The sequence below is a fragment of the Pseudomonas canadensis genome (genome assembly GCF_000503215.1).
Lineage (GTDB): Bacteria > Pseudomonadota > Gammaproteobacteria > Pseudomonadales > Pseudomonadaceae > Aquipseudomonas > Aquipseudomonas canadensis.
Map to the genome: position 1 here is coordinate 286,467 of NZ_AYTD01000001.1, position 115,343 is coordinate 401,809.

95 protein-coding genes and 3 pseudogenes (2 of these 98 cut by a window edge) are annotated in these 115,343 nt (G+C 61.3%); 42 read left to right on the forward strand and 56 right to left on the reverse strand.

The features are described from left to right. From U367_RS1000000132625 to ubiE, 10 genes and pseudogenes are all read right to left on the reverse strand, one after another. Window positions 1-401: pseudogene (locus tag U367_RS1000000132625) on the reverse strand (methyl-accepting chemotaxis protein); its annotated part reaches 658 nt to the left of the window's first position; the annotation flags it as partial. Between the two features lie 262 nt (window positions 402-663). Beyond that, entirely contained in the window at window positions 664-1,371 is a 708-nt protein-coding gene (locus U367_RS0101255) for a 16S rRNA (uracil(1498)-N(3))-methyltransferase (protein ID WP_028615401.1), read from the reverse strand. Further along, complete coding sequence (gene tatC, locus U367_RS0101260) at window positions 1,368-2,156, reverse strand: twin-arginine translocase subunit TatC (RefSeq protein ID WP_010213805.1); 789 nt, start codon at window positions 2,154-2,156, stop codon at window positions 1,368-1,370. The genes U367_RS0101255 and tatC overlap by 4 nt, the downstream gene beginning before the upstream one ends. Next, window positions 2,153-2,557, reverse strand: a complete 405-nt coding sequence (gene tatB / locus U367_RS0101265) for a Sec-independent protein translocase protein TatB (RefSeq protein WP_028615402.1) — start codon at window positions 2,555-2,557, stop codon at window positions 2,153-2,155. The genes tatC and tatB overlap by 4 nt, the downstream gene beginning before the upstream one ends. A 10-nt stretch (window positions 2,558-2,567) precedes the next feature. Then, window positions 2,568-2,846 (reverse strand): twin-arginine translocase TatA/TatE family subunit, encoded by a 279-nt coding sequence (locus U367_RS0101270; protein ID WP_016979166.1) that lies wholly within the window; start codon window positions 2,844-2,846, stop codon window positions 2,568-2,570. Between the two features lie 26 nt (window positions 2,847-2,872). Next, window positions 2,873-3,205: a phosphoribosyl-ATP diphosphatase gene (locus tag U367_RS0101275; protein WP_003187881.1), complete on the reverse strand. Its 333-nt coding sequence runs from the start codon at window positions 3,203-3,205 to the stop codon at window positions 2,873-2,875. A gap of 2 nt (window positions 3,206-3,207) precedes the next feature. Continuing rightward, the gene (gene hisI / locus U367_RS0101280) at window positions 3,208-3,600 is read right to left on the reverse strand and encodes a phosphoribosyl-AMP cyclohydrolase (protein ID WP_012721796.1); all 393 of its coding nucleotides are present in this window, start codon (window positions 3,598-3,600) and stop codon (window positions 3,208-3,210) included. Between the two features lie 41 nt (window positions 3,601-3,641). Then, complete coding sequence (gene ubiB / locus U367_RS0101285) at window positions 3,642-5,246, reverse strand: ubiquinone biosynthesis regulatory protein kinase UbiB (protein ID WP_028615403.1); 1,605 nt, start codon at window positions 5,244-5,246, stop codon at window positions 3,642-3,644. Beyond that, window positions 5,243-5,866 (reverse strand): ubiquinone biosynthesis accessory factor UbiJ, encoded by a 624-nt coding sequence (locus tag U367_RS0101290; RefSeq protein WP_028615404.1) that lies wholly within the window; start codon window positions 5,864-5,866, stop codon window positions 5,243-5,245. Before U367_RS0101290 ends, ubiB begins: the two co-directional genes overlap by 4 nt. Then, on the reverse strand, window positions 5,866-6,636 hold the full coding sequence (gene ubiE / locus U367_RS0101295; protein ID WP_016972732.1) for a bifunctional demethylmenaquinone methyltransferase/2-methoxy-6-polyprenyl-1,4-benzoquinol methylase UbiE: 771 nt from the start codon (window positions 6,634-6,636) through the stop codon (window positions 5,866-5,868). The genes U367_RS0101290 and ubiE overlap by 1 nt, the downstream gene beginning before the upstream one ends. A 144-nt stretch (window positions 6,637-6,780) precedes the next feature. On the opposite strand from ubiE, the gene U367_RS0101300 reads away from it, so the two are divergent. The 3 genes from U367_RS0101300 (at window position 6,781) to U367_RS0101310 (ending at window position 8,562) form a co-directional block, all read left to right on the forward strand. Further along, complete coding sequence (locus tag U367_RS0101300; protein WP_028615405.1) at window positions 6,781-7,056, forward strand: polyhydroxyalkanoic acid system family protein; 276 nt, start codon at window positions 6,781-6,783, stop codon at window positions 7,054-7,056. A 105-nt stretch (window positions 7,057-7,161) separates the two neighbouring features. Continuing rightward, complete coding sequence (locus tag U367_RS0101305; RefSeq protein WP_028615406.1) at window positions 7,162-7,584, forward strand: phasin family protein; 423 nt, start codon at window positions 7,162-7,164, stop codon at window positions 7,582-7,584. Window positions 7,585-7,596: 12 nt separating this feature from the next. Then, entirely contained in the window at window positions 7,597-8,562 is a 966-nt protein-coding gene (locus U367_RS0101310; RefSeq protein WP_028615407.1) for a phasin family protein, read from the forward strand. A gap of 116 nt (window positions 8,563-8,678) precedes the next feature. Here U367_RS0101310 and U367_RS0101315 read toward each other — a convergent pair whose 3' ends face one another. The 10 genes from U367_RS0101315 to U367_RS0101360 form a co-directional block, all read right to left on the reverse strand. Further along, window positions 8,679-9,299: a TetR/AcrR family transcriptional regulator gene (locus tag U367_RS0101315; protein WP_028615408.1), complete on the reverse strand. Its 621-nt coding sequence runs from the start codon at window positions 9,297-9,299 to the stop codon at window positions 8,679-8,681. A 27-nt stretch (window positions 9,300-9,326) separates the two neighbouring features. Further along, window positions 9,327-11,009, reverse strand: coding sequence for a class II poly(R)-hydroxyalkanoic acid synthase (gene phaC, locus U367_RS0101320; protein WP_028615409.1), 1,683 nt, complete (start codon window positions 11,007-11,009; stop codon window positions 9,327-9,329). 89 nt (window positions 11,010-11,098) lie between these two features. Then, on the reverse strand, window positions 11,099-11,944 hold the full coding sequence (gene phaZ / locus U367_RS0101325) for a poly(3-hydroxyalkanoate) depolymerase (protein ID WP_028615410.1): 846 nt from the start codon (window positions 11,942-11,944) through the stop codon (window positions 11,099-11,101). 66 nt (window positions 11,945-12,010) lie between these two features. Then, entirely contained in the window at window positions 12,011-13,690 is a 1,680-nt protein-coding gene (gene phaC / locus U367_RS0101330) for a class II poly(R)-hydroxyalkanoic acid synthase (RefSeq protein WP_028615411.1), read from the reverse strand. 249 nt (window positions 13,691-13,939) lie between these two features. Then, window positions 13,940-14,317, reverse strand: coding sequence for a gamma-butyrobetaine hydroxylase-like domain-containing protein (locus U367_RS0101335; RefSeq protein ID WP_028615412.1), 378 nt, complete (start codon window positions 14,315-14,317; stop codon window positions 13,940-13,942). 103 nt (window positions 14,318-14,420) lie between these two features. Next, complete coding sequence (gene hslU, locus U367_RS0101340; protein WP_028615413.1) at window positions 14,421-15,758, reverse strand: ATP-dependent protease ATPase subunit HslU; 1,338 nt, start codon at window positions 15,756-15,758, stop codon at window positions 14,421-14,423. Window positions 15,759-15,794: 36 nt separating this feature from the next. Continuing rightward, complete coding sequence (gene hslV / locus U367_RS0101345; protein WP_003171209.1) at window positions 15,795-16,325, reverse strand: ATP-dependent protease subunit HslV; 531 nt, start codon at window positions 16,323-16,325, stop codon at window positions 15,795-15,797. Between the two features lie 246 nt (window positions 16,326-16,571). Beyond that, window positions 16,572-17,273, reverse strand: coding sequence for an SPOR domain-containing protein (locus U367_RS0101350; RefSeq protein ID WP_025858692.1), 702 nt, complete (start codon window positions 17,271-17,273; stop codon window positions 16,572-16,574). Between the two features lies 1 nt (window position 17,274). After that, window positions 17,275-19,011, reverse strand: a complete 1,737-nt coding sequence (gene argS, locus U367_RS0101355; RefSeq protein ID WP_028615414.1) for an arginine--tRNA ligase — start codon at window positions 19,009-19,011, stop codon at window positions 17,275-17,277. A gap of 110 nt (window positions 19,012-19,121) precedes the next feature. Next, entirely contained in the window at window positions 19,122-21,341 is a 2,220-nt protein-coding gene (locus tag U367_RS0101360; protein ID WP_028615415.1) for a primosomal protein N', read from the reverse strand. 215 nt (window positions 21,342-21,556) lie between these two features. Between U367_RS0101360 and rpmE the strand changes: the two genes are divergently transcribed. The 3 genes from rpmE to U367_RS0101375 all read left to right on the forward strand — a co-directional run bounded on the left by rpmE (window position 21,557) and on the right by U367_RS0101375 (window position 24,055). Continuing rightward, on the forward strand, window positions 21,557-21,775 hold the full coding sequence (gene rpmE, locus U367_RS0101365) for a 50S ribosomal protein L31 (RefSeq protein ID WP_010213765.1): 219 nt from the start codon (window positions 21,557-21,559) through the stop codon (window positions 21,773-21,775). 35 nt (window positions 21,776-21,810) lie between these two features. Continuing rightward, complete coding sequence (locus U367_RS0101370) at window positions 21,811-22,605, forward strand: thermonuclease family protein (protein ID WP_028615416.1); 795 nt, start codon at window positions 21,811-21,813, stop codon at window positions 22,603-22,605. Between the two features lie 181 nt (window positions 22,606-22,786). Next, window positions 22,787-24,055: a malic enzyme-like NAD(P)-binding protein gene (locus U367_RS0101375; RefSeq protein ID WP_016979185.1), complete on the forward strand. Its 1,269-nt coding sequence runs from the start codon at window positions 22,787-22,789 to the stop codon at window positions 24,053-24,055. A gap of 328 nt (window positions 24,056-24,383) precedes the next feature. On the opposite strand, the gene U367_RS0101380 is transcribed toward U367_RS0101375, so the two are convergent. Beyond that, window positions 24,384-26,843, reverse strand: coding sequence for a penicillin-binding protein 1A (locus tag U367_RS0101380; RefSeq protein WP_372514792.1), 2,460 nt, complete (start codon window positions 26,841-26,843; stop codon window positions 24,384-24,386). 220 nt (window positions 26,844-27,063) lie between these two features. Between U367_RS0101380 and pilM the strand changes: the two genes are divergently transcribed. From pilM to hemE, 10 genes and pseudogenes are all read left to right on the forward strand, one after another. Continuing rightward, window positions 27,064-27,717: a type IV pilus assembly protein PilM gene (gene pilM / locus U367_RS0101385; protein ID WP_028615418.1), complete on the forward strand. Its 654-nt coding sequence runs from the start codon at window positions 27,064-27,066 to the stop codon at window positions 27,715-27,717. Further along, window positions 27,714-28,268: a PilN domain-containing protein gene (locus U367_RS0101390; protein ID WP_028615419.1), complete on the forward strand. Its 555-nt coding sequence runs from the start codon at window positions 27,714-27,716 to the stop codon at window positions 28,266-28,268. The genes pilM and U367_RS0101390 overlap by 4 nt, the downstream gene beginning before the upstream one ends. Next, complete coding sequence (locus U367_RS0101395; protein ID WP_028615420.1) at window positions 28,265-29,224, forward strand: pilus assembly protein PilP; 960 nt, start codon at window positions 28,265-28,267, stop codon at window positions 29,222-29,224. Before U367_RS0101390 ends, U367_RS0101395 begins: the two co-directional genes overlap by 4 nt. A 138-nt stretch (window positions 29,225-29,362) precedes the next feature. Further along, window positions 29,363-30,619, forward strand: a pseudogene (locus U367_RS0101400) (type IV pilus secretin PilQ); the annotation flags it as partial. A 4-nt stretch (window positions 30,620-30,623) separates the two neighbouring features. After that, a complete protein-coding gene (gene aroK, locus U367_RS0101405) occupies window positions 30,624-31,142 on the forward strand; it encodes a shikimate kinase AroK (protein ID WP_028615422.1) in 519 nt (172 codons plus the stop codon). Between the two features lie 125 nt (window positions 31,143-31,267). Continuing rightward, the gene (gene aroB / locus U367_RS0101410; protein WP_028615423.1) at window positions 31,268-32,368 is read left to right on the forward strand and encodes a 3-dehydroquinate synthase; all 1,101 of its coding nucleotides are present in this window, start codon (window positions 31,268-31,270) and stop codon (window positions 32,366-32,368) included. Between the two features lie 10 nt (window positions 32,369-32,378). Further along, complete coding sequence (locus U367_RS0101415) at window positions 32,379-33,956, forward strand: SPOR domain-containing protein (RefSeq protein WP_028615424.1); 1,578 nt, start codon at window positions 32,379-32,381, stop codon at window positions 33,954-33,956. Between the two features lie 352 nt (window positions 33,957-34,308). Beyond that, entirely contained in the window at window positions 34,309-38,754 is a 4,446-nt protein-coding gene (gene gltB / locus U367_RS0101425) for a glutamate synthase large subunit (RefSeq protein ID WP_028615425.1), read from the forward strand. 32 nt (window positions 38,755-38,786) lie between these two features. After that, window positions 38,787-40,205, forward strand: a complete 1,419-nt coding sequence (locus U367_RS0101430; protein WP_010213750.1) for an FAD-dependent oxidoreductase — start codon at window positions 38,787-38,789, stop codon at window positions 40,203-40,205. Window positions 40,206-40,402: 197 nt separating this feature from the next. Next, entirely contained in the window at window positions 40,403-41,470 is a 1,068-nt protein-coding gene (hemE, locus tag U367_RS0101435; protein WP_028615426.1) for a uroporphyrinogen decarboxylase, read from the forward strand. 119 nt (window positions 41,471-41,589) lie between these two features. Here the strand turns inward: hemE and U367_RS0101440 are convergent, their stop codons facing one another. Beyond that, window positions 41,590-42,816: an MFS transporter gene (locus U367_RS0101440; protein ID WP_268964151.1), complete on the reverse strand. Its 1,227-nt coding sequence runs from the start codon at window positions 42,814-42,816 to the stop codon at window positions 41,590-41,592. 172 nt (window positions 42,817-42,988) lie between these two features. Here U367_RS0101440 and U367_RS0101445 point away from each other — a divergent pair, with 172 nt between their 5' ends. Beyond that, entirely contained in the window at window positions 42,989-43,882 is an 894-nt protein-coding gene (locus U367_RS0101445) for a LysR family transcriptional regulator (RefSeq protein WP_028615428.1), read from the forward strand. An 87-nt stretch (window positions 43,883-43,969) separates the two neighbouring features. Next, the gene (locus tag U367_RS0101450) at window positions 43,970-44,356 is read left to right on the forward strand and encodes a type II toxin-antitoxin system PemK/MazF family toxin (RefSeq protein WP_028615429.1); all 387 of its coding nucleotides are present in this window, start codon (window positions 43,970-43,972) and stop codon (window positions 44,354-44,356) included. A 207-nt stretch (window positions 44,357-44,563) separates the two neighbouring features. Here U367_RS0101450 and U367_RS0101455 read toward each other — a convergent pair whose 3' ends face one another. From U367_RS0101455 to U367_RS0101550, 20 genes are read right to left on the reverse strand one after another with little or no spacing between them, the layout of a single operon-like run. After that, on the reverse strand, window positions 44,564-45,007 hold the full coding sequence (locus tag U367_RS0101455) for a hypothetical protein (protein ID WP_028615430.1): 444 nt from the start codon (window positions 45,005-45,007) through the stop codon (window positions 44,564-44,566). Window positions 45,008-45,033: 26 nt separating this feature from the next. Further along, window positions 45,034-46,260 carry a beta-ketoacyl-ACP synthase gene (locus U367_RS0101460; protein WP_028615431.1) on the reverse strand — a complete coding sequence of 409 codons (1,227 nt, stop codon included), beginning with the start codon at window positions 46,258-46,260 and terminating at the stop codon, window positions 45,034-45,036. Further along, the gene (locus U367_RS0101465) at window positions 46,260-46,988 is read right to left on the reverse strand and encodes a 3-ketoacyl-ACP reductase FabG2 (RefSeq protein WP_028615432.1); all 729 of its coding nucleotides are present in this window, start codon (window positions 46,986-46,988) and stop codon (window positions 46,260-46,262) included. Before U367_RS0101465 ends, U367_RS0101460 begins: the two co-directional genes overlap by 1 nt. Then, window positions 46,985-47,446, reverse strand: a complete 462-nt coding sequence (locus tag U367_RS0101470; RefSeq protein WP_028615433.1) for an ApeP family dehydratase — start codon at window positions 47,444-47,446, stop codon at window positions 46,985-46,987. Before U367_RS0101470 ends, U367_RS0101465 begins: the two co-directional genes overlap by 4 nt. Continuing rightward, window positions 47,443-48,609, reverse strand: a complete 1,167-nt coding sequence (locus U367_RS0101475; protein ID WP_028615434.1) for a beta-ketoacyl-[acyl-carrier-protein] synthase family protein — start codon at window positions 48,607-48,609, stop codon at window positions 47,443-47,445. Before U367_RS0101475 ends, U367_RS0101470 begins: the two co-directional genes overlap by 4 nt. Further along, window positions 48,606-49,088 (reverse strand): hypothetical protein, encoded by a 483-nt coding sequence (locus U367_RS0101480; protein WP_028615435.1) that lies wholly within the window; start codon window positions 49,086-49,088, stop codon window positions 48,606-48,608. The genes U367_RS0101475 and U367_RS0101480 overlap by 4 nt, the downstream gene beginning before the upstream one ends. Next, entirely contained in the window at window positions 49,085-49,819 is a 735-nt protein-coding gene (locus U367_RS0101485; RefSeq protein ID WP_028615436.1) for a class I SAM-dependent methyltransferase, read from the reverse strand. Before U367_RS0101485 ends, U367_RS0101480 begins: the two co-directional genes overlap by 4 nt. After that, on the reverse strand, window positions 49,816-51,063 hold the full coding sequence (locus U367_RS0101490; protein ID WP_028615437.1) for an NAD(P)/FAD-dependent oxidoreductase: 1,248 nt from the start codon (window positions 51,061-51,063) through the stop codon (window positions 49,816-49,818). Before U367_RS0101490 ends, U367_RS0101485 begins: the two co-directional genes overlap by 4 nt. 33 nt (window positions 51,064-51,096) lie before the next feature. Further along, window positions 51,097-53,409, reverse strand: coding sequence for an MMPL family transporter (locus U367_RS0101495; RefSeq protein ID WP_028615438.1), 2,313 nt, complete (start codon window positions 53,407-53,409; stop codon window positions 51,097-51,099). Further along, complete coding sequence (locus tag U367_RS0101500; RefSeq protein WP_050587822.1) at window positions 53,399-54,082, reverse strand: outer membrane lipoprotein carrier protein LolA; 684 nt, start codon at window positions 54,080-54,082, stop codon at window positions 53,399-53,401. The genes U367_RS0101495 and U367_RS0101500 overlap by 11 nt, the downstream gene beginning before the upstream one ends. Next, window positions 54,079-54,504 carry an acyl-CoA thioesterase gene (locus U367_RS0101505; protein WP_028615440.1) on the reverse strand — a complete coding sequence of 142 codons (426 nt, stop codon included), beginning with the start codon at window positions 54,502-54,504 and terminating at the stop codon, window positions 54,079-54,081. The genes U367_RS0101500 and U367_RS0101505 overlap by 4 nt, the downstream gene beginning before the upstream one ends. Next, window positions 54,497-56,038 (reverse strand): HAL/PAL/TAL family ammonia-lyase, encoded by a 1,542-nt coding sequence (locus tag U367_RS0101510; protein WP_028615441.1) that lies wholly within the window; start codon window positions 56,036-56,038, stop codon window positions 54,497-54,499. The genes U367_RS0101505 and U367_RS0101510 overlap by 8 nt, the downstream gene beginning before the upstream one ends. Further along, window positions 56,022-56,957 (reverse strand): LpxL/LpxP family acyltransferase, encoded by a 936-nt coding sequence (locus U367_RS0101515; protein ID WP_028615442.1) that lies wholly within the window; start codon window positions 56,955-56,957, stop codon window positions 56,022-56,024. The genes U367_RS0101510 and U367_RS0101515 overlap by 17 nt, the downstream gene beginning before the upstream one ends. Further along, a complete protein-coding gene (locus U367_RS0101520) occupies window positions 56,954-57,688 on the reverse strand; it encodes a glycosyltransferase family 2 protein (protein WP_028615443.1) in 735 nt (244 codons plus the stop codon). The genes U367_RS0101515 and U367_RS0101520 overlap by 4 nt, the downstream gene beginning before the upstream one ends. Continuing rightward, window positions 57,681-59,351 (reverse strand): acyl-CoA synthetase family protein, encoded by a 1,671-nt coding sequence (locus U367_RS0101525; protein WP_028615444.1) that lies wholly within the window; start codon window positions 59,349-59,351, stop codon window positions 57,681-57,683. Before U367_RS0101525 ends, U367_RS0101520 begins: the two co-directional genes overlap by 8 nt. Beyond that, on the reverse strand, window positions 59,348-59,893 hold the full coding sequence (locus U367_RS0101530) for a COG4648 family protein (protein WP_028615445.1): 546 nt from the start codon (window positions 59,891-59,893) through the stop codon (window positions 59,348-59,350). The genes U367_RS0101525 and U367_RS0101530 overlap by 4 nt, the downstream gene beginning before the upstream one ends. After that, window positions 59,890-60,144: an acyl carrier protein gene (locus tag U367_RS0101535; protein WP_016979215.1), complete on the reverse strand. Its 255-nt coding sequence runs from the start codon at window positions 60,142-60,144 to the stop codon at window positions 59,890-59,892. The genes U367_RS0101530 and U367_RS0101535 overlap by 4 nt, the downstream gene beginning before the upstream one ends. Before the next feature lie 9 nt (window positions 60,145-60,153). Beyond that, window positions 60,154-60,423, reverse strand: a complete 270-nt coding sequence (locus tag U367_RS0101540) for a phosphopantetheine-binding protein (protein WP_014716603.1) — start codon at window positions 60,421-60,423, stop codon at window positions 60,154-60,156. Next, window positions 60,401-61,213, reverse strand: coding sequence for a lysophospholipid acyltransferase family protein (locus tag U367_RS0101545; RefSeq protein WP_028615446.1), 813 nt, complete (start codon window positions 61,211-61,213; stop codon window positions 60,401-60,403). Before U367_RS0101545 ends, U367_RS0101540 begins: the two co-directional genes overlap by 23 nt. Next, window positions 61,189-61,908, reverse strand: coding sequence for a beta-ketoacyl synthase chain length factor (locus tag U367_RS0101550; RefSeq protein ID WP_028615447.1), 720 nt, complete (start codon window positions 61,906-61,908; stop codon window positions 61,189-61,191). The genes U367_RS0101545 and U367_RS0101550 overlap by 25 nt, the downstream gene beginning before the upstream one ends. A 348-nt stretch (window positions 61,909-62,256) precedes the next feature. Between U367_RS0101550 and U367_RS0101555 the strand changes: the two genes are divergently transcribed. Both U367_RS0101555 and U367_RS0101560 read left to right on the forward strand, forming a co-directional pair. Continuing rightward, window positions 62,257-63,027, forward strand: a complete 771-nt coding sequence (locus U367_RS0101555) for a ParA family protein (RefSeq protein ID WP_028615448.1) — start codon at window positions 62,257-62,259, stop codon at window positions 63,025-63,027. Window positions 63,028-63,506: 479 nt separating this feature from the next. Continuing rightward, on the forward strand, window positions 63,507-63,722 hold the full coding sequence (locus U367_RS0101560; protein WP_028615449.1) for a DUF6124 family protein: 216 nt from the start codon (window positions 63,507-63,509) through the stop codon (window positions 63,720-63,722). A gap of 91 nt (window positions 63,723-63,813) precedes the next feature. Here U367_RS0101560 and trxC read toward each other — a convergent pair whose 3' ends face one another. After that, on the reverse strand, window positions 63,814-64,248 hold the full coding sequence (gene trxC / locus U367_RS0101565) for a thioredoxin TrxC (protein WP_028615450.1): 435 nt from the start codon (window positions 64,246-64,248) through the stop codon (window positions 63,814-63,816). A 236-nt stretch (window positions 64,249-64,484) separates the two neighbouring features. Here trxC and U367_RS0101570 point away from each other — a divergent pair, with 236 nt between their 5' ends. Together U367_RS0101570 and U367_RS0101575 are read left to right on the forward strand one after the other, a co-directional pair. Next, window positions 64,485-64,772 carry a type II toxin-antitoxin system HigB family toxin gene (locus U367_RS0101570; RefSeq protein ID WP_028615451.1) on the forward strand — a complete coding sequence of 96 codons (288 nt, stop codon included), beginning with the start codon at window positions 64,485-64,487 and terminating at the stop codon, window positions 64,770-64,772. An 8-nt stretch (window positions 64,773-64,780) separates the two neighbouring features. After that, window positions 64,781-65,182 (forward strand): helix-turn-helix domain-containing protein, encoded by a 402-nt coding sequence (locus U367_RS0101575; protein ID WP_028615452.1) that lies wholly within the window; start codon window positions 64,781-64,783, stop codon window positions 65,180-65,182. A gap of 40 nt (window positions 65,183-65,222) precedes the next feature. Here U367_RS0101575 and selO read toward each other — a convergent pair whose 3' ends face one another. The 5 genes and pseudogenes from selO to U367_RS1000000132635 all read right to left on the reverse strand — a co-directional run. Beyond that, window positions 65,223-66,686, reverse strand: a complete 1,464-nt coding sequence (gene selO, locus U367_RS0101580; RefSeq protein WP_028615453.1) for a protein adenylyltransferase SelO — start codon at window positions 66,684-66,686, stop codon at window positions 65,223-65,225. 48 nt (window positions 66,687-66,734) lie between these two features. Continuing rightward, window positions 66,735-70,118 (reverse strand): mechanosensitive channel MscK, encoded by a 3,384-nt coding sequence (gene mscK, locus U367_RS0101585; RefSeq protein ID WP_028615454.1) that lies wholly within the window; start codon window positions 70,116-70,118, stop codon window positions 66,735-66,737. A gap of 50 nt (window positions 70,119-70,168) precedes the next feature. Next, window positions 70,169-71,911 (reverse strand): potassium/proton antiporter, encoded by a 1,743-nt coding sequence (locus tag U367_RS0101590; RefSeq protein WP_016977199.1) that lies wholly within the window; start codon window positions 71,909-71,911, stop codon window positions 70,169-70,171. Window positions 71,912-72,254: 343 nt separating this feature from the next. Then, window positions 72,255-73,127 carry a methyl-accepting chemotaxis protein gene (locus tag U367_RS1000000132630; protein WP_370694346.1) on the reverse strand — a complete coding sequence of 291 codons (873 nt, stop codon included), beginning with the start codon at window positions 73,125-73,127 and terminating at the stop codon, window positions 72,255-72,257. A 30-nt stretch (window positions 73,128-73,157) separates the two neighbouring features. Next, window positions 73,158-73,919, reverse strand: a pseudogene (locus U367_RS1000000132635) (MCP four helix bundle domain-containing protein); the annotation flags it as partial. 239 nt (window positions 73,920-74,158) lie between these two features. On the opposite strand from U367_RS1000000132635, the gene U367_RS0101600 reads away from it, so the two are divergent. After that, window positions 74,159-74,389, forward strand: a complete 231-nt coding sequence (locus U367_RS0101600) for a hypothetical protein (RefSeq protein ID WP_016977201.1) — start codon at window positions 74,159-74,161, stop codon at window positions 74,387-74,389. After that, a complete protein-coding gene (locus U367_RS0101605; protein ID WP_016977202.1) occupies window positions 74,386-74,679 on the forward strand; it encodes a cell division protein ZapA in 294 nt (97 codons plus the stop codon). Before U367_RS0101600 ends, U367_RS0101605 begins: the two co-directional genes overlap by 4 nt. Here U367_RS0101605 and U367_RS0101610 read toward each other — a convergent pair. Together U367_RS0101610 and putA are read right to left on the reverse strand one after the other, a co-directional pair. Then, entirely contained in the window at window positions 74,676-76,478 is a 1,803-nt protein-coding gene (locus U367_RS0101610; protein ID WP_028615456.1) for an acyl-CoA dehydrogenase, read from the reverse strand. The two genes, U367_RS0101605 and U367_RS0101610, sit on opposite strands and share 4 nt — an antisense overlap. 200 nt (window positions 76,479-76,678) lie before the next feature. Continuing rightward, complete coding sequence (gene putA / locus U367_RS0101615; protein ID WP_028615457.1) at window positions 76,679-80,632, reverse strand: trifunctional transcriptional regulator/proline dehydrogenase/L-glutamate gamma-semialdehyde dehydrogenase; 3,954 nt, start codon at window positions 80,630-80,632, stop codon at window positions 76,679-76,681. 460 nt (window positions 80,633-81,092) lie between these two features. Here putA and putP point away from each other — a divergent pair, with 460 nt between their 5' ends. The 3 genes from putP to U367_RS0101630 all read left to right on the forward strand — a co-directional run bounded on the left by putP (window position 81,093) and on the right by U367_RS0101630 (window position 85,448). Continuing rightward, entirely contained in the window at window positions 81,093-82,577 is a 1,485-nt protein-coding gene (putP, locus tag U367_RS0101620) for a sodium/proline symporter PutP (RefSeq protein ID WP_028615458.1), read from the forward strand. 204 nt (window positions 82,578-82,781) lie between these two features. Then, on the forward strand, window positions 82,782-84,743 hold the full coding sequence (locus tag U367_RS0101625; RefSeq protein ID WP_028615459.1) for a type VI secretion system Vgr family protein: 1,962 nt from the start codon (window positions 82,782-82,784) through the stop codon (window positions 84,741-84,743). Between the two features lie 21 nt (window positions 84,744-84,764). Beyond that, window positions 84,765-85,448, forward strand: a complete 684-nt coding sequence (locus U367_RS0101630; RefSeq protein ID WP_028615460.1) for a DUF4123 domain-containing protein — start codon at window positions 84,765-84,767, stop codon at window positions 85,446-85,448. Here U367_RS0101630 and U367_RS0101635 read toward each other — a convergent pair. Further along, the gene (locus U367_RS0101635; RefSeq protein ID WP_028615461.1) at window positions 85,434-86,711 is read right to left on the reverse strand and encodes an O-acetylhomoserine aminocarboxypropyltransferase/cysteine synthase family protein; all 1,278 of its coding nucleotides are present in this window, start codon (window positions 86,709-86,711) and stop codon (window positions 85,434-85,436) included. The genes U367_RS0101630 and U367_RS0101635 overlap by 15 nt on opposite strands. 174 nt (window positions 86,712-86,885) lie before the next feature. Here U367_RS0101635 and U367_RS0101640 point away from each other — a divergent pair, with 174 nt between their 5' ends. Beyond that, the gene (locus tag U367_RS0101640) at window positions 86,886-87,722 is read left to right on the forward strand and encodes a 23S rRNA (adenine(2030)-N(6))-methyltransferase RlmJ (RefSeq protein WP_028615462.1); all 837 of its coding nucleotides are present in this window, start codon (window positions 86,886-86,888) and stop codon (window positions 87,720-87,722) included. A 196-nt stretch (window positions 87,723-87,918) separates the two neighbouring features. Here U367_RS0101640 and msrA read toward each other — a convergent pair whose 3' ends face one another. The 4 genes from msrA to aceE all read right to left on the reverse strand — a co-directional run bounded on the left by msrA (window position 87,919) and on the right by aceE (window position 95,954). After that, on the reverse strand, window positions 87,919-88,566 hold the full coding sequence (msrA, locus tag U367_RS0101645) for a peptide-methionine (S)-S-oxide reductase MsrA (RefSeq protein ID WP_028615463.1): 648 nt from the start codon (window positions 88,564-88,566) through the stop codon (window positions 87,919-87,921). 73 nt (window positions 88,567-88,639) lie between these two features. Then, entirely contained in the window at window positions 88,640-91,333 is a 2,694-nt protein-coding gene (locus U367_RS0101650) for a putative bifunctional diguanylate cyclase/phosphodiesterase (protein WP_028615464.1), read from the reverse strand. A 305-nt stretch (window positions 91,334-91,638) separates the two neighbouring features. Next, window positions 91,639-93,297, reverse strand: coding sequence for a dihydrolipoyllysine-residue acetyltransferase (gene aceF / locus U367_RS0101655; RefSeq protein WP_028615465.1), 1,659 nt, complete (start codon window positions 93,295-93,297; stop codon window positions 91,639-91,641). Between the two features lie 11 nt (window positions 93,298-93,308). After that, window positions 93,309-95,954 (reverse strand): pyruvate dehydrogenase (acetyl-transferring), homodimeric type, encoded by a 2,646-nt coding sequence (gene aceE, locus U367_RS0101660; RefSeq protein WP_028615466.1) that lies wholly within the window; start codon window positions 95,952-95,954, stop codon window positions 93,309-93,311. Between the two features lie 383 nt (window positions 95,955-96,337). Here aceE and glnE point away from each other — a divergent pair, with 383 nt between their 5' ends. The 8 genes from glnE (at window position 96,338) to U367_RS0101700 (ending at window position 106,385) form a co-directional block, all read left to right on the forward strand. Then, window positions 96,338-99,277, forward strand: a complete 2,940-nt coding sequence (gene glnE, locus U367_RS0101665; protein ID WP_028615467.1) for a bifunctional [glutamate--ammonia ligase]-adenylyl-L-tyrosine phosphorylase/[glutamate--ammonia-ligase] adenylyltransferase — start codon at window positions 96,338-96,340, stop codon at window positions 99,275-99,277. A 161-nt stretch (window positions 99,278-99,438) separates the two neighbouring features. Further along, on the forward strand, window positions 99,439-100,473 hold the full coding sequence (waaF, locus tag U367_RS0101670; protein WP_028615468.1) for a lipopolysaccharide heptosyltransferase II: 1,035 nt from the start codon (window positions 99,439-99,441) through the stop codon (window positions 100,471-100,473). A gap of 1 nt (window position 100,474) precedes the next feature. After that, window positions 100,475-101,536 (forward strand): lipopolysaccharide heptosyltransferase I, encoded by a 1,062-nt coding sequence (waaC, locus tag U367_RS0101675; protein ID WP_028615469.1) that lies wholly within the window; start codon window positions 100,475-100,477, stop codon window positions 101,534-101,536. Further along, a complete protein-coding gene (locus U367_RS0101680; RefSeq protein ID WP_028615470.1) occupies window positions 101,536-102,660 on the forward strand; it encodes a glycosyltransferase family 4 protein in 1,125 nt (374 codons plus the stop codon). Before waaC ends, U367_RS0101680 begins: the two co-directional genes overlap by 1 nt. Beyond that, window positions 102,657-103,463 (forward strand): lipopolysaccharide core heptose(I) kinase RfaP, encoded by an 807-nt coding sequence (rfaP, locus tag U367_RS0101685; protein ID WP_028615471.1) that lies wholly within the window; start codon window positions 102,657-102,659, stop codon window positions 103,461-103,463. Before U367_RS0101680 ends, rfaP begins: the two co-directional genes overlap by 4 nt. Continuing rightward, entirely contained in the window at window positions 103,463-104,197 is a 735-nt protein-coding gene (locus U367_RS0101690; RefSeq protein WP_028615472.1) for a lipopolysaccharide kinase InaA family protein, read from the forward strand. Before rfaP ends, U367_RS0101690 begins: the two co-directional genes overlap by 1 nt. Continuing rightward, window positions 104,194-104,946: a lipopolysaccharide kinase InaA family protein gene (locus U367_RS0101695; RefSeq protein WP_028615473.1), complete on the forward strand. Its 753-nt coding sequence runs from the start codon at window positions 104,194-104,196 to the stop codon at window positions 104,944-104,946. Before U367_RS0101690 ends, U367_RS0101695 begins: the two co-directional genes overlap by 4 nt. Beyond that, window positions 104,946-106,385, forward strand: a complete 1,440-nt coding sequence (locus U367_RS0101700; RefSeq protein ID WP_028615474.1) for a lipopolysaccharide kinase InaA family protein — start codon at window positions 104,946-104,948, stop codon at window positions 106,383-106,385. The genes U367_RS0101695 and U367_RS0101700 overlap by 1 nt, the downstream gene beginning before the upstream one ends. A 118-nt stretch (window positions 106,386-106,503) precedes the next feature. Here U367_RS0101700 and U367_RS0101705 read toward each other — a convergent pair whose 3' ends face one another. Beyond that, window positions 106,504-108,588 carry a TonB-dependent receptor family protein gene (locus U367_RS0101705; protein WP_028615475.1) on the reverse strand — a complete coding sequence of 695 codons (2,085 nt, stop codon included), beginning with the start codon at window positions 108,586-108,588 and terminating at the stop codon, window positions 106,504-106,506. A gap of 205 nt (window positions 108,589-108,793) precedes the next feature. Here U367_RS0101705 and U367_RS0101710 point away from each other — a divergent pair, with 205 nt between their 5' ends. The 6 genes from U367_RS0101710 to U367_RS0101735 form a co-directional block, all read left to right on the forward strand. Then, entirely contained in the window at window positions 108,794-109,132 is a 339-nt protein-coding gene (locus tag U367_RS0101710) for a YceK/YidQ family lipoprotein (RefSeq protein WP_028615476.1), read from the forward strand. A gap of 142 nt (window positions 109,133-109,274) precedes the next feature. After that, on the forward strand, window positions 109,275-111,032 hold the full coding sequence (locus U367_RS0101715) for a carbamoyltransferase family protein (protein WP_028615477.1): 1,758 nt from the start codon (window positions 109,275-109,277) through the stop codon (window positions 111,030-111,032). Continuing rightward, window positions 111,033-111,929 carry an antimicrobial resistance protein Mig-14 gene (locus tag U367_RS0101720; protein ID WP_028615478.1) on the forward strand — a complete coding sequence of 299 codons (897 nt, stop codon included), beginning with the start codon at window positions 111,033-111,035 and terminating at the stop codon, window positions 111,927-111,929. It abuts the gene before it with no gap. Beyond that, a complete protein-coding gene (locus tag U367_RS0101725) occupies window positions 111,926-113,326 on the forward strand; it encodes a PIG-L deacetylase family protein (protein WP_028615479.1) in 1,401 nt (466 codons plus the stop codon). The genes U367_RS0101720 and U367_RS0101725 overlap by 4 nt, the downstream gene beginning before the upstream one ends. Window positions 113,327-113,385: 59 nt before the next feature. After that, on the forward strand, window positions 113,386-114,534 hold the full coding sequence (locus tag U367_RS0101730) for a glycosyltransferase family 4 protein (RefSeq protein ID WP_028615480.1): 1,149 nt from the start codon (window positions 113,386-113,388) through the stop codon (window positions 114,532-114,534). Continuing rightward, window positions 114,531-115,343, forward strand: the 5' portion of a protein-coding gene (locus tag U367_RS0101735) for a glycosyltransferase (protein ID WP_028615481.1). The gene runs 69 nt beyond the window's last position; 813 of the gene's 882 nt are visible here — the first part of the coding sequence; its start codon is at window positions 114,531-114,533; its stop codon lies off the right edge, out of view. The genes U367_RS0101730 and U367_RS0101735 overlap by 4 nt, the downstream gene beginning before the upstream one ends.

The window sequence follows — 115,343 nt, forward strand, 5'->3', positions numbered from 1 at the left end:
TCGCGTTTGAGCCCGGCCTGGACCATGGCGGCAAAGGCCTTTTTGTATTGGTTCAAGGCGTCTTGTTGCTGTTCCACAAGGGCCTTGTCGCCGGGTTGCTCGATCAGGTCGGCGGCGGTTTTGAGGCCACTGTCCAGCTTGGCGATCAGGCTATTGACCGCGTCGGTGCCTTGTTCGCCGCGCCGCATTTCGAAGTCCAGGCGCGCCAGGCGCAAGTCCTTGGTCAGGCCGTTGAGGCTGGAGATATAGCCCAGTTTGTCACCGCGACTGATCACGTCGCCTAGGCCGGTCCAGCCGGTGAAGGTGATCATCAACGTGAGCAGCAACACCAGGCCGAAGCCCACGCCGAGTTTGGTTTTGACGCTGACATTCCCCAGCTTTTCGGCTAACCAACGATACATGCTGCGAACTCCCCTGGAACAAGGCTTGGACTTATTAAGAGCTTATCGGCAGCGTAGGTGAGTTCTGTAGCAACAAGGTCGAATGTCGGAGAGGGTTTGTGTGGTGAGCGGGCTTGACCCGCGCTGGGTGGCGGAGCCGCCCTAAACCCAGGCATCGCTCTCTTGCTGATACACTGCGGCGTCCTTGTTGGGGCCGCTGCGCAGCCCAGCGCGGGGCAAGCCCGCTCACCACAAAAAGCCCATCCATCTGGAGTAAGCGGGGTTAGAACAAGCGGGCGAGCAGGGCGGTGACGGCGGTTTCGACGCGCAGGATGCGGGCGCCGAGTTGTACCGGCTGCAACCCGGCCTTGGCCAGCAGGTCCACTTCGTAGGGAATCCAGCCGCCCTCGGGACCAATCGCCAGGGTCACTGGCTCGTCGAGGCCGCGGGGGCAGTCTGGATAGTCGCCAGGATGACCGACCAGGCCCAGGGTGCCTTCAACCAGTGCCGGCAGGCGGTCTTCGACGAACGGCTTGAAGCGTTTTTCGATGATGATCTCGGGCAGCACCGTGTCCCGCGCCTGTTCCAGGCCGAGGATCAATTGCTCGCGAATCGCTTCGGGTTCCAGGAACGGGGTTTGCCAGAAGCTCTTTTCGACGCGGTAGCTGTTGAGCAGCACCACCTTGGGCACGCCCATGGCGGCGACGGTCTGCAACACTCGACGCAGCATCTTCGGGCGTGGCAGGGCCAGCAGCAGGGTCAGTGGCAGCTTGGCCGGTGGCGGCTGGTCGAAGCTGACTTGCAGCTCGGCTTCGGTGGCTTCCAGGCGCAGCAGTTGCGCATTGCCCATCAATCCACCGATGCGGCCAACACGCAGGCTGTCGCCGACGGCGGCGCGGTGGACTTCCTGCATGTGCACCAGGCGTCGATCACGCAGCACCACACGGTCGGCCGCGATGAAGTCGGCCTCTTCAAGGAGCAGCAGGTTCACGGCTGGGTCGCTGGCGGCTGGTCGTCGTCGGGCTGGTCATCCGGGTGTTCGCCGCGCTTGCTGATCAAACCGCTGAATAGGATGCCGATTTCGAACAGCATCCACATGGGCACGGCCAGCAGGGTCTGGGAGAAGATGTCCGGTGGCGTAAGGATCATGCCGACCACGAAGCAGCCGATGATCACGTACGGGCGGATCTTCTTCAGGTACGCCACGTTGACCACGCCGATCCATACCAGCAGCACCACGGCCACCGGGATTTCGAAGGCCACGCCGAAGGCGAAGAACAGCGTCATCACAAAGTCGAGGTAGCTGGTGATGTCGGTCATCATTTCCACGCCGGCCGGGGTGGCGGCGGCGAAGAATTTGAAGATCAGCGGGAACACCAGGAAGTAAGCGAATGCCATGCCGGTGTAGAACAGCAGGATGCTCGACACCAGCAGCGGCACGGCGATGCGCTTCTCATGCTTGTACAGGCCCGGCGCGATAAAGCCCCAGATCTGGTGCAGGATCACCGGGATCGCCAGGAACAGCGAGACCATCATGGTCAGCTTCAACGGCGTGAGGAACGGCGACGACACGTCGGTGGCGATCATCGTCGCACCGGCCGGCAGGTACTGGCGCAGCGGCGTGGAGACGAAGGTGTAGATCTGCTGGGTAAAGGCGAACAACCCGGCAAAGATGATGAAGATGGCCGCTACGCAACGCAGCAGGCGGGTACGCAGCTCGGTGAGGTGCGAGACCAGCGGCATATGCTGGTCGTTTTCCGGTTTATCAGCGCTCATGGGGCTCGCGGCGGCAATGTAGGGTCATGGGGCGCGGGCGACGCGGTGGGCGTCGGCGCAGGCTCGGTGGGCGCGATCGGTGCCACGGGGGCGGCTTCGGCAACAGGCGCGATGCTGTTTTGGGCCACAGGCTCCGCCGGTTTGGCGGGCTCCTGCACCGGTGACAGAATCTTGCGGGCTTCCTGTTCCAACGAAAGAATGTGCTCGTTGTGCAGTTGCCGACGGATCTCGTCGGCGCCGATTTCCCGTTCAACTTCCTGTTTGATGGCGTTGAAACTGCGTTTCAGGCGCCCGATCCACAGGCCGGCTGTGCGTGCTGCACCGGGCAGGCGTTCCGGCCCTAGTACCAGCAAGGCTACGAGGCCGACGAGCAGCAGTTCAGAGAAGCTGATACCAAACATTAGTCAGTGCTCACGAGTCTTTGCGGGTCGGCTCTTCGACTTTCTCAGCCTGAACGTCGAACGTACGGCGCTCGGTGATCGGCTGGGTGGCCTGCGGGTGCACAGGCTGCGCCGGAGGCACCGGATTTACAGCCGGGTCGGCCGGTTTCTCGTCGTCGTTCATGGCTTTACGGAAGCCCTTGATCGATTCGCCCACGTCGGTGCCCAAATTCTTGAGTTTCTTGGTGCCGAACACCAGTACCACCACCACCAGAATGACGATCCAGTGTTTCCAGTCAAAAATGCCCATGCTGCAAATCCTCTAGTCTTGGTTATTCAGGCCGACGGGCGCGAGGCTTTCTCGGCATGCCCGGACAAGCCGAAGCGTCGGTCCAGTTCATCCAGCACAGCCTGCGGATGCTGCCCCAGTTGGGCGAGCATGACCAGGCTATGGAACCACAAGTCAGCGGTCTCGTAGATTACATCGCTGTAATCACCGCTGATTTGCGCGTCCTTGGCCGCAATGATGGTCTCGACGGATTCTTCGCCGAGTTTCTCCAGGATCTTGTTCAAACCCTTGTGGTACAGACTGGCGACGTAGGAACTGTCGGCATCCGCGCCTTTGCGGTCTTCCAGCACCTGGGCCACGCGGTTCAGGGTATCGCTCATGTCTAGTGTCCTGCCGAGTAGATGGCGTGCGGGTCTTTGAGCACCGGCTCGACAACTTTCCATTCGCCGTTCTCGAACACGCGATAGAAGCAGCTGTGACGGCCGGTGTGGCAGGCGATGTCGCCGATCTGCTCGACCTTGAGGATCACCACGTCGGCGTCGCAGTCGATGCGCATCTCGTGCAGGGTCTGCACGTGCCCGGACTCTTCGCCCTTGCGCCACAGTTTGCCACGCGAGCGTGACCAATAGATGGCGCGCTGCTCAGTGGCGGTGAGGCTCAGGGCCTCGCGGTTCATCCAGGCCATCATCAGCACGCGCCCGGTCTTGTAGTCCTGGGCAATGGCCGGCACCAGGCCGTCACTGTCCCATTTGATCTCGTCCAGCCAGTCTTTCATGTTCGGCTCCGGCAATTTGCGACAGTGTATAACCGGATTGGCTATCGACGCACGATCAGATAAACACCCACCGCGACCATGATGCCAGCCGGCCAGTGGCCCAGTTGGTTCAGCGGGCCACCGATGGCCAGCATCACCCCGCCGACCAGGTGCGCAGCACCCAGCAGGCGCAGGAACCAGTCGTCCTTGCGCTGCTTCCAGGGCGGCGCCGGGTCCTTGGCGTGGGGCTGGGACATGCGCTCCAGCAGGTCGCGGGTCATGTTGGCCAGGTGCGGCAGTTGTTCCATCTGGCTATGCAGGTTGCCCAGCACGGTTTTCGGGCTCATGCGTTCGCGCATCCAGCGTTCGAGGAACGGCTGGGCGGTGTTCCACAGGTCCAGGTCCGGGTACAGCTGGCGGCCCAGTCCTTCGATGTTCAACAGGGTTTTTTGCAGCAATACCAGCTGTGGCTGCACTTCCATGTTGAAGCGTCGCGCGGTCTGGAACAGGCGCATCAGCACCTGGCCGAAGGAAATATCTTTTAACGGTTTTTCAAAGATCGGCTCGCACACGGTACGGATCGCCGCTTCGAATTCGTTGAGCTTGGTTTCCGCCGGCACCCAGCCTGAATCAATGTGCAACTGCGCCACACGGCGATAGTCGCGCTTGAAGAAGGCGAACAAGTTGCGGGCCAGGTAGTCCTGGTCTTCGGGGGTCAGGCTGCCGACGATGCCGCAGTCGATCGCAATGTACTGCGGGCTCCACGGGTTCACGGTGCTGACAAAGATGTTGCCGGGGTGCATGTCGGCGTGGAAGAAACTGTCGCGGAACACCTGGGTGAAGAAGATCTCCACGCCTCGCTCGGCGAGCATCTTCATGTCGGTGCGCTGGTCGGCCAGGGTCGCGAGGTCGGTGACCTGCACGCCGTAGATACGCTCCATCACCAGCACTTTGGGGCGGCACCAGTCCCAGTAAACTTGGGGTACGTACAGCAGCGGCGAGCCTTCAAAGTTGCGCTTGAGCTGGCTGGCGTTGGCGGCTTCGCGCAGCAGGTCGAGTTCGTCGTAGATGGTCTTTTCGTAGTCGGCGACCACGTCTACCGGGTGCAGCAGCCGCGCATCGGCCGAGAAACGCTCGGCGGCGCGGGCGAGGATGAACAGCCACGCCAGGTCCTGGCCGATGATCGGCTTGAGACCCGGGCGAATCACCTTCACCACCACTTCTTCGCCGGTCTTGAGTTGCGCCGCGTGGACCTGGGCCACAGAGGCCGACGCGAGAGGCGCGACGTCGAAGCGGCTGAAGACTTCGCTGATTTTCTTGCCCAGTTGCTCTTCGATCAACGCCATTGACTGCTGCGAATCGAACGGCGGCACGCGGTCCTGCAGCAGCATCAGCTCGTCGGCGATGTCTTCAGGCAGCAAGTCGCGGCGGGTCGAGAGGATCTGCCCGAACTTGATGAAAATTGGCCCCAGATCCTGCAACGCCAGGCGCAGGCGCGCGCCACGGCTCAGCTCCAGCTTCTTGCGCGGCAACCAGCGCCACGGCAGCACATAGCGCACTGCCAGCAGGAACCACGGCAGGGGCAGGGCGAACAGCAGGTCATCGAGTTGGTAGCGGATTACGACGCGCTGGATACGAAACAAACGGCGGACGGCGAGCAGCTTCATGCGTTATCGCTTGGATCAAGGGAACGGCTTAGGCGCTCGAAGCGGGCCTCTAGGCGTTCCAGGTCGATTTTGGCCTTGTCGAGTTCACGAAAGCGCGCTTGCGCCTCACGTTCTCCGACCAGGGTGCGCGATTCTTCGCTCAGGTATTCGGCGAGGTTCTGGTTGAGGCTGGCAAACCCCTGCTGGTACCAGCGCGAACGGCTGCGCAGGTGCCCGCTGATCAACTGGGTGGCGACGGGGCCGATCCAGCGTGACAGCTCGTATTCCCAGTCCAGTTCCAGGTCCTGCAGCACGGCAGCCAGGTCCATCAGCACCGAGCTGTCGCCTTCCAGCTCCACTTCGGCGCTGTGCAGGATGGCGGTCTTGTTGCGGCTCAAGGCCAGGTGCAACAGGCTCGACGCCGGCGCACGCAGGGTGCAATCGGCGTCGGCGGCCCATTGGGCCGCGAGCATCAGGCCTTCATCGCTGGGCAGGATAAACAGCTGCAAGGCTGGGCTGCGGCAGTCGACGGCAATCACCTTGCCGTTGAGGTGCGCAAGCCGCGCCAGGGCGGTGCTGTCCAGGCGCAGCACACGGTTGAGGCCGTGTTCAACGCTGGCGAGAAGGCTGGCGAGCAGCATCAGGGCTTGATGCCGCGGTGCAGGGCGACGATACCCGAGGTCATGTTGTGGTAGGTCACGCGGTCGAAACCGGCTTCTACCATCATCGACTTCAGCGTTTCCTGGTCGGGGTGCATGCGAATCGATTCGGCCAGGTAGCGATAGCTGTCCGGGTCGTTGAGCACCAGTTTCCCTACCAGTGGCATAAAGGCAAACGAGTACGTGTCGTAGACCTTGGACATCACCGCGTTGGTCGGCTTGGAGAACTCCAGCACCAACAGGCGACCACCCGGCTTGAGCACGCGCAGCATCGAGCGGATCGCGTCTTCCTTGTGGGTGACGTTGCGCAAGCCGAAGGCGATGGTCACGCAGTCGAAATGGTTGTCCGGGAACGGCAGCTTTTCGGCGTCGGCCTGGACGAACTCGATATTGCCGGCCACGCCTTTATCCAGCAGGCGATCGCGACCGACCTTGAGCATCGAACTGTTGATGTCGGCCAATACGACTTGGCCAGTCGGGCCAACCAGCTTGGAAAACTTGGCCGCCAGGTCACCTGTGCCGCCGGCGATGTCCAGCACACGGTTGCCAGGGCGAACACCCGACAACTCGATGGTGAAGCGCTTCCACAGGCGGTGCATACCGCCCGACAGCACATCGTTCATCAGGTCGTACTTGGCCGCCACGGAGTGGAACACCTCAGCGACTTTTTCCGCTTTCTGGCTTTCCGGGACGTTCTTGAAGCCGAAGTGAGTGGTGGGTTCGGCATCGCTGCCTTTGCGCTGATCAGTCATATCGCTGTCACCAAAAGAGAATGCGGGACATGATAATCCCCAAGGCCTGCTTTGTCTTGGCAAGGCTGCAGGTAAGATGGGTGGTCACCGAGACCTTTTGCCGCATCGAAGGTATTCACGTCCCTATAAAGAGGAGTCATTGCAATGGCCCGTATAACCGTTGAGCGCGCACATTCCCTGGGTAAAGAAGGCGCGCGGGCAAAGGCCGACAAGTTGGCGCTCAAACTCAAAGAGCAATATGGCCTGGAGCCGTCATGGTCCGGCGATACCTTGAACCTCAAGCGTTCGGGGGTTAAGGGCGCGGTATTAGTCACTGAAGATTCGTTGCGCATCGATGTGGAACTGGGCCTGTTGATGTCGGCCATGAGTGGCACCATCAAGTCCGAAATCGAAAAAGCCCTGGATAAAGCCTTGGTGTGATCCGTCTGTTCTTAGGGTGCCGATTCTAATTTTACAGCCTACTTTGTGCCCAAGCCCTCAACTCCTGTGGGCCGTTCCTCCACCCTATTCTGCGTGAGGTGCACCATGGCCAAAGTTATCCTGAAGAAAAAAATCGACGCCCAGACCACTACCCTGAGCGAGGTTAAATCCTACGCCCGCAAGATCTGGCTGGCAGGACTTGGTGCTTATGCCAAGGTCGGAAGCGAGGGCGGCGAGTACTTCAAAGAGCTGGTTAAGACCGGTCAACATGTTGAAAGTAAAGGTAAAAAAGTTGCAGTTGAACAACTTGAAGCCGCCAACAGTCAGATTGACCAAGTAAAGAGTAATGTCTCCGCCGTCAAAGGTCTGGTAGAAGTTCAGCTTGATAAAGTTGAAAAAGCTTTTGACACTCGTGTTGCCAGTGCCTTGAATCGAATCGGCATTGCGTCTAAACATGACGTTGAGACACTCTCTGCTAAGCTCGAAGAGCTGACGACATTGCTAGAACGTGTCGCGCGTAAACACTAAGGAGACATCGGGATGGCTGTTAAAAAGACTACTCAGAAAGAAGGCAGCTCGTGGGTCGGGGAAGTTGAAAAATATTCCCGTAAGATCTGGCTTGCTGGTTTAGGCGTGTACTCGAAGGTTAGCAGTGACGGCGGCAAATACTTCGAGACTTTGGTCAAGGACGGCGAGAAAGCCGAGAAGTTGACCAAAACCACGGTTGGTAAAAAAGTTGAAGCCGCCAAGGCAACTGCCGGCTCCGCCAAGTCGAGCATTTCTGACACGTGGGGCAAGTTGGAAGAAACTTTCGACAAACGCCTCAACAGTGCCATTTCGCGACTGGGCGTGCCGAGTAAGGCAGAGTTGAAGACGCTGCACAGCAAGGTCGATACCTTGACCAAGCAAATCGAAAAACTCACCGGCGCTAAAGTGGCACCCGCGAAAACGGCTGCTGCAAAACCGGCGGCCAAGCCAGCGGCTAAAACCGCAGCGGCCAAACCGGCTGCGAAACCTGCGGCCAAGCCTCTAGTAAAAGCTGCCGCCAAGCCGGCTGCAAAACCCGCTGCCAAGGCTGCTGCTAAACCAGCCGCCAAGCCAGCTGCCAAAACCGCAGCAGCTAAACCGGCCGCCAAACCGGCTGCCAAACCAGTGGCTGCTAAAGCTGCTGCCAAGCCTGCCGCTAAGCCAGCCGCAAAACCTGCAGCCAAGGCCGCTGCCAAACCAGCCGCCAAGCCTGCCGCCAAAACCGCTGCAGCAAAACCCGCTGCCAAACCTGCCGCCGCGAAACCAGCCGCCAAACCTGCTGCAGCCAAGCCAGCGGCAAAACCCGCTGCCGCGAAAAAGCCTGCTGTAGCGAAAAAACCAGCAGCACCCAAGCCTGCTGCTGCCGCCAAGCCTGCTACTGCGCCAACCGCTTCCACAGCCAATTCGGTTTCCGCACCGACCCCTACTGTGACCCCGACTGCAACGCCGGCAACCCCGACGCCATCCAGTCAGTCCTGATTTTTCTCAGGATACAAAAAATGCCCGGCCTGCAAAGGTCGGGCATTTTTTATGGGGCTACTTTCAACGGCACACCACATCCAAATGTGGGAGCGAGCAAGCCCGCTCCCACAATTTCAGACGGTGTCATCCAGATATTTCAGCGCGAACTTCTCGGTTGCCAGTCGTGCCGGCGCCAGCAAATGCGGCGCCACCAGCATCATGATCTGGTAGACCACCACCTGCACCTCGCCTTCACGATCAAGAATCCGCTGGTAATCCAACGAAAACAGCAGCGTCATGGTGATCTGCTCCACCAGTTGCCCCAGGGCCTGGGTGCTGCTGGCCAACTGACCCGCCGCCTTCAGTCGCGCCAGCAAAGACGCCAGTGTCCGCTTGAGCGCCGTCAGCAAGTTGCGAATGCCCTTGGCCAGCTTCGGCAAACGTCCCGCCAGGTTCGATAAGTCCTGGAACAAGAACCGGTAATGCGCCATGCGCTCGACGATCAGGTGCAGGAACAGCCAGTAATCCTCGGCTTCCAGTTGCGCGTCCGCTGGTGGGTCGAGCAGGGGCGCCAGCTCATTCTGGAAACGCTCGAACAACCCGAGCACCAGCGGCTCCTTGCCATGAAAGTGGTAGTAGAGGTTGCCGGGGCTGATCCCCATTTCATTGGCCACCTCCATGGTCGACACGTTCGGCTCGCCCTTCTGGTTGAACAACTGCAGGGCACATTCAAGGATACGGTCGCGGGTCTTCATCCAGTCTTCTTAATGTGATCGTTGAGCTCAGCGCACGCGCACGTAGGTGCCGGGTGCCGCTTCCATCGGTGGGTAGTTCTGGTTGCCCAGGGCAGTAAGGGTTTCCCGTTGCACGCCCGAGCGCTGCTGGATCCACGCCAGCCACAGCGGCCACCAACTGCCGTCGACGTGATTGGCGTCGTAGTACCAGGCGCGCGGGTCGCTGCTCAGCTTGGGGTTTTCGACGTAGTTAGCCTTGGGGTTGCCCGGCGGGTTGAGGATGCTCTGGATATGCCCGCTGTTGGACAGCACGAAGCGCCGTTCGCCGCCCAGCAATTGGGTGGAGCGATACACCGCATCCCACGGCGTGATGTGGTCGTTGATGCCCGCCACGCTGAAGCTGTCTACCGTGACCTTCTGCAAATCGATCGGTGTGCCGCACACTTCCAGGCCACCGGGATGGCTCAGCGGGTTGTGCTTGAAGAAGTCCAGCAGGTCGCCATGCAGCGCTGCCGGCAGTCGCGTGTTGTCGTTGTTCCAGTACAGGATGTCGAAGGCCGGCGGTTCCTTGCCCAGCAGGTAGTTGTTGATCCAGTAGTTCCAGATCAGGTCATTGGGCCGCATCCACGCGAACACCTTGGCCATGTCGCGACCGTCCAGCACGCCTTGTTGATAGGACCGGCGCTTGGCGGCTTCCAGGGTCTGCTCGTCGGCGAACAGGGTGGCGGGGCTGTCGATCTGGCTGTCCAGCAGGCTCACCAGGTAACTGGCGCTGGAGATGCGGCGCAGCTGGCGCTTGGCTTGCAGGTGGCCTTGCAGCGCGGCGATGGTCAGGCCGCCGGCGCAAGCGCCCATCAGGTTGACCTCACGAGCACCGGTGATCGCGCGGCACACGTTGAGTGCTTCCTCCAACGCAGCGACGTAGGTGGACAAGCCCCATTCGCGATGCCGCACATCCGGGTTGCGCCAACTGACCATGAAGGTCTGCAGGCCGTTTTTCAGGGCGTACTGCACGAAGCTATTAGCGGGGCTCAAGTCGAAAATGTAGTACTTGTTGATTTGCGGCGGCACGATCAGCAGCGGCTTGGCGTATTGCTTTTCGCTCATGGGCTTGTACTGGATCAGCTCCAGCAGCTCATTGCGAAACACCACGGAGCCGGGGGTGGTGGCGACCGTCTTGCCGACTTCGAAGGCGTGCTTGCTCACCTGGCGCGGCAGGCCATTGTTGTGCAGCAGGTCTTCGAACAGGTTGGTCACACCGCGCACCACGCTGTTGCCGCCGGAGTTGAGCAGCTCCTTGATCGCCAGCGGGTTGAGCAGGGTGTTGGAAGGGGAGACCGCATCGTTGATCAACGAGAAAGCAAAATGCGCACGGGCGCGGTCATCGGCGCTCAGGTTGCTGTCATCGATCCAGTGACGGGTCTGCTTCTGCCAGCTCAGATAGGCTTGCAGGCTGCGCCGGTACAGTGGGTTGAGCTTCCAGGTGGGGTCGGTGAAGCGGCCGTCGTTGGGGTTGGGTTCGTGCACGGTTTCACCGAGCAGCACGCGACCCAGTTGACCGCTCAACGCCCAGGCATGCCGAACGGTATGCACCGGGTTGCGCAAGCCATGGGCGGCCACGCTGCGCAGGGTCGACAGCAGGTCTCGACCGCGCAGGCCGGTGATCGCATTTTGCGCATTGATGAACGCGGCAGGGGTTGGCGCCGGGTTCGTCACGGGTCTTTCTCGCATGAGCCAACACTCCTTCGTCAAGCCATCAAACAGGCACGCCAATTCAGAACCATAGCCGGTTCTTGGCAAGTTGCGCGGCGGTGTGGTCCTTACACGGCCGGTCGCGGATGGATCACCGCGCGCATGCGCTCCTCTTCTAGAAACTTCATGATGATCGGCGCCACGGCCTCCGCCCGGGTGATCAGGAACAGGTGGCCGTCATCGATGATGTGCAACTGTGCGTTGGGAATGCGCCAGGCCAGCATGCGCATGTTGATCAGCGGGATCAGCGGGTCGTCGTCCCCCGCCAGCACCAGGGTGGGTTGGCGGATCTTGTGCAGCCAGTGGATGCTGGTCCAGCCCAGCCCGGCGAATAGCTGCCAGTAATAACCGAGCTTGCCAGCCGAACGCACTTTGCTCGCGTGTTCGGCGGCCAGTTGTGAGTCGCGGCGGAACGACCCCCCGTAGATCATCGGTGCAATGCGCACCACATGGGACGGTTGAATGTAACGGCGCGGACTTGCCATCAGCCACAACACTTTCGGTTTGCCCGGCACCATCACCGCACCTGCCGCCGTGGCCGCCAGGATCAGCTTCTTGCAGCGTTCCGGGTAGTCGTAGGCAAACTGCTGCGCCAACGCGCCGCCCCAGGACACGCCCACCGCGTTCACTTGGCCATAGTCCAGGTAATCGAGCATGCGTGCAGTGAGCTTGGCCAGACCGGGAAAGCGGTATGGCCGATTGGGCGTGGATGAACCGCCCACTCCGGGCACATCGAACGCGATCACTTCCAGGTCCGGGTCCAGCGCCTGGACGAACGGAAACACCAATTCAAGGTTGGCGCCGATGCCATTGAAGATCAGCAACGGCGTCAAGTGAGGCTTGCCCGGGCGCACCGCCGTGCGGATGGCCTGGCCATCCAGGTCGATGGTGCGGAAGATGAACGGTTGCGGCATGGGAAAGCCCTGTAGGTAATATCGATACCCTTTGTAGGAGCCGGCTTGCCGGCCTCCTACAGTGGGTTAGCGTTCATGCACATAAGTCCCTGGCGCCGCTTCGGCCGCGCCATAGGTTTTGTTACCCAGGCTCGTCGGCGCCTTCTTCAACTTGCCCGCCCGCTCCGCCTGCCACGCCTGCCAATGCAGCCACCACGAATCGGTGTGCTTGGTGGCATTCTCCTGCCAGTCCAGCGGTTTCGCCGTCAGGCTGTCGCTGGTCTGGTAACGCGCCTTGGGGTTGCCCGGCGGGTTGAGGATGCTTTGGATATGTCCGCTGCTGGACAACACGAACTCGACCTTGCCACCAAACAACTGCGCCGACTTGTAGCACGACTGCCACGGTGTGATGTGGTCATTGGTGCCGGCCAGTGAGTAGATATCGGCGGTGACCTGCTTGAGGTCGATGGGCGTGCCGCACACTTCCAGTGCGTTGGCTCGCACCAACGGGTTGTTCTTGAACAGCTCGATCAGGTCGCCGTGGAAGGCCGCCGGCAAACGTGTGGTGTCGTTGTTCCAGAACAGGATGTCGAACACCGGCGGTTCGTTACCCAGCAGGTAGTTATTGACCCAGTAGTTCCAGATCAGGTCGTTGGGGCGCATCCAGGCGAACACCTTGGCCATGTCGCGGCCTTCCAGCACGCCGGCCTGGTAGGAATGGCGCTTGGCCGCTTCCAGGGTCTGTTCGTCGACGAACAGCGCTACTTGGGTGTCCAGCGTCGTGTCGAGCACGCTTACCAGCAGGGTCAAGGCGTTGACCTTCTTCTCCCCAAGCGCCGCGTAGTGGCCGAGCAGTGCCGTGCAGGTGATGCCGCCGGAACAGGCGCCGAGCATATTCACATCTTTGCTGCCGGTAATCGCCGTGACCACATCCACCGCTTCCTTGAGCGCCTCGATATAGGTCGACAGGCCCCACTCGCGCTGAGCCTTGGTCGGGTTGCGCCAACTGACGATAAAAGTTTGCTGGTTATTGCGCAGGCAGAAGCGCGCCAGGCTCTTCTCCGGGCTCAGGTCGAATACATAGAATTTGTTGATCTGCGGCGGCACCACCAGCAGCGGGCGTTCGTGCACCTGTTCGGTGATCGGCTTGTACTGGATCAGCTCCAGCACATCGTTGCGAAACACCACCGCGCCTTCGGTCGTGCCCAGGGTCTTGCCCACTTCAAAGGCGCCCATGTTGACCTGGCTCGGCATGCCGCCGTTATGCACCATGTCCTTGGCCAGGTGGGACAAGCCATCGAGCAGGCTCTTGCCGCCGGTCTCGAAGAAGCGTTTGACCGCCGCCGGGTTGGCCGCGCTGTTGGTGGGGGCCATGGCTTCGGTCATCAGGTTGATCACGAAGTGGCCGCGGCTGATGTCCTGTTCCGACAGGTTGCTGTCGCCGATCCAGTCGTGCAGTTCCTTGCGCCACGCCAGGTAGGTTTGCAGATAGCGTTTGTAGAGCGGGTTCTGGCTCCAGGCCGGGTCCTGGAAACGACGGTCGTCGCTTTCGGGCGCCAGCGCTGATTTGCCGAACATCACGTTCTTCAACTCGACGCCAAAATGCGCGACGTGCTTGACGCTGTGCAGCGGTTGTTTGATGGCTTGGGTCAGCACCATCTTCGCCGAGGCGAGTAAATCCTTTTTACGTAACGCGATGATCGGGTTGAGCCCCAGGGTGTTTTCCGAGGCCTGGCGTTTCAAGTCATCGTTGTTCTTGTTACTCATCTACGACGCTCCATTGTCCGAAAGACGAGTACCGGGGACCGCTGCGCACCCAGTTTCGATACACAACACAAGCCTGGTACTGCGACTCGGGTGACCGTTGATACCGCATCGTCAAATGCAGGGAACTTGCCAATTCCATTGGTTACCCGAGTTTAATTTTTTTCGCAAGCGGACCAGTCGTTGGTCACGCGACAGGGCATTCAAGCAGATGAAATTAGAAAATGCCCTCTAAAGAGCAAGAGGCCTGGTCTAGAGCATCAGCCGTACGACCGACTGATCCGGATCGCGGGTTTTGCCGGCTGCTTTGAGTTCAGCCAGATAATCGGCCCACAACGCGTCCTGACGCACGGCCAGTTGGTAGAGGTAGTCCCAGGTGAACAGTCCGCTGTCATGGCCGTCGTCGAAGGTCAATTTCAGTGCGTACTGGCCGGCGGCTTCTACCTTGATCAACTTCACGTTGAGCTTGCCGAATTGCAGGATGGGTTTGCCATGCCCCTGGACCTCGGCGGAAGGCGAGTGGGTGCGCAGCAGTTCGGCGGGGAGTTGGTACACCTCGTCGGGCCCGTAGGTGAGGCCGAGGGTGTTGGAGGTTTTGTGCAGGTTTACAGCGGTGGGAAATTTAGTCATGGCGGGGATCCGTGCAGATCATGTAGGAGCCCGGCTTGCCGGCGATGGCGTTCTCAAGAACGCATCGCCGGCAAGCCGGGCTCCTACAAGGGGTTCACATGACTTACAGGATATAACGAGACAAGTCTTCGTTCTGTGCCAATTCGCCCAAGTGGCTGTTGACGTATTCAGCGTCGATCTTGATCTCTTCGCCATTCTGCGCGCCAGCCAAATCGCCAGCACTGAAGGACACCTCCTCCAGCAGACGCTCCAGCAAGGTGTGCAAACGACGGGCTCCGATGTTCTCGGTCTTCTCGTTGACCTGCCAGGCGATCTCCGCCAAGCGCTTGATGCCGTCCGGCTGGAACTCGATGCCCAGGCCTTCGGTTTTCAGCAGCTCACGGTATTGTTCGGTGAGCGACGCGTGTGGCTCGCTGAGGATGCGTTCGAAGTCGCCTGGGGTCAGCGCCTTGAGTTCCACGCGGATCGGCAGGCGGCCTTGCAGCTCCGGCACCAGGTCGCTTGGCTTGCTCAGGTGGAACGCACCGGAGGCGATAAACAGGATGTGGTCAGTCTTGACCATGCCCAATTTGGTGTTCACGGTGCAGCCTTCGATCAGCGGTAGCAGGTCGCGCTGTACGCCTTCGCGGGATACATCGACGCCGCCGGAGTTGCCGCGCTTGGCCACCTTGTCGATTTCGTCGATAAACACGATGCCGTGCTGCTCGACCGCTTCCAGGGCCTTGGCCTTGAGTTCTTCCTCATTCACCAGGCGCCCGGCTTCTTCGTCGCGCACCAGTTTCAAGGCTTCCTTCACCTTGAGCTTGCGGCTTTTCTTCTTGCCCTTGCCCATGTTGGCGAACAGGTTCTGCAACTGGCTGGTCATTTCCTCCATGCCAGGCGGGGCGGAGATATCGACGCCGGAGACTTCGGCGACTTCGATCTCGATTTCCTTGTCGTCCAACTGGCCTTCACGCAGGCGCTTGCGGAACAGCTGGCGGGTGTTGGAATCCGAGGCCGGCGCGGCGTCTTCGTTGAAACCCATGCGTGCCGGTGGCAGCAGGGCGTCGAGGATGCGTTCTTCGGCGGCGTCTTCGGCGCGGTGGCTGACCTTGGTCACTTCCTGTTCGCGCAGCATCTTCAGAGCGGCATCGGCCAGGTCGCGGATGATCGACTCGACGTCGCGGCCCACGTAGCCCACTTCGGTGAACTTAGTGGCTTCGACCTTGATGAACGGTGCATTGGCCAGCTTGGCCAGGCGACGGGCGATTTCGGTTTTACCGACGCCGGTAGGACCGATCATCAGGATGTTCTTAGGCGTCACTTCAACGCGCAGTTCTTCGGGCAGTTGCATCCGGCGCCAGCGGTTACGCAGCGCAATGGCTACGGCGCGCTTGGCATCGTCCTGGCCGATGATATGGCGGTTGAGTTCATGGACGATTTCGCGGGGAGTCATGGACATAGTGTTTGGCGGCCTCAAGCGGAATAAGCCTACGGCTTACTCGGCGAGGTCCTGCTCCTCAATGGTCTGGTTGTGATTGGTGAACACGCAGATATCACCGGCGATACCCAGGGCGGTCTCGACGATTTCGCGAGCCGACAGGTCGGTTTTCTTCAACAGTGCGCTGGCGGCCGCTTGGGCGTAGCCACCGCCGGAACCCATGGCGATCAGGCCATGCTCAGGCTCAACCACATCGCCGTTGCCGGTGATGATCAGGGAAGCGTCTTTGTTGGCGACGGCCAGCATGGCTTCCAGGCGGCTGAGGGAGCGGTCGGTGCGCCATTCTTTGGCGAGTTCAACCGCAGCGCGCACCAGGTGGCCCTGATGTTTCTCAAGTTGGCCTTCGAAGCGCTCGAAAAGGGTGAAGGCGTCGGCGGTAGCGCCGGCAAAGCCCGCGAGAACCTGGCCGTGGTACAGGCGACGCACTTTCTTGGCGTTGCCTTTCATCACGGTATTACCCAGGGAAACCTGGCCGTCGCCGCCCATGACGACTTTGCCGTGGCGACGTACTGAAACGATGGTGGTCAAGGGGAGAGTCTCCACGCAGCGGGGCGAAAATGCCCTGATGAAAACTCATATGGGGGTGGCGGGGGGGATTTCAACCGCGAGGGCAGTGTGCGGACGAGTGGTGTTTATCTTTCTGACACGCCGCAAAACAAAATGTGGGAGCGGGCTTGCTCGCGAATGCGGTGGGTCAGTCGCCGAAAATACTGACTGAAATACCGCTTTCGCGAGCAAGCCCGCTCCCACATGGTGCCTGCTGTGCTCTTAGAGTCAGCGACTCTGGCGTTGTTGTAACAACAGGTTGCTAAAGCCCGCGCCAGCCAGTTGTTTCTGCGCCACAGTCAGCTGTTCTCGGTTGCTGAACGGCCCCACCAGCACGCGATACCAGGTCGCATCCTTCACCGTGCCGGACTCCACCGTCACCGACTGGCCCAGCAGAATAATCTGCGCCCGCACGCGATCCGCATCCGCCTGTTTCGGGAACGAACCCGCTTGCAGGAAGAACTTGGTCACCGGCGCGGCCTTGGTTTCGGCAACCGGCGGCGCTGGCGGCGGCGTAATGCCGGCCAGCGCGGCCTGGGCACGTGCCGTGTCGATTTTCGCCGCTTCGGCAGGGGTGACTGGCGTGGTCGGCACTTGTGGCGTCGGCAGGGTTTTCTCCGGCACGGCGTCAGGCGGCACGATCACTTCCGATTCCGGCAGCAGCGTGTAGAAGTCGTACTTCGGCTTCACGGGCGCGGTCGGGCTCGGCGCCGTCTTGTTGGCTTCGGCCATTTTCGTGGCCTTCTGCTGTTCCTGCTTGACCCGTTTGACGTCATCGCCCTTGCCGGGATCCAGCTTCATCAGGAACACGATAAACGCGCCGACGGTGAGGCCGATCGCCATCCACAACCAGCCCGGGATTGGTTTCTTCGCCGGGGCCTGGTAGCGGCTGGCGCCGCGCTTGGGTGCAGGTTTTTTCTTGGCGGCCAACTTACATACGCTCCAGAGTTTCCAGGCCCAACAGCTCGAGGCCTTGCTTGAGGGTCCGTCCAGCCAGTGCAGCCAAGCGCAGGCGGCTTTGCTTCTGGGCTTCGTCGTCGGCGGTCAGGATCGGGCAGTTCTCGTAGAAGCTGGAGAACAGGCCGGCGACTTCGTACAGGTAGGTGCACAGGATGTGCGGCGTGCCTTTCTCACCGACGCTGTTCAGTACTTCGCCGAACTGCGCCAGTTTGGCGGCCAGTTCCTGTTCGTGCGGGGCGTCCAGCACGATCTGGCCTTCAACTTCGCTGAAGTCCTTGCCCAGCTTGCGGAACACGCCAGCCACACGGGTGTAGGCGTACAGCAGGTACGGCGCGGTGTTGCCTTCGAAGTTGAGCATCAGGTCGAAGTTGAAGCTGTAGTCGCTGGTGCGGTGCTTGGACAGGTCGGCGTATTTGACCGCACCAATGCCCACCACGCGAGCGATATTGCGCAGGTCGGCCTCGGCCAGCTCCGGATTCTTTTCCTTCACCAGGGTGTAGGCACGTTCCTGCGCTTCGGTGAGCAGGTCGATCAGCTTCACGGTGCCGCCGTCACGGGTCTTGAACGGGCGGCCATCGGCGCCGTTCATGGTGCCGAAGCCCATGTGCTCCATGTGCATCGGGTGGGTGACGAAACCCGCGCGACGCGCCACTTCGAACACCTGCTGGAAGTGCAGCGCCTGGCGTTGGTCGACAAAATACAAGGCGCGATCGGCCTTGAGCACGCCGCTGCGGTAGCGCACGGCGGCCAGGTCGGTGGTGGCGTAGAGGTAGCCGCCATCGGCCTTGACGATGATCACCGGCAGCGGCTCGCCGTCGGCGGTCTTGAATTCTTCGAGGAACACGCACTGCGCGCCGTTGCTCTCCACCAGCAGGCCCTTGGCCTTGAGGTCGTTGACCACATTCATCAGGTCGTCGTTGTAAGCGCTTTCGCCCATCACGTCGGCCATGGTCAATTTGACGTTGAGCAGCTCGTAGATTTCCTGGCAGTGAGACAGGGAAATGTCACGGAAACGGTTCCACAGTGCCAGGCACTCGGCGTCACCGGCTTGTAGCTTGACCACCAGGCCACGGGCGCGGTCGGCGAATTCTTCGGATTCGTCGAAGCGCTTCTTGGCGGCGCGGTAGAAGTTTTCCAGGTCCGACAGCTCGTTGCTGGTGATCGGGTTTTCTTGCAGGTAAGCCATCAGCATGCCGAACTGAGTGCCCCAGTCGCCGACGTGGTTCTGACGGATCACGTCGTCGCCGAGGAACTCCAGGACCCGCGCCGCGCCGTCGCCAATGATGGTTGAGCGCAGGTGGCCGACGTGCATCTCTTTGGCCAGGTTCGGCGCCGATAGGTCGACGACCACGCGCTGCAGCGGGCCGGCCTTGCGCACGCCGATCTTGGCGTCGGCCAGCGCCGCATCCAGGCGCGAAGCCAGGGCCTGGGTGTTCTGGAAGAAGTTGATGAAGCCAGGGCCGGCGATTTCAGCCTTGGTGACACTCTCGTCGGCAGGCAGCGCGGCGATGATTTTCTCTGCCAGGTCGCGTGGCTTCATGCCCGCGGGTTTGGACAGCATCATCGCGATGTTGCTGGCGAAGTCACCGTGGGTTTTGTCGCGGGTGTTTTCCACCTGGATCGCCGGCGTCAGGCCTTCAGGCAACACACCTTCGTTGACGAGTTGGGTGAGGGCTTGTTGGATCAGCTGGCGAATGGTGTCTTTCATGGTGTTCTCTTTCGACCGCAAGCGGTGGCGCGCGATGCGCAGGTGGAAAAACTGGGCATTATCCGTGGCGAGGGCGGGCTTGCCAACCTTCGCGGGACCTATGGCCAGGCTTAATACAAATCTACCGGGTCTACATCCAGCGACCATCGCACTTGGCGACCGCTGGGCATTTGCTCTAGGGCAAGCAACCAGCTACTTAAGAGCCGATGCAGCGGTGCGCGCGAGGTTGCCTGCAAGAGTAGCTGAGCACGATAACGCCCGGCGCGGCGCTCCATGGGGGCGGGCACCGGGCCGAGCAATTCGATGCCGCTCAGACCCAGTTCGCCGAGTAAACGTTCGGCGGCGCTGCATGCCTCATCCAGGAAACCTTCGGCCTGCCCCGGTTTATGGGCTTCGGCGCGCAACAGGGCCAAATGGGAAAAAGGCGGCAGGCCCGCGGCGCGACGTTCGCTCAGCGCCTGCTCGGCGAAGGCGAAGTAGCCTTGTTCGGTCAGCTGGATCAGCAGCGGATGGTCGGCCAAGTGGGTCTGGATGATCACCCGGCCCGGCTCTTCGGCGCGACCCGCACGGCCGGCGACCTGCACGATCAACTGCGCCATGCGCTCGCTGGCGCGAAAGTCCCCGGAAAACAGCCCGCCGTCGGCATCCAGGATCGACACCAGGGTCACCCGTGGGAAATGGTGCCCTTTGGCAAGCATCTGCGTGCCGATCAGGATGCACGGGTGGCCTTTCTGGATGGTGGCGAACAGCTGGTTCATCGCGTCTTTGCGCGAGGTGCTGTCGCGGTCGACCCGCAGCACCGGGTAATCCGGGAACAGAATGCCCAAGCGCTCTTCGGCCCGTTCGGTGCCGGCGCCCACCGGCCGCAGGTCGACTTTGCCGCACTGCGGGCAGTGGCGCGGTACACGTTCTACATGCCCACAGTGATGGCAGCGCAGCTCGCCGTAGCGCTGGTGCACGGTCATGCGCGCATCGCAGCGCTCGCACTCGGACATCCAGCCGCAGTCATGGCACAGCAGTGTCGGTGCAAAGCCGCGGCGGTTGAGAAACACCAAGACCTGTTGGCCAGCGGCGAGGGTCTGGCCGATGGCTTGTTGCATCGGCCCGGAAATACCGCTGTCCAGTGGACGGCTTTTGACGTCCAGGCGCAGGAATTTTGGCTGCTTGGCGCCGCCTGCACGCTCATTGAGGCGTAGGAGGCCGTAACGCCCCGTGTAGGCATTGTGCAAGCTCTCGAGTGATGGTGTGGCCGAGCCCAGCACAATCGGGATGTCTTCCTGGCGCGCACGCACCAGTGCCAGGTCGCGGGCGTGGTAACGCAAGCCTTCCTGCTGTTTATAGGAGCCGTCGTGCTCCTCGTCGATGATGATCAGCCCGGGATTCTTCATCGGGGTGAACAGCGCCGAGCGGGTGCCGATAATAATGTCGGCCTCGCCATCCCGTGCGGCCAGCCAGGATTCCAGGCGCTCACGGTCGTTGACGGCGGAGTGCACCAGGGCGATGCGCGCATTGAAGCGCTGTTCGAAGCGCGCCAGGGTCTGCGGGCCCAGGTTGATCTCGGGGATCAGTACCAGCGCCTGTTTGCCGGCCTGCAGAGTCTCGCGGATCAACTGCAGGTAGACTTCGGTCTTGCCGCTGCCGGTGACGCCGGCCAGGAGGAAGGCATGAAAACTGTCGAAACCTGCGCGAATGGCTTCATAGGCAGCGCGTTGCTCGGGGTTCAGCGGCAATTCCGGTTGGGCCAGCCAGTGTTCGTGGCGGGCATCGGGAGCGTGCTTGCGGATTTCCACCTGCACCAGGCCCTTGGCGAGCAACAGGTCGAGGCTGTCTTTGCTCAGCATCAGCTTGCTTAATAGCTGATGCGCCACGCCATGGGGATGCTGGGCCAGTGTCGCCAGGGCTTCACGCTGGCGCGGGGCGCGGGCGATACGCGGGTCGTCGAGACGCGCGCCGGGTGTCATCGACCAGAAACGTTCCTGACGCGCTTCGGCCAGTTCGCCCTGGCGCAACAGCACCGGCAGCGCCCAGCTCAACGTATCGCCAAGGCTGTGCTGGTAGTACTGGGCGGTCCACAGGCACAGTTTGAACAACGCCGGCGGCAGTGGCGGGGTGGCGTCGAGCATGGCCAGCGCGGGCTTGAGTTTTTCCGCAGGGACTTCGCTGTGATCCGCGACCTCTACCAATATGCCGATCATTTCCCGCCGACCAAACGGCACGCGCACGCGCATACCCGGCTGCAACTGTGCCCGCAGCACACCGGCCGGGGCCCGGTAATCGAACAGGCGGCGCAGGGGCGAGGGCAGGGCTAGGCGCAAAATGGCGTCGGGCACGCGGGGGGTCTCATATAAAGGCAGGCGGTGGCGCAGGGGCGGGAGCCTAGCAGACAGGGGAGGGCTTGGGTATGCCACGGTTTTCTGATGAAAGGCGGTTTTCAGCCGGATACGCGGCTTGCGCGATTAAAAAGGTCTGGTAGAATCCGCGGCCTAATTACGTGCGGTATTCGACAATAGTGTCGAGTGGCGGCACGCTAGCCCGAGGAAGTGCCATGAAAGCCGATATCCATCCAGCGTACGAAACCATCGAAGTCACCTGCAGCTGCGGCAACAAGTTCGAAACCCGTTCGAACCTGTGCAAGCCACTGGGTACTGACGTATGCAACGAGTGCCACCCGTTCTACACCGGTAAGCAGAAAACTCTGGACACCGGCGGCCGTGTACAGCGCTTCGCAGATCGCTTTGGTGCTTTCGGTGCCAAAAAGGCCTAAGGCCGATCAACTTGGGAGGCCGTTACGGTTTTTCCATGCTGATGAAAAAGGCGTCCCTTGTGGGCGCCTTTTTTGTGCCTGGAATTTGGCTCTCGGTTGCCCAGGCTCAGGGGGGCTGCCCTGCGCCGACCACGTTGGCCCGCGTGGAGGTGCAGCGCGTGGTGGATGGCGACACGGTGCGCCTCAAGGACGGCCGCAGTGTGCGGATGATCGGCCTCAATGCCCCCGAAACCGGCAAGAAGGGCCGTCCCGACGAGCCTTACGCGGTTGCGGCCCGCCAGCGTTTACAGGCATTGGTCGACGCGAGCGACGGCCGTGTCGGCTTGGTGCCTGGGCGCGAGAGCAAGGACCGCTACGGCCGCACGTTGGCCCACCTCTACGGCGCGGACGGCGAGAACCTTGAGGCGCAATTGCTGGCTGAAGGCCTGGGATTTCAGGTTGGAGTTGCGCCCAATACCGATCTTGTCGCCTGTCAGCAGGCCGCTGAAAACAGCGCACGTGATGCGCGGTTGGGCCTTTGGCGGCAATCGCCGGTACAAAACGTGGCGCAGCTCAAGCAGTCTGGCTTTGCTTTGGTCAGTGGCCAGGTGAGCAAGATCGAACGCAATCGCGGCGGAATCTGGATCGAAGTTCAGGGGGCAGTGGTATTACGCATTGCGCCCGACCTCGCCAAAAAATTCGACACCGCAGTGCTCAGTGGTCTGCAAGGCAAGACAATCGAAGCCCGTGGCTGGGTGCAGGATCGCGCCAACCGCGGCGGCCTGAAAAACGGGCAGGCACGCTGGATGCTGCCAGTGACCGACCCCGGCATGCTCAAATCGACGGATTAGGAAAAAATTGTAGACATTTTTTTAGTCGATTGTGAACAGTTGAGCCCTTGTATCCCGTGGCTCTTGGCCGAAAGTCGTAGCGCAGGGCCCTTGACACCTGTGACTGCCCAGTCTTGTAGGGACTTTGCGACACGCGTATCCTCGGCGGTCCGTCGACCAACAGTAAAAGCGGAATGCCGATATGTCTGATTTGAAAACTGCCGCTCTCGAATATCATGCCCATCCTCGTCCAGGAAAGCTGAGTGTAGAGCTCACCAAAGCCACTGCCACCGCTCGCGACCTGTCGCTGGCCTACAGCCCTGGTGTTGCCGAGCCCGTACGTGAAATCGCCCGCGACCCTGAACTGGCGTACAAGTACACCGGCAAAGGCAACCTGGTTGCAGTGATTTCCGATGGCACCGCGATTCTGGGCCTGGGCAACCTCGGCCCATTGGCTTCCAAGCCAGTCATGGAAGGTAAAGGCGTTCTGTTCAAGCGCTTTGCCGGCATCGACGTTTTCGACATCGAAGTCGATTCCGAAAGCCCGCAGGCTTTCATCGACACGGTCAAGCGCATTTCCATCACCTTCGGTGGCATCAACTTGGAAGACATCAAGGCGCCTGAGTGCTTCGAGATCGAAAAGGCCCTGATCGAACAGTGCGACATTCCGGTATTCCACGATGACCAGCACGGCACCGCGATCGTTACTGCGGCCGGCATGATCAACGCTCTGGAAATCGCTGGCAAAACTCTCGCCGACGCACAGATCGTCTGCCTGGGCGCCGGCGCTGCGGCCATCTCCTGCATGAAGTTGCTGGTGAGCATGGGCGCCAAGCTGGAAAACATCTTCATGGTCGACAGCAAAGGCGTGGTCCAGTCCGAGCGTACCGACCTGAACCAGTACAAGGCGATGTTTGCCCACGCGACCGACAAGCGCACCCTGGCTGACGCCCTCGACGGTGCAGACGTGTTCGTCGGCCTGTCCGGCCCGAACCTGCTGAGCGCTGAAGGCCTCAAATCCATGGCGGCCAACCCGATCGTGTTCGCCTGCTCCAACCCTGATCCAGAAATCTCTCCGGAACTGGCTCACGCCACCCGTAGCGACGTGATTATGGCGACCGGCCGTTCGGACTACCCGAACCAGGTCAACAACGTACTGGGTTTCCCGTTCATCTTCCGTGGTGCCCTGGACGTTCGCGCCAAGCGCATCAACGAAGAGATGAAAGTGGCTGCCGCCAACGCCCTGCGTGAACTGGCCAAGCTGCCGGTCCCTCAGGAAGTGTGCGACGCCTACGGCGGTATCAAGCTGGAATTCGGTCGTGAGTACATCATTCCGAAACCAATGGACAAGCGCCTGATCACCCTAATCTCCGATGCCGTGGCTAAAGCCGCTATCGAGACCGGCGTTGCTACCCTGCCGTATCCGAAGCACTACCCGCTGCAAAGCGTGGATGATGTGTTCAACGGCTAAGCCGTTGTAGCGCACCCACAAAAAAGCCCCGGCTCTCGCGAGTCGGGGCTTTTTTGTGGCGGATCTCTTTGTGCAGGGCAGGCTTGCTGTGCTGTTCAGGCTTGCTGTGGTGAGCAGGCCTTTGTGGTGAGTGGGCTTGTTGTGGTGAGTGGGCTTGTTGTGGTGAGCGGACTTGCCCCGCGCTGGGCTGCGAAGCAGCCCTAAAACCTGCCAACGCGTTTTAACTGGATGAATGCGATACTTGCATTAGGGCCGCTTCGCGCCCCAGCGCGGGGCAAGCCCGCTCACCACAAAAGCCCGTTCACCACGATAAGCCCTGGTTCCAACCTCAGAACAGGTCGATCGGCGCCGCCTCATCCGCTGGCAGCGGGCTGCCCGGCGCAACACCATTGCCCAGCTCGTTGACCGAAGGCGGCGTGTCTTCGCTCTTGAACAGTTCGAAGTACGCATTCGGCGTGCTTGGCGAGGCCGCGCGGCCACTCACCGGGTCGATACGCAAGCTAAGGATGCCTTCAGGCTCCGGCTGGGTGTGCGGCGGCTTGTCCTTCAGTGCCGCGCCCATGTAGCTCATCCAGATCGGCAGCGCGACAGTGCCACCAAACTCGCGGCGACCCAGGCTTTCCGGCTGGTCATAGCCGGTCCACACGGTGGTCACGTAATCGGCGTTGTAGCCGGAGAACCAGGCATCCTTGGATTCGTTGGTGGTACCGGTCTTGCCCGCAATATCCGGACGGCCCAGGGCCAGGGCGCGGCGGCCGGTACCCTTCTTGATCACGTCTTCCAGGATGCTGTTGAGGATGTAGGTGGTACGGCCATCCACGATGCGCTCGGCCACGGCGGGCGCCTGCGGTTCGGTTGCGGCAGCGTTGCCGGCAGGTGCGGTGCCTGGAGTCGGCTCAATGGTGATGCCGCCATTGCTCGGAGCCGCCAGTCCATCCGTCGCCGCCACGCCGTTGACCACATCACCCGGCACTCGCGGCGGGTTGGCGGTGAACAGGGTGTCGCCGTTACGGCTTTCAATCTTGTCGATCAGGTACGGCGCGATCTTGTAGCCGCCGTTGGCAAAGGTGCTCCAGCCGGTGGCGATTTCCATCGGCGTGAGGGTCGCGGTGCCCAGGGCCAGGGACAGGTTTGGCGGCAGGTCCGACTTGTTGAAGCCAAAGCGCGTCATGTAGTCGATGGTCTTGCCGACGCCCATGGCCTGCAGCAAGCGGATCGATACCAGGTTACGCGACTTGTACAGCGCCTCGCGGATACGGATCGGGCCGAGGAAGGTGTTGGTGTCGTTCTTCGGGCGCCACACCTTGTCCAGGTACTCATCGACAAACACGATCGGCGCATCGTTGACCAGGCTGGCGGCGGTGTAGCCGTTATCCAAGGCAGCGCTGTAGATGAACGGCTTGAAGCTCGAACCCGGCTGGCGCTTGGCCTGGGTGGCGCGGTTGTAATTGCTCTGCTCAAAGGCGAAGCCGCCGACCAGCGCGCGGATCGCACCGTTCTGCGGGTCCAGGGACACCAGGGCGCCTTGGGCCAGCGGCACTTGGCTGAACTTGAGGCTGTCGTCCTTCTGGCGTTGCACGCGGATCAAATCACCCACCTGGGCCACGTCAGACGGCTGCTTGGGCAGCGCACCCATACTGTTGGTGTTCAGGAACGGACGTGCCCATTTCATGCTGTCCCATGCCACGTGGGCTTCGCCGGTGCGGGTCAGCACCTGCACGCCATCTTTCTTCACCTGGGTGACGATGGCCGGCTCAAGGCCACTTATTGCGCGTTGCTTGCCCAGCTCGGTGGTCCACGCGCTCAGGGTCTTGCCCGGCAGGCGCGACTCAGGGCCGCGGTAGCCGTGGCGCTGGTCGTAGGTGATCAGGCCGGAGTGCACCGAGTCATTGGCGATTTCCTGCAGGTTGCTCGGCACCGTGGTTGTCACCCGGAAACCTTCGGTATAGGCCTCGCTGCCATAGCGGCCGACCATTTCGGCGCGCGCCATTTCGGCGATATAAGGCGCGTTCACCTCCGGCGTCGGAACGTGGTAGCTGGCGTTCAGCGGTTCGGCGATGGCGCTTTCGTAAGCGGCCTGGTCGATCTTGCCCAGCTTGTACATGCGACCCAGGATCCAGTCGCGACGTTCTTTGCTGCGCGCCGGGTTGGCCAGTGGGTTGAAGCGTGAAGGGGCTTTGGGCAGGCCGGCAATCATGGCCATCTGCGCCAGGCTGGCGTCACGGATGGACTTGCCGTAGTAGACCTGGGACGCCGCCTCGATCCCGTAGGCACGGTTGCCCAGGTAGATCTTGTTGACGTACAGCTCAAGGATCTCGTCCTTGGTCAGCTGGCGTTCGATCTGCAGCGCCAGGAGGATCTCGGTGGCTTTACGCGAGAAGCTGCGCTCGCTGGTGAGGAAGAAGTTCTTCGCCACCTGCATGGTGATGGTGCTGCCGCCGGACTGAATGTGTCCGCTTTTTACCAGTTGTGTCGCCGCACGCACCAGGCTGCTGGGGTCGACGCCATAGTGGTTGGCAAAATTATCGTCTTCGGCCGACAGCAGGGCGCTGATGAAATTGGGCGGAATATCGGCAAAACGGATCGGTGTGCGGCGCATTTCGCCGAACTCCGCGATCAGTTTTTCATCGCTGCTGTAGACCCGCAAAGGAATCTGCAACTGGATACTTCTGAGGGCCTCTACGGAGGGCAAACCCGGACTAAGGTAGAGGTAGGCCCCGCTGAGCACGAGCAGCAGCCCGCAAACGATGGCGACAATGGAGTACCCGAAAAACTTCAGCAGACGAATCAAGGCTTTTGGATTTCCAGAGAAAAGAATGAGTTAGGCGTCGGGGCATGCATGGCAAACGATGGATCGACCCGAGCGGCAGATAAAAAGCGGAAAAAAACGCTGGGCATTAAAGCATTTTTCGACTTGGGACGTCATTCGCACCTGTTCGACAGTCGACCGAATGCATGGCGCCCAGCGGCAATCAGGCGGTATGACAGGCAAAGCTTTAGGGAGTTTTATGGGAAAGGGATTTTTCACGGGAAAAGCCGGCACCTTGCTGGGTGTCGACATCAATGACACGGCCATCCGCTTGATCGAGCTGGGCCGTTCACCTTCAGGCTACAACGTTCGAGGCTACGTCACGCAGGCACTGCCGACGCAGGCGGTAGTCGACGGCACACTTTTTGATCTCGATGGCGTAGGGCGCTCCCTGCGCAGCGCGTGGTCGCGGTTGTCGACATCGGTTCGTGGTGCTGTCGCTGCTGTGTCCGGGCCCTCGGTGATCACGCGGATGATCGAGATGGACGCTGGGCTCTCAGATGATGAGATGACCTGGATGATCCAGATGGAGGCAGACCAGTACATTCCCTATCCGCTGGATGACGTCGCTATCGACTTTCAAGTGCGCGGGCCAACGGCCCTGGATCCGAATCGGGTCGAGGTATTGCTGGCCGCATGCTTGAAGGAGCACGTAGAAGCCCGCGAGGCAGTTTTGGCCCTGGCGGGGCTGGTGCCGAAGGTGATCGATATCGAAGCGTTTGCATTGGCGCGCGCTTGCCGTCAGGATTTCGCCAGCTTCACGCCGAGCCATCGCGTCGATGGTGCACAATGGGCCGTGGATGCCCAGGGGATGGGAATTGCTTGCGGGTTGGCCCTGAGGAGTTTCGCTTGAAGACACGAATCAACCTACTGCCTTGGCGTCAGGCGCTGGCAGAGCGGCGACGCAAGTATCTACTGGCGGGCTTGCTGGTGTTCGCCTGTGCCGCGCTCGCGGCCGTGTGGCTGGCGGACCAGGTGATCGACCAGGCCATCGATCGCCAAGTAACCCGCAATGACCATCTGGGTAAGGAGGTCGTCGGCCTGGATTCACGTATCAAGACCATTGATGACCTGCAGGAGCAAAGCCAGCAATTGGCGCAACGCATGAAGGTCGTGCAGGACCTGCATGATGCCCGCTCGCCAGGTGCGCAGCTATTGGACCAACTGGCGCGCGCGGTCCCCGACGGCGTGCACCTGCATGAAGTGGTGGCCAAGGGCGATACGGTGAGTATCAGCGGCAGCGCTGAGTCCAGCCAGGACATCGCCCAATTGATGCGCCGCCTGGAAGCGGCGGAAGGTGCCCATTCCACGCGGTTGCAACATGTGCGAACGGATGGCGCGCGCGGCAACAATGAATTCCAACTGATGGTGCGTCAGGGAGAGTCCTCCGAGGCTCAACCTTGAGCCTGCCAAGGCTCAATCTTTCCGCACTCACTCACAACACCGCAAAATGGCCCCTACCTGGCAAGGCCCTGTTGGGCTGTGCGCTGGCGGGCGTGGTGTTTGTGGTGGGCGACCTTGTGTACCTGAGCCCCTCGCGGGAACGGTTGCTCCAGGTCGAGGCGCGGGAAGTGGCCCTGAAACAGCAAATCGCACAAAAGACTGGCCTGGCCGCCAGCCTTGAAGCGCGTACACAGCAGCTCCAACGGATGCAAGCGAAGGTCGATGAGCTTTTGCAGGCGTTGCCTGGCGAGTCCGAAATGCCTGGTTTATTGGAAGATATCGCGCGTCTGGCACTGGCCAACGGGTTGCTGGTCGAGAGCGTCACGCCGTTGGATGAGCAGTCTCAGCCGTTCTTTCACGAACAGCCTGTGCAAATCGGCGTCGCGGGGGCTTATCACGACCTGGCAATGTTCCTGACGGGCTTGGGTGGCTTGTCGCGAATCGCTACGGTGCACGATGTGGCCCTGCGACGTGATGGCAGGCTGTTGCGCCTTGACCTGCTGGCCAAGACTTACTGGCATGCGCAGGGTAGTGGGGCGCTTGTACGGCGACAGCTCTTTGTCTATGACTCGTCCGGGTTGCGTGATCCATTTCAACGGCTCGCGGTGCAGGTCGACCCTCTGAAAGGGCGACCGGTCCGGACGCCGGACCTTGCCCGGCCACGTGGCGTGCTGGAAAGCCTTGCGGTGGACCAGTTTGAAATGGTCGGCACGCTGTCCCGTGGGGTGCAGGTTTTTGCCTTGCTACGTGCGGCCTCCAAGGTGCACCGCCTGGCGGTCGGGGACTACCTGGGGCCGAACCATGGGCGGGTCACGGCCATTCATGAGCGCGCTATAGAACTGGTCGAACTGTTTCCCGATGGTCAGGGGGCATGGCTGGAGCGCCCGCGAACCCTGTTGTTAAACATCAACTCATAACGGAATCAAACAATGAAAAGGACTTTCTCGTCCTTCGGTGTGGCGCTATGGATAGCGTTCACGGCACCGATGGCTGCTGCTGTGCCCAATCGTGTGGATCTGATCCACTTGCCGCCTCCCGGCGTCGCCACACTGAGCGCCTACACAGGCGACAAGCTGACCCTCAACTTCCAGAGCATCGAGTTGCGCACGGCGTTGCAACAAATTGCTGATGTGGCGGGCCTCAATCTGGTTGCCAGTGACGATGTGCAAGGCTCGATCACCCTGCGCCTCAAGGAGGTGCCCTGGGACCAGGCGCTGGACCTGGTGCTGCAAGCCAAGGGCCTGGACAAGCGGGTGAAGGCCGGTGTGTTGCTGGTGGCGCCGGCTGAGGAGCTGGCTGCGCGTGAACTGCTCACGCTGGAATCGCGCAAGCAGATGGCCGAATTGGCACCGTTGCGCCGGGAACTGCTGCAAGTCAATTACGCCAAGGCGGCGGACCTGGCCAAGTTGTTCCAGTCGGTCACCGGCCTTGAGGGTGTGACCGAAGAGCGGGGTTCGGTGGCGGTGGATGATCGCACCAACAACATCATTGCCTACCAGACCGTTGAGCGGCTGGAGGAGCTGCGCCGGATCGTGGCGCAGCTGGATATTCCGGTACGCCAGGTGATGATCGAGGCGCGAATTGTCGAGGCCAATGTCGATTACGACAAAAGCCTGGGCGCGCGTTGGGGTGGGCGGCTCAATCGGGGCAACTGGGGCGCGGGGGGCATTCCGAAACCTCGGCCTGAAGGCGCGGAACCGCAGGAAAACCCACCCAGTTCACCCTTTGTGGACCTTGGATCACTCACCGGCACCTCGGGCCTGGGCATCGCCTTTATCACCGACAACCTGCTGCTGGACCTGGAGCTCACTGCCATGGAGAAAACCGGCAACGGCGAAATCGTCTCGCAACCCAAGGTGGTCACGTCCGACAAGGAAACCGCGCGTATCCTCAAAGGCACCGAGATTCCCTATCAGGAATCCAGCTCCAGTGGCGCCACGTCGGTTTCATTCAAGGAGGCCTCGCTGTCGCTGGAAGTCACCCCGCAAATCACCCCGGATGACCGCGTGATCATGGAGGTCAAGGTCACCAAGGATGAGCCCGACTACCTGAACAAACTCAACGACGTGCCGCCGATCAAGAAGAACGAGGTCAACGCCAAGGTGTTGGTCAAGGATGGTGAGACCATCGTCATCGGCGGGGTTTTCTCCAATACCCAAAGCAAAGTGGTAGATAAAGTGCCATTTTTAGGCGATGTGCCGTATCTTGGCCGCCTTTTCCGGCGCGATGTGCTGGCGGAGAAAAAATCCGAGCTGCTGGTATTCCTGACTCCGCGTATTATGAATAACCAGGCGATTGCTGTGAGTCGTTGATTCTGTGCGAAATTTGATTCTTGTAGGACCGATGGGGGCTGGAAAAAGCACCATCGGCCGTTTGCTGGCCAAAGAGCTGCGCCTGCCGTTCAAAGATTCCGACAAGGAAATTGAATTGCGCACGGGTGCCAATATCCCATGGATCTTCGATAAGGAAGGCGAACTGGGCTTTCGTGACCGCGAGCAGGCGATGATCGCCGAGCTGTGCGGCTGCGATGGCGTGGTATTGGCGACCGGCGGCGGCGCAGTGATGCGTGATGAAAACCGCCGCGCGTTGCATGCCGGTGGTCGGGTGGTCTATCTGCATGCCTCGGTCGAGCAGCAGGTGGGCCGCACCGCCCGCGATCGCAATCGCCCGTTGTTACGCACAGCCAACCCGGAGAAAACCCTGCGGGACCTGCTCACGCTGCGCGATCCGCTGTATCGGGAAATCGCCGATCTGGTGGTAGAAACCGATGAGCGGCCACCGCGGATGGTGGTTCTCGACATTCTTGAGCGCCTGCATCGGCTGCCACCCCGTTAAAGCCAGGCTCGAAATGCGCTATTCTCGGCGGCGCGCTATCACCCTGTGGGGTGTGGCGTAGAGCCATCAGGTGACGTCAGAACGTGATGTCATCGGTCGTCACTCCATCTCTAACGCGGGGACACATGCAGACACTTAAGGTCGATCTAGGCGAGCGCAGCTACCCGATCCATATTGGCGAAGGTCTGTTGGACCAGCCCGAGTTGCTCGCACCGCATATTGCCGGGCGGCAAGTGGCGATCATCTCCAACGAAACGGTCGCGCCGCTGTATCTTGAGCGTCTGAGCCGCAGCCTGTCGGCTTATTCGGTGATCTCCGTGATCCTGCCCGACGGCGAAGCCCACAAAAACTGGGAAACCCTGCAACTGATCTTTGATGGCCTGCTGACCGCACGTCATGACCGCCGCACCACCGTGATCGCCTTGGGCGGCGGTGTGATCGGCGACATGGCCGGCTTTGCAGCGGCCTGCTACCAGCGTGGCGTGGACTTTATCCAAGTGCCGACCACCTTGCTGTCCCAGGTCGATTCGTCGGTGGGCGGCAAGACCGGCATCAACCACCCGCTGGGCAAGAACATGGTGGGCGCGTTCTACCAGCCTCAAGCCGTGCTGATCGACACTGCGACCCTCAACACCTTGCCGCCGCGCGAGCTGTCGGCGGGCCTGGCGGAAGTCATCAAGTACGGGTTGATCTGCGACGAGCCGTTCCTGACCTGGCTGGAAGAACACGTGGATGCCCTGCGCAACCTCGACCAGGCGGCACTCACCGAAGCGATTTCGCGCTCCTGCGCCGCCAAGGCGCTGGTGGTGAATGCCGACGAACGGGAGTCTGGTGTACGCGCTACCCTGAACCTGGGCCACACCTTCGGCCATGCGATCGAAACTCACATGGGCTATGGTGTGTGGTTGCATGGGGAGGCCGTAGCTGCTGGCACTGTGATGGCACTGGAGATGTCGCAGCGCCTGGGCTGGATCAGCGCCCAGGAGCGTGATCGTGGCATCCGCTTGTTCCAGCGCGCCGGTTTGCCGGTCATTCCGCCGGAGGAGATGACTGAGGCGGATTTCCTCGAACATATGGCAATAGACAAGAAAGTGATCGACGGTCGACTGCGACTGGTGCTGCTGCGTCATATGGGCGAAGCGGTGGTGACCGACGATTATCCGAAAGAGATTTTACAGGCCACGCTGGGAGCGGATTACCGCGCCCTGGCCCAGCTTAAAGGTTAATAAGATCCCGATGACTAGTTTGCATGCCGACGAGGCGTTCCTCGGCCATTACCAGTTAAGCCACGACCCTTTTGCTCCACGGGTGCCTGGCTTCAAATTTTTCCCGGCCCAGCGCAAGCCTGTGCTTGGCCAACTGCACCACCTCGCGCGCTACAGCCAACTGCTGCTGGTCGTGACCGGCCCGCTGGGCAGCGGCAAGACCTTGCTGCGCCAGGCCCTGGTGGCCAGCACCAACAAACAGTCGGTACAGAGTGTAGTGGTATCGGCCCGTGGTGCCGGTGATGCCGCAGGCGTGCTGCGCCAGGTTGCCCAGGCGCTGGACGTGGCCACTGCCGAGCCGAATGCGATCCTCAAGCAAGTGGTGCAACTGGGCCTGACCGGCCAGGAAGTCTACCTGCTGGTGGATGACGCCGAGCAGCTCGACGAATCCGCCCTGGAAGCGCTGCTGGCGCTGGCAGCCGGCACGCCGGAAGGTCGCCCGCACGTGTTCCTGTTTGGTGAGTCGTCGCTGATCGCCGAGCTCGAGCAGATCAGCGGTGACCAGGAGCTGTTCCACGTCATCGAGCTGCAGCCGTACGAAGAGGAAGAAACCCGCGAATACCTGGCTCAACGCCTTGAGGGCGCAGGGGCCGGTATCGAACTTTTCTCCGCTCAGCAGATCTCTGATATTCACGAAAGCTCCGACGGCTGGCCTGGCACCATCAACCAGGTTGCCCGCGATGCGATGATCGAAGCCATGATTGCCAGCCGCACTGCGGTCAAGCGTCCAAAGATGGGGTTCACTATGCCTAAGAAACACGTATTGGCTATTTCCGCCGTTGTCGTGGTCGCTGTCGCCGCCGCCTGGTTGATCCCAGGCCGCAGCAAGGCACCGACGACTGCCGGCGCGCCAACCGAACAGGCGCAGTTGCCACTGGGCAAACCCACGCCAAACGTCGAATTCGCCAACTCCGGCCAACCGACCAATCTGCCGATGGTCGGCCAACCGGTGATGCGTGGTCCGCTTGCCGAAGAAGCCGGTGGCATCTCCGAAGGCGACGACGGCGTGCCGGTGGAAGGCTCCAGCGCCACTCCACCAACCGTGACCACCACTGCGCCGCCTGCGGGCGTGCCAGCCGGTCAGCCGGCTGCGGTTGCCAAGCCGACCCCGACCCCGGCGCCGACCGTTGCCACCGCCAAACCTGCGCCTGCGCCTGTGACCAAGCCGGTCGCGCCTGCGCCAGTCGCCAAGCCAGCCCCGGCTCCGGCTGCCAAGCCTGCTGAAAAGCCGGCCGCCACCGTTGCCAAAGCCGGCGCCGCTGGCAGCAGCTGGTACGCCAGCCAGCCAACCGGCAACTTCGTGGTGCAGATTCTCGGCACCAGCTCCGAAGCCAACGCCCAGGCGTTCGTGAAAGAGCAGGGCGGCGAGTACCGTTATTTCAAGAAAGTGCTCAACGGCAAGCCTCTCTACGTGATCACCTACGGCAACTTCTCCAGCCGTGCAGCCGCCGATTCTGCGATCAAAACCTTGCCAGCGAAGGTCCAGGCTGGTAAACCTTGGCCTCGCACTGTTGCCAGCGTTCAACAAGAACTCGCAACAACTCGCTGAAGATTCGGCGGCCTTACCCAGGCCGCCCTCCCGGCACCTCAAAAAAATCCGCAAGTGCGTGCTGCCCTTACAGGCCGCGCGCTTTGTGGTGTCTGCGTCACAGTAGCTTTTGAGTCGTAGCGGTCAGAATTAAAAAAGTTTTGACTAGCACAGCATATCGCTTTAAACCTTTCATAAATGCGACATAGATTTGCGACATTTCGTCGCTAAATTTGTGAGCGTCTGTGTCGGTGTGTACAATGACCTCCCTTTTGCCCCCGCTAAGCCGGCGTACGTTCGGCGTGGAAGGTAACCGGTTGAATTGAAAAGAAATTTGCCTCGATATAAGAGGCAGCCTGGTGAGAAAGTGTCTATGAAAGCAGGTCTGTACCAACCCGATGAATTCAAGGATAACTGCGGTTTCGGCCTGATAGCCCATATGCAGGGCGAACCCAGTCATACCCTTTTGCAAACGGCCATCGAGGCCCTGACCTGCATGACCCACCGCGGTGGGATCAACGCCGACGGCAAGACCGGTGACGGTTGCGGCTTGCTGATTCAAAAGCCCGACCAGTTCCTGCGCGCTGTCGCAAAAGAGCAATTTGCGGTCGATCTGCCCAAGCAGTACGCCGTGGGCATGGTGTTTTTCAACCAGGATCCGGTCAAAGCCGAAGCCGCTCGCGAGAACATGAACCGCGAGATCCTGGCCGCCGGCCTGCAACTTGTCGGCTGGCGCAAAGTGCCGATCGACACCAGCGTACTTGGCCGCCTGGCCAACGAGCGCCTGCCGCAGATCGAGCAAGTGTTCATCGCAGGCGAGGGCCTTAGCGACCAGGACATGGCCATCAAGCTGTTCACCTCGCGTCGTCGTTCGTCGGTTTCCAATGCCGCCGACACCGACCACTACATCTGCAGCTTTTCCCACAAGACCATCATTTATAAAGGCCTGATGATGCCGGCGGACCTCACCGCCTTCTATCCAGACCTGAGCGATGAGCGCCTGCAAACCGCAATCTGCGTGTTCCACCAGCGCTTCTCCACCAACACCCTGCCGAAATGGCCGCTGGCCCAGCCATTCCGCTTCCTCGCCCACAACGGCGAGATCAACACCATCACTGGCAACCGCAACTGGGCCGTGGCCCGTCGCACCAAGTTCGCCAACGACTTGATGGACCTGGAAGAGCTCGGCCCGCTGGTCAACCGTGTGGGTTCCGACTCTTCCAGCATGGACAACATGCTCGAACTGATGGTCACCGGCGGCATCGACCTGTTCCGTGGCGTGCGTATGATCATTCCGCCAGCGTGGCAGAACGTCGAAACCATGGACCCGGATCTGCGTGCGTTCTACGAGTACAACTCGATGCACATGGAACCGTGGGACGGCCCGGCCGGCGTGGTCATGACTGACGGTCGCTACGCGGTGTGCCTGCTCGACCGTAACGGTCTGCGCCCGGCGCGTTGGGTCACCACCACCAATGGCTTCATCACCCTCGCGTCGGAAATCGGCGTGTGGAACTACAAGCCCGAAGACGTGATTGCCAAAGGCCGCGTTGGCCCTGGCCAGATCCTCGCCGTCGACACCGAAACCGGTCAGATCCTCGACACCGACGCCATCGACAACCGCTTGAAGTCGCGTCACCCGTACAAGCAATGGCTGCGCAAGAACGCCCTGCGCATCCAGGCGACCATGGAAGACAACGACCACGGTTCGGCGTTCTACGACGTCGACCAGCTCAAGCAATACATGAAGATGTATCAGGTCACGTTCGAAGAGCGCGACCAAGTGCTGCGTCCGCTCGGCGAGCAAGGCTACGAGGCGGTCGGTTCCATGGGCGATGACACGCCGATGGCCGTACTGTCCCAGCGCGTGCGCACGCCGTACGACTACTTCCGCCAGCAGTTCGCCCAGGTGACCAACCCACCGATCGACCCGCTGCGCGAAGCCATCGTGATGTCCCTGGAAGTGTGCCTCGGGGCCGAGCGCAACATCTTCCAGGAATCGCCTGAGCACGCCTCCCGCGTGATCCTCAGCTCGCCGGTTATTTCCCCGGCCAAGTGGCGTTCGTTGATGACCCTGGACCGCCCAGGCTTCGACCGCCAGATCATCGACCTGAACTACGACGAGAGCCTCGGCCTTGAAGCTGCTGTGCGCAACGTCGCGGACCAGGCCGAAGAGGCCGTGCGCGCCGGTCGTACCCAGATCGTATTGACCGACCGTCACATCGCGCCTGGCAAGCTGCCGATCCACGCTTCGCTGGCCACCGGCGCGGTGCATCACCGCCTGACCGAGAAAGGCCTGCGCTGCGATTCCAACATCCTCGTGGAAACCGCCACCGCCCGCGACCCGCATCACTTTGCGGTGCTGATCGGTTTCGGCGCCTCGGCGGTGTACCCGTTCCTCGCGTACGAAGTGCTGGGCGACCTGATCCGCACCGGTGAAGTGCTGGGCGACCTCTACGAGGTGTTCAAGAACTACCGTAAAGGCATCACCAAGGGGCTGTTGAAGATCCTGTCGAAGATGGGTATTTCCACCGTCACCTCGTACCGTGGTGCACAGTTGTTCGAAGCCATCGGCCTGTCCGAAGAGGTGTGCGACCTGAGCTTCCGTGGCGTGCCAAGCCGTATCAAGGGCGCGCGTTTCGTCGACATCGAAGCCGAGCAGAAAGCGCTGGCAGCCGAAGCCTGGAGTGCGCGCAAGCCAATCCAGCAAGGCGGCCTGCTCAAGTTCGTGCACGGTGGCGAATACCACGCGTACAACCCGGACGTAGTCAACACCCTGCAAGCCGCCGTGCAGCAGGGCGACTACGCCAAGTTCAAGGAATACACCTCGCTGGTGGACAACCGCCCGGTGTCGATGATCCGCGACCTGTTCAAGGTGAAGACCCTTGACACGCCGATGGACATCAGCGAAGTCGAGCCGCTGGAGTCGATCCTCAAGCGCTTCGACTCCGCCGGTATCTCCCTGGGCGCCTTGTCGCCCGAGGCTCACGAAGCCCTGGCCGAAGCCATGAACCGCCTGGGTGCGCGTTCCAACTCCGGCGAAGGCGGTGAAGACCCGGCGCGCTACGGCACCATCAAGAGCTCGAAAATCAAGCAGGTCGCGACGGGGCGTTTCGGTGTGACGCCGGAATACCTGGTCAACGCCGAAGTGCTGCAGATCAAGGTGGCCCAGGGCGCCAAGCCCGGAGAGGGCGGCCAACTGCCAGGCGGTAAGGTCAATGGTTTGATCGCCAAGCTGCGTTACGCAGTGCCGGGCGTGACGCTTATTTCGCCACCGCCGCACCACGACATTTATTCGATTGAAGATTTGTCGCAGCTGATTTTCGACCTGAAACAAGTCAACCCGCAGGCGCTGGTCTCGGTGAAACTGGTAGCAGAAGCCGGCGTGGGCACCATCGCCGCCGGTGTGGCCAAGGCCTATGCCGACCTGATCACCATCTCCGGCTACGACGGTGGCACCGGCGCTTCGCCGCTGACCTCCATCAAGTACGCGGGCGCACCGTGGGAGCTCGGCCTGGCCGAGACCCACCAGACCCTGCGTGGCAACGACCTGCGCGGCAAAGTACGGGTGCAGACCGACGGCGGCCTGAAAACCGGCCTCGATGTGATCAAGGCCGCGATCCTCGGCGCCGAAAGTTTCGGCTTCGGCACCGCGCCAATGATCGCCCTGGGCTGCAAATACCTGCGCATCTGCCACCTGAACAACTGCGCCACCGGCGTCGCCACTCAGAACGAGAAGCTGCGCAAAGATCACTACATCGGCACCGTCGACATGGTGGTGAACTTTTTCACCTATGTCGCCGAAGAAACCCGTGAATGGCTGGCCAAGCTGGGCGTGCGTTCTCTTGAAGAGCTGATCGGTCGCACCGACCTGTTGGAAATCCTTGAAGGCCAGACCGCCAAGCAACATCACCTGGACCTGACGCCGCTGTTGGGCAGCGATCACATTCCGGCCGACAAACCGCAGTTCTGCGGCGTCGAGCGCAACCCGCCCTTCGACAAAGGCCTGCTGGCCGAGAAGATGGTGGAAATCGCCGGTTCGTCGATCAACGATGCCAGCGGTGGCGAGTTCGCCCTGGATATCTGCAACTGCGACCGCTCCATCGGCGCCCGCATCTCCGGCGAAATCGCGCGCAAGCACGGCAACCAGGGCATGGCGAAAGCGCCGATCACTTTCCGCTTCAAAGGCACTGCGGGCCAGAGCTTTGGCGTGTGGAACGCCGGTGGCCTGCACATGTACCTGGAAGGCGACGCCAACGACTACGTGGGCAAGGGCATGACCGGCGGCAAGCTGGTGATCGTTCCGCCTAAAGGTAGCGTCTACAAGACCCAGGACAGTGCCATCATCGGCAACACCTGCTTGTACGGCGCCACCGGTGGCAAGCTGTTCGCCGCCGGTACTGCCGGTGAGCGTTTCGCCGTGCGCAACTCCGGTGCCCACACCGTGGTGGAAGGCACTGGCGATCACTGCTGTGAGTACATGACCGGGGGCTTTGTCGCGGTACTGGGCAAGACCGGTTACAACTTCGGTTCGGGCATGACCGGCGGTTTCGCCTACGTGCTCGACCAGGACAACACCTTCGTCGACAAGGTCAACCACGAGTTGGTCGAGATCCAGCGGATCAGCGGCGAAGCCATGGAGTCCTACCGGAACCACTTGCAGCACGTGCTGGACGAGTACGTCGAGGAGACCGGCAGCGAATGGGGTCGTAACCTCGCCGAAAACCTCGATGATTACCTGCGTCGTTTCTGGCTGGTCAAGCCCAAGGCTGCCAACCTGAAATCGTTGCTTTCCAGCATCCGTGCCAACCCGCAGTGATATGCGCCTGAAGAGTTTGATGAGGTTTTAACATGGCTGAACGTCTGAATAACGACTTCCAGTTCATCGATGTCGGGCGCAAAGATCCGAAGAAGAAACTGTTGCGTCAACGCAAGAAAGAGTTCGTGGAAATCTACGAACCCTTCAAACCCCAGCACTCGGCCGACCAGGCCCACCGTTGCCTGGGGTGCGGTAACCCGTATTGCGAATGGAAGTGCCCGGTGCACAACTTCATTCCCAACTGGCTGAAGCTGGTGGCCGAGGGCAACATCCTCGCCGCTGCCGAACTGTCGCACCAGACCAACACCCTGCCGGAAGTGTGCGGCCGGGTGTGCCCGCAAGACCGTCTGTGCGAGGGTGCCTGCACCCTTAACGACGGCTTTGGCGCGGTGACCATCGGTTCGGTGGAGAAGTACATCACTGACACCGCGTTCGCCATGGGCTGGCGTCCCGACATGTCCAAGGTCAAGCCGACTGGCAAGCGCGTCGCCATCATCGGCGCCGGCCCTGCCGGCCTGGGCTGCGCCGACGTATTGGTGCGCGGCGGCGTGACCCCGGTGGTGTTCGACAAGAACCCGGAAATCGGCGGCCTGCTGACTTTCGGTATCCCCGAGTTCAAGCTGGAAAAAACCGTCCTGAGCAACCGTCGTGAAGTGTTCACCGGCATGGGCATCGAGTTCCGCCTGAACACCGAGATCGGCAAAGACGTGACCATGGAGCAACTGCTCGAAGAATACGATGCGGTGTTCATGGGCATGGGCACCTACACCTACATGAAGGGCGGCTTTGCCGGTGAGGATCTGCCGGGCGTTTACGACGCGTTGGATTTCCTGATCGCCAACGTGAATCGCAACCTGGGCTTTGAAAAGTCGCCGGAAGATTTCGTCGACATGAAAGGCAAGAAGGTCGTGGTGCTGGGCGGTGGTGATACCGCGATGGACTGCAACCGCACCTCGATCCGCCAGGGCGCCAAATCGGTGACTTGTGCCTATCGTCGTGACGAAGCCAACATGCCCGGCTCGCGCAAAGAGGTGAAGAACGCCAAGGAAGAAGGTGTGAAATTCCTCTACAACCGCCAGCCGATCGCGATTGTCGGTGAAGACCGCGTCGAAGGCGTGAAGGTGGTCGAGACCCGTCTCGGCGAACCGGACGCCCGTGGTCGTCGCAGCCCCGAGCCGATCCCGGGTTCCGAAGAGATCATTCCGGCTGACGCCGTGGTCATCGCCTTCGGTTTCCGTCCAAGCCCGGCGCCGTGGTTCGAACAGTTCCAGATCCAGACCGACAGCCAGGGCCGCGTCGTGGCCCCGGAACAAGGCCAGTACAAGCATCAGACCAGCAACCCGAAAATCTTCGCCGGTGGCGACATGGTGCGCGGTTCCGACCTGGTGGTAACCGCGATCTTCGAAGGCCGCAATGCCGCCGAAGGCATCCTGGATTACCTGCAAGTCTGATCACCGCAGCCCTGTAGGAGCCGGTTTGCCGGCGATGGCGATCTTGAGGACGCCATCGCCGGCAAGCCGGCTCCTACAGGTCGGGGTTACTCCGTTCTCCGCGACAAATTGACCCGATAGACAAAAGGCACGGCGCATTCCGTGCCTTTTGCGTCTGGCTCTGAGAAAATGCCCGCACTTTTTTTGCGGATGCCGACATGACTGCCCTCAAGAACGACCGTTTCCTTCGTGCCCTGCTCAAGCAACCCGTGGACGTCACCCCTGTGTGGATGATGCGCCAAGCCGGTCGCTACCTGCCGGAATACCGCGCCAGTCGCGCCAACGCCGGTGACTTCATGAGCCTGTGCATGAACCCGGAGTTCGCCTGCGAAGTCACGATGCAGCCGCTGGACCGCTACCCACAACTGGACGCGGCCATCCTCTTCTCCGACATCCTCACCATCCCTGACGCCATGGGCCAAGGCCTGTACTTCGAAACCGGCGAAGGCCCACGTTTCAAGAAAGTCGTCAGCACCCTGGCCGATATCGAAGCCTTGCCGATCCCCGATCCGCACAAAGACCTCGGTTACGTGATGGACGCCGTCAGCACCATCCGCCGCGAGCTTAACGGCCGCGTGCCGCTGATCGGCTTCTCCGGCAGCCCCTGGACCCTGGCCACCTACATGGTCGAAGGCGGCTCGTCGAAAGACTTCCGCAAGACCAAGGCCATGCTCTATGACAACCCACAGGCCATGCACCTGCTGCTGGATAAGCTGGCGCAGTCGGTCACGTCCTACCTCAACGGCCAGATCATGGCCGGCGCGCAAGCCGTGCAGATCTTCGACACCTGGGGCGGCAACCTGTCGGCGGCAGCGTATCAGGAGTTCTCCCTAGCCTACATGCGCAAAATCGTCAACGGCCTGATCCGTGAACACGAAGGCCGCAAAGTGCCGGTAATCATGTTCACCAAGGGTGGCGGCCTGTGGCTGGAAAGCATTGCCGACGCCGGTGCCGACGCCCTGGGCCTGGACTGGACCTGCGACATTGGCGAAGCTCGCCAGCGCGTGGGCAACCGCGTCGCGCTGCAAGGCAACATGGACCCGACCGTGCTGTACGCCAAGCCGGAAGCCATCCGCACCGAAGTTGGCCGCATCCTCGCCAGCTACGGCAAAGGCACCGGGCATGTGTTCAACCTCGGCCATGGCATCACCCCGGAAGTGAACCCGGAGCACGCTGGTGCATTCCTGCGCGCGGTGCATGAGTTGTCGGCGCAGTATCACGAATAACACGCAAAACAAATGTGGGAGGGGGCTTGCCCCCGATGGCGGTGTACCAGTCAGTACAACTATGACTGATCTACCCTCATCGGGGGCAAGCCCCCTCCCACATTAAAAGCCAGAGAAACTCAGGCCTTCGCTTGCCCCAACGGCGGCAACTTCGCCAGCTTCAACGCCACCAGCAACGCGCCAATCAACAGCGCCACAATAAACGCCCCGATCCCATTCCACCCGGCAAAGTGCCAGAAGAACCCACCCGCCGTCCCGGCAATACTCGACCCTACGTAGTAGCAGAACAGGTACAGCGATGACGCTTGCCCCTTCGCCTTCACCGCGCGGCGGCCGATCCAGCTGCTGGCCACCGAGTGGGCGCCGAAGAAGCCGAAGGTGAAGATCAGCATGCCCGGCACCACCAGCCACAGGGGGGTGAACAGGGTCAGGGCCATGCCGGCCAGCATCAGCACGATGGTGCCCCACAGCACGCGACGGCGGCCGAGGCGGTCAGCCAAGGAGCCGATTTTCGCCGAGCTGTAGATGCCCGAGAGGTACACCAGCGACAGCAGACCGACCACCGCTTGGCTGAGGTCGTAGGGATCGGCCAGCAGGCGATAGCCGATGTAGTTGAACATGGTCACGAACGCCCCCATCAGCAGGAACGCTTCGAGGAACAACCAGGGCAGGCCTGCGTCCTTGAAGTGCATGACGAAGCCATCCACCAGGCTGCGCGGCTTGAGGCTGGTGGCGCGGAAGTTGCGCGATTCTGGGAGGATTTTCCAGAACACCGTGGCGGCGATCAGCGCCAGGGCGCCGATAATCAGCATGGCGGTGTGCCAACTGACGAAGTCGATCAACACGCCGATGATCAGCCGCCCGCTCATGCCGCCAATCGCGTTACCGCCGATGTACAAGCCCATGGCCAGGCCGATGTGCTGCGGGTGGATCTCTTCGCTCAGGTAGGTCATGGCTACGGCGGCCAGGCCGCTGAGCGACAGACCCACCAGTGCACGCATCAGCAGGATGCCTTCCCAGGTCGGCATAAGGCCGCTGGCGATGGTCGCCAGCGCGGCGCAGAACAACGCGGAGACCATCACCGGCTTGCGCCCCAGGCGGTCGGAAATCGGTCCGGTGATCAACAAACCGCACGCCAGCATCGCCGTGGCCACCGACAGGATCAGGCTGCTTTGTGCCGCATTGATGGAAAACTCTTGGGACAGCGCCGGCATCATCGGCTGCACGCAATACAGCAGCGCAAAAGTGGCGAACCCGCCGGAAAACAACGCCAGCACCGTGCGCATGAACATCGGCGTGCCTTTTTCGATGTACGCGTCATTGAGCTGGGCCACCACCTCATCCAGGGCGGTGGGCGGTACGTCTTGAGCGAGTGGAGCAACAGCAGCTTTCACGGGGACCTCGGGGAGGAAGAGCGTGCCAGGACAGGCAATGCAAAAAAGAATATAGCTCCCTAATGATTCTTTCCAATATATTGTTCGACCTGTTTGATAGCTTTAACGACCTAATGAGGCTCCCATGGAATTGCGTCACTTGCGGTACTTCATCGCCGTCGCCGAAGAACTGCATTTCGGCCGGGCCGCGCAGGTGCTGGGCATCTCGCAACCGCCGCTGAGCCAGCAGATCCAGGCGCTGGAGCAGGAAGTGGGGGCGCGGTTGTTTGAGCGTACCAATCGTCGGGTCGAACTGAGTGAAGCGGGGCGGTTGTTCCTGCAAGAGGCGCGATTGGTGTTGGCACAGGTCGACAAGGCGGCGGACGTAGCGCGCCGTGCGCAGTTGGGTGAGCTGGGCGAACTGAAGATTGGCTTCACCTCGTCGGCGCCGTTCAATTCCAGCATTCCCCAGGCGATCTTTGCGTTTCGCCAGGCGTTCCCGGCGGTGCATCTGAACCTGCAGGAGATGAGCAGTACCGAAGTGGCTGAGTCGCTGGTGGATGAGTCTATCCAAGTGGGCCTGATGCGGCCGCTGCCATTGCCGGATTCGCTGAGTGTGGTCGAGTTGATGCGTGAGCCGCTGGTGGCGGTGCTGAATGCTGGTCACCCGTTGGTGGCGGGCAGCGAGCGTGGTTTGCACCTGGCGCAATTGGCACAGGAGCCGTTTGTGTTTTTCCCGCGCACTTACGGCAGCGGCCTCTATGCCCAGTTGCTCAACCTGGCGCGTGATGCCGGCTTCAGCCCGCACTTTGCCCAGGAGGCCGGGGAGGCGATGACCATCATCGGCCTAGTGGCGGCGGGCTTGGGCGTGTCGGTACTGCCGGCGTCCTACCAGCGCATTCGGATCGATGGCGTGGTGTATCGCACGCTGCTGGATCAGGAGGCGATGACGGCGGTGTGGCTGGTGCAACGCAAGGGCGCGCAGACGCCGATGGCAGAGGCGTTTGTGGAGTTGTTGACGCGCAAGGCCTTGGTGTAGACGTGCTCACATATCAGGTAACGCAAGCTGCTTAGCGATTCGCGGGACAGTTATGCAGAATCGCTTTTTCTCAAGCGAGTGATATGGATGGCACTTCTCTATCAGCCCAAGGAGGGCAGCGTGTTGATTTGTGACTTTCGAGGCTATGAGGTCCCGGAAATCATAAAGATCCGCCCGGTCATTGTGATACGCAAGCACCGAACCAATAAGTTGTTGGTGACGGTTGTGCCGTTGAGTACTACTGCGCCGCAGACGGTTCTGGATCACCACTGCCAGCTTGATAGTCATCTTCAAGGAGCAAGCCCTATCTGTTGGGCGAAATGTGACATTGTGGCAACCGTCAGCTTGGGAAGGCTCGACCGAATCAAAAGCAAAGATCGTCATGGCAAACGAACTTACAAAATCGCTGAGCTCACTTCTGATCAGCTTCTAGCAATAAAGGCGGCGGTGCGCAGCGCGTTGGGGTTGCGCTGAGGGATGAACGGCACTTTGCCACAGGTTGCCGTAAAGTTGTTTTCAGGCATACTGCCCACGTTCCCGAAAGGGGCTTGTGAGACTCTGAGGATCCTGGGCAACCAGCAATCGCAGAGCCAGGCAGGAAGCGGCGATGACAAGCCAACCTGTTTGTGAAGAGGGCGCCGAAAGGCGCCCTTTGTCGTTTCTGTAGAGCCTGAATTCGTTTTACTTGGTGGTGCCGGTTTGCTCAAACAACTGCGCCGCCGTCCCCGCCTCATTCACGCCATTGCTGCGCAACCCCGCCATGATGTCGCTGTCCAGATTGTTCACCCAACGGTTGTAGTTGCGATGGATCTTGCCGTCCTTGTAGCCCAGGGCGCGGCTGTCGCGGTAGGTGATGGCGTAGCTGTTGCGGGTGTAGCGGATGTCGATGGCTGCGTAATACTGGTTACGCACGTTGATCTCGGCCTGTACCAGCTGCGGGCTCAGGCGTTGTACCGTCCACTCGCGTTTTTGCAGGGCGTTGACGATCACCGTTTTCATTTTTTCTTCGCTGACCTGGGCGTCGGCTGGCAGGTTGTGCTGGGTGTTGAGGATCGGCTTGCTGGTGCAACCGGCGGTGACCAACAGGGCCAGGGTGATCAGGGTGACGCGTAGCAAGGAAGACATTCCGTATTCTCCAATCGATTTGAAAGTCAGGACCAGCGGCGGAAGATCAGCGAGGTGTTGACGCCGCCAAAGGCAAAGTTGTTGTTCATCACGTAGTCGTGGTGCATCTCCCGGAATTCAACTTGCAGGTAATCCAGCTCGCCGCATTGCGGGTCGACCGAATCCAGGTTGAAGGTGTGCACGTATTGGTCGCGGTTCATCATCTCGATGCTGAACCACGACTCCAGCGCGCCGCACGCGCCCAAGGTGTGGCCGAGAAAGCTCTTTTGTGAGCTGATGGGCATGCGGCTGCCGAACAGGCTGCTGGTCGCCAGTGTTTCGGCGATATCGCCCTGGTCGGTGGCGGTGCCGTGACCGTTCACGTAGCCGATTGCGGATGGCTCAAGCCCGGCATCTTCCAGGGCCAGTTCCATCGCGCGGCGCATGGTTTTCTGCTCTGGGCGGGTAGTGTGCTGGCCGTCGGCGTTGCTGCCGAAGCCCACCAGCTCGGCGTGGATATGCGCACCGCGTGCCAACGCGTGCTCCAGTTCCTCCAACACCAGCATGCCGCCGCCTTCACCGATCACCAGACCGTCACGACCACTGTCATAGGGACGTGGACTGGTCTGAGGCGCATCGTTCTTGAGGCTGGTGGCGTAGAGCGCATCGAATACCATGGCCTCAGTGGGGCAAAGCTCCTCGGCGCCGCCGGCGAGCATCAACGGCAGGCGGCCGAACTTGATTGCTTCATAGGCATAGCCAATGCCCTGGCTGCCGCTGGTGCAAGCGCTGGACGTGGGGATCAGCCGCCCGGTCAGGCCAAAGAAGATGCTGATATTCGCCGCCGTGGTGTGCGGCATCATGCGCACGTAGGAGTTGGCATTCAGCCCCTCGGCCACCGAGTTCAGCAGCATGTTGCCGAACGCCTTGATCTCGTCGGTGCTGCCGGTGGACGAGCCACAGGCCACGCCCATGCGCCCGTCCTTGATTGACTCATCGCCGAGCAAGCCCGCGTCCTGCAACGCCTGCTCTGCCGCCCACACCGCAAGGCGCGACACCCGGCCCATGCTGCGCAGTTGTTTGCGCGTCCAGTGTGCGGGCACGACAAAATCGTCGATCGGCCCGGCTAGGCGCGTGTTCAGTTCGGTAAAGCGGTCCCACTCATCCATGCGCCGGATGCCGCTGCGGTTGGCGCGGAAGTTGGCGGCGATGGTGTCCCAATCGCTGCCCAGGGAGGTCATGCCGGCCATGCCGGTGACGACGACGCGTTTCATCAGCACAGGCCTCCATTCACGGCCAGGACCTGGCGCGTGATGTAGCTAGCCTCGGCCGACATCAGGAAATTCACCGCGCCGGCCACCTCTTCCGGCGTGCCCATGCGCTGCGCCGGGATCATCTTCATCAGTTCTTCCACCGGCACGTTCTCATCCAGCATGGCGGTGTCGATCAAGCCCGGAGCGACGCAATTGACAGTAATCTTGCGCTTGCCCAGCTCGATGGCCAGGGCCTTGGCTGCACCGATCAAACCGGCTTTCGAGGCGCTGTAATTGACCTGGCCACGGTTGCCGATCAGCCCGGAAACCGAGGTGATGCACACGATGCGGCCGGCCGCGCGACGACGAATCATCGGCATCATCACCGGGTGCAACACGTTGTAGAAACCGTCGAGGTTGGTGCGCATCACCACGTCCCAGTCGTCGTCCGACAAGGCCGGGAAGGCGCCGTCTCGGGTCAGGCCGGCGTTGAGCACCACGCCGTAATAGGCGCCGTGTTGCTCAACGTCAGCTTCGAGGATTTCCTTGCACGCAGCACGATCCGCCACATCGAATTGCAGCACCCGCGCCTTGCGGCCCAGGGCTTCAACCTCGGCCTGCACTGCATCGGCGTCGCTACGGCCACTGCGGCAATGCAGCACGATGTCATGCCCGGCCTGAGCCAGGCGCAGTGCGATGGCGCGGCCGATGCCACGGCTGGAGCCGGTGACCAGTACGGATTCAGTCATGGCGTTACGTCCTTCGATTCATCTAAATAGTTGGCCGCCTGGGGCGGTCGAAATACATTCAAGCGGGCGCTGGCCTGGATCCCGTCGCCGGTCAGGTGGCATTCGAACACACCCATGCCATTGTCGTCTTCCAAAGAGCGCAGGCCGTGGATCGCCAGCTCGGCGCCGACCGGGAAGTGTTCCACATTGCACTCGAACTTGCGTGTGCCGAGCAGGAAGCCCAGTTCCACCGCTTCACCTTTCTGGCGCGCGCGGCAACCGGCGTAGGCGGCGACGCTTTGCGCCATCAACTCGATGCCGACCCAGGCCGGCAGGCTGCCGTCCGGGCGGTTGAACAGGCCGCCGGGTTTGACCGTGACGCGGGTGTGGATCTGCTCTTCATCGAACGACAACACCTGGTCGATCAGGATCATGTCGCCCGCATGGGGCAGCAGTTCAGCGAGTGGCCAATCGATCATGGGGCCTCTCCGATAATCAGGCTGACGTTGTTGCCGCCGAAGGCAAACGAATTGCTCATCAGGCAGCGCTTTCCTAGGGTTTCTGCAGCCTGCGCCCACTGCAAGGCGGGCAGGGCCGGGTCGGCCTGGCCGTCCCACACGTGGGGTGGGACGCGGTTGTGAGCCAGGCTCAACCAACAGAACGCCGCTTCCAGCGCCCCGGCTGCGCCCAGGGTGTGACCGCTCATGGGTTTGGTCGATGAGCAGGCCACGCCGTGCGGGAACAGGCTGGCGACGGCCAGGCTTTCCATGGCGTCGTTATGTTGGGTGGCGGTGCCGTGCAAGTTCAGGTAACCGATCTGCTCGGGCTGCAATCGGGCGCTGGCCAAGGCCTTGCGCATTGACTGCAACGCGCCTTTGCCGGTGGGCTCGGGCGCGGAGATATGGTGCGCATCGCAACTGGCGCCGCTGCCCAGCAGGGCGATGGGCGCGGGTTCCTTGCTCATCACAAACAGCACGGCCGCTTCGCCGATGTTGATGCCGTTGCGGTTCACCGAGAACGGATTGCAGCGCTCGTTCGACACCGCTTCCAATGAGCTGAAACCGTTGAGTGTCAGCTTGCACAGGCTGTCGACGCCGCCGCAGATCACTGCATCGCACACGCCCAGGTCCAGCAGGCGCTGGGCACTCATCAAGGCACGGGCGCTGGAGGTGCAGGCGGTGGAGATCACATAGGCCGGGCCACTCAGTTGCAGCCAGTCGGCGAGGAAATTCGCCGGCGCGCTGAGTTCCTGCTGCTGGTAGTCGTAGTCGCCGGGGAACTGGTGTTCGCGCAAAAAGTGCGCGATGCCCCGACTGGCTTCGTCGATGCCCGAGGTGCTGGTGCCGAGCACAACGCCGACCCGTGACGCGCCGTAGGTGTGGATCGCCTGTCGGATATCGCCTTCGATCTGCAACGCCGCTTCCAGCAGCAACTGGTTATTGCGGCTGCTTTGCTGGCCCAGCTCGGGCGGGATGATTGCCAAGTCGCCTTTCACGGCGCCCACCGGCAATACGCGCTCCGGCACCCAGCCGCTTTCAGGGCGCATGCCGGAGCAGTCCCCGGCAAACAGGCTGCGGCTGACCTCGTCCTGGCCGCGGCCAAGGGCGCAGATCACGCCCAGGGCGTTGAGGTAAGCGCTCATCGAGCGGCTCCAAGCGGTGTGATGCGGTAACTCAAGGGCTGGCCGGCCATGTTCACGCTGAAGACCTCGGACGATTGATACACGATCTGCCAATGCCCCGGCAGGGTGCGCGTCAGGTCCATGGCCTGGGCGCTGGGGTAGAGCGCGCGCACGTCATCGGCCGACGTCAGGGCAAATAGCAACGCGGCAAACAGCTCGCGCGCCTGGGGATTGGGCGGCAGCAAGCCGTCGGCCTGCCACTCGCCATCGATCAGTTTTTGTCGGGCCTGGGGAATGCCCAGCGGGTCCATCATCGACCAGCGAATGCCGCCGCTTTCGCGCTGGATCACCAACAGCCAGTCCTGGCTCTGGCCGTCGGCCAGGCGCTGCACATGCAATTGCAGCGGCAAGGCCAGGGTTGGGGTTTTCTCCGGCAGCGGCGGCTGGCTGGCGCAGGCGCTCAGCAGCAACAGGCAGCCGATCAACAGCATGCGCATCATGGGGCTGCGCTCGTTAAGGGTTTGCGTGCCACGCAGTTGACCAGGGTTTCCTCGCGCTGCCCCACCGGCGGCGCCTTGCGCAGGCCCCAGCGTTCCAGCAGGCCGAAATCGCTGGAGCGGCTCCACCACAAGTACGGGTACGAGATGTTCTGCGGACCGAATTCAAAGCCCTGCTCGCGGAGCATATCCAGGTACTCATCGGCGCTTTTCTGCACATGCATCGGGTGGCGGAACAGCCAGCGAATCACCCAGGTGTCGATATAGGCTTCGGTGGATTCTGCAAACAGCAGATAACCGCCCGGCTTGAGCACACGGTAGAACTCCTTGAGCGCGCGGTGCTGCTCGACCAGGTGGTGAAAGGTCTGGTGGCAGAACAGGATATCGACGCTTTCGTCCGGCACTTGCAAGGTGGCGCAGTCGCTGCCGATCAGCTCGATGGCCAAGCCTTGGCGCTGAGCTTCTTCGCGGCTCAGTTCCAGGCTGTGCGGGTCGGCATCCAGGCCGATCAGGCGCTCGGGAGCGAACACCTGCTGCAAGTATTGGAACGATTTGCCTTGGCCGCAACCGGCGTCCAGCAGTACCGGGGCCTCGGGCAGCGGGTCGGTAAACAGGCTGCGCAGGTCGTTGATCGCCACGCGCAGCACATGGTGCTGCCAGGTGTGGCTGCGCAGGAACCAAAAGCCGAACCTGGTTTCTTCGACGTAGTTCTTACTTAAGTACTGACTGCTCATACCGGCTCACTCGCACAAATCTCCGACAACATCCGCAACCGCCGCTTGGGCTCGCTGACAAACGGGTTGCGCTCATCCCACGCGTAGCCGGCGAGGATCGAGCTGATCATCCGGCGAATCTCCGGCGAGCTGTCCGGGTGGTAGATCACATCCTGGAACGTCCCGGCGTACCAGCCTTCGACGTAACAGCGGAAGGTGTCCACGCCGCGTTTCAAGGGCACGGCAAACTCGTTCTCCCAGTCCACGGTTTCGCCCTTGAGCTGACGGTGCAACACAGCGGCCGCCATGCTTGCCGAGCGCATCGCGATGGTCACCCCGGAAGAAAACACCGGGTCGAGGAATTCCGCCGCATTGCCCAGCAGCGCGAAGCCCGGTCCGTGCAGGGTTTTGACGTTGGCTGCGTAGCCACCGAGGGTGCGCGCCGGGGTGTCCCACACGGCGTTTTGCAGCACGCCGGCAAGGCTCGGGGTTTCGGCGATAAAGCCGCGCAGGCAGGCGTCGAGGTCGCCATCGCGACCGTCGAAATGCTCCTTGGCCGCGACTACGCCCACCGAACAACGCCCGTTGCTGAACGGAATGGTCCAGAACCAGATGTCACGCTGGGTCGGATGGGTGGTCACCAGAATCTTGGTGCGATCAAAGCCGGGATGTTCGATGCGGTCTTCGACGTGGGTGAACACGGCTTGGCGTACGGGGAAGTCGGACGGCAGGTCCAAGTCCAGCAGACGCGGCAGCACGCGGCCATAGCCGCTGGCGTCGAGTACGAACTTGGCCTTGAGGTGGTACTCGCTGCCGTTCTCACGGCGCACATGCAGGTAGCGGCTCTCGCCGCTGAAATCCACGCCGACGATAGTTTCGCCGTAGCGGATCTCCACACCTTGCTTGGCGGCCTGATCGGCCAGCAACTTGTCGAACTCGCCGCGCTGCACCTGGAAGGTGGTCGGCTTGCCGTTGCTGAAGGTGTCACTGAAATCAAATGCGCTGTAGCGCTCGCCCCAGGCGAACGCGGCGCCGGTTTTCACCTGGAACCCTGCGGCCTGTACGGCGTCGAGCATGCCGGCTTCTTCGATGAAATCGATGCAGTGCGACAGCAGGCTTTCGCCGATCGAGAACCGTGGGAAATGCTGGCGCTCGATGATCAATACATCATGCCCTTTGCGCTTTAACAGCGCGGCGGCGATGGCCCCGGACGGACCGGCACCGATCACCACCACCTGGCGACGTTCCATTTCAACTGTGGGCACGAGGGCTCCTTGCCACATTGGCGATAATCACATTCATAAGGCGTGCTTCTGTTGCCCGGCCCAGGGTGCCAGCATAAAGCTGAATGCCAGCCCCAGGCTGACCGATAAGCCGAAATTACTCACTGCCGGTGTACTGGACACCGCCAGCAGCCCAAACGACAGCCAGGTCGTCAACGCTGCCAACAAGGTGCCCAAGAGACTGACCGCAGGACCGCCGATTTGCTCGCGCATCAGGATCGCGTAGTCGACGCTGATCGCCGTGACCAGTAGCAGGCCGAACAGACTGAACAGTGTCAGCGGCTGCCCCAGCCATCCAAGGCTGGCCAGGCTGCATAGGGCCGCCAGCAGCGGCAGTGCGACGATACGCAAGGCACCGCCGAAGCCGAACGGCAGGATCAGCAACAGTACGATCAACACGCAGGACATCAACTTCAGTTCAGCGGCGCTGATCTGTGTGTCGGCGAACACCCGGTTCAAGTCGCCCAGGCGGTCCACCAGTTGCACACCGGGTAAGTCCAGCGCCTGCACACGTAGCAAGGCGGGGTTGTTCAAGCCTTGCAGGCTGACCATGGCCGCCACGCCGCCATCGACCTTACCGAGCCACAGCGTGCGCCAAGGCTCGGCCATCGGGCCGGCCAGCGCAGCGTCGATATCTTGGGTAGGCAGCGCTTGCAGGTGCGCGACTTCGGCTTGCAGGGCGCTGGCGGGTACGCCGAGGTCGAGCAGCGGCTGCCAGTGTTGTGGCAGGTTGTTCAGCGCATCACGCAGTTGTTGTTGCTCGGCGGGCTGGCTGACCAGTTGATTGAGCGCCAGGTAGCCCTGGAGCTTGTCCATATTCACCAATTGATCCAGGCGCTGCGCCAACGCGCTCTGACGCTCTAGCAACTGTTGCTGGTTGTCCGCCCGCACCAGGAAGAACTGGCTGGTGGGCTGGAACCCGGTGATCCGCGCCACGGCCTGCGCTTCTTGCAGCAATTGCGGCGGCGCGCCGATCCATTGGCGGATATCGTTTTTGCTGTTCAGGTGCCACAGGCCACCCGCGCAAAACAGCAGCAGCAAGGCCAGCAGCACCGGGCTCGGCACGCGCTTGAGCAATGAGGCGCGTAGCAGCCACAGGCATTCGGCGATGCGCAGCGGCCATTGTGCCGGGCGCAACTCGACGCCCTTGAGCAGCGCCGGCAACAGGCACACGGCGGACAGGTAGGCGCCGACCAAGCCTGCGGCTGAGAAGATGGCGATTTGCGTCAACGCCGGGAACGGCGTCCAGGCCAGCGCCAGGTAACCGATACAGCTGGTCGCCAGGCTCAAGCTCAAGCCCGGCAAGGTGATGCGCAACGCCGGCCAACTGCGCCACGGGCTCATGCTCCAGCTTTTCGACAAGTAGTGCAGCGGGTAATCCACCGCTACGCCGATCAGGCTGGAACCCAGCACCAGCGTCATCACGTGCATATGGCCGAACAGCGCCACACAGGCCACCGCGCCAAACAGCATGCCCACCAGCACCGGCACAAAGGCCAGCAACACGCGCCAGCGGCGGAAGGCGAGCAACAGCAACAACAGGATGCCGACGGTTGCGCCGCCGCCGACCCAGGTGATTTCGCGCGTGGCTTGCTGTTGACCATTGGCGGCGTAGAGCAAGCCGCTGGCGGCGAGTAATTGCGCGCCGTGTTCGCTGGCTTGCGCGCGACTGGCCTGAAGCACGTCCGCCACCTGCAGCGGCAGTTTCATGTCGAAGGCATTGCCGGTGGTGCGCGCACGCAGCAGCACCCAGCTCTTGCCGTCGGCATCGGCGATCAACGCGCCGCTGCCGATATCCAACTGCACCGAACCGTGTTGCGGCTGGCTGTTCTGGATACGTCCGGTGAGGCCCAGCCAGTCATCCTGGCTGGGCACCAGGCTGAAGCCGCTAAAGGGGTCGAACAGCGCTTGCACGCGCTGCTGGATAAACGCGTCGGGCTGTTCGATCAGTTGCTCGCGGTCCTTGGCCGAGAGCATCGCCAGGCGCCCGCGCAGCAATTGCTCGCGCAGTGCGGGCAAGTCGGCTTGCAGGTTCCACTGCACTTTTTCAAACAGCCCACTGGCCTGCCAGCGCTCGCCCAATTGTTGGGCAACTGCCACGGCTTGCTGGCGGTCGGCATGGCCCACCAGCACCAGCATCTCGCGGTTCAGCGGTTCCTGCATGCGCTGTTCGGCTTGCTGCTCCAGGGCATCCGGCGTGTTGCCCGGTACCAGTTCCATCAGGTTGGCCGACAACGGCGCGCCATGGCGCCACTGCCAGCCGGCCAGGGCCAGCACGGCCACCAGCAGGATCAGGAACAGGCGCGGCAGCAGGCGCTCACTGGGCAAAGTCGTGTTGCTCCGCTTCGCTCAGGGGTTGGCTGGCGGTGCTGTCCTGCATGCGCAAAACGGTGCTGTCGCCTTGGGTTTCCAACAGTTGGATGGTCTGCACCAAGTCGCCGCCGTCGATGTTGATCTGGGTGAAAACCTGCTTGAGCAACAGTGAACGCGGGATCAGCGTGAGCTTCCATTGCTTCGCCTCTCCTTGCAGCTGCAATTCGAAGTCACGCTGCAAGCCGCTGCTGTCGCCCTGGAGCACGGCGAGGAACAGGCGATTCTGCTCAGCGCCGGCGCTCTTGTTCGGCAGCAGTTGCCAGCCATTGGCGTCGCGGCGGGCGATACCGTGGGCGCTGATCCGGTAGTCCTGTTGCAGTGGGGTTTTCAGCAGCCACAGCAGGCCGTGGTCCTTGGCGAGGACGAAGGTGCCTTTGCTGACCAAGGGCTGGGGCAGGGCGCGCAGGTGTTTTTCCTGGGTGAAGCTGCCGTGGATCACTGAGGGTTTTGCAAGCTGGTCGCTCAGCTGCTGCAAGTCAAAAGCATGGGCACAGAAGCTCAGCAACAACCCGATCCCTGTAGGAGCGAGCTTGCTCGCGAAAAACCTGAGGGCGCTGCGCAGTGTCAGGCAGCCCGCGTTATCGTTGACGATTTTCGCCGGCAAGCCGGCTCCTACAGGGGGTCTCATTTCAGGGCCCTTTCGACGGCGTCGGTGAATACTTTGGGGGAGGCCAACTGCATCTCGCGGCTGGCGATTTCCACCGCCACCTGCACGGTGCTGGCGCGGGTCAGGCGCTCGCCGCTGGCGAGGTCAGTGATCAGGTAATTGACCTTCAAACGGTTCTCCCACTCCACCAGGCTGGCGCGCACGTTGAGGGTCTGGCCGAACACCGCGCCACGCACGTAGCGCAGCTGCATGTCGATCACCGGCCAGGCGTAGCCGGATTCGAGCATTGCCGTGTAGTTATGCCCGATCTTGTCCAGCAGCGCGCAGCGCGCCACTTCCAGGTACTTCACGTAATGCCCGTGCCACACCACGTTCATGGTGTCGACGTCAAAAAACGGCACGAGGATTTCAGTGTCGCAATGCAGCACGCCCTGGCTACGCATGCAGCCTCCAGTGTTGCTCGGCAATGCGTTGCAGGCAAAGGCGCAACTCGCCCTCAAGGGCGCGGTCTTCGATCACGGGTGGGAAGTCCTTGGCCAGCTCGTCGTGCATCGCCGCCAATGCGGGTGGCAACGGTCGCGCATCCTCAGCCTGGGCCCGCAGCCAGACACCCTGATTGGCGGCGAGCAGCGTGGCGGCGGCGACCTGTTCGGTCAGCTCCAACACACGGATCGCATCGCGGGCGGCGATGGTGCCCATGCTCACTTTGTCCTGGTTGTGGCACTCGGTGGAGCGTGAGAACACGCTGGCCGGCATCGTATTTTTCAAGGCTTCGGCGGTCCAGGCGCTGGTGCCGATCTGCACGGCCTTGAAGCCGTGGTTGATCATGGCGCGATCAGCTGGCGCGCCGGACAGGTTGCTCGGCAGGCCGTGGTTGTAACGCACGTCCACCAGCAGCGCGAGCTGGCGGTCGAGCAGGTCGGCGACGTTGGCGACGAGGGTCTTGAGGCTGTCCATGGCGAAGGCGATATGCCCGCCGTAGAAATGTCCACCGTGCAGCACGCGCTCTTCTTCAGCGTCGATGATCGGGTTGTCGTTGGCGCTGTTCAGTTCGATCTCGATAAACGAACGCAGCCAGTTCAGGCTGTCAGCCAGCACGCCAAGGACGTGGGGCGCACAGCGCAGCGAGTAACGGTCTTGCAGGCGATGCAACGGCGCGGTCGGCGCGTCGATGGCCAGGTCCTTGCGCAGCCAGGCGGCGACTTGCATCTGCCCAGGGTGCGGCTTGGCGGCGAACAGGCGTTCGTCGAAGTGTTCCGGGTTGCCCTGCAGCGCCACCACGTTCAGCGCAGTGATGCGCGTGGCCAGTTGCAGCAGGTAGTCGGCGCGGGCGAAGGCCAGGCAGGCCAAGCCGGTCATCACGGCGGTGCCGTTCATCAGCGCCAGGGCTTCTTTGGGACGCAACACCAGCGGCTCCCAGCTCAGTTCGCGGTGCACGTCAGCCGCCTGGCGCCGTTCGCCACGGAACATCACTTCCCGTTCGCCGGACAGGGTCGCGGCCACGTAGGACAGCGGGGTCAGATCACCGCTGGCGCCCACCGAGCCTTCTTCCGGGATCAGCGGCAGCACATCGTGTTCAAGGAAGGCGTGCAGGCGTTCCAGCAACTCCACGCGCACGCCGGACACGCCATGGCACAGCGACTGCAATCGAGCCGCCAGCACCGCGCGGGTGGCCTGGGCGTCGAGCAACTTGCCCAAGCCGCAACCGTGGAAGGTGTACAGATGACGCGGCAGCGCTTCGACGTGCTGCAACGGCACCGCCACCACGCACGAGTCGCCGTAGCCGGTGGTCACGCCGTAGATCACGCCTTCCTTGTCCAGCAGCGAGTCGAGGAACTGCGCGCCCTTGGCAATGCGCTGGCGATACGCGGCGTCGCCCTGCAATTGGGTCGGCGCCTGACGGTTGGCCAGGGCCAACACGTCTTCGATGCGCAAAGCGCGTTCGCCAAAGGTTACCGGCTCAAGATGCGTCGTCATCGGTCTTCCAGAAAGGGTAAAAGTTGAACCATTGTTGGGGCGCTTCCAGGCAGAACTGGCCCAGCCGTGCAGCGTAGCGCGCGGTCCACAGGGCTATGACCTGCTCGCGGGTGTTGCGCTTCCATTCGATCATTTCGGCGAAAGGCTCAATGCTCAGGCGATAGCGGCCTGTGTGCTTGAGGCACATCAGCAGGTTCACCGGGCATTTGAGCAGGCCGGCCAGCAGCCACGGGCCTTGGGGGAAGGCCGCGTCATGACCGAGGAAATCCACGCGCACCGTGCGCCCGCCGTGCAGCGGCACGCGGTCGCCGGCAATGGCCAGCCATTCGCCGTCGTCCAGGCGCTGGCTGAGCAGCAACATGGTAGCCGGGTCCAACTCGCTGACCTGGATCAGACGCAAGTGGGTCGCCCCGGCTTCGCCCAGCAGGCGATTGAATTGCTCGGCGTGCTTGGTGTGCACCAGTACGTTCATGGTGACCTGCTCGCCAATCTCGGCGAGCGCGCGGCACACTTCCAGGTTGCCCAGGTGTGCGCCCACCAGCATCTGCCCGCGCTCGCCGCGCAGTTGCCCGCGCAATTGCGCCGGGTCGTTGATCTCGATCTGCTCCAGGCGCAGCTTGCCGTTCCACACGTCGAGCTTGTCGAGCAGCGAGTCGGCAAACGCCATGAACTGGCCGAAGACTTTCCACTGGCTGGGGCGCAGTTCGTCGCGCCCGCTCCAGTCGGCCAGGCGCTGCTGGTACTGCCAGGCGCTCTGGCGCGCGGTGCGGCCGAACAGGAAGAAGTACAACACGATGCCGTACAGCAGCGGGCTCAGCAGCCGACGGCCAAGGACCTTGGCGGCGAATGCCGTGAGCTTCATCAGCCAATAGCTGCCGCGCTCCTCGCGGTCGGCCCAGTGCTTGGTGCTGTCACTCATGCCTGCCACCGTCGCCACAGGATCATCGGCGCGCGCACCAACATGCCGAAGAACAACCGGGTGTGCATGGCGGAGATGCGTACGTTGTCGCGGAACAGTCGGAAGTGCGACAGGCCGTCAGCCGGGTAATGCACCTGGGTTGGCAGCCAGCGCATCGGCTGGTTGCGCCAAGCCAGGCGCACCAGGATGTCGGAGTCGAAATCCATGCGTGTGCCGATGTAGGCCGAGTCCATCAGTGCCAGCACCGGGGGCAGCGGGTATACGCGAAAGCCGCACATGGAGTCGCGGATCTGCAGCGACAAGGTGTTGATCCATACCCACACGTGGGTCAGGTAGCGCGCGTACAGGCGGCCTTTGGGCACGCTGTCGTCGTATTCGGGGTAGCCGCAGATAACGGCATCGGGATGCCGGCGTGAGGTGTCGAGGAAGGTCTCGACTTCGCGCAGGTCATGTTGGCCGTCGGCGTCGACTTGCAAGGCATGGCTGAAGCCCTGGCGTGCAGCTTCGCGGAAACCGGCCATGACGGCACCGCCCTTGCCCTTATTGCTGGGCAAGGTCAGCAGGGTGACGTTATCCAGCGTCGCCAATTGCGCCAGTACGGCCGCGCAGGCGGGACTGCTGCCGTCGTCGACCAGCAGGCAGGGCAGGCCGCTTTTCAGCAGGCTGCGGACCACGGCCGGTACGGCGGCTTCGTGGTTGTAGACCGGGATCAGGGCGCAGGGGTTATGCATGCGCGGGCTCCAGTTGAATCCGGCCACTGGAACACGCCGCAACGCCATTGCGGTAGGCGAAGTACAACTTGCCGCGTTGCGCATCAAAGCGCAGGTGCAGTTCGATCGCATCGCCAGGGCGCACCAATTGCTGGAACTTGAGCACTTCCATGCCAGCAAAGGTCGGCGGCAGATCGAGCAGTTGCTGGCCCAGGTTGAAGGCCCATTCCACCTGTACCACACCCGGCAGCACCGGCGTGACCGGGAAGTGTCCGCTGAAATAGGCCAGGTCTGGCGGCACGCTCAGTTGCAAGGTCCATTCGCCGTCGGCTTCAACCTGCTCCAGCACTTCCGGCGCCTTCGGGCGGGCCGCCAGCAGCAGCGCCTCGATATCGGCCTGGGGCAGTTTGCCTTGGCTGTTCAGGGGCAACTGTCTCAACAACCGCCAGCGGCGCGGCAACGCCAGGGCTTCGCAATGTTGGCTCAGATGCTGGCGCAGGGTCTGGGTGAGCGTGCGTCGCCCCTGATTGCGCAAGGCATGCAGCCCCTCGACGCTCAGCACCACCAGCGCGCCGAGTGACGCGCGGTTTTCCTGCACCACGCCCAGGCGGGTTTCCGCGACCCAGGGGTGGTCCATCAATGCGTGTTCCAGCATGGGCAGTGAGATGCGTTTTTCTTCCAGCTTGACGATGCGATCCAGGCGGCCGAGCAACTCGAAACGGCCATCGGCATGGATGCGTGCCGCGTCGGCGGTTTGCTCGACATGCCCCTCAGGCAGGTAAGGCGAGGCGATGCGCAGGGCGCCGTCGGCGTCCTGGCTCAGTTGCACGTCGGCAAACGGCTGCCACGGCTGCGCACCCTGGCGCCAGGCAATGCCACCGGTTTCCGAGCTGCCGAGGATCTCGGTCGGCCATTGTTGCAAGCGGTCGTACAGGCTGCCGGCGGCTTCTACGGGCAGCGCGCCGCCGGATGAAAACACTCGCGACACCTGGCTCAGCGCCGGCCAGTCAAGGTTGTCGCCCATGCGCTTGAGCAGCGCCGGGCTGGCGACCCAGGCAAAGTGCGCGTGCTCGCGGCTGGCGCGCTGCATGTCTTCAGGGAAGGCCAGTTGCTTGCGCACAAAGGTGCGGCCGGCGCACAGCGGCCACAGCACGCGGAACAACAAGCCGTAGATATGCTGGGTGGCGACGCTGCCGATGATGCAAGCGTCCTTGAGGCTAGGGCCCCACAGGTTTTCCAGGGCCTCGACTTCGTTGGCCAGTTGGCGCAGGTTTTTGTCGATGCGCTTGGGTTCGCCGCTGGAGCCGGAGGTGCACAGGCTCAGTTGGCAAGCGTCCAGATCGAGTGCCGCAGCGCTCAGTGGCGCCTGGTACAACGCGTCCAGGTCTGTCGTTTCGGTCAGCCAGGCATCGACGGCCTCATCCCAGCGTTGGCGGGTCTGAGGTTGCAAATCGGCGGGCAGCAATACGCTGGCCCCGGCCCGCCACGCGCCCAGCAGGGCAATCGCCAGCAGGCCGGCGTCTTCCAGGTACACGGCCAGGCGCTGGATACCGCGCGCTTGCAGGCCTGCGGCCAGGCTCAGGGAATGCTCCCATAATTGGGCATGATTCATTGCAGGTTCGGTGGTGACCGGACGCTGTTCCAGCGGCTCAAGCAGCAAGTGCTCAAGTTTCAACCCATTCATACGCGGCCTCGAACCCTTTGTCGTACCAGCCATTCCACGGCAAACAACAGCCCCATCAGCCCGTAGGCGATCAGGCCGTTGTACAACGTCCACCAGCTCAGCGGCGCCCACAGGGTGAGGGCGGCGGCGAGCAGGCCATTACACAGAAAAAACACGCTCCACACCACGGTGACCTGGCGGGTATACACGATGGCATGTGGGGGCAGCACCGGGTCGGTCATGCGCGCCAGGCGCTCGACCATCGGCGGGCCGTATTTGAGACTCAAGCCGAACAACGCCAACATGAACCCACTGACCAGGCTCGGGTACCAGCGCAGCAAGTGCGGGTTGTCGAACCAGGCCAGCAGCAGGCAAAACAAGATCACCGCCAGCGCCATCCAGCGGCTGCCGGGGCGTCGCGCACCGGTCAATGCACGCAATAGCCACAGGCTGCCCAGCAGCAGGCCGAATTGCCACGGGGCGAAGTGTTCGGTGCCGTAATACACCGCAAAGGGGTACAGCAGCCCCGCCAACAACAGGCCAAGGCCGATCAGCCGGCTCATGCGGCAGGCGTGACCAGACGGTACACCGCCTCAACCACGTCGTTCACGGTGCGCACAGCCTTGAACTCTTCGGCGGCGATCTTCTTGCCGGTCTGGCGCTTGATGTGGTCGATCAAGTCGACGGCATCGATGCTGTCGATTTCCAGGTCCTGGTACAGGTTGGCGTCAAGGGTGACGCGTTCCGGCGGCAGTTCAAACAGTTCCACCAGGGCATCGCGCAAGGTGTTGAAAATATCGTCACGAGTTTGCATGGTCCGGTCTCAAGCTGCCTGTCTGGCCGTGACGAACGCCGCAAGGCTGGCCACGTTGGTGAAGTGATTGCGGGTGTCCTTGGCGTCGGCATCGATCTTGATACCGTACTTTTTCTGGATCGCCAGGCCCAATTCCAGGGCGTCTACCGAATCCAGGCCGAGGCCTTCGCCGAACAGGGTCTGCTCGCTGCCGATGTCGTCGACACTGATGTCTTCCAGGCCCAGGGCCTCGATGATCAGGGTCTTTATGTCGTGCTCAAGGCGGTGTTGGTCGCTCATCTTCGGCGAGCTCCTTAATAAAAAAGTGATGCAGGTAATCGTTGAGCTTGCGTGAGGCCTGGGGCGCGGGCCCCATTGATGCGAACGCCTGTGGTTCTATATCGGCACCCACCCGCAAACTGAAGTGCACGCGGCATTTTGGGATGCGATACCAGGGTTCGGCCTTGGTCAGCGTGGTGGGGCTGACCTTGATCACCACGGGGGTGATGATTGTCGCACCGCGCAGCGCAATGGCGGCGGCGCCGCGATGAAAGGCAGGCGCCGCGCCGGGTGTGGTGCGGGTTCCTTCGGGAAAGATGATCAGGGTCTGGCCGCTGCGCAGGGCATCCGCCGCCGCATCGAGCATCTCGGCACTGCCGTCGTTGCTGATATAGCCCGCGTCGCGCACCGGCCCACGGGTGAAGGGGTTCTGCCACAGGCTCTGCTTGACCACGCAGTTGGCCTGGCGCACCAGGCCGATCAGGAACACCACGTCGATCAAGGACGGGTGGTTGGCGATGATCATCTGGCCAGGGCGGCCGAGTTTTTCCGGGCCTTCGACACTGTAGGTGAGCACGCCGGCGCGCTGCATCAGGCGAATAAAGAACCAGAACAGCCAACTGATCGTGTGACGGGCGCGGCTGCGGTGTTTTGCAGCGTCCCCTGGCAGGCAACTGAGCAGCGGGAACACCAGTAAACGCAGGCACAGCCCACCGAAGCCGAACAGCGCGAAGCTGGCGGCGGTGGCGAACAGGCGCCAATAGTAGGCGTCCCGTGGTTTCTCGTTCAGGGCTTGCGTTGCCAGTTCCATACACGGTTCTTCCAGGCATGTTGGCAGGCGACCTGTTCGGTGAGCAGGGTGCGCAGCAGGTTCAGGGCGTGGGGCCACTGGGTTTGAGTGGGTTGGACAGTGCCGGTACCGAGTTCCAGTTGCCACTCGTCGCCCGGTGTCAGCAACAGGCCGAGGGCGTAGGGGAACGGCACGTCGTGGATCCAACTGGCGTAGGCTTCGGGCGGCTGTTCTTCAGTGATCACCAGCAATACGGCCGGGGCACCTTCGTTGAGCAGCGCGGCGGCTTCGAGCATGCCATGTTCCAAACCGTCGCCCGCGGCGGCGAGGGCAGTCATTTCGCTGGTTTCATTGCGCAGGATCGACCACAGGCCAATTACCGCGTTATGCACCGACAGGCTGAACTGGGTCGGCGACAGCGGTTGGTCGTTGGCCAAGTCACTGAGGATGTCGAGGGTGCGCGGGGTCTCGCCATGCCGGGAGATAAACACCAGCGGCAGGTCCTGCAAACCCTCGGCCAGTGGCCAGCCCACGCTGAACGCCATGCGCGCCAGGCGGTTCAGGCGGCGGCGTTGCATGGCCGGCAGGAATGACACATCGGGACAGGCTTCGCTGGCAGGCAGCAACATCGGGGCCAGGCACCAGGCGCGCCAGTCGTCCACGCTATCGAGCCCAGGGGCCCAGGCGCGCCATTGGGCGATGTTGAAATTGATCACTGAGAAGTTATCCCGCCCCTGCGGGCTTCCATGTGCGACTTTTGGCCCCGAATACCGGGACAGGGAACAATAGTCGAATGGCGCGCATTATCCCGGTGCCGTGGGGTTCTAGCAAACTTTGGTAAAAATTTGTGCACGGTTGATTACAAAATAGTGGAAAGGATTTACAGATTGTCCTTTACCAGAGGACTGATTGGATTGTCGGACCGTTCTTTTTAATCTGTCGGCTGCGTATTAAAGACAGGTCACCAATCGCCCGTGATGCAGCAGTGCATGGATGAACGAGGTAGCTAACAGGCGCTTTTGCCCTCTACACTCGGATATTCATTGATACACGGAGGTTTTTCCATGCGGCGTGTGGTGTTCAATCAGAAAGGCGGCGTTGGCAAGTCCAGCATTGCCTGCAACCTGGCGGCAGTCAGCGCCAGCGAAGGTTATCGAACCCTGTTGGTGGACCTCGATGCACAAGCCAACTCAACCCAGTACCTCACGGGGCTGACCGGCGACGATATCCCCATGGGTATCGCGGATTTTTTCAAGCAAACCCTGTCTTCCGGGCCATTTTCCAAGAAGAACAAGGTAGATATCTACGAAACCCCGTTCGACAACCTGCACGTCATCACCGCGACCCCGGAGTTGGCCGACCTGCAGCCCAAGCTTGAGGCCAAGCACAAGATCAACAAGCTGAGAAAGCTGCTGGATGATCTGAGCGAGGATTACGACCGGATCTACCTGGATACACCGCCAGCCCTGAATTTTTATGCGGTTTCGGCGCTAATTGCCGCTGATCGTGTGCTGATCCCCTTTGATTGCGACAGCTTCTCGCGCCAGGCCCTGTATGGTCTGCTGGCGGAAATCGAAGAATTGAAGGAGGACCACAACGAAGGCCTTGAAGTGGAAGGCATCGTGGTCAACCAGTTCCAGGCCCGGGCGAGCCTGCCGCAGCAGATGCTGGATGAGTTGATTGCTGAGGGCCTGCCGGTGTTGCCGGTGTACCTGGCCAGTTCCGTACGCATGCGTGAATCGCACCAGGAGAGCAAGCCGCTGATCCACCTGGACCCACGGCATAAGCTCACACAGCAATTTGTGGAGCTGCATAACCTGCTGGAAAACGCGTGATCTGAAAGGCAGCGCGGACCTGAGTTTGAAATGCGATCAGTGTGGGAGCTGGCTTGCCTGCGATCGCATCGCCTCGGTGTATCAGGCAGACCGAGTCGCCTGCATCGCAGGCAAGCCAGCTCCCACACTTGGTTCTGCATTCCAGCCGCTGGATTTGTCCCCCAGAGGCTGTAGGACGGGTCTGGCAATGGGGTTATGCCTTGTAACGATGCCTACAGGTAAGCCAGAATCGCCCGGCTTGTGCGTCTGGATGGGCTTCTCTTAAGGTTCTCGGGCCGCTGAATTCTCAGTGGTCGGGTTTAGTAGCCCGTGTTGAGACGTACAGCAAAATCGTCGATCAGGACCTTCCTGAATTTGATGGTGGCTGTACGGAGGGCGCTCTTGAGCGCGCCGGTTGCGTCTCCCGGTCTACTAACCTGCGTACAGCTGCCACCCCCGTTTAGTAGCGGTCGGTTGCGGCTCCTGCTCGGAGACGATCCATGGTTAACCTTTATACCGTCACCCCCAACCTCCCCACCGAAACCCTGGTCCTCAACAGCTACGAAACCTTCTCATCCGTTCGCACCCTGTTGCTCAACCTGTCCAACGATCTCACCGGCGAACACCGCGACGTAGCCCTGGCAATCCACCAATTAAGCGAACTGGGCGTATTGCTGGTCGGCCAGATGATGGACCGCGAAACACCCGTGGCCTAACGCTGGAATGCCTCACTGTAGGAGCCAGCTTGCCGGCGATGGCGCCCTCAAGAACGCCATCGCCGGCAAGCCGGCTCCTACAGGTCGGGTGTCAAATGCCCTGGCTGCGTAACCACGCCATCAACTGCGGCAACGGAAACGCCCCACTCTGGCGAGCCACTTCGCGACCGTTCTTGAACAGAATCAAACTGGGAATCGAGCGAATCCCCAGCTGCGCCGACAACTGCTGATTGGCCTCGCTGTCCAGCTTGGCCAATCGGCACTTGCCCTCCAACTGTCCAGCGGCCTGCTCAAACACCGGCGCAAACGATTTACACGGTCCACACCAGTCGGCCCATACATCCACCAGCAACGGCAGGTCGTCTTTGATCTGGCTGGCGTAGTCGCCTTGTTTCAGCTCAAACGGCTTCTTCAACAAAACCGGCTGCTTGCAGCGCCCGCACTTTGGCGCATCACCCACGCGTTCACCGGGGATGCGGTTGAGCCCGTTGCAGTGGGGGCAGGGGATTACAAGAGGTTCGGACATGGTGGGGCTCCAACGAAAGCAGTCAGTGGAGCTCAATGTGGAGTCGGGCGCAGGTGTTATCAAGTTCTAAGCGACGTTGCATATGCTCACAGATTTTTGCGCGCCGATTACGCGTGCCTATCTAGGCTGTGAAAGCGTGTTCGACAAGGCACCACCGGTCCGATCAGTTCTATAGCAAATTGCGATAGTCAGCGTTCGGGTTTAACCTTCATAGCAAGATGCGATAGGGATGTTGCATGCGAGTGATCAGTGCGAAGCAAATACGAAATGCCAAGGAAAAATGGCCTCACTCAGCGAGTGCTCTGGATGAGTGGCATCGTAAGGTCAAAGTCATCAGCCCTGAAGATTTTGCGACGTTGAGAGCAGTTTTCCCTGCTGTGGATAAAGTTGGGGCACTGCATGTGTTCAATATTGGAGGTAACAAGCTCCGCCTTGTTGCCATCGTGCGCTATCGAATGCAGCGCCTCTATATCCGGCATATTTTGGACCATCGTGAATACGACAAGGGTAAATGGAAGGAGTAATGGGAAAAATGAGTGTATTGATCGAGCAGGTTGCCGAGCATTGGCAGTTCGTGTCCCCCTTGTTGCGTAAGCCGAAAACCGAGGCTGATTACGATCTGTTGGTAGAGGCGCTCGACGAATTGCTGGATATCGTGGGGGAAGATGAAACCCATCCGCTGATGGGGCTGGTCGATATCATCGGTGACTGGGTTGAGGTCTACGACTTAGAGCATTGGCCTATACCTGAGGCGAGCGGAGTTGATGTACTGCGGTCAATGATGCAGGAGCATGGTTTGACGCAAAGTGATCTGCCTGGCGTAGGCGCTCAATCGGTTGTCTCAGAAATCCTGAGTGGAAAACGCCAGCTGAACGTTCGGCAGATTCGTTGGCTGGCGGAGTTCTTCAAGGTGCCGGTGGACATGTTCATCTGATCATAACCAAGACGGTGGGCGATCTTCTGGATACGCCTCCTTAAGACGAACAACTAATTTCCAAATGCTTCCCCCAATCCGGCGGCCGCTGTGCGTATTGCTCCATCCCAGCTTGCTCCTCAAACGGCCTGGAAAGCACTTCATGCAGCCGTCGTACTTCGTTGTAATCCCCGGACTCGGCGGCAGCGATGGCATTCTGCGCAAGATAGTTGCGCAAGATATACAGCGGGTTCACCGCATGCATCCGCGCACGGCGCTGTTCCTCGCCGTAGTCACCATCCCGTGCAACACGCGCCTTGTACTGCTCGGCCCAGGCATCAAACCCGGCCAGGTCGACGAAGTCATCGCGCAGCCGCGTCACCGCCAACGCCGCCGACTCATCCCCCAGGCGGCGGAAGAACAGGGTGTAATCCACGCCGCTGTTCTGCATCAGCTTCAACAACCGCTCGACCAGATGCTGGTCATCGTCTTCGGCGGTGGTGAGTCCCAGGCGGCGGCGCATCAGGTCCAGGTAGTTCGCCTGATACAGCGGCAGGTACAGCCCAAGGGCTTCTTTCAAGGCGTCGACGCTGATAAACGGCGTCAGTGCTTGCGCCAATGCACTCAAGTTCCACTGCCCAATCGGCACCTGATTGCTGAAGGAATAGCGCCCTTCATGGTCCGAGTGGTTGCAGATGAAGTGCGCGTCAAAGTCATCCAGAAACGCAAACGGCCCGAAGTCGAAAGTGATGCCGAGGATCGACATGTTGTCGGTGTTCATCACGCCATGGCAGAAGCCATAAGCCTGCCACTTAGCGATCAATTCGGCGTTGCGCTCGACGATTTCGCGGAACATCGCCAGGTATGGCTCGGGTTGTTCGCGGCACTCGGGGTAGTGCAGGTTCAGTACATGCTCGGCCAACAGCGCCTGCTGCTCGGGCTTCTTGGTGTAGTAGAAATATTCGAAATGGCCGAAGCGGATATGGCTGTGCGCCATGCGCAATAGCATCGCGCCACGCTCCTGTTTCTCACGCCACACGGGGGTGTCGGAGCCGATCACGCAAAGCGCGCGGCTGCTGGGGATGCCCAGCGCGTACAGGGCTTCGGAGGCCAGAAACTCGCGGATTGAGGAGCGCAACACGGCGCGACCATCGCCCATGCGTGAGTAAGGCGTCATCCCGGCGCCCTTGAGGTGCAGGTCCCAGTGCTCGCCGGCTTCGTTGTACACCTCACCCAGTAACAACCCACGGCCGTCACCCAGCTGCGGGGTGTAGCCGCCGAACTGATGCCCGGAATAGACCATCGCCCGTGGTTCCGCCTCGGCCCACAGTTTGTGGCCGCCAAACAATTCGGCAAATACCGGCGTTTGGGCAACAGCGGGGTCAAGGTCGAGCAGGGCCATCGCAGCCTCACTCGCTACGACCAGGCGCGGTGCGTCGAGGGGCTCAGGCAGTACGTGGGTCGAGAATGCGTCGCCCAGGCGTGCGAAGCGGTTGTCGAAGGTCAGTTCGTCGAGGGCTTTCACCGGCCATCTCCAGCAGAATGTCCGAGCATTCTGCTGGGGATAGCGGAGTTAGTCGAGCTTGCTCGGCGGCGGTTCCGGCGCATCGTCGACTTTGCCGGGTGGCGGCTCGGGGGCGTCTTGCTCTGTCTCAGGCCCTGCGATGGTCTTGCGGTCATCCTCAACCGGCACCAATTTGTATTCCTGACCGTGCATATTCTTCAGGTACACCTCCATCTGCCGGAACGAGATGTTGATGTGCTGTTTCTTGAACTCACGGTTGATGTAGCGGTTGACCTCGTCCAGCACCGGGTTACGGTCACCCAGGTCGCGCACATGCATGCGCAGTTCGTGGTCGAGCGTGCTTTCGCCGAAATTGAGGAAGTAAACATGGGGTTCTGGCTCTTTCAGGACCCGTGGGTTTTCCCTGGCAGCCTTGAGTAACAGTTCCTTCACCAGGTCCAGATCCGAGCCGTAGTCCACGCCCAGTTTCAGGGTGACGCGGGTGATGGTATCGGTCAGCGACCAGTTGATCAGTTGCCCAGTGATGAAGGTTTTGTTCGGGACAATGATGTCCTTGCGGTCAAAGTCAGTGATCGTGGTGGCGCGGATGCGGATCTTGCTCACCGTGCCCGACAGGTTGCCGATGGTGATGGTGTCGCCGATGCGCACCGGGCGTTCGAACAGGATCATGATGCCGGAGATGAAGTTCGCGAAGATCTCCTGCATACCAAAGCCCAAGCCCACCGACAGCGCCGCCACCAGCCATTGCAACTTGTCCCAGCTCACGCCGAGGGTGGACAAGGTGGAGACGAAACCGACGCCGGCAATCACATACGACAGCAACGTGGTGGTCGCATAGGCGCTGCCCTGGGCCAGGTCCAGCTTGGACAGCACCAGCACCTCGAGCAGGCCGGGCAGGTTGCGCGCCAGGGCGAAGGTGATGCCGATGATGATCAGCGCACCGAGCAAGTCGCCGATGCTGATCGGCACCATGCTGATATTGGCACCCGTACCGCTGGTGTATTCGTACAACGTGACGTTATCCAAATACGAAAACACCGAGATCAGGTCAGACCATACCCAGTACAGCGCGGCAATAAAGCCGCCAAGCAAGGCCAGGCGGATCAGTCGCATGGACTGTTCGTTCACCTGTTCGATGTCCAGGGTCGGTTCTTCGATCACTGCTTCGCCGTCGCCGGCTTCCTTGGCGGCCTGGCGTTTGGCCAGGGCACGCGCATAGGCCAGTCGCCGCGCGGCGACGCCCAGGCCGCGGACGAAGGTGGCTTCGATCACCAGCCAGAACATCAGCAGGTAAAGGGTGTTGATCAGGCGGTCGCTGAGCTTGAGCGCGGTGTAGTAGTAGCCAAAGCACACGGCGATAAACAGCGCGACCGGCAGCGCGGTAAACATCAGGCCCACGGCCTTGCGGAACAGTGAGGCCTTTTCATGGGTCGGGCTGTTGAGCAACAGGCGGCCGAGCAGCCAGGCCATCAGCGCGTAGCAGGTGAGTACCACGCCGATGCCCAGCACGTCGTCGGCCAGCGCCGCCGGTTGGTGTTCCGCGATGGCCACCACGGCCACCAGCGCGAGTACCACCAGCCCGAGTTTGCGCACCCAACCTTGCAGGAATTCGACCTGGGGCTTTTCCCAGCGAAAGTGCAGTTCCGCCACCCCACCCGGCGCCAGGATGCGATAAGCGGTATAGAACACCAGCCAGGCCTGGGCGATTTGCAGCAGGGCCGAACCGAGGTTGGCGTTCTGCCCACGGGCGTCGATTTGCAGCGCGTAGCCGCACAGCGCCAAGCCTAAGGAAACCGGCATTGCCAGCAGAATATTGATCAGGATGGCCTGGGGCGTGTGCCACTGGCTGTCGCGCTTGAAGTGGCCAATATCCAGATGCACCTTGTTCAGGCGCTGGTACAGGTTTTTACGGCGCCATAGCAGCGCGCCAATCAACAGCAGCAGCGGCAGGAACAGCAGCGGGCGCTGGGTCAGGCCGTCGTACAGTTCGCTGACGCTGGAGGCCCAGGGCAAGGTGGCGACTTGCTTGCTCAGGTGCGCCGGCACCGTTTCCAGCCATTCGGTGTCCAGCGGCTTGTTGCTGGGGATCCAGAACATCTGCTCATCCAGCGTCGCGCGCAGGGTGGTGGCGGTGCTGAGCAGTTGTTTCTGGTTCAGTTGCAGGGTGATGGATTCATTGAGCAGCGCGCTCAGCTCACGGCTCAGGCGCTCCAGCAGGTCGCTGCGGGTGATCGCCAGTTCCAGCAGGGTGCGGCGCAGTTGGGGGGTGATGTCTTCCGGCGCTTGGTTGGCCAGCAAGTTATCCACATAGGCACTTGGCGAACTGATCAGTTCGCGTTGCTGGTTGACCTCGAATTGGTACAGGCGAATGTTGGCGATGTCGTCCGCCAGGTCGCGGTCCACGGTCAGGCGTGGCAAGGCTTGTTTCTGTTTGTAGAGGATCTTGGACAGCAACAGGCTGCCCTTGAGCACGTTGATCTGCTCGTCCAGGGCCGAGTCGCTCTGGGTCACCGTGTCGAGTTGCTGCTTGGTTTTCAGGTTCTTCTGGGTCAGATCGTTGAGGCGGTCGGTGCTTTTGAGCAGGTAGTCGGACAACTTCAGGTTGGCCGCGCTTTCCGTGGCCAGCAGGCTACTGCCGCCGGCCTTTTGCGCTTCGATGGACTGCTGGGTCACCGTTTGTTGGGACTGGGCCAGGCGTTTCTGGTTGATCAGGGTTTGCAGGTCCTGGATCTCTTGTTCCAGGCGCGCGGTTTTTTCCATCACCAGGTCGTGTTGGCTGTTGCCCAGGTCTTGCAGTTGACTGTTGCCGGCCAGTTCCTGGCGACGCAGCGGGATCAGTGCGTTGAGGGCGGCCAGTTCGGCATTGAGCTGGTTGCGCTGGTCGCCGCTGAGGGTCTTGCCGTTGTCCTTGCCGGCCTTGAGGATCGAGTTGATCTGCAGGATGCGCGTCTGGCTGCTGCTGATTTCGGTCTGGGCGCGCTCGGGGCGGGTTTGCGCGGCGATGGACAGGCTGTTGGCGTCAGCCAGTTCTTTTTGCAGGTCGCCTTGCTGGGTGGTGCGCTGCACCAGCAGTTGCTCAAGCTGCGGCACCGGCAGGGTGGCGTAGCGCTGGGCGACCGGGATGATTTTGGTGGCCTTGAGCCGGGTCAGTTCGCGCTGGTTGTCGGCGGTCTCGCGCGGCGCGTCTTCCAGCTGGCGCTTGAGGTCGACCAGGCGCTGCTCGTAATCCTGCTTGTTGCCCAGGTACGTCAAGGTCTGCTGCAGGATGCCCTGCAGGGCCTTCATGTCGGCGTCGGGCAACTTGCGGTCGGGCAGCTTGTCCAGGGTTTGCTGGATGGCGTCGGCGCTGGGCGGGTCGGCCGCGTGAACGGTGCCGACACAAAGGGTCAGGCCCAGCAGGGCAGTGGCGAGGAACGTGCGCAGGGTAGGCATAGAGACCGGTCTTGCAAGGTGAAGAATCGGGGGCGTCGTCGCCCCGCAGTTTAGAGGAAGAGTCCGGGGCCCGGGCGACTTCCTTCGGGGAATCTGACGCCCACTTTGCCAATCTTGTTCCCGTCCATGACTGCGACGGTCCAGATGGTGTTGTTCCACTCCACCTGGTCGCCGACGATGGGCGCGCCGCCGACTTTCTGGGTGATGAAACTGCTCAGCGGCATATCCGGGTCGATGCCTTCCAACTTCAGGCCGTACAGCGCGGAAACCGCGCCCAGTTGGGCATCGCCTTCCAGCACGAAGTCGCCGAAGAAACGCAGGTCCAGACCGCGTTGCGGGGCTTGGCTGAACAGTTTGCCCAGGGCCGGCAGGTTGTGTTCGTGGCCGATCACGCAGAGCAGGTCGCCGACTTCCAGCACGGTACTACCCGACGGATGGAGCAGTTGCTGGCCACGGAACAGCGCGGCGATCCGCGTGCCTTCGGGCATTTTCAGCTCACGCAGGGCTGCGCCGATGCACCATTTTTCCGCGCCCAGGCGGTAGACGAACAGCTCCCACTCGCTGGTGACGTGCACTTCCAGCGCGGCACGGGAAATCGGCGCCGGGTCCGGCGGTACGGTGACTTTGAGCAGCTTGGCCACCCACGGCAGGCTCGTGCCCTGCACCAGCAGCGACACCAGCACGATAAAGAACGCGAGATTGAAGTACAGCTGCGCATGGGGCAGCCCGGCCATCAGCGGGAACACCGCCAGAATGATCGGCACCGCGCCGCGCAGGCCCACCCAGGCGATAAAGGCCTTTTCCCGACCGTGGAACGCTTTGAAAGGCAGCAGGCCGACCATTACCGACAATGGCCGCGCAAACAGAATCATCCACAGCGCCAGGCCCAGGGCCGGCAACGCGATGGGCAGCAAGTCATGGGGCGTGACCAGCAGGCCCAGTACCAGGAACATGCCGATCTGCGCCAGCCAAGCCATGCCGTCGAGCATATGCAAAATGCCATGACGGCTGCGCACCGGGCGGTTGCCGATCACCAGGCCGCACAGGTACACGGCGAGGAAGCCGCTGCCGTGCAGGGCGTTGGTTACGGCGAACACGAACAGGCCGCCAGCGATCACCAGGATCGGGTACAGGCCGGTGGCCAGGTTGATGCGGTTGACCATTTGCAGCATCAGCCAGCCGCCGCCCAGGCCGACCACGCCGCCGATGCCGAACTCGCGCACCAAGTGAGTCAGCAGGCTCCAGTGCAGGCCGGTCTGGCCGCTTGCGAGCATGTCGATCAAGGTGACAGTGAGGAACACCGCCATTGGGTCGTTGCTGCCGGATTCGATTTCCAGGCTGGCGGTGACCCGTTCGTTGAGGCCCTTGCCGCCGAGCAGCGAGAACACTGCCGCAGCGTCTGTGGAGCCGACAATTGCGCCAATCAACAAGCCTTGGATGATATTGAGGTCAAACAGCCAGGCCGCGGCCATGCCGGTGAGGCCGGTGGTAATCAACACCCCCACCGTGGCCAGCGACAACGCCGGCCAGAGTGCCACGCGGAAACTCGCCACCCGTGTGCGTAAACCGCCATCGAGCAGGATCACGGCCAGGGCGAGGTTGCCCACCAGGTAGGCGGTTGGGTAGTTATCGAAGATGATGCCGCCGCCATCGACGCCGGCGACCATGCCCACGGCCAGGATGATCACCAATATCGGGATACCCAGGCGGGACGAAAGAGAACTCACCAGAATGCTCGCACTCACCAGCAACGCGCCGATCAAGAACAGGCTGTTGATGGTCGTCGCATTCAAAGGCAGTACTCCATGAGCAAACAAGACGGGGCGCAAACTGACCATGCAGTCTGCGTGCCAGCGATTCTAACCTGTTGAATTGCTGCGCTGTCAAAAAGCTTTTTCTGATTCGTGCGGAGCTAATGTAGAAGCTGGCTTGCTCTAGTGAGCAGGGCTCTAGTGGTGAGCAGGCAGGCTGTGATGATCAAGACTTTTGTGGTGAGCAGGCTTGCCCTGCGCTGGGCTGCGAAGCAGCCCCAAAACCAGTCACCGGATACTGTCTGTAAAAATGAGGTGTTCCTGTTGGGGCTGCTTCGCAGCCCAGCGCGGGGCAAGCCCGCTCACTACAGTCGGTCGGGGTCAGTTACAGGCGGAAACGGCCGACCATTCCATTCAAATCCACCGCCAGGCGCGACAGCTCGCTGCTCGCCGCACTGGTCTGGCTGGCGCCCGTCGCTGATTGCACGGACAAGTCGCGAATATTCACCAGGTTGCGATCCACTTCCCGCGCCACCTGGGCCTGTTCTTCCGCTGCGCTGGCGATCACCAGGTTGCGTTCGTTGATCTCCACGATCGCGGTATTGATGGTATCCAGCGACATCCCGGCGCCTTTGGCGATATTCAGCGTCGATTCGGCGCGTTCGGTGCTGTTGCGCATCGAATCCACCGCGTGTTCGGTGCCGGCCTGGATACTGCCGATCATCCGCTCGATCTCGCTGGTCGATTGCTGCGTGCGATGAGCCAGTGCGCGCACTTCATCGGCGACCACCGCAAAACCGCGACCGGCTTCGCCAGCACGTGCCGCTTCAATCGCCGCGTTCAGGGCCAGCAGGTTGGTCTGGTCGGCCAGGCCACGGATCACGTCCAGCACCTTGCCGATATCGCGTGATTCATTGGCCAGGTCGCCAATCAAGGTGGCGGTGGCTTGCACATCGCCGCTCATGCGTTCGATGGCGCTGACGGTTTCCTGCACCAGGTCACGGCCATCGCCGGCAGAAGTGGTGGCGTTGCGCGATGCCTCGGAGGTGCTCACCGCATTGCGGGCAACTTCTTCGACGGCACTGGTCATCTCGTTCACCGCCGTGGCGGCTTGTTCGATTTCGTTGTTTTGCTGGGTCAGGCCACGGGCGCTTTCGTCGGTGACGGCGTTCAGTTCCTCGGCAGCCGACGCCAGCTGGGTCGCGGACCCGGCAATGCGTTGCAGGGTGTCGCGCAGTTTGTCCTGCATCTTGGCCATGGCCGCCAACAGGCGCCCGGCTTCGTCGTTGCCGTCGACTTTGATCGGGCGCGTCAGGTTGCCTTCGGCCACTTCTTCGGCTGCTTCCAAGGCCTGGGAGATGGGCAGGGTGATGCTGCGGGTCAGCAGCCACGCAAACAGCAGTGTCAGCAGGGTGGCGATCACCAGAAGGCTCACCACCATGTTGAAGGCCATGTTGTATTGGTCTTCGGCGTCTTTATTGGTAGCCAGGGCCATCTTATTGTTGATGTCCAGCAGGCGGGTGAGCACGGCGTTGACCTGCTCGGAGTTGCTCAGCAGTTCGGTATTGAGCAGGGTGCGCAGCTCTTCCACTTGATTGGCGCGCGACAGGCTCTTCATGCGCTCTTCAATCTGATGGTACTGGCCCAGCAGGCGTACGTATTCGTCGTAGGTCGAGCGCTCTTCGCTGCTCTCGATGAGTTTTTCGTAGATGCCCTGGGCCGTGCGAATCTGCTGATTGCGCAGCTCAAAGGCTTCCAGGGTTTTTTGCTGGACCTCCGGCTCGCGGTTGGTCAGCAGGCGGTACGACAGCACCCGCAGGCGCAGAGTCAGTTGGGTGAACTCATCGAGGGCACGAATGCTTGGCACGCTGGACAGGGTGATGTCTTCCGTGGCGGCGCGTATCTTGCTCATTTGATTCAGGGCGAACACACCGAGAAACAACATCAACGCGCCAATAAACGCGAAGCCGAGGAAGGCCCTCGGAGCGATATTCATATTACGAAGCGACATGCGGGAATCCTGGGGGAGATGCGCGATCCGTGCGGCCATCAGACGGGGTGTCCCTCTTTATCGGTCGTACGACTAAAGTCTAAAGGGGCGTGTGCGGTTTTGTCGCATCTGACGAGGGGTTTGATCGATTCAGGAACCAGATCCGGGAAATGCAGTCACTAAGGCTCGAAAGTGCGGCCCGGCCCTTAAAAATCGGGCTGCGCGCCGGGGATAACCCTGGCATCCGAGGTGAATTTTCTTTATCGTCACCGCCCTTTTAAAAAGCCCGAGAAATCAAAATGTTAGAAGCATCCCTCAGCCAATTGGAACAACTGGTCAGCGATCTGGTACAGCAGAACCAGGATCTGCTGGGCACCAACGAATCCCTCAAGGCCGAACTGGCCCGCGCCAAGGACGAGAACGACAGCCTGCAACTGAACCTGATGGAACAGGAAGAAAAGCACGGCGCCACCGCCGCGCGTATCCAGGCGCTGGTTGAGCGTGTGAGCGCAGGGCCTGTCGGCGCATGAGTGAAGGGATAAAGGTCGTTTCGATTCTCGGAGAGGATTACTCGATCAAGGCACCGGCCGGGGAAGAGAAAACCCTGATGCACGCCGTGACCCTGCTCAAGGCGTCCCTGGCCACCACCAAGAAGAAGTACCCGACCCTGATCGGTGACAAGCTACTGGTGCTGGCGGCGCTGAACCTGTGCGCCGAGCAGATCGAAATGCAGCAGGCGCACCAGCAGGAACTCGACCGTTACCAAGAGCAAGTCAGCGCCACGGTCGATGTGATTTCCAAGGCGATCGGAACGCCTTAGAACCACTCATCTTGCATGCCGAGGCACGTGTCATCGCGGGCCTCCAAGATTGCCAGTTCATGATGGCAGCTCGGCACTTCCCAGGTCAGGAAGTACCGGGCAGCCTGGAGCTTGCCTCTATAGAAGGCCACATCCGCCGCATGACCCTTGGCCAAGCCTGCTTCGGCGCGAATCGCCTGTTCCAGCCAGCGCCAGCCAATTACCGTATGCCCGAACACCTTCAGGTACAGCGCCGAATTCGCCAGGCTGCTGTTGACCTTGCCCTGGGCGAGATCTGTCAACAGGCCAAGGGTGACGGTTTGCAGGCGGCTGACCAGCTGTTCCAGGGGTTCCCTCAGTGGGGTGAGGCTTGGGTATGCCTGCGCGCGAGCACCAGTTTCGGCAATTAGTCTTATCAGTTGCTTCAGACCCGCGCCGCCATTTTGCGCCAATTTGCGCCCGAGCAAATCCAGGGACTGGATGCCGTGGGTGCCTTCATGGATAGGGTTCAGGCGGTTGTCACGGTAATACTGCTCCACAGGGTACTCGCGGGTGTAGCCATGGCCGCCGAGAATCTGGATCGCCAGTTCGTTGGCTTTGAGGCAGAACTCCGACGGCCAGGATTTGACGATGGGCGTGAGCAGGTCCAGCAGTTCGTGGGCCTGTTTGCGTTCGGTTTCGGTGGCCAGGGTGGTGGTGTCGTCGAACAGCCGCGCGGCGTAGAGGCCGAGGTCGAAGGCGCCTTCTACGTAGGATTTTTGGGTGAGCAGCATGCGCTTGATGTCTGCGTGCTGAATGATCGAGACCGGCGCGGTCGTGGGATCTTTACTATCGGGCAGGCGGCCTTGTGGGCGTTCGCGGGCGTATTCCAGCGAGTAGAGGTAGCCGGCGTAACCGAGCATGACGGCGCCCATACCGACGCCAATCCGCGCCTCGTTCATCATCTGGAACATGCAGCTCAAACCCTGGTGCGGCTTACCCACCAGATAACCGATGCAATTGCCGTTATCGCCGAAGTTCAGCGCAGTGGACGTGGTGCCGCGCCAACCCATCTTGTGGAACAGCCCGGCCAGCAACACATCGTTGCGCTCGCCCAGGCTGCCGTCGTCGTTGACCAGGAACTTGGGCACGATAAACAACGAAATGCCCTTCACCCCGGCCGGTGCGTCCGGAAGTTTGGCCAGCACCATGTGCACGATGTTTTCCGACAGCGGGTGGTCACCGCCGGAAATGAAGATCTTATTGCCCTTGAGTCGGTAAGTCCCGTCAGCCGCTGGCTCTGCGCGTGTACGAATATCTGACAGGGATGAGCCGGCGTGAGGTTCGGTGAGGGCCATGGTGCCAAAGAAACGGCCGTCGATCATCGGTTGCAGAAAGCGTTGTTTCTGGTCCTCAGTGCCGAAGCTCTCGATCAGGTTGGCGGCGCCCATGGTCAGGAACGGATAGGAAGTAGATGCCGCGTTGGCCGACTGGAAGTGCGCAAAACAGGCTTGGGACAGCAGGGTGGGCAGTTGCATGCCACCCGCTTCAAAGCTGCGGGCTGCGTTGAGGAAGCCGGCTTCGAGGAACGCATCCACCGCTGGCTTCACTTCCGGAATCAGGATGGCCTTGCCGTCTTCGTAGCGCGGTTCGTTTTCGTCGTTCTTGCGGTTGTGAGGAGCGAAATACTTCTCGGCAATAGTGCGCGCGGTACTGATGGCCGCATCGAAGGTTTCGCGATTGTGCTCGGCAAACCGCTCGCGCTGGGTCAGGCCCTCGGCATCGAGGACTTCATACAGCTCGAAAGCCAGATTGCGGGAACTGAGCAGCGTCTCGGACATGGCGGCTTACCTTTGGAGGAATTGGCCTGAGTCTAAGTGCGCGAATAGAGGCTGGATAGCAAGATTGATTTGGGTGATGGAAGGCCAGAACAAACTCGGTTCTTGTGGGCGCTGGCTTGCCTGCGATGCAGACACCTCGGTGCGTCAGTTGCACTGAGGTGCTGCTCTCGCAGGCAAGCCAGCTCCCACAGGGTTTACCGTTAGCCGATGGTCATGAGGCTGGCGTTACCGCCAGCTGCCGCCGTGTTAACACTCAACGCCCGCTCGATCACCAGGCGTTCCAGTGCAATCGCGGTCTCGCCTTGGGACAAGCCATGCACCCCGACAATCGCCCCACTGCGCCGCGCAACTTGCTGGCACACCGCACGCAATTGATCGGAATCACCGTGATGCAAGACCGCGTCGAACACTACGTCGTCCTTGGTCCAGTCGGCCACGCGCTTGATCTTCGCCTGAATCTCCTTCGGCAGGCGTGGGAACAAGGCCTTGGTCAGGTCAGATTCCGGCCATACCGCCGAACCGCCCACGGCCAGTACCGCCGCCAGTTGCGTCAGCAGATCGCCTTCCACTTCCGCCAGGCACAGTACGTGCTCGCGGGGCAGGATGGCGTAGCTGTTGCGTTCGCCGGTCGGGCCGGCCAGTTGACGGGTGATACCGCTTTGCGATTGCGCGGCGAACTGGCTGCACAGGGCGCTCAGGTCGCTGAACTTATTGCTGTCGGCCCAGGATTTCAGGGCGGTCAGCGGCTGGCTCATGGCATCTCGCAGGCGCACGTCCGGCGCGGCCAGTGCGTCGCCGCGTACGAAGGATTGCTCGATGGCATCCGTAGGGCGCGTCGACAGCAGGCGGTACAGGTACAGCGGGCCTCCGGCTTTCGGGCCAGTGCCCGACAGACCTTCGCCGCCGAAAGGTTGCACGCCGACCACAGCGCCCACGATGTTGCGGTTCACATAAACGTTACCGGCGTTGACGTTGTCGATCACCTTGGCGATGGTCTCGTCGATACGGGTGTGCACGCCCAGGGTCAGTCCGTAGCCGGAAGCGTTGATCTGGCCGATGAGCTGGTCGATCTCTTTGCGCTTGTAGCGCACCACGTGCAGCACCGGTCCGAAGATCTCCCGTTGCAGCTCGTCGAAGCTTTCCAGCTCGATCAGGGTCGGCATCACGAAGGTGCCGCGCTTGATCTCTTCACCGTCGGCAATCGCCACTTGATACACATTGCGGCCTTTGTCGCGCATGGCCTGGATGTGTTTTTCGATGCCGGCCTTGGCCTCGGCATCGATCACCGGGCCGATGTCGACGGACAGGCGCTCAGGGTTGCCCAGACGGCATTCCGCCATGGCGCCCTTGAGCATTTCGATGACACGGTCTGCCGAATCTTCCTGCAGGCACAACACGCGCAGGGCCGAGCAGCGTTGGCCGGCACTGTCGAAGGCCGAGGACACCACGTCGATTACCACTTGTTCGGTGAGCGCCGAGGAGTCGACGATCATCGCGTTCTGGCCGCCAGTTTCGGCGATCAGCGGGATCGGACGGCCCTGGGCATCCAGGCGGCCGGCGACATTGCGTTGCAGCAGACGCGCCACTTCGGTAGAGCCAGTGAACATCACGCCTTTGACGCGATCATCCCCCACCAGGCGGGCACCCACGGTTTCGCCCTGGCCCGGCAGCAGTTGCAGCACGCCTTCCGGAATACCGGCTTCCAACAGGATGCGCACGGCTTGCGCGGCGACCAGCGGAGTTTGTTCGGCCGGCTTGGCCAGTACCGGGTTGCCGGCGGCCAATGCGGCGGCGACTTGGCCGCTGAAGATGGCCAGCGGGAAGTTCCACGGGCTGATGCACACCACCGGCCCCAGTGGGCGGTGGGCGTCGTTGGTGAAATCGTTGCGTGCCTGCACCGCGTAATAGCGCAGGAAGTCTACGGCTTCACGCACTTCGGCGATGGCGTTGGCGAAGGTCTTGCCGGCTTCACGGGCCAGCAGGCCCATCAGTGGCTGAATCTCGCCTTCCATCAGGTCGGCGGCACGTTCCAGGATGGCGGCGCGCTCGGCGGGCGGGGTGGCCTGCCAGATCGGACCGGCGCTGATGGCGCACTGGATAGCGTTGTCGACGTCTTCGACGGTGGCTTCTTGAACATGACCGACCACGTCACGCAGGTCGGACGGGTTCAGTACCGGCGCCGCCGCTTGCTCTCTGGAGGCGCAACCGAGCATCGGCGCAGCTTTCCAGTTGTTGTGAGCCGTGGCCAGCAAGGCGCAGGACAGCGACGCCAGGCGGTGTTCGTTGGCCAGGTCGATACCGGCCGAATTGGCGCGGTCGCTGCCGTACAGGTCACGCGGCAAGGGGATACGCGGGTGCGGCAGGCCGAAGCCGCCTTCCAGCGTGGCCATTTGCTCGATGCTGGCCACTGGATCGGCCACCAGCTCCTGAATGGAGATGGATTGGTCGGCAATGCGGTTGACGAACGAGGTGTTCGCGCCGTTTTCCAGCAGGCGACGGACCAGGTAAGCCAGCAGTGTTTCGTGGGTGCCGACTGGAGCGTACACACGGCACGGACGGTTCAGCTTGCCATCGGCAACCTTGCCTACGACCTGCTCGTACAGCGGTTCGCCCATGCCGTGCAGGCATTGGAACTCGTACTGGCCGGGGTAATAGTTCTGACCGGCGATATGGTAGATGGCCGACAGCGTGTGAGCGTTATGCGTGGCGAACTGCGGGTAGATGACTTCCGGCACCGACAGCAGTTTGCGCGCGCAAGCAATGTAGGAAACGTCGGTGTACACCTTGCGGGTGTAGACCGGGTAGCCTTCCAGGCCTTCGACCTGGGCGCGCTTGATTTCGCTGTCCCAATACGCGCCTTTCACCAGGCGGATCATCAGGCGATGGCGGCTGCGGCGCGCCAGGTCGATGACGTAGTCGATCACATACGGGCAACGCTTCTGGTAGGCCTGGATCACGAAACCGATACCGTTCCAGCCGGTCAGTTGCGGCTCGAAGCACAGGCGCTCCAGCAGGTCCAGGGACAGCTCCAGGCGGTCGGCTTCTTCGGCGTCGATGTTCAGGCCGATGTCGTATTGCTTGGCCAGCAAGGTCAGGGACAGCAGGCGCGGGTACAGCTCGTCCATCACGCGCTCGTACTGCGCACGGCTGTAGCGCGGGTGCAGTGCCGACAGCTTGATGGAGATACCCGGACCTTCATAAATCCCACGGCCGTGGGAGGCTTTGCCGATCGAATGGATGGCTTGTTCGTACGAGGCCAGGTACTTCTGCGCGTCGTGTTCAGTCAGCGCAGCTTCACCGAGCATGTCGTAGGAATAGCGGAAACCCTTGGCTTCGAACTTGCTCGCGTTGGCCAGGGCTTCGGCGATGGTTTCGCCGGTGACGAACTGTTCGCCCATCAGGCGCATCGCCATGTCGACGCCCTTGCGGATCATCGGCTCGCCGCTCTTGCCGATGATGCGGCTCAAGGACGAGGTCAGGCCTGCTTCGTTGTGGGTGGCGACCAGTTTGCCGGTCAGCAGCAGGCCCCACGTAGCAGCGTTGACGAACAGCGACGGGCTGTTGCCCAAGTGCGGCTGCCAGTTGCCGGTGCTGATCTTGTCGCGGATCAGTGCGTCGCGAGTGCCCTTGTCCGGGATGCGCAGCAGCGCTTCGGCCAGGCACATCAGTGCCACGCCTTCCTGGGACGACAGGGAAAACTCCTGCAGCAGGCCCTGAACAATACCGGCACGGCCGCCAGCACTTTTCTGGTTACGCAGTTTTTCGGCGATTGAGGCGGCCAGCTTGTTGGTGGCTTCGGCCATTGGGCCCGGCAGACGAGCCTGTTCGATCAGCATCGGCACCACTTCCGGCTCGGGGCGGCGGTAAGCGGCGGTGATCGAGGCGCGCAATACGGATTGCGGCAGGATGCTCTCGGCGAACTCAAGGAAGCACTGGTGGGCGTGGTCGGTCTGGACCTCGCCTGCATCGTCGGCGTCCTTGCTGTTCAAACCATTGAGTTCGGACAGGGTTGCACCACCCTCCAGTTTCTCCAGGTAATTGAAAATCGCCTGCTTGATCAGCCAGTGCGGCGTGCGATCAATGGAGGTCGCGGCAGCCTTCAGGCGCTCGCGGGTCGGGTCGTCGAGTTTGACCCCAAGGGTGGTCGTAGCCATTTTCTTATCCTCATGGGTGCCACTACCGAGTGGCATTAGCTGGCGGCAAGATTAGCTTTGCGCATGCAGAGGTGCAACCGGGTGCAACCCTTTTTATTCAGGAAATTTTCGATCGTGATCGGGAAAAAAAGACACTGCCGACGGATTCCGCTCTGCCTTGGTGCGTTTGCTTCTGAGATCGGCTGTTCTTGCTCCGAAAAGGAGCAAAAACAGGGCGTTTTCCACAAAACATATCAAGGTGCAACTTATTCTCACGAAACTGGTTGCACCTTATTTGCTTTGTTGAATAGCATTCGCGCCCAAGGTGCAACCACTTTGAAAGTTCGGTTCATCGGCTGACGGCTTTCCTGGGGAAACGTCAGTCATAAATGCGCGGCACGCAGCTACGTCTACCTACTTCCAGTGGGTGGCCGTCTGACAGACCGTTGCTACATAAAAACAAAGCCAGGGCGTCACTCTTATGAGCGTTAGTAATCCAACCCTGATCACGTTCGTGATCTATATCGCAGCAATGGTGCTGATCGGCTTCATGGCCTATCGCTCCACCAACAACCTTTCCGATTACATCCTGGGCGGTCGCAGCCTCGGTAGCGTGGTGACTGCCTTGTCGGCCGGCGCTTCCGACATGAGCGGCTGGTTGTTGATGGGCCTGCCGGGCGCGATCTACATGTCTGGCCTGTCGGAAAGCTGGATCGCCATCGGCCTGATCGTCGGTGCCTACCTCAACTGGCTGTTCGTCGCCGGTCGCCTGCGGGTCCAGACCGAGCACAACGGTGACGCGCTGACCCTGCCGGATTACTTCTCCAGCCGTTTCGAAGATAAAAGCGGCCTGCTGCGGATCATCTCCGCCGTGGTGATCCTGGTGTTCTTCACCATTTACTGCGCCTCCGGTATCGTCGCCGGCGCCCGCCTGTTTGAAAGCACCTTCGGCATGTCCTACGAGACTGCCTTGTGGGCCGGTGCCGCAGCGACCATTGCCTACACCTTCGTCGGTGGTTTCCTGGCCGTGAGCTGGACAGATACCGTACAAGCCACGCTGATGATCTTCGCGCTGATTCTCACGCCGATCATCGTGCTGCTGGCCACCGGCGGCGTCGACACCACGTTCCTGGCGATCGAAGCCCAGAACCCTGACAACTTCAACATGCTGAAAAACACCACCTTCATCGGCATCATCTCGCTGATGGGCTGGGGCCTGGGTTACTTCGGCCAGCCGCACATCCTGGCGCGTTTCATGGCGGCGGATTCGGTGAAGTCGATTGCCAAGGCACGTCGCATTTCCATGACTTGGATGATCCTGTGCCTGGGCGGCACCGTGGCGGTGGGCTTCTTCGGTATTGCCTACTTCTCGGCGCATCCGGAAGTGGCAGGTCCTGTGACCGAAAACCACGAACGCGTATTCATTGAGCTGGCCAAGCTGCTGTTCAACCCATGGATTGCCGGCGTGCTGCTGTCGGCCATCCTGGCGGCGGTGATGAGCACTTTGAGCTGCCAACTGTTGGTGTGCTCCAGCGCCTTGACCGAAGACTTCTACAAGACCTTCCTGCGCAAAAACGCGTCCCAGGTTGAGTTGGTATGGGTCGGTCGCCTGATGGTGCTGCTGGTTGCACTGATCGCCATCGCCATGGCCGCCAACCCGGAAAACCGCGTACTGGGCCTGGTGAGCTACGCCTGGGCCGGTTTCGGCGCCGCATTCGGCCCTGTGGTGCTGATCTCGGTGATCTGGAAAGGCATGACCCGCAACGGCGCACTGGCCGGTATCCTGGTCGGCGCGATCACTGTGATTGTGTGGAAACACTTCGAATTGCTGGGCCTGTACGAAATCATCCCAGGCTTTATCTTCGCCAGCCTGGCGATCTACTTCGTGAGCAAGATGGGCGCACCGACTGCCGGTATGGTCGAGCGTTTTGATGCTGCGGAAAAAGACTACAACCTCAATAAGTAATTCGCTGGGTGTTTAGCGCCAAGTGAGTTGAAAGAAAGGCCCGCGTCCTACGGATTGCGGGCCTTTTTTTATGTGTAATTTATGTCGGTCCTAAGAAAATTCGGACGTGCGCACGTAGGGTTTTACTGATTTTCTTGGCGAGTGCTCAGCAGGTTGCAAGGGTGATGCAAAATCGGCAGCCCACCCCCCGCAGAGAAACACCGGATGTTCGCTCCTGCCAACCAAAGCGCCTTTACCCTGACCCTCGACGGGGAGCCCAGTGAATTCCAGGTCCACGGTTTCGTGGGGGATGAGTTCATCAGCCTGCCTTTTCGCTTTGACCTTGAGTTGGTCAGCGAACAGTCCGATCAAGACCTTGAGAGCCTGCTACACCGTCAAGCGTTCCTGGGGTTTGACGCTCATGGTCATGGTATTCATGGCTTGGTGTATCGGGTGGCGCAAGGCGATTCGGGCAGGCGCCTTACCCGTTACCAGATCACCCTGGTGCCGCAGTTGGCTTATCTGGAACACAGCACTCACCAGCGGATTTTCCAGAAAAAAACCGTACCCGAGATCATTGCGCAGGTATTGCAAGCTCAGGCTATCCAAAGTGATGCCTTCGCGTTTCAACTGAGCGGCAAGTATCCCGAGTGTGAATACTGTGTTCAGTTCGGCGAAACCGATCTGGAGTTCATTCAGCGTCTATGTGCCGAATCGGGCATTCACTATCACTTCCAGCACACCCCTGAGCGTCACCTGTTGGTGTTTGGCGACGATCAAAGTGTTTTTGCGCGGCCTGATCAACCCACACCGTATTCGCCTGGTACCGGGATGGTTGCCGACGAGACAGCGATCAAGCGCTTTATTCTGCGGCTGAAGACTCGTACCACCGGTGTGAACCTGCGGGACTACGATTTCAAAAAGCCTAGCCTGACGTTGGAAAGCGAAGTATCCAGTCGGCTGCGGCCCGCCCTGGACGACCAGCGCTACCCTGGGTACTTCACGGATCGTGAGCGTGGTAAGTACCTGGCGCAACGCCTGCTGGAGCGTCATCGCAGCGATTACCGTCAGGCGAGCGGCGCTAGCGACCAGCCGGCGTTGGTCACTGGGCAGTTCTTGAAGATGACTGGGCATCCTCGTCAGGAATGGAATGATTTGTGGCTGATTACCCAGTTGCACCATGTAGGGCACCAACCTCAGGTGCTTGAGGAGTCTGTTGGCAATGAGTCGCCTCAAGGCTACAGCAATGAATTTGTTGTAACGCCTTGGGACGTAGCGTTTCGAGCACCTCTAATTATGTCCCGGCCTCAAATATCGGGTTACCAGAACGCAGTGGTGACCGGTCCCGCCGGCAGCGAAATCCATTGCGACGAATACGGCCGGGTCAAGGTGCAGTTGGCGTGGGATCGCGATGGGGAACATAACGACCATTCCAGCTGCTGGCTGCGGGTTGCCAGCGGCTGGGCGCATGATCGTTATGGGGCGGTATTGATCCCTCGGGTCGGTATGGAAGTGTTGGTAGGCTTCGTTAATGGCGACATGGATATGCCGCTGGTCATGGGCTGCCTACCCAATGCGGCCGCCCAGGTGCCCCTCGATCTGCCTGCGGACAAGACCCGCAGCATCTTCCGCAGCCAGAGCAGCCCCGGTGGTGGTGGCTACAACGAGTTGCGCATCGAGGACCGCAAGGGGGCCGAGGAAATCTACCTGCGTGCCCAGCGGGACTGGACCCAACACGTGCTGCATGACCTTCGGGTAAAAGTGGACGGTGAGTCGCATCACGAACTGCAAGGCGAGGATTTGCGCATTATCCATGGCAACCGTCTGACAGACCTGAAGCGAGACGACCACTTGATGGTTGGCGGCTCTCGGCAGGTAAGGGCAGGGCAGGCCATTCTGATAGGCGCGGGGCAAAGCGTTGTGATCGATGGTGGCGCAACTGTCACGATTCAGGCGGGCGGGCAGTCGATCACGCTGTCTGCGGGCGGGATTTTCAGCAGTATGCCAATCCAGCTTGGCAGTGCGCCCGCTGCTACTGCAGCGCCGTTAACGCCTGGACTGAAGGAAACACTGCTGGCGGTGATTCCTGCTCCGCTGAGCCGCGTGCAGGTGGCCAGCCTCAAGCGCAGCGCGCCGTTTTGCGAAGAGTGCGAGCGTTGCAAAAACGGCCAGTGCGGCCCCATCTGACTTTTAAAGGGATTTACGAAGATGCATCAACCTTTGCTGCCTGGCGAACAACTGTTTGCAGTGCTGAGCGCTGCCAGCGACGCCAAACCCCTTGACGCTTGGCGGGCGCTTGCCGTCGGTGCTCCGCCGCAACCCATATGGGCCGGCACGGCCTATGCGACATGGGACGAGGTCATGCCCTATGTATGCATTGTCGAGCCGGGCAGTCCTTTCCTGGAATGGGCCGCCTGCACTGATGCCACGGATTGGGGGTGGTTGGCCATATCGACCCACCCGCTGGAAACCGTGATTGCACACCTGCAAGGACTGACCAAGGTCTACCTGCCCGATGGTCAGGATGTGTTCTTACGGTTCTGGGATGGTGCTCAATTCCTGCCAATCCTTCAGCAGTCGGGCGATGAGCTATTGCCGGTGTTCCAGCGCTACGTGATCAATGGCCAGTCGCTGACCGTCACTTCTGGCCCAGTCACAGCCGCCAAGGCGAGCCCGTGGTGGCGAGCGCCTGCGCCTTTACTGCAACATCTGGCCGAGCAATCGCCCCAAACTCTGATCGATAACCTCCTGCAAGGGCTCGAAGAGCAGCGGCCCGACCTTTACACCGCATTCGTGCCGACGACCTTGCGGCACAAGGTCGCCTATTTCACGCGCCGCCGGGATGTCAGCCATCACGGTTTGGCGGACTACCTGGCTTCAGAGTTGAGTTGAACCCAGCGCCTGCTGCAGATCTTCGATCAGGTCTTCAATCGCCTCGATGCCTACTGACAGGCGAATCATTTCCGGCTTCACGCCGGCTTTGGCTTGTTCCTGCTCGTTCATTTGCCGGTGAGTGGTGGACGCCGGATGACACGCCAGGGACTTGGCGTCGCCGATGTTCACCAGGCGCTTGAAGATTTGCAGCGCATCGTAGAAGTGCACACCGGCGGCATAACCGCCTTTAAGGCCGAACGAAAGAATCGCCGAGGGTTTGCCCTGCAGGTATTTCTGCGCCAGTTCGTGGTGCGGATGATCCGGCAAGCCGGCGTAGCTGACCCATTCCACGTCGGCATGGCCTTGGAGGAACTGCGCAACTTTCAAGGCATTTTCAGTATGACGTTCCATGCGCAGGGCCAGGGTTTCCAAGCCTTGTAGCAGCAGGAAGGCATTCATCGGTGCCAGCGCCGCGCCCGTGTTGCGCAACGGCACGGTACGCGCGCGGGCGATGAAGGCGGCGGGACCGAACTTTTCGGTGTAGACCACACCGTGGTAGGCCGGCTCTGGGTTGTTGAGACCGGGAAATTTCTCCGGGTAGTCGGCCCAGGGGAAAGTGCCGCTGTCGACGATTACGCCCCCCAGGGAATTGCCGTGGCCGCCGATGTATTTGGTCACCGAGTGCACCACGATATCGGCGCCGAACTGGATCGGCTTGCACAGGATCGGCGTGGCCACGGTGTTGTCCACCATCAGCGGCACGCCACGCGCGTGGGCGACCTTGGCCAGGGCTTCCAGGTCGACGATATTGCCCGCCGGGTTACCGATACTTTCGCAGTAGACCAGTTTGGTATTGCCGTCGATCAGTTCGGCGATAGCTTCGGCCGAGTCGTCACGGGCGAAACGCACATCGACGCCAAAGCTGGGCAGCAAGTGCGCGAACAAGGTGTAGGTGCCGCCGTAGAGCTGCGGGGTGGTGACGATATTGTCGCCCGCTCGCGTAAGGGTCTGGATCGCATAGTGAATCGCTGCGCTGCCGGCCGATACCGCCAGGGCCGCGATACCGCCTTCCAGCGCGGCGATGCGCTGTTCCAGCACGTCATTGGTGGGGTTCATGATCCGTGTGTAGATATTGCCGGGCACGTCCAGGTTGAACAGATCGGCGCCGTGCTGGGCGTTATCGAATTCGAACGCGACGTTCTGGTAGATCGGCACAGCGACGGCCTTGGTGGTCGGGTCCGACTTGAAGCCGTGGTGCAATGCGATGGTGGCGTCTTTCATGATGGTGGTGGACCTCCCTGGCGTGTGGATCGCCACAATAAATCCGCACCCTCACCAACATTTAGACTTTTTTCAGGTGCACACCTCTCTTTTCGACATAAGCACCGCCCGGCACGCCGCACTGCACCAACGCCCGCGTAAAAGGTAAACTTCGCCCCCTGCGCAGGAGCAACCATGAATTATCGTCACGCCTTTCACGCCGGCAACCACGCCGATGTCTTCAAACACCTGACCTTGACCCGCCTCATCGCCCTGATGTCGCGCAAGGAGCAGCCGTTCGCCTACCTCGACACCCACGCCGGGATCGGCCTGTACGATCTGCAGGGCGACCAGGCCAACCGGACCGGTGAATACCTGGAAGGCATCGCGCGCCTGTGGGGCGAAAGCGATCTGCCGCCGTTGACAGCCGATTACATGCGCGTGCTGCATGAGATGAACCCGGATGGCGAGTTGCGTTACTACCCAGGTTCGCCGGAGTTGGCGCGACGCCTCACTCGTCCCCAGGACCGTGTGCTGCTCAATGAAAAACACCCGGAAGACGGTGTGCTGCTCAAGGACAATATGAAGGGTGATCGCCGCGTGAAGGTACATTTGGGCGAAGGCTGGCATGTACCGCGTGCCCTGCTGCCGGTGCCGGAAAAGCGTGCGCTGATGCTTATCGATCCACCGTTCGAGAAACTCGACGAGATGCAACGCTGCGCCGCTTCCCTCAAGGAAGCCGTGAGCCGCATGCGCCAGACCGTCGCGGCCATCTGGTACCCGGTGAAAGACCAACGCATGTTGCGCCGTTTCTACCAGGACTTGGCCGGCACCGGTGCGCCGAAGTTGCTGCGTGTGGAGTTGCTGGTGCATCCGTTGGACACACCCAACACCCTGACCGGCTCGGGCCTGGCGATCGCCAACCCGCCGTGGGGTTTGGAAGAGGAGTTGCGTGAGCTGCTGCCGTGGCTGTCCAAGAAGCTGGGTCAGACCCAGGGTGGATGGCAGATGGATTGGCTCATCGCTGAGTAGTCAGCAACGCTGATCAATTTGCGGGGGGGCAGGCTGTTGTGGTGAGCGAGCTTGCTCGCGCTGGGCTGCGTAGCAGCCCCAAAACCAGTCACCACGGTCTATCTGAAAAACCGTAGCGGCCTTGTTGGGGCTGCTTCGCGCCCCAGCGCGCGCAAGCTCGCTCACCACAGGGGATCTGTGTAACCACAAAATGGCTTCAGATCGGGCAGCTCACGCCCGTTCCGCCAATCCCGCAATAGCCCTGCGGATTCTTCGCCAGGTATTGCTGGTGATACGCCTCGGCAAAATACACCGTCGGCGCTTCTTCGATTTCCGTGGTGATCGCACCCAGTCCGGCTTTGGTCAGCTCAGCTTGATAAGCCTCGGCACTCGCCTTCGCTGCCGCCAATTGCTCCGGCGTGGTCGCATAGATCACCGAGCGGTACTGGCTGCCGATGTCGTTGCCCTGGCGCATGCCCTGGGTCGGGTTGTGCAGTTCCCAGAACATCTTCAGCAAATCTTCGTATTTCACCTTGGCCTGGTCATACACCACCAGTACCACTTCGCTGTGGCCAGTCAGGCCGGAGCAGACTTCTTCGTAGGTCGGGTTCGGCGTGTAGCCGCCGGCGTAACCGACCACGGTGCTGACCACACCATCGCGCTGCCAGAACCGGCGCTCGGCCCCCCAGAAGCAGCCCAGGCCGAAGATTGCAAAGCCGACGTCATCAAGGAACGGGCCCAGCAGCGGGTTGCCGTTGACGAAGTGATTCTCTGGCAGCGCCATCGGGGTTTCACGGCCAGGCAGAGCTTGTTCTTGGGTAGGCAGCACGTTTTTGTTCACCAGAATTTCCGAGCGCAAGACCATGATCAGTCCTCTCGTCAGGTTGAGTTAGCGGTAAATTTTCAGACCGTCAGTGTGCCCGAGTGTTACAGCGCTGTCAGGCGATTGGCCCGCGCGGGTAGCGTTTGAGCATCGCCAGCAGCTCTGCACCGGGGATTGGCCGGTCAAACAGGTAACCCTGGCCCACATCACAACGGTGCCGACGCAGGAACGCCAGCTGCTCGGCGGTCTCGATGCCTTCGGCGACCACCTTGAGCTTGAGGTTGTGGGCCATGGCGATCACCGCGGAGGTGATTTCCATGTCGTCCTGGTTGTCCGGGATTTCGTGGATAAAGCTGCGATCGATTTTGATGATGTCGATGGGGAATTTTTTCAGGTAACTCAGCGACGAGTAGCCGGTGCCGAAGTCGTCCATGGCCAGGGTCAGGCCAAAGCTTTTCAGTTGATCAAGCTGTAGGCGCGTGTCTTCGGTGGCTTCCAGCAGCAGGCCTTCGGTCAGTTCCAGCTCCAGCAGGTTGGCCGGCAACTGTTCTTCCTTGAGGATCGCGGCAATCGAGGCCACCAGGTCCGGGTCGGAGAACTGCTTGGGCGACAGGTTGATTGCCACCTGCAAGTTGCCCATGCCGCCGGCGCTCAGTTGCTTGCTCATGCGGCAAGCCTGGCGGGCGATCCATTTGCCGATCGGGATGATCAGGCCGGTCTCTTCCGCCACGCTGATGAATTGATCCGGGCGGATCATGCCCTTTTCCGGGTGGTTCCAGCGCAGCAACGCTTCCATGCCCAGCAGGCGGCCGCTGCGCAGGCACAGCTTGGGCTGGTAGAACACGTCCAGCTCGTTCTGGGTGAGGGCGCGGCGCAGGTTGTTCTCGACGAACAGCTTGTAGCTGGCCTCGGCGTTCAGCGCTTCGGTAAACACTTGGACCTGATGCTTGCCGTTGGCCTTGGCCTTGTGCAAGGCCAGGCCGGCGTTGCGCATCAGTGTTTGCGGATCGCGACCGTGCAGTGGCGCGCACGCCAGGCCCACGGAGCCGGTGACGCTGATCAACTGGTTGTCGACGAACATCGGTTTGTCGAGGGTTGCCAGCAACTGGCTGGCAACCTGCTGGCCGCTCTCCAGGTCGGTGTCGTCGAGCAGCACCGCGAACTCGTTACTCGCAAACCGTGCCAGGCTGCCGCCGGCACTCAGGCTGTTACGCAAACGCCGTGCGAGGCTGATCAGCAGCTTGTCGCCGGTCTGGTGGCCGAGGCTGTCGTTGATGCGCTTGAAGTTGTCGATGTCCACCAGCAACAGGCTGATCGGGCTGTCGCTGTCGCGGGCAAAGCGTTCGTCGAGGTTGCGGATGAACGCCGGGCGGTTGCCCAGGTTGGTCAGGTTGTCGGTGTAGGCCAGGCGCTCGATGCGCTGCTGGGCCAGCTTGGTCTGGGTGATGTCTTCGTAGATGCCTATGTAGTGGGTCAACTCGCGGTTGTCGCCATACACCTTGGAAATCGACAGTTGGCCCCAGTAGGGTTCGAGATTTTTGCGGCGGCTCTTGAATTCACCCTGCCAGCTGTTGCTCTTGGCCAGGGCTGACGGTGCGTCGAACAGCAATTCACTGAGGTTTTCCAGCGCCGGCAACTGGGCCAGGCGGTGGCCATGGACCTCTTCGGCACTGTACTGAGTGATCGCGGTAAAGCTCGGGTTGACGTACTCGACCACGCCGTCGCAATTGACCAGCAGAAAGGCATTGGCGCTTTGCTCCACGGCGCGCTGGAACAGGTGCAGAGCGCTGGTCGCCGTACGGCGGTTGTGGTTGTTGATGACCTGCGCGAACTGATCGGCCAGCTCGCCGGCAAAGGCAATTTCATCGGCCTGCCAGGCGCGGGTGCTGCCGCTTTGCTCCAGGCACAGCACGCCCACCACATGGCCGTCGACGCGAATGCTCGCGTCGAGCATGGCGTGGATGTCTTTATCGCGCAGGCTGTCGGCCATTTCCCGGGTGCGAGGGTCGCGCAGCGCGTTGGTGGCGTCGATCGCCCGGCTGCTGTGCAAGGCTTCCAGGTAGTCCGGGAAGCAGCTTGCATCAATGGATTCGGGCAGGTGGTGTTGCTCGTCGGCGCGGTGGTAGGCGGAGATCGGCACCAGGCGCTGGCCTTCGAGGTTCCAGATGCTGGCGCAGTCAATCTGGTAGATATCACAGGCACTGCGGGTGATCAGTTCGGCGGCTTCTTGCAGCGAATTGTGGGTGGTATAGCGCTGGCGGGCCAGCAACAGGATCAGTTCCTGCTGGGCGCGCACCCGCTCCAGATGCTGCAATTGTTCAAGTTGGGCACGCTGGTTGAGCTCCAGGGCGATCTGCAGGCGGCTGTTCTGGTTCTCCAGGTCTTCCGTCGGGGCAGCGGTGGGAATTTCGCTGAACAGGCCGTCGACCACCATCAAGTAACCGCGCAGCAGGTGGCGATTGTGTTGTTTATAGGATTCGCCCATCTCCAGCAGGCTCATCGGCCCGTCGTTGGTGTGCAGGGTGTAGCGCACCAGGTAATGCGGGCTCTGGGTCAGTTGCTGCTGGATGGTGTCGTGCAGTTGATAGCGTGCCTGTGGCTCCATCAGGCTGGCGTAGGGCGTGCCGATCAAGGCGCACAGCTCGACCGCCGGCAGGCCGAATTGGCGTTCGCAATTGGGGTCGAGGTAAAGGAGGGCCCAGCTTGCCTCATTCAGCCGCTCGAAACGCAGCATACCGAGGCGCGAAGGCACCGGTAACTGCGTCACTACCTCGGCCGCCATACGGGCGACATCGGGCTGGCTTTTCATGGGGGAAACTCACTTGAAATTACGCGCACGGCGCCGGGCTCACGCCCTCTTTTCTGTTGCCTGCGGCAAGGTTGCATCATGCGGCGCGGGCTGACAAGAGAGGATGAAGGCTAAGTGCTATAAGGGGGGTATCGGCCGCGAAAGGGATTTCTGCAATCGGGGTGATGGAAGGTGTACAAGCCTGTTTTTATTGTTCAACAAACCGGCAAAAAAAGCCCCGCCAAGTGGCGGGGTTGAGGTACGAGCGTGGCGCTCGAAAATCGGTGCAACCAAGCCTCCCGGGTGAGCGGGAGGCCTGTTCCTGCTTATAGCAGGATGGTACGGATGTCGTTCAGCAGTTGGCTCAGACGCTGGGTGAAGCGAGCAGCAGCAGCGCCGTTGATCACACGGTGATCGTAGGACAGCGACAGTGGCAGCATCAGCTTCGGCTGGAACGCTTTACCGTCCCACACAGGCTGGATGGTTGCCTTGGACACGCCCAGGATCGCCACTTCCGGCGCGTTGACGATTGGCGTGAAGCCAGTGCCGCCAATGTGACCGAGGCTGGAGATGGTGAAGCACGCGCCCTGCATGTCGTCCGGGGTGAGCTTCTTGTCGCGGGCCTTGGCAGCCAGTGCAGCGGCTTCCGCAGCGAGTTGCAGCAGGCTCTTCTGGTCGACGTTCTTGATGACCGGTACCAGCAGGCCGTCCGGGGTGTCGACCGCAAAACCGATATGCACGTACTTCTTGCGGATGATCGCCTTGCCGCTTGGCGCCAGCGAGGCGTTGAAGTCCGGCAGCTCCTTGAGCAGGTGCGCGCAGGCCTTGAGCAGCAGCGGCAGCACGGTCAGTTTCACGCCGGCCTTTTCGGCCACGGCTTTCTGCGCAACGCGGAAAGCTTCCAGGTCGGTGATGTCGGCCTGGTCGAACTGAGTCACGTGCGGGATGTTCAGCCAACTGGCGTGCAGACCGGCCGCGCCGATTTGCATCAGGCGGGTCATCGGCACTTCTTCGATTTCACCGAAGCGGCTGAAGTCCACGGTACGGATCGGCGGAATGCCCGAACCACCGGTAGCGCCGCCGGCAGCCGGAGCTTCCTTGGCTTTCTGCATCATGGCCTTGACGTAGACCTGCACGTCTTCCTTCAGCACGCGACCGTGAGGGCCGGTGGCCGACACAGCGTTCAGCTCAACGCCGAACTCACGGGCCAGTTGACGCACGGCAGGGCCGGCGTGCACCTTGGCGCCGCTTGGCGCTGGAGCGGCAGCAGCAGGGGCCGGAGCAGCCTCGGCTTTGGCAGCAGGCGCAGGGGCGGCAGCAGCCGGAGCCGGAGCCGATTCAGCCTTGGCAGCCGGAGCGGCCGCTGGTGCTGGCGCGGCAGCAGGTGCAGCGCCTTGTACTTTCAGCTTGAGGATGAAGTCGCCAGTGCCGACTTCGTCTTCCAGCTTGACCGCGATGCTTTCCACCACGCCGGCAGCCGGCGAAGGGATTTCCATGGAGGCCTTGTCGGACTCCAGGGTGATCAGCGACTGGTCGGCTTCGACGGTGTCGCCGACTTTGACCAGCAGCTCGATGATCTTGGCCTTGCCCGACGAACCGATGTCCGGGACATGAATGTCCTGGACGCTGGCAGCGGCAGGTGCGGCAGCCGGGGCCGGAGCGGCCTCGGCAGCAGCAGGCTTTTCAGCAGCAGGGGCAGGGGCAGGGGCAGCAGCGGCAGCAGGAGCCGCCGCAGGGGCCGCATCAGCGGCACCTTCGATTTCCAGTTCCAGCAGTTCGTCGCCTTCTCTCAGGCGGTCGCCCAGCTTCACTTTCAGGCTCTTGACCACGCCGGCCTTGGGAGCAGGGATTTCCATGCTCGCCTTGTCCGACTCCAGGGTCAGGATGCTCTGGTCGGCTTCGACGGTGTCGCCGACCTTCACAAACAGCTCGATTACTTCACCTTCACCGCTGCCGATGTCAGGTACGCGAATGAGTTCGCTCACAAAAAATCTCCTCAGCAGTCCAGTGGGTTGCGTTTTTCCGGGTTGATCCCGAACTTGACGATAGCGTCAGCCACCACCTTAGGTTCGATCTCACCACGGTCAGCCAAGGCTTCCAGGGCTGCCAACACCACGAAGTGACGGTCAACTTCGAAGAAGTGACGCAGCTTCTTGCGGCTGTCACTGCGGCCGAAACCGTCGGTGCCCAGGACTTTGAATTCCTTGGACGGGACCCACTGGCGAATTTGTTCAGCAAACAGTTTCATGTAGTCGGTCGATGCGATCACCGGGCCTTTACGGCCAGTCAGGCATTCTTCGACGAAGGTGCGCTGTGGCTTCTGGCCAGGGTGCAGACGGTTGTGACGCTCTACGGCCAGGCCATCGCGACGCAGTTCGTTGAAGCTGGTCACGCTCCACACGTCAGCGCCAACATTGAACTCGTCACGCAGGATCTTCGCCGCTTCACGCACTTCGCGCAGGATGGTGCCGGAGCCCATCAGCTGTACGTGGTGCGCCGCTTCCTTGGTGTCTTCTTCGAGCAGGTACATGCCCTTGATGATGCCTTCCTCGACACCGGCCGGCATGGCTGGCTGCTGGTAGGACTCGTTCATCACGGTGATGTAGTAGAAAACGTCCTGCTGCTCTTCGGTCATCTTCTTCATGCCGTCCTGGATGATCACCGCCAGCTCATAGCCGTAGGTTGGATCAAAGGTGCGGCAGTTCGGGATGGTGGCAGCCAGGATGTGGCTGTGACCGTCTTCGTGTTGCAGGCCTTCGCCGTTCAGCGTGGTCCGGCCGGCGGTGCCGCCGATCAGGAAGCCACGGGTACGGCTGTCGCCTGCAGCCCAGGCCAGGTCGCCAATGCGCTGGAAGCCGAACATCGAGTAGAAGATGTAGAACGGCAGCATCGGCTGGTTGTGGCTGGAGTACGAAGTACCGGCAGCGATGAAGGAGCTCATTGCGCCCGCTTCGTTGATGCCTTCTTCGAGGATCTGGCCCTTCTTGTCTTCCTTGTAGAACATCACTTGGTCTTTATCGACTGGCTCGTAGAGCTGGCCGACGGAGGAGTAGATGCCCAACTGACGGAACATGCCTTCCATACCGAAGGTACGGGCTTCGTCCGGGATGATCGGAACGATGCGCGGGCCGATGTCCTTGTCCTTGACCAGCTGCGCCAGGATGCGCACGAAAGCCATGGTGGTGGAAATTTCACGGTCGCCCGAGCCGTCGAGGATAGCCTTGAGGGTGCTCAGGTCTGGCGTCGGTACGCTGAAGCTGTTGGCGCGGCGCTGCGGCACGAAACCACCCAGTGCGGCGCGGCGCTCGGCCAGGTAACGGGCTTCGGCGCTGTTCGGCTCCGGCTTGAAGAACGGCAGGTTCTCCAGCTCTTCGTCCTTGACCGGGATGTCGAAGCGGTCGCGGAACAACTTCAGGCTGTCGACATCGACTTTCTTGGTGTTGTGCGCAGTGTTCTTCGCTTCGCCGGCACCGGTGCCATAACCCTTGATGGTCTTGGCCAGGATGACGGTCGGTTGTTCTTTGTGGTTGACCGCTTCGTGGTACGCCGCGTAGACCTTGTACGGGTCGTGGCCGCCACGGTTGAGTTTCCAGATCTCGTCGTCGGACAGGTCTGCAACCATTGCCTTCAGTTCAGGCGTGTTGAAGAAGTGTTCACGCACGAACGCGCCGTCTTTGGCTTTGTAGTTCTGGTACTCGCCGTCGATGACTTCGTCCATGCGACGTTGCAGGATGCCGTCGACGTCTTTGGCCAGCAGTGGGTCCCAGAAGCGGCCCCAGATGACTTTGGTCACGTTCCACTGAGCACCGCGGAACACGCCTTCGAGTTCCTGGATGATCTTGCCGTTGCCGCGAACCGGGCCGTCGAGGCGCTGCAGGTTGCAGTTGATGACGAAGATCAGGTTGTCCAGCTTCTCGCGGCCGGCCAGGGAGATGGCGCCCAGGGATTCTGGCTCGTCACACTCGCCGTCGCCCAGGAAGCACCAGACTTTCTGCTTGCCTTCAGGGATGAAGCCACGGGCTTCCAGGTACTTCATGAAACGTGCCTGGTAGATCGCCTGGATTGGGCCCAGACCCATGGAAACGGTCGGGAACTGCCAGAATTCAGGCATCAGCCAAGGGTGCGGGTACGACGACAGGCCGTTACCGTCCACTTCCTGGCGGAAGTTGTTCATGTGTTCTTCGGTGATGCGGCCTTCCATGAACGCACGGGCGTAAACGCCTGGAGAAGTGTGGCCCTGGAAGTAGATCAGGTCGCCGCCGTGTTCGTCGGTCGGGGCCTGGAAGAAGTAGTTGAAGCCGATGTCATACAGGGTTGCGCTGGAAGCGAAGCTGGAGATGTGACCGCCCAGGTCCGAATCTTTCAAGTTCGTGCGCATTACCATCGCCATGGCGTTCCAACGTACCAGCGAGCGAATGCGGCGTTCCATGAACAGGTCGCCAGGCATGCGTGCTTCGTGGGTAACGGGGATGGTGTTGCGGTATGGCGTAGTGATGGCGTAAGGCAGTTGCGAGCCGCTGCGGGTCGCGAGTTCGCCCATACGGGTCATCAGGTAGTGAGCACGGTCTTCGCCTTCTTTGTCGAGAACCGATTCCAGGGCGTCCAGCCATTCCTGGGTTTCGACGGGATCGAGGTCTTGCATGGCTTGCTCCAGGGCGGAAAGGCTACCAGAATCGGTTGCCTGAAGTTTGCGACTGGCCTTGTGGGCAGACGACATAAATTCTTGGATGGCCGAAGGTTGCTTCGGCGTCCTGTAGTTTTACTACAAATCGTCGGCCATTTCAGCCTTTCGAATGTATATACGAGTAGTAAAACTACACAAGACTGAGCGTATGGCTCGGTCTGGCTGGTGAGCATAATCGTTATTGTTGATCTTTTGCGAACAAGAAAAGGTGAATGTTTGATGTTGGCTGCCAAAATGAAATTAATTTCAGCTATTTCTAACCTTTGTTCGACAGTCCTTCATAGAGCGTGGTTCTTGCGTTCACAGCTACAGGCCATTTACGCGCCGATCAAGGATAGACCATGAGCCTTCCAACACTCGCCGAACTCCCGGCCATTCTCTTGCCAAAAGCCCAGCGGGCCGAGCAGTCATTTCGTGACGCAGTGGCCGCGCTGGACGACGATCATGGACTTTCCGCGTGGACGCCGCAACGGTGGGCCGACTTCGCCCGCGTGTGCGCGGCGAGTGATTTCGTCATTGAACAGAGTGTTCGTGACCCTTTGATGTTGCTCGAACTCGTGGCCTGGGGCGAGCTGGACCGTGGTTTTGCCCCTGGTGAGCTGTGCGGGCAGATTGCTGGCGCCGTGCAACAAGCCGAAACAGAAGATGAGCTGGGCCGTGTGCTGCGTCGCCAGCGTACGCGCCAGCAAGTGCGCATCATCTGGCGCGACCTGACCCGCCAGGCCGACCTGGTGCAAACCTGCCGCGACCTCTCCGACATGGCTGACGCCAGCATCGACCAAGCCTACCAATGGCTGTACCAGCGCCACTGCGTGCAATTCGGCACGCCCACTAGCCGGCGCAGCGGCGAGCCGCAGCACATGGTCATCCTCGGCATGGGCAAGCTCGGCGCGGTGGAGCTGAACCTGTCGTCGGATATCGACCTGATCTTCGCCTACCCCGAGGGCGGTGAAACCGTCGGCGTCAAACGCTCCCTGGACAACCAGGAATTCTTTATTCGTCTTGGTCAAAAACTGATCAAGGCCCTCGATCCAATGACCGTCGATGGTTTTGTGTTCCGTGTCGACATGCGCCTGCGCCCCTACGGTTCGGCCGGCGCGCTGGTGCTCAGCTTCAATGCGCTGGAGCAGTACTATCAGGACCAGGGCCGCGACTGGGAACGCTACGCCATGATCAAGGCGCGGGTTGTTGCCGGCGACCAAGTGGCCGGTGCGCAACTGCTCGACATGCTCCGACCGTTCGTCTACCGCCGCTACTTGGATTTTTCCGCCATCGAGGCGCTGCGCACCATGAAGCAGCTGATCCAGCAGGAAGTGCGGCGCAAGGGCATGGCCGACAATATCAAGCTGGGCTCGGGCGGGATCCGCGAAGTGGAATTCATCGCCCAGGCCTTCCAACTGATCCACGGCGGACGTGACCTGAGCCTGCAACAGCGCCCGTTGCTCAAGGTACTCGGTACGCTGGAAGGCCAGGGCTACTTGCCGCCGACGGTGATCGCCGAATTGCGCAATGGCTACGAATTCCTGCGTTACACCGAACACGCGATCCAGGCGATTGCCGACCGGCAGACGCAAATGCTTCCAGACAGCCCGGAAGACCAGGCGCGCATAGCCTTTATGTTGGGCTTTGCCGACTGGGCCGCCTTCCACGAACGCCTGATGTACTGGCGCGGTCGGGTGGACTGGCATTTCCGTCAGGTGATCGCCGATCCTGACGAAGAAGAGGGCGAAGAAAGCGAGTTGGTGGTGGGCGGTGAGTGGTTGCCGCTGTGGGAAGAATCCCAAGATGAAGAGGCCGCCTGCCGGCAATTGGCCGAAGGCGGCTTCACCGACGCGACCAAGGCGCTCAAGGCGTTGGCCGGCCTGCGCAACAGCCCGCAACTGCGCGCCATGCAGCGCCTGGGGCGCGAACGGCTGGATGCCTTTATTCCGCGCCTACTCGCCCAAGCTGTTGAACATGCCAACCCGGACCTAGTGCTGGAGCGCGTGCTGCCGCTGGTGGAAGCCGTCGCCCGGCGTTCCGCTTATCTGGTGCTGCTCACGGAAAACCCCGACGCCCTGCGTCGGCTGTTAACCCTGTGCGCCGCCAGCCCGTGGATCGCCGAGCAGATCACACGCTTCCCGCTGTTGCTCGATGAATTGCTCAACGAAGGCCGCCTGTTCAAGCCACCGTTGGCGCCGGAGCTGGCTGCCGAGCTGCGCGAGCGCCTGACGCGCATCCCGGAGGACGACCTGGAGCAACAGATGGAGGCCCTGCGGCACTTCAAGCTGGCCCACCGCCTGCGCGTGGCTGCCTCGGAAATCGCCGGCAGCCTGCCGCTGATGAAAGTCAGCGATTACCTGACCTGGCTCGCCGAGGCCATCCTCGAACAAGTGCTGGCCCTGGCCTGGCGCCAGACTGTGGCGCGCCACGGCTCGCCGCAGCGTTTGGACGGGACCCTGTGCGATCCTGGGTTCATCATTGTCGGTTATGGGAAAGTCGGCGGGATCGAACTGGGGCATGGTTCGGACCTGGACCTGGTGTTTATCCACGATGGCGATCCACAAGCGGAAACCGATGGCGCCAAGCCGATCGACGGGGCGCAGTTCTTTACGCGCCTGGGCCAGCGCATCATTCACTTGCTGACCACGCAGACCAACTCCGGCCAGTTGTACGAAGTCGACATGCGCCTGCGGCCTTCCGGCGCGTCTGGTTTGCTGGTGAGTTCGCTGGGGGCGTTTGACCGCTATCAACAAAATGAAGCCTGGACCTGGGAGCATCAGGCGCTGATCCGCGCGCGGGTGCTGGTGGGCAGCCAGGATGTGGGCCAGGCATTCGAGCAGGTACGGGCTAAAGTGTTGGGGCAGGAACGCGACCTGGCGAAGCTGCGCCAGGAGGTCAGCGAGATGCGTGCCAAGATGCGCGACAACCTGGGCACCAAGACCACGGCGGCCGGCACCGGCGCCAATGCCTTCGAGGCCACGGCGGCGTTCGACCTCAAGCAGGACGCCGGAGGTATCGTCGATATTGAATTTATGGTGCAATACGCGGCTTTGGCGTGGTCTGCGCAACATCCATCGTTGCTGCGCTACACCGACAATATCCGCATTCTGGAAGGCCTGGAGCAGGTGGGCTTGATGCCCGCGGCCGATGCCCACCTGCTGCGTGAGGTGTATAAGGCCTACCGTTCCGCCGCACACCGCCAGGCCTTGCAAAACGAGGCGGGCACGGTGACCGGGGATCAGTTCGCCGACGAACGGCGCCAGGTGATGCGAATCTGGAAAGAACTGGGGTTAAGTTGAGTCAACTGTAGGAGCCGGCTTGCCGGCGATGAGGCCCTTGGAATCCATGGAGATCTTTCGGACGTTATCGCTGGCAAGACAGCTCCTGCAATTGTTCGTCTCCTACAGAAAATTTCGATGCGGGGAGGCATAAGCCTCCCCGCATCGTTTGTGGAAACTACATGAATATTCTGATCGTTGGGCCCAGTTGGGTCGGTGACATGGTGATGGCGCAGACACTGTTCCAGTGCCTGCGTATGCGCTACCCGGACTGCCAGATCGACGTACTTGCCCCTGAGTGGAGCCGGCCGATCCTCGAACGCATGCCCGAAGTGCGCAAGGCCCTGAGCTTTCCGCTCGGCCATGGCGCTCTGGAGCTGGCGACCCGCCGTCGTATCGGTAAATCCCTGGCGGGTGAATACGACCAGGCGATTCTGCTGCCCAATTCGCTCAAGTCGGCGTTGGTGCCCTATTTTGCTGGCATCCCCAAACGCACCGGCTGGCGTGGCGAGTTCCGTTACGTGCTGCTCAATGACGTGCGTACCCTGGACAAAGCTCGCTACCCGTTGATGATCGAGCGTTTCATGGCCCTGGCCTACGAGCCGGGCGCCGAGTTGCCCACGCCGTATCCGCGTCCGAGTTTGCAGATTGACCCGGTGAGCCGTGACGCCGCCCTGGCCAAGTTCGGCCTGGAGCTCGACCGTCCGGTCCTGGCGCTGTGCCCGGGGGCCGAGTTTGGCGAGTCCAAGCGCTGGCCGTCGGAGCACTACGCCAAGGTTGCCGAGGCCAAGATCCGTGAAGGCTGGCAGGTGTGGCTGTTCGGGTCGAAGAAGGACCATCCGGTAGGCGAAGACATTCGCCAGCGCCTGATTCCTGGCCTGCGTGAAGAGGCGGTCAACCTCAGTGGTGACACGTCGCTCGCCGAAGCCATCGACCTGCTGTCCTGCGCCGATTCGGTGGTGTCCAACGACTCCGGGCTGATGCACGTCGCCGCCGCGCTGAACCGCCCGTTGGTGGCGGTGTACGGCTCCACATCACCGGGCTTCACGCCGCCGTTGGCCGACAAGGTCGAAGTGGTGCGCCTGGGCCTGGAGTGCAGCCCGTGTTTTGATCGCACCTGCCGTTTTGGTCACTACAACTGCATGCGCCAGTTGCTGCCGCAGCCGGTGAATGAAGCCTTGCAGCGGTTGCAGGGCTCTGCGGTCGAGGTCCGATAGTTTGCGCGTACTGGTAATCAAGACCTCATCCCTGGGCGATGTGATTCATGCCTTGCCGGCCCTGACCGACGCGGCGCGGGCGATCCCCGGCATCCGATTCGACTGGGTAGTGGAAGAAGGCTTCGCCGAGATTCCCACCTGGCACCCGGCGGTCGACAAGGTGATCCCGGTGGCGATCCGCCGCTGGCGCAAGAACATCTGGCAGACCATCAAGAGTGGCGAATGGCGGCGCTTCAAGCAGCAAGTCCAGTCGACCAAATATGACCTGGTGATCGACGCCCAGGGACTGCTGAAAAGCGCCTGGCTGACCCGCTACGTGCGTGCGCCCATCGCGGGTTTCGACAAAAATTCCGCCCGTGAGCCGATAGCTGCACGTTTCTATTCCCGGCGCCTCGCCGTTGCGCGTGGGCAGCACGCGGTGGAGCGTTTGCGTCAGCTGTTCGCCGTGGCCCTCGGTTATGACTTGCCCAAGGGCTTGGGCGACTACGGCCTGAGCACTGAAAAGCTCCTGGGCTTGCCGCCGAAAAAGCCGTTTGTACTGCTACTGCACGGCACCACCTGGGACACCAAGCACTGGCCCGAAGCCTACTGGCGCGAGCTGGCCGAGCGCATGGGGCGTCTGGGCGTGGATGTGAAATTGCCGTGGGGCAACGCCGCCGAAAAAGCCCGCGCCGAACGCCTGGCCCAAGGCCTGCAAAACGCCGAAGTGCTGCCCAAATTGAACCTGGCCGGTGTCGCCCGGGTACTGGCCGGCGCCCGTGCCTGTGTGGCGGTGGACACCGGTCTCGGTCACTTGGCCGCCGCGCTGGATGTGCCGACCATTTCCCTGTTCGGCCCGACCAACCCCGGTCTCACCGGCGCCTACGGCAAGGGCCAGATTCACCTGGCCAGCGACTTCCCTTGCGCGCCGTGCCTGCAAAAACACTGTACCTATCAACCGACGGCCGACGACCTGCGTCGGTTCGACCTCAAGCGCGAGTCGCCCCTGTGCTTCACGCGCCTGAACCCTGAGCGTGTGGCAAGCCGACTGAGCACGTTGTTATTGGCTGAGGAGCTGCACTGATGCAACTGGCTTTTGTTTTGTACAAATATTTCCCCTTCGGTGGCCTGCAGCGCGACTTCATGCGCATCGCCCTGGAGTGCCAGCAGCGCGGCCACCAGATTCGTGTCTACACGCTGATCTGGGAAGGCGATATCCCGCCCGGTTTCGAAGTGCTGGTGGCACCGGTCAAGGCGTTCTTCAACCATCGGCGCAATGAGAAACTCAGCGCCTGGATGGCCGCCGACCTGGCCAAGCGCCCGGTGGACCGTCTGATCGGCTTCAATAAAATGCCTGGCCTGGATGTGTATTACGCCGCCGACGGCTGCTTTGAAGACAAGGCACAAAACCTGCGCCACTCGCTGTACCGCTATTTTGGCCGCTACAAGCACTTTGCCGAGTACGAGCGCGCGGTGTTCGCCAAGGACGCCAAGACCGAGGTCTTGATGATCTCCGAAGTGCAGCAGCCGCTGTTTATCAAACACTACGACACGCCGCTGGAGCGCTTCCATCTGCTGCCGCCGGGGATTGCCCAGGACCGCCGCGCGCCGCCGAATGCCGCAGAAATTCGCGAGGGTTTCCGTAAGGAATTCAATCTGAGCGACGACGATTTACTGCTGGTTCAGATCGGCTCGGGCTTCAAGACCAAGGGGGTCGACCGCAGCCTCAAGGCTCTGGCCGCGTTGCCGTCTGAGCTGAAAAAACGCACGCGCCTGTTTGTAATCGGGCAGGACGACCCCAAAGTATTCCAACTGCAAAGCGCAACGCTGGGGCTGGGGGACAACGTGCAGTTCCTCAAGGGCCGCAGTGATATCCCGCGCTTCCTGCTGGGCGCCGACCTGTTGATCCACCCGGCGTACAACGAAAACACCGGCACCGTATTGCTTGAAGCCCTGGTGGCCGGGCTGCCGGTGCTGGTCTCGGCCGTGTGTGGTTATGCCCACTACATCGGCGAAGCCGACAGCGGCCTGGTGCTGGATGAGCCGTTCGAACAAGCGCAGCTCAATCAATACCTGGCGAATATGCTCACTGACACTGCACGGCGCGCGGCCTGGAGCCGCAATGGTTTGGCCTTCGCTGAGACGGCCGACCTTTACAGCATGCCGCAGCACGCTGCGGATGTGATCCTGGCGGAGCCAAAACGATGAAGTTGATTCTTGCCGAACCGTTCCAGACGTTATGGGCCGGGCTTGATGCCTTTGCCGAAGTCGAGAAACTGCAAGGCGAAGTATTCCGTGAGCTGGCGGCGCGTCGCACCCTGCGTACCGTGGTGGATGGCCGTCCCTATTTCGTCAAGATCCACCGTGGTATCGGCTGGGGCGAGATCTTCAAGAACCTGATCACCGCCAAGCTGCCGGTGCTGGGCGCGGGCCTTGAGTGGGCGGCGATTCATCGCCTGCAAGCACTCGGCGTGCCGACCATGACCGGCGTGGCCTTTGGCGAGAAGGGCAGTAACCCGGCGGACCAGCACTCGTTCATCATCACCGAAGAGCTGGCGCCGACCCTCAGCCTGGAAGACGTGACCATCAACTGGGTGGCCGAGCCTCCGGCGCCTGCGTTGCGTCATGCGCTCACCCATGAACTGGCGCGCATGGTCGGCGACATGCACCGTGGTGGTGTGAACCACCGCGACTGCTACCTGTGCCATTTTCTGCTGGACACTGCCAAGCCCATCGATGCGAAGAACATCAAGCTGTCGGTGATCGACCTGCACCGCGCCCAATTGCGCGCGCACTTGCCGTTGCGCTGGCGCGACAAGGATCTCTCCGCGCTGTACTACTCGGCGCTGGAGATTGGCCTGACCCGTCGCGACAAACTGCGCTTCCTCAAGGGTTACTTCCGCCAGCCGCTGCGCCAGATTCTGGCCGAGCAATCGGCGTCGTTGAACCTGATTCAGCGCAAGGCCGACAAGCTCTACGCACGCAAGCAGCGCCTCGGGGATGCAATCTAATGGCGGGTTGGAACCTGGAGCCTGCTTACGCCAACCTGGCGGATGATTTTGGAAGCCTCGAAGCGGTATTCGCCCTGCAAGGCGAGCGGCTGACCCGTGACCCACTGTCGGAGGTGATCCGCGTGGAGCGCGGCGGGGTCAATTACTACGTCAAGCGCTACACCGGCGCCGGCAAGGGCCTGCGGCGTTACTTGGGCAAGCCGCGGGTCAAGTCCGAATGGCAGAACCTCAAGCGCTTCGCCAAGTGGGGCATTCCCACCGCCGATGTGGTGGCCTGGGGGCTGGAGCGCAAAGGCCTGGCCTACAACCGCGGGGCGATGATCACCCGCGAGCTGCCGAGGACCGAAGACCTCTCGGTGCTGGCCGAGCGCAACGATGCGCGCCTGAGCGACCCCAAGTGGGTCAATGCGGTGAGCCGCCAACTCGCCGAATACACGCGCACGATGCACGGCCATCGTTTTACCCATAATGATTTGAAGTGGCGCAACCTGCTGATCGATGACCAGGCCACCCTGTACCTGATCGATTGCCCCAATGGCGATTTCTGGCGTGGGTTTTGGCTCAAGTACCGCATCACCAAAGACTTGGCCTGCCTGGACAAGGTGGCCAAGTATCATCTGTCCGCCACCCAGCGCCTGCGCTTCTACATGCAGTACCGTCAGTGCCGGCACTTGAGTGCATCGGATAAAGAGCGGATTCGCCACGTGGTGAAGTTTTTCGAGGGACGCGAATGAGTGATTTCCTGGCGGCTGAAGACCGTGCGCTGTTGGAGCGGCACGGCCTGGCGACGTTCGACGCCTTGTGGGCCAAACAACTGGATGCGGTGGATGAACCCAATACCAGTCGCGGTGGCTGGAGCAGCGTGTTCCGCCTTGAACTCGACGGTCAGGGTTACTACCTCAAGCGCCAGAGCAATTACCTGACGCGCAGCTTGCACCGCCCTTTTGGCGAGCCGAGTTTTTCCCGCGAATTCCGCAATATCAGCCGTTATCGCAAGCTCGGTATTCCCGCCTTGCAAGCGGCGTTCTACGGCGAGCGTAAAGTTAACGGCGAACACCGTGCCATGTTGCTGACCCGCGCCCTGGACGGCTGGAATGACCTGGATTCGCTGCTGGAGCAGTGGGCGCAACTGAGCGATGCGCAGCACTGCGCGATCCTGTTGGCCTGCGGTCAGCTTGCGCGTCAATTGCACAGTGTCGGCCAGGTGCATGGCTGTTTCTATCCCAAGCATATTTTCCTGCAGGCCACCGGCGACGGTTATGCCGCGCAGTTGATCGACCTGGAGAAAACCCGCCCGCTGCTGTTCGGCTGGCGTGATCGGGTCAAGGACCTGGAGCCGCTGTTGCGTCGTGCGCCGCAGTGGTCGGACAAGCAGGTGCGTCAACTGCTGGCTGCCTACCTCGATCAGCCGGAAGACAGCGCGCTGGTCGCCACTTGGCTACAGAAGTTGACCGTCCGCCGCAGCCACAAGGAGAACCGTTGATGCGTTTGTCCGAGCTGAAAACCGCCGGCCGTTCCCCGGACTTGCCCCTGACACTTGAGCTGGCCGATGCGGCGGGCCCAGGTCAGTTGCAACTGTTGAGCCTGTTGCGCGTGCTGCCGGGCGAACGCTATGTAGGCGCCGCCGTGTGGCGTGGCCGTCCGGTGTTGGCCAAGTTACTGGTGGGCAGCAAGGCGGCACGGCATTTTCAGCGAGAGCTCAGCGGCGTGCGCCTGCTGGCCGAGCAAGGCCTGACCACGCCGTTGTTGCTGGCCGATGGCTTGCAGGAAGGCGAGGGCGGTTGGCTGCTGTTCGAATTCATCGAGGGCGCCGAAAGCCTGGCCGATGCCTGGCAGGCCGTCGAAGGGCTGCCGCCATTGGCTGACGAACAAACTGCGGTGCTGGCCGAAGCGCTGGGCGCAATTGCGCAGATGCACACTCGGGGGCTGTGGCAGGAAGACCTGCACCTGGACAACCTGCTGCGCCAGGACGGCAAGCTGTACCTGATCGATGGCGCCGGGATCCGCGCCGAAGAGGCGGGCAAGCCGTTGTCGCGCAACCGCGTACTGGAAAACCTCGGCGTTTTTTTCGCCCAGTTGCCAAAGAATCTCGAACCGTTCACCGAAGAACTGCTGGTGTACTACCTGCTGAGCAATGGCGAGCACGCCCTGCCGTTGGAAGCCCTGGAGAAGCAGGTGCGCAAGGTCAGCGCCTGGCGCCTCAAGGACTTTTTGAACAAAGTCGGGCGCGAGTGCACCTTGTTCAGCGTGGTGCGTGGCGCTTTTGCCTTGCGCGCCATTCGCCGCGAAGAAGAGGCGGCGATGCTGCCGGTGCTAGAGCAGGCCGATTCGCTGCTGGATAAGGGCCATCTGTATAAAACCGGTGGTGCTGCCAGCGTGGCCAAGGTCGAAGTGGCTGGGCGTCAGTTGGTGATCAAACGCTACAACATCAAGGGTTTCGCCCATTGGCTCAAGCGCTTCTGGCGTCCGAGTCGCGCCTGGCATTCCTGGCGTGAAGGCAACCGCCTGGCGTTCCTCGGTATTGCCACGCCCAAGCCGCTGGCGGTACTGGAAAAACGCTTCTTCTGGTTGCGTAGCCGCGCGTACCTGATCACCGAATACCTGCCTGGTCCGGACATCATCGAACGCTTTGCGCCGTACGTTGAAAACGGCGATGCGCCGGAAAACGAGCTGCGGGCGCTGGATCACCTGTTCGCTGAACTGATCCGCGAGCGCATCAGCCATGGTGATTTCAAGGGGCACAACCTGTTTTGGGACACGGATCGCTGGTCGCTGATCGATCTTGATGCCATGTGCCAACACACCTCCGACGCCAGCTTTGCCTCAGCGTATGCCAAGGATCGTGCGCGGTTTATGCGTAACTGGCCATCGGAGAGTGCGTTGTACAAACTCATCGATCAGCGCTTGCCAGCTCAGGTCTGATCGCGGTCAAAATGTGGGAGCGGGCTTGCCCGCGAGTAGGGTGTGTCAGTTAGTACATTTGTTGCTGACCTAACGCATTCGCAGGCAAGCCAGCTCCCACATGAGCCTTGAGGTGGTTTTAGAATTGGTACTCGGCACCAGCACCGGCGTACCACGAGCGGCCAGGAGCGGCTTCGTAGTAACGGTTGTTGCCATCGCCGACGATCACCGAGCCGACGTACTGGCGGTCGAGCAAGTTGTCCAGGCGCAGGGTCTGGTGGAAGGTCCAGTGTTCGACCTTCTGCTCAAAACGTGCGCGCCAGTTGAAGACGCTGTAGGCCGGCGCGGCACGCTGGCTGTTGGTGTCTTCGACATAGACCTTGCTGCGGTACAGGCCTTCGATGGCGGTGCTGACCCAGTCGCGGGGCTTCCAGTTGAGTTCGGCGAACAGCGTGGTTTGCGGCACGCCGGGCAGGTAGTTGCCCTTGTCGACGGCAGTGCTGCCGCCGCTGACGAAGTCGCTGTCGTAGGTGGCTTGCAGGCGGGTGTAGGCGAGGTTGGCGGTCCACTGTTCGCTGAGTTGGCTTTCGACGCCCAGTTCGAAGCCGCGACGCAGGGTGCGACCGGCATTCTGGTAGCTGGTGCGACCGCCCAGGGATTGATAGACCACCAGTTCATCCTCGGTGGTTATCTGGAAGATCGCCGCGTTGATGCGTGTGTTGTTGAGCTGGGCCTTCAAGCCCACCTCGTACTGGGTGCTTTCGGAAGGCTTGAGACCGAAGTTGAAGCCCTCGATGCTGCCCGGTGCGTAGGCCAATTCCGCCTGGGTCGGTGTTTCGAAGCCTTTGCCGGCACTGACATAACCGTGCAGCTGCGGTGTGAACGCATACATCACGCTCATCGACGGCGTGTTTTTTTGATAGGTCTTGTTACCGCTGGAATCGCCGTTGCTGAGGAATTGGTCGTCGACGTCCAGCTCCATGGTGCTGTGGCGGACCCCGGCTTGCAGAGTCCAGCGGTCGAGGGCCCAGTTGGCCTGGATATAGGGGTCGAGGCTGCGGGCGGTGTCGATTTCATCACGGCGTAGTTGGCCTTTCACGCCGAGGGTGTTGCCACTGTAGTTCTGGTAACCGTGGCGACTGTCCTCGCTCTGGTCAAAGTCCAGGCCGGTGATGATCATCAGCTCGCCCGGTGCACTTTCGATGGGCTGCATCCAGCGCACGCTGCCGCCGTAGAACTTGCGGTCGAATTGCACCACGCCGCCGCCGCGTTCGTTGGCCGGGGTGCCTTTGGGAATCGACAGGTACTGAATCACACTCCGCCGCCCTGTATACGCATTTACCTGCAACGTCGCATCACCGATGTAACGTTCGTAATTCATCCCCAATTGCTGGTGGTCGATGCTTTTTCGCGTGTTGTACGTCAGTGCATTGGTGCTTACCGAGCGCGGATCGGCCTTGTACGCCGCCCAGGTCTGCCCCAACGGATCCCGCGTGCCGTTTTGCTCCAGGCTGCTGTAGATCAGTGCCAGTTTGCTGTCGTCATCCGGCTGGAAGTTCAACTTGGCAAAGGTCTGGTCACGGCGTGCGCTGCTGTGGTCGCGGTAGCCGTTGGTGTCCATGCGCGAGGCGTCGAGCACGAAGCCTGCGCCATTCGCTGCGCCCTCGGCGGTCAGGTGGTTCTTGTTCAATCCGTCGCTGCCCACCAGGGTTTCGGCGCCAATGCGCGGCGGGCCTTCGCCGTCGCGGGAGAACATCTGGATCACGCCGCCAGCATTGCTGCCATACAAGGTGGCTGCAGGGCCGCGCAGCACTTCGATGCGTTCAGCGGTGTCGAGGTTGAACGTGGCTGCCTGGCCCTGGCCATCCGGCGTGCTGGCGGGAATGCCGTCGGCGATCAGCTTGAGGCCGCGCACACCGAAGGCGGAGCGGGCGCCGAAGCCGCGGGAAGAAATCTGTAGGTCTTGGGCGTAGTTCTGGCGGTTCTGCACCACCAGACCCGGCACGCGGGCCAGCGCCTCGGAGGCATTGATGCCCAATTGGCCGTCGCTGATCTGCTCACGGCTGATGCCGTCGACCGAGTAGGGCAGGTCGAAGGTCGGGCTGGCGCTGCGTGAGCCGGTGACCACGCTGGGGTCGAGGATCAACGGGGCATCATCGGCCAGCGCAGGAGTGCTCAGGCCCAGCAGTAATAGGGCAAGGCGAGTGGAGGCGATTGTGTTCATGGAGAGGCCGGATCAGTGGCGCGACGCGTGGTAAGGAGCGTAGGCGCAAAAAAAACGCGAGTTTAACGGCTGCCTCCCTCGTTTACCGAATTTCTGACACGTCAGGCATATGGGACGTTTCCTACGCAACGTTACGTTGTCGGGTGACTGTAAATAGCTGGGTGCGGTGGTAGGTTTTTGGTCCCTCTACAGATTGGAGAGATTTATGATGTCTAACGTTGCAGGGTTATTGGCATTGCTGGGTGTGTCTTTGATGGTGGCCGGTTGCGGCACCATGACCACGGTGCTGCGTGAAGACAGTGCTACAGTCCAGTCGCTCCAAGCGAAAAAAACCTATTGCCAGTCGGTTCCGCGCGTTTACAGCGGAGTGGCTTATGACTTGTGCGTGCTGCATGCGCCGCCGAACTCTGGAAGTTGGGTCTCCTTGAACGATGTTCCATGGCCTTTTCTCGATGTGCCCGTATCCGCTGTCTTGGATACATTTTTCTTGCCCTACACCATTTACCGCCAGAGTCAGGACGGCAGCATCGAGATCTTCCGCTGATCCCTCTTGACGCTTGCCGCTAACAGCTTCCCTTCGCTTTTAAGCTATAATCCCGCCCTTTAGCTGTTTCCTGCCCGGGCAGGAGGCACACTTTTTTCAGGCGCAACCCGCCTGCATGCAGACTAAAAGAGGCTAGACCCCTGTGGCATTGACGATTCTTGGCCTGTCCGGCGCCCTTAGCCATGATCCTTCCGCAGCCTTGTACATCGACGGCAAGCTGATCGCGGCCGCCGAAGAAGAGCGCTTCGTACGCGACAAACATGCAAAGAACCGCATGCCCTACGAATCGGCGAAGTTCTGCCTGGAACAGGCCGGCATCAAGCCTTCCGACGTTGACGTGGTGGCGATTCCGTTCGCCCCGATCAGTCTGTTCGGCGAGGCGCGCTGGCACTACGCCAAGCGTTACTGGTACGCCCCGGACCGCGCCCTTGACGCGATCCTGATGGGCAACCGTCGCTACAAGCGCTATCGCAACAAGATCGTCTGGTGCCTGGAGCAGCTGGGCTTCGATCCAAAGAAAATCAAGATCGAGCCGGTTGAACACCACCTGGCACACGCCTCCAGCGCCTACCACTGCTCCGGCTTCCAGGAGAAAACCGCGATCCTCGGCATCGACGGTAAAGGTGAGTACGCCACCACGTTCTTCGGCTACGGCGAAAACGGCAAGATCCACAAGATCAAGGAATTCTTTGACCCGGACTCCCTCGGCGGCCTGTACGGCGCGATCACTGAGTTCCTCGGTTTCGAGATGCTCGACGGCGAGTTCAAGGTCATGGGCATGGCGCCGTACGGCGACGCCAGCAAATACGACTTCTCGCGCCTGGCCTCCTTTGAAAACGGCGAGTTGGTGATCAATACCGAATACGCCAACGTCATCGGCCTGCGCCGCTACAAAGAAAAAGGCAAGGGGTTCTACTTCTCGCCAAAACTGATCGAGTGGCTGGGTCCGAAGCGCGAAGGCGATATCGCCGACGAGCCGTACATCCACTACGCCGCCAGCATGCAAGCGCTGTTCGAGAAGCTGGCGCTGCAGATGATCGACCACTACCTGGGCGACATCCTGAAAGACACCGGCAAGCTGGCCTTTGCTGGCGGCTGCGCGTTGAACGTCAAGCTGAACCAGAAGATCATTGCCCGCGACGACGTGAAGGAGCTGTTCGTGCAACCAGCGTCCGGCGATGCCGGCACGGCTGTCGGTGCAGCGGCCTACGTGTCCCACGCCCGTGGTGTACCGGTCGAGAAGATGGAGCACGTCTACCTCGGCCCGTCCTACAGCAACGAAGAGGTGATTGCGGCGTGCGCCAAGCACGAAAGCAAGCCCGTGTGGCGCAAGATCGACAACATGCCGCAGCGCATCGCCAAGATCATGGTCGACGGCAACCCGGTGGCCTGGTTCCAAGGCCGCATGGAGTTTGGCCCGCGCGCCTTGGGCGGTCGTTCGATCATCGGTTGTCCGAGCGCCACCGGCGTGGCTGACCGCATCAACCACCAGATCAAGTTCCGCGAGCGCTGGAGGCCTTTCTGCCCGTCGATGCTCGACACTGTCGCCCCACAGATGATCAAGGTCGACCATCCGGCGCCGTTCATGACCTTCACCTTTGAAGTGGCGGAAGAGTGGAAGACCCGAGTGCCGGAAGTGGTCCATGAAGATGGCACCTCCCGCGCCCAGGTGCTCAAGCGCGAGTACAACCCGCGCTACTACGACATGATGAAAGAGCTGGAAGTGCTGACCGGTAACGGTGTGTCGCTGAACACCTCGCTCAACCGTCGTGGCGAAGCGATGATCTGCTCGCCGAAAGACGCGCTGGACATGTTCTTCGGCTCCGACCTGCAATACCTGATCATGGAAGACATCCTGGTCGTCAAAGACGGCGTGGACCCTTATGACGCCGTGGTCTAAATGCTGAACCGCTTCCAGGGTTGGCGTGAGCGTGGCTGGGCGCCAGTCGAGGCCGAGGTTTACGCCCAGGCCTGGCAGCGGTTTGGCGGCAGCGTGGCGACCCATCCGCAGATTGTCGAGCGGTTGGCGGGCCTGGCGCAGATTCCTGTGCGCTACCTGGGCTGGGAACAGGACGGCGAACTCAAGGGGGCGATTGCCACCTGGGGCCGCGACCTGGCCCTGTCCAAGGACGTGCTCAAACGCAGCGGCAAGAAAGGCCTGTTTGACCTGGGCAATGCCGAGATCATCCTGCCGATCGCGACCGATGCGCAGTTGCCGGTGCGCCATCGCGGGCGCTACCTCTCAGCGCTGAACGAGGGGCGTATCAGCACCCTCAAGCCCCAGGCCGAGCAATTGGCCATGGCGCGTACCCCCGAAGACTTGTCGAAGAAGTTTCGCTACAACCAGCGCCGCGAACTGCGTCTGCTGGAAGAGGCGGGAGGCGTGGTGCGGGCGGTGAGCGAGTTTTCGAGCACGGAACTGGCGGCGATCTATTGCGATCTGTTCCAGCGCCGCTGGGGCTTTGCGGCCACGGGCGCCGAGCGCCTGGCCGAGGTGCTTGCGCTGCTCAAGGAGTTCCTGATCGGCTCGGTGCTGTTTCTCAACGATGCGCCAATTGCTGTGCAACTGGTGTATCGCGTCGAGGCGCCCGAGTGGACCAGCATTGAGTACGTCAACGGCGGGGTCGACCCTGAAACCCGCGCGTTCAGCCCCGGTAGCGTGTTGAGCTTCCTCAACACGCAAAGCGCCTGGGAGCAGGCGCGTGCCGTGGAAAAACCGCTGCGCTTTTCCTTCGGGCGTGCCGACCGTGAGTACAAGGAGCGCTGGTGCAACCCGGTGCCGGTGTTCAGCGTATGAGTCGCAAACAGCAACTGCTCAAGCGCCACCGGCGCAATAAACGCATTGCGCTGCTGATCGGGCTGCTGCTGTTGATCGCGGCCGGTGTGCTGGTGGCCTGGTGGCTGCCGCTGATCCTGGCGGTCGTGTTGTGGGTGGCCCACGAAGCCTGGTTTGCTGACCACCTGTTTTATTCGCCCAAGGATGACTACCAGTACCGTTTTGCGCCGAGTGGCCAACAGGTCGGGTTGCGTCTGGAAGGCAGCAGGTTGCTGGCCGATAGGCCGCTTGAGCTGGCTGGCGATGAAACGCTGATCGTCGAAGTACAGCTCAAGAGCAACCTGTGGGGGCGTTTATTTGATCCTGTGGTTGAGTTTCTGGACGATCGCCAGGCATTCGAGCGCGGCGTGGCCGGCAAGCGTTACCTGAACCTCACTGGCTCGGCGGCGGCATTGGCCGGCGGTGAACTGCGCCTGCGCGGTCGTTTTTGCCGCGTGATCGGCCAGCCTGTCTTGTGGGTATTTCGCCAGCCCGACGCTGCCCGACAGCGCGTGATGGTGATCGCGCCCCATGCCGACGATGCCGAGTTAGCTGCCTTCGGCCTGTACGGTCAGGCGGATGAAAGCTGGATCGTGACCCTGACCGCGGGTGAAATCGAGGCCGAGCACTATCAACAGATGGGCATGGCCAAGGCTGAAGCGGCGCGGATCAAAGGGCGCCTGCGCGCCTGGGACAGCATTGCCGTACCGCGTTGGGCCGGTGTGCCCGAGGCGCACTGCGTGCAACTGGGGTACTTCTGTCTGCAACTGCCGGCCATGCGTGACGCCCCCGATCAGCCCCAGGCATCGCGCGAAGCGCAGTTGGACGATACGCGGCTGTTCCGTCAGTTCAATGCCTTGGCGTTGCCGGGCGATGTAGACGGTGCGCCGACCTGGAACAACCTGATTGCCGACCTGCGCGCGGTGCTGCTCAAGGCGCGCCCCGAGGTGATTGTGTTGCCGACACCGGTGCTCGACCCGCACCCTGACCATATCTGCGCGCACACCGCCGTAGTGCAAGCCTTGCAGGGCCTTGAGTGGCAACCGACCACATTGCTTGGCTACGCCAATCATCTGCATGATAACGACCGTTGGCCCATGGGTGATTCAGGCGCCGGCATTGCTTTGCCGCCGCAGTTCGATGCCGCTCAGGTACTTGAGCCCTATTGCCGCGTGCTGAGCCTGAGCCAGCAGCAGGACAAGGCCATGGCGCTGGGCATGATGCATGACCTGCAGCCCCGGGCACCGTTCAAGCGTCGGGTGCGTCGCTTGTTGCAGCAATGGCTTGCGCGTCGTGGTCCATCGCCTTACGGCGAGAATGAATTTTTTCGCAAGGCCGTGCGCCGTCACGAGCTGCTTTGGGTGCTGAAGCAGGACTGAAATTGAATTTTTTCGTCGGGCTGCCCGCGTGTAGCCGCCCGATTGCCTCATGGAGTGATATGAAGCCTCGTTTCAAGGTTTTGCAATTGCAGCCTGACTACAACGTCAAACTCAATGATTTCGCCGATCTTGGCGAGCAGATCGTCAAGGCGTTGCCGACCGAGCGGTTTGAGGTGACGTCGGCCTTCCTCAGTGGGCGACCGCAGCCGGGACAGCCGTTGAGCGTGGCGGATCACTCCAAATATTTCGAGTTTCCCGAAAAAGCGCTCAAGGGCATTCGCCTGGGCGCCATGTGGGAGATCTACAAGTACTGCCGCGAGCAGAAGTTCGACGTGGTCATCTGTAATCGCTTCAAATCGGTGAACATGATGCTGTCGCTCAACCGCTGGTTGAAGATTCCATTGTGCATTGGTATCTCCCACGGTTTCGGCGAGTACGAGCGTGCCTATCGCCGGCGCCAGACGCGTCGTTTGGTCAGCCCGGCCTGGCGTTTTGTCGGGGTGTCGGCGGCGGTCAGGGATTACCTGGTCGGCCTCAACTGCGGCTTTACCCACGAGAACACCACCTTCGTCACCAACGCCATCGATATTCCGCAGGCCGAAGCTTTACAGTTGCCATGCGAGCAGGCGCGCCAGGCGCTCGGGCTGCCGCTCGACGCGCGGATCATCGGCGCATTGGGACGCCTGGTGCCGATCAAGGGCCATACGCATCTTTTGCAGGCGTTCGCGCGCCTCAAGGACAAATACCCCAACGCCCAGGTCGGCATCATCGGTTCCGGCCGTGCCGAGGCGGATTTGCGTGGGGACATAGAGCGCCTGGGGCTCACCGGCCGTGCCCATCTGCTGGGCTTTCGCGAGGATGGCCTCAAGTATGTGCGTGCCTTCGATATCTGGACCATGCCTTCCTTGCTTGAAGGCCTGGGCCTGGCGCTACTGGAAGGCATGAGCGGACGCTTGCCGGTGATTGCCTCCAACGGCCCGGCCATGCTGCCGCTGGTTGAAGGGGCGGGCGGTTTGTCCCACGAGCCTGGCAATGTCGAGCAACTGACTACTGCCCTGGACACTTACCTGGCCATGAGCGATGAGCAATTGCGCGCCAAGGGTGAACAGGTGTTCCGTTACCTGGAAGAAAACCACGCACTGGCTGAATTCCAGCAGAAGTACCTGAACCTCATCGAAACCGGTTTGAAAGAAGTAGGTAGAGCATGACCGCGCAACAACCCCTGGTCTCGGTGATTATCGCGTCCTATAACCACGGCCGGTATATCGAAGAGAGCATCCTCAGCGTGCTCGGCCAGACGTACCCGAATATCGAACTGCTGGTGGTGGATGACGGCTCCAAGGATGACAGCGTCGAGCGCATCCAACGCCTGCAGGCCGAGCACGGCTTTGATTTCCAGGTGCAGCAGAACCAGGGGCTGACCGCCACGCTCAACGGTGCCATCGCCCGCGCCAAGGGCAGCCTGATCGCTCCGTTCGGCTCGGATGACATCATGCTGCCGGACCGTATCGCCATCCAGGTGGCGTATATGGCAGACAAACCAAAGGTGGGCATGTGCGCCGGCAATATCGAGCTGATCGACGGTGATGGCAACCTGCACCCGGAGAAAAAACAGCGCCGCGACGTACCGTTTCGCAGTCTCGACTTCGACGATATGTTCATGGATCGCAAGCCTTTCCCGCCAGCACCAACCATGCTGATCCGCCGCGAAGTGCTGGAGGAGGTCGGCGGCTTCGACCCGCTGATTCCCCTGGAAGACCTGCTGATCCAGCTGAAGATCACTGCTGCCGGCTACACGATCGATGCCCTGGGCGTGGTAATGGCGCAGTATCGGCAGCACGCAAGCAACACCTACAAGAACCACCGCTACATGATCCAGAATATTCTCAAGACGTATGCCCAGTTCAGCGAACACCCGGCTTATGACGCGGTGCGCTACAACTTCCTGAACTCGATGTTCCTCAAGACAGCCGACCGTGACCGACCATTGGCGCGGGAAATCCTCAAGCAGATCCCG

Coding starts and splice junctions, on each gene's coding strand:
- U367_RS0101535 (WP_016979215.1), bottom strand. CDS start 60,144: ATGCAAACTCGTGACGATATTTTCAACACCTTGCGCGATGCCCTGGTG.
- U367_RS0101465 (WP_028615432.1), bottom strand. CDS start 46,988: ATGACTGAATCCGTACTGGTCACCGGCTCCAGCCGTGGCATCGGCCGC.
- U367_RS0101300 (WP_028615405.1), top strand. CDS start 6,781: ATGGCCCGTATAACCGTTGAGCGCGCACATTCCCTGGGTAAAGAAGGC.
- hisI (WP_012721796.1), bottom strand. CDS start 3,600: ATGAAAGACTGGCTGGACGAGATCAAATGGGACAGTGACGGCCTGGTG.
- U367_RS0101610 (WP_028615456.1), bottom strand. CDS start 76,478: ATGTCCGAGACGCTGCTCAGTTCCCGCAATCTGGCTTTCGAGCTGTAT.
- rfaP (WP_028615471.1), top strand. CDS start 102,657: ATGAAGTTGATTCTTGCCGAACCGTTCCAGACGTTATGGGCCGGGCTT.
- U367_RS0101305 (WP_028615406.1), top strand. CDS start 7,162: ATGGCCAAAGTTATCCTGAAGAAAAAAATCGACGCCCAGACCACTACC.
- U367_RS1000000132630 (WP_370694346.1), bottom strand. CDS start 73,127: ATGGCCAAGATGCAGGACAAACTGCGCGACACCCTGCAACGCATTGCC.
- waaF (WP_028615468.1), top strand. CDS start 99,439: ATGAATATTCTGATCGTTGGGCCCAGTTGGGTCGGTGACATGGTGATG.
- rpmE (WP_010213765.1), top strand. CDS start 21,557: ATGAAAGCCGATATCCATCCAGCGTACGAAACCATCGAAGTCACCTGC.
- U367_RS0101335 (WP_028615412.1), bottom strand. CDS start 14,317: ATGACTAAATTTCCCACCGCTGTAAACCTGCACAAAACCTCCAACACC.
- U367_RS0101600 (WP_016977201.1), top strand. CDS start 74,159: ATGTTAGAAGCATCCCTCAGCCAATTGGAACAACTGGTCAGCGATCTG.
- gltB (WP_028615425.1), top strand. CDS start 34,309: ATGAAAGCAGGTCTGTACCAACCCGATGAATTCAAGGATAACTGCGGT.
- U367_RS0101545 (WP_028615446.1), bottom strand. CDS start 61,213: ATGGAACTGGCAACGCAAGCCCTGAACGAGAAACCACGGGACGCCTAC.
- phaZ (WP_028615410.1), bottom strand. CDS start 11,944: ATGCCGCAACCGTTCATCTTCCGCACCATCGACCTGGATGGCCAGGCC.
- U367_RS0101720 (WP_028615478.1), top strand. CDS start 111,033: ATGCTGAACCGCTTCCAGGGTTGGCGTGAGCGTGGCTGGGCGCCAGTC.
- glnE (WP_028615467.1), top strand. CDS start 96,338: ATGAGCCTTCCAACACTCGCCGAACTCCCGGCCATTCTCTTGCCAAAA.
- U367_RS0101560 (WP_028615449.1), top strand. CDS start 63,507: ATGGTTAACCTTTATACCGTCACCCCCAACCTCCCCACCGAAACCCTG.
- hslU (WP_028615413.1), bottom strand. CDS start 15,758: ATGTCCATGACTCCCCGCGAAATCGTCCATGAACTCAACCGCCATATC.
- trxC (WP_028615450.1), bottom strand. CDS start 64,248: ATGTCCGAACCTCTTGTAATCCCCTGCCCCCACTGCAACGGGCTCAAC.
- U367_RS0101310 (WP_028615407.1), top strand. CDS start 7,597: ATGGCTGTTAAAAAGACTACTCAGAAAGAAGGCAGCTCGTGGGTCGGG.
- U367_RS0101570 (WP_028615451.1), top strand. CDS start 64,485: ATGCGAGTGATCAGTGCGAAGCAAATACGAAATGCCAAGGAAAAATGG.
- tatC (WP_010213805.1), bottom strand. CDS start 2,156: ATGAGCGCTGATAAACCGGAAAACGACCAGCATATGCCGCTGGTCTCG.
- pilM (WP_028615418.1), top strand. CDS start 27,064: ATGGGAAAGGGATTTTTCACGGGAAAAGCCGGCACCTTGCTGGGTGTC.
- U367_RS0101730 (WP_028615480.1), top strand. CDS start 113,386: ATGAAGCCTCGTTTCAAGGTTTTGCAATTGCAGCCTGACTACAACGTC.
- U367_RS0101555 (WP_028615448.1), top strand. CDS start 62,257: ATGCGGCGTGTGGTGTTCAATCAGAAAGGCGGCGTTGGCAAGTCCAGC.
- ubiB (WP_028615403.1), bottom strand. CDS start 5,246: ATGAAGCTGCTCGCCGTCCGCCGTTTGTTTCGTATCCAGCGCGTCGTA.
- U367_RS0101455 (WP_028615430.1), bottom strand. CDS start 45,007: ATGTCTTCCTTGCTACGCGTCACCCTGATCACCCTGGCCCTGTTGGTC.
- U367_RS0101430 (WP_010213750.1), top strand. CDS start 38,787: ATGGCTGAACGTCTGAATAACGACTTCCAGTTCATCGATGTCGGGCGC.
- U367_RS0101695 (WP_028615473.1), top strand. CDS start 104,194: ATGAGTGATTTCCTGGCGGCTGAAGACCGTGCGCTGTTGGAGCGGCAC.
- putA (WP_028615457.1), bottom strand. CDS start 80,632: ATGGCTACGACCACCCTTGGGGTCAAACTCGACGACCCGACCCGCGAG.
- U367_RS0101630 (WP_028615460.1), top strand. CDS start 84,765: ATGCATCAACCTTTGCTGCCTGGCGAACAACTGTTTGCAGTGCTGAGC.
- U367_RS0101375 (WP_016979185.1), top strand. CDS start 22,787: ATGTCTGATTTGAAAACTGCCGCTCTCGAATATCATGCCCATCCTCGT.
- U367_RS0101710 (WP_028615476.1), top strand. CDS start 108,794: ATGATGTCTAACGTTGCAGGGTTATTGGCATTGCTGGGTGTGTCTTTG.
- U367_RS0101510 (WP_028615441.1), bottom strand. CDS start 56,038: ATGACGACGCATCTTGAGCCGGTAACCTTTGGCGAACGCGCTTTGCGC.
- mscK (WP_028615454.1), bottom strand. CDS start 70,118: ATGCCTACCCTGCGCACGTTCCTCGCCACTGCCCTGCTGGGCCTGACC.
- aceE (WP_028615466.1), bottom strand. CDS start 95,954: ATGCAAGACCTCGATCCCGTCGAAACCCAGGAATGGCTGGACGCCCTG.
- U367_RS0101290 (WP_028615404.1), bottom strand. CDS start 5,866: ATGCTGCTCGCCAGCCTTCTCGCCAGCGTTGAACACGGCCTCAACCGT.
- hemE (WP_028615426.1), top strand. CDS start 40,403: ATGACTGCCCTCAAGAACGACCGTTTCCTTCGTGCCCTGCTCAAGCAA.
- U367_RS0101275 (WP_003187881.1), bottom strand. CDS start 3,205: ATGAGCGATACCCTGAACCGCGTGGCCCAGGTGCTGGAAGACCGCAAA.
- U367_RS0101625 (WP_028615459.1), top strand. CDS start 82,782: ATGTTCGCTCCTGCCAACCAAAGCGCCTTTACCCTGACCCTCGACGGG.
- U367_RS0101450 (WP_028615429.1), top strand. CDS start 43,970: ATGGCACTTCTCTATCAGCCCAAGGAGGGCAGCGTGTTGATTTGTGAC.
- U367_RS0101640 (WP_028615462.1), top strand. CDS start 86,886: ATGAATTATCGTCACGCCTTTCACGCCGGCAACCACGCCGATGTCTTC.
- msrA (WP_028615463.1), bottom strand. CDS start 88,566: ATGGTCTTGCGCTCGGAAATTCTGGTGAACAAAAACGTGCTGCCTACC.
- U367_RS0101540 (WP_014716603.1), bottom strand. CDS start 60,423: ATGAGCGACCAACACCGCCTTGAGCACGACATAAAGACCCTGATCATC.
- U367_RS0101690 (WP_028615472.1), top strand. CDS start 103,463: ATGGCGGGTTGGAACCTGGAGCCTGCTTACGCCAACCTGGCGGATGAT.
- U367_RS0101470 (WP_028615433.1), bottom strand. CDS start 47,446: ATGATCGATTGGCCACTCGCTGAACTGCTGCCCCATGCGGGCGACATG.
- U367_RS0101530 (WP_028615445.1), bottom strand. CDS start 59,893: ATGAGCCGGCTGATCGGCCTTGGCCTGTTGTTGGCGGGGCTGCTGTAC.
- phaC (WP_028615411.1), bottom strand. CDS start 13,690: ATGAGTAACAAGAACAACGATGACTTGAAACGCCAGGCCTCGGAAAAC.
- U367_RS0101475 (WP_028615434.1), bottom strand. CDS start 48,609: ATGAGCGCTTACCTCAACGCCCTGGGCGTGATCTGCGCCCTTGGCCGC.
- U367_RS0101415 (WP_028615424.1), top strand. CDS start 32,379: ATGACTAGTTTGCATGCCGACGAGGCGTTCCTCGGCCATTACCAGTTA.
- U367_RS0101725 (WP_028615479.1), top strand. CDS start 111,926: ATGAGTCGCAAACAGCAACTGCTCAAGCGCCACCGGCGCAATAAACGC.
- U367_RS0101270 (WP_016979166.1), bottom strand. CDS start 2,846: ATGGGCATTTTTGACTGGAAACACTGGATCGTCATTCTGGTGGTGGTG.
- U367_RS0101500 (WP_050587822.1), bottom strand. CDS start 54,082: ATGAGACCCCCTGTAGGAGCCGGCTTGCCGGCGAAAATCGTCAACGAT.
- U367_RS0101575 (WP_028615452.1), top strand. CDS start 64,781: ATGAGTGTATTGATCGAGCAGGTTGCCGAGCATTGGCAGTTCGTGTCC.
- U367_RS0101445 (WP_028615428.1), top strand. CDS start 42,989: ATGGAATTGCGTCACTTGCGGTACTTCATCGCCGTCGCCGAAGAACTG.
- U367_RS0101605 (WP_016977202.1), top strand. CDS start 74,386: ATGAGTGAAGGGATAAAGGTCGTTTCGATTCTCGGAGAGGATTACTCG.
- U367_RS0101370 (WP_028615416.1), top strand. CDS start 21,811: ATGCTGATGAAAAAGGCGTCCCTTGTGGGCGCCTTTTTTGTGCCTGGA.
- U367_RS0101520 (WP_028615443.1), bottom strand. CDS start 57,688: ATGCATAACCCCTGCGCCCTGATCCCGGTCTACAACCACGAAGCCGCC.
- U367_RS0101680 (WP_028615470.1), top strand. CDS start 101,536: ATGCAACTGGCTTTTGTTTTGTACAAATATTTCCCCTTCGGTGGCCTG.
- U367_RS0101460 (WP_028615431.1), bottom strand. CDS start 46,260: ATGAAACGCGTCGTCGTCACCGGCATGGCCGGCATGACCTCCCTGGGC.
- argS (WP_028615414.1), bottom strand. CDS start 19,011: ATGAAAGACACCATTCGCCAGCTGATCCAACAAGCCCTCACCCAACTC.
- U367_RS0101700 (WP_028615474.1), top strand. CDS start 104,946: ATGCGTTTGTCCGAGCTGAAAACCGCCGGCCGTTCCCCGGACTTGCCC.
- U367_RS0101505 (WP_028615440.1), bottom strand. CDS start 54,504: ATGCGTAGCCAGGGCGTGCTGCATTGCGACACTGAAATCCTCGTGCCG.
- U367_RS0101525 (WP_028615444.1), bottom strand. CDS start 59,351: ATGAATGGGTTGAAACTTGAGCACTTGCTGCTTGAGCCGCTGGAACAG.
- ubiE (WP_016972732.1), bottom strand. CDS start 6,636: ATGACTGATCAGCGCAAAGGCAGCGATGCCGAACCCACCACTCACTTC.
- U367_RS0101315 (WP_028615408.1), bottom strand. CDS start 9,299: ATGAAGACCCGCGACCGTATCCTTGAATGTGCCCTGCAGTTGTTCAAC.
- U367_RS0101480 (WP_028615435.1), bottom strand. CDS start 49,088: ATGATGCGCATGCTGTTGATCGGCTGCCTGTTGCTGCTGAGCGCCTGC.
- U367_RS0101650 (WP_028615464.1), bottom strand. CDS start 91,333: ATGAAAAGCCAGCCCGATGTCGCCCGTATGGCGGCCGAGGTAGTGACG.
- U367_RS0101635 (WP_028615461.1), bottom strand. CDS start 86,711: ATGAAAGACGCCACCATCGCATTGCACCACGGCTTCAAGTCGGACCCG.
- U367_RS0101515 (WP_028615442.1), bottom strand. CDS start 56,957: ATGAGTGACAGCACCAAGCACTGGGCCGACCGCGAGGAGCGCGGCAGC.
- tatB (WP_028615402.1), bottom strand. CDS start 2,557: ATGTTTGGTATCAGCTTCTCTGAACTGCTGCTCGTCGGCCTCGTAGCC.
- U367_RS0101705 (WP_028615475.1), bottom strand. CDS start 108,588: ATGAACACAATCGCCTCCACTCGCCTTGCCCTATTACTGCTGGGCCTG.
- phaC (WP_028615409.1), bottom strand. CDS start 11,009: ATGCGAGAAAGACCCGTGACGAACCCGGCGCCAACCCCTGCCGCGTTC.
- putP (WP_028615458.1), top strand. CDS start 81,093: ATGAGCGTTAGTAATCCAACCCTGATCACGTTCGTGATCTATATCGCA.
- U367_RS0101485 (WP_028615436.1), bottom strand. CDS start 49,819: ATGAGCAGTCAGTACTTAAGTAAGAACTACGTCGAAGAAACCAGGTTC.
- aroB (WP_028615423.1), top strand. CDS start 31,268: ATGCAGACACTTAAGGTCGATCTAGGCGAGCGCAGCTACCCGATCCAT.